109 protein-coding genes and 1 tRNA gene (2 of these 110 only partly in view) are annotated in these 112,654 nt (G+C 66.9%); 75 read left to right on the top strand and 35 right to left on the bottom strand.

The features are described 5' to 3' along the window. Nucleotides 1-819, top strand: partial view of a glutaminyl-peptide cyclotransferase gene (locus VGN66_RS10550; RefSeq protein WP_327518774.1) — the 3' portion only. The gene continues 12 nt to the left of window position 1, outside the view; the window shows 819 of its 831 coding nt (coding positions 13-831); its start codon lies off the left edge, out of view; its stop codon occupies nt 817-819. Here the strand turns inward: VGN66_RS10550 and VGN66_RS10545 are convergent, their stop codons facing one another. Then, complete coding sequence (locus VGN66_RS10545; protein ID WP_327518773.1) at nt 820-1,821, bottom strand: DUF1176 domain-containing protein; 1,002 nt, start codon at nt 1,819-1,821, stop codon at nt 820-822. A gap of 68 nt (nt 1,822-1,889) precedes the next feature. On the opposite strand from VGN66_RS10545, the gene VGN66_RS10540 reads away from it, so the two are divergent. Then, nucleotides 1,890-2,759 (top strand): 3-hydroxybutyryl-CoA dehydrogenase, encoded by an 870-nt coding sequence (locus VGN66_RS10540; protein ID WP_327518772.1) that lies wholly within the window; start codon nt 1,890-1,892, stop codon nt 2,757-2,759. 3 nt (nt 2,760-2,762) lie between these two features. Here VGN66_RS10540 and VGN66_RS10535 read toward each other — a convergent pair whose 3' ends face one another. After that, nucleotides 2,763-3,104, bottom strand: coding sequence for a hypothetical protein (locus VGN66_RS10535; protein ID WP_327518771.1), 342 nt, complete (start codon nt 3,102-3,104; stop codon nt 2,763-2,765). Between the two features lie 47 nt (nt 3,105-3,151). Continuing rightward, the gene (locus VGN66_RS10530; RefSeq protein ID WP_327518770.1) at nt 3,152-4,420 is read right to left on the bottom strand and encodes a NupC/NupG family nucleoside CNT transporter; all 1,269 of its coding nucleotides are present in this window, start codon (nt 4,418-4,420) and stop codon (nt 3,152-3,154) included. A 114-nt stretch (nt 4,421-4,534) separates the two neighbouring features. On the opposite strand from VGN66_RS10530, the gene VGN66_RS10525 reads away from it, so the two are divergent. Next, entirely contained in the window at nt 4,535-5,179 is a 645-nt protein-coding gene (locus tag VGN66_RS10525; RefSeq protein WP_327518769.1) for a queuosine precursor transporter, read from the top strand. 149 nt (nt 5,180-5,328) lie between these two features. Here the strand turns inward: VGN66_RS10525 and VGN66_RS10520 are convergent, their stop codons facing one another. Together VGN66_RS10520 and VGN66_RS10515 are read right to left on the bottom strand one after the other, a co-directional pair. Continuing rightward, nucleotides 5,329-5,700 (bottom strand): ammonium transporter, encoded by a 372-nt coding sequence (locus tag VGN66_RS10520; protein ID WP_327518768.1) that lies wholly within the window; start codon nt 5,698-5,700, stop codon nt 5,329-5,331. After that, complete coding sequence (locus VGN66_RS10515) at nt 5,700-5,990, bottom strand: autorepressor SdpR family transcription factor (protein ID WP_224920980.1); 291 nt, start codon at nt 5,988-5,990, stop codon at nt 5,700-5,702. Before VGN66_RS10515 ends, VGN66_RS10520 begins: the two co-directional genes overlap by 1 nt. Nucleotides 5,991-6,080: 90 nt before the next feature. Between VGN66_RS10515 and argB the strand changes: the two genes are divergently transcribed. From argB to VGN66_RS10490, 5 genes are all read left to right on the top strand, one after another. After that, on the top strand, nt 6,081-6,980 hold the full coding sequence (gene argB, locus VGN66_RS10510) for an acetylglutamate kinase (protein ID WP_327518767.1): 900 nt from the start codon (nt 6,081-6,083) through the stop codon (nt 6,978-6,980). 93 nt (nt 6,981-7,073) lie between these two features. Beyond that, on the top strand, nt 7,074-7,370 hold the full coding sequence (locus VGN66_RS10505) for a YggT family protein (protein WP_327518766.1): 297 nt from the start codon (nt 7,074-7,076) through the stop codon (nt 7,368-7,370). Beyond that, nucleotides 7,367-7,678: a DUF167 domain-containing protein gene (locus VGN66_RS10500; RefSeq protein WP_327518765.1), complete on the top strand. Its 312-nt coding sequence runs from the start codon at nt 7,367-7,369 to the stop codon at nt 7,676-7,678. The genes VGN66_RS10505 and VGN66_RS10500 overlap by 4 nt, the downstream gene beginning before the upstream one ends. Continuing rightward, nucleotides 7,668-8,543, top strand: a complete 876-nt coding sequence (gene folD, locus VGN66_RS10495; RefSeq protein WP_327518764.1) for a bifunctional methylenetetrahydrofolate dehydrogenase/methenyltetrahydrofolate cyclohydrolase FolD — start codon at nt 7,668-7,670, stop codon at nt 8,541-8,543. The genes VGN66_RS10500 and folD overlap by 11 nt, the downstream gene beginning before the upstream one ends. Before the next feature lie 111 nt (nt 8,544-8,654). Beyond that, nucleotides 8,655-10,835, top strand: a complete 2,181-nt coding sequence (locus tag VGN66_RS10490; protein ID WP_327518763.1) for a TonB-dependent receptor — start codon at nt 8,655-8,657, stop codon at nt 10,833-10,835. A 189-nt stretch (nt 10,836-11,024) separates the two neighbouring features. Here the strand turns inward: VGN66_RS10490 and ung are convergent, their stop codons facing one another. Further along, the gene (ung, locus tag VGN66_RS10485) at nt 11,025-11,702 is read right to left on the bottom strand and encodes a uracil-DNA glycosylase (protein WP_327518762.1); all 678 of its coding nucleotides are present in this window, start codon (nt 11,700-11,702) and stop codon (nt 11,025-11,027) included. 45 nt (nt 11,703-11,747) lie between these two features. Here ung and VGN66_RS10480 point away from each other — a divergent pair, with 45 nt between their 5' ends. Continuing rightward, entirely contained in the window at nt 11,748-12,119 is a 372-nt protein-coding gene (locus VGN66_RS10480; protein WP_327519371.1) for a tRNA-binding protein, read from the top strand. A 186-nt stretch (nt 12,120-12,305) separates the two neighbouring features. Here the strand turns inward: VGN66_RS10480 and ubiG are convergent, their stop codons facing one another. Beyond that, complete coding sequence (ubiG, locus tag VGN66_RS10475) at nt 12,306-13,034, bottom strand: bifunctional 2-polyprenyl-6-hydroxyphenol methylase/3-demethylubiquinol 3-O-methyltransferase UbiG (RefSeq protein ID WP_414713201.1); 729 nt, start codon at nt 13,032-13,034, stop codon at nt 12,306-12,308. Nucleotides 13,035-13,100: 66 nt separating this feature from the next. On the opposite strand from ubiG, the gene VGN66_RS10470 reads away from it, so the two are divergent. After that, nucleotides 13,101-14,360, top strand: coding sequence for an aspartate kinase (locus VGN66_RS10470; protein WP_327518760.1), 1,260 nt, complete (start codon nt 13,101-13,103; stop codon nt 14,358-14,360). A 24-nt stretch (nt 14,361-14,384) separates the two neighbouring features. Here VGN66_RS10470 and VGN66_RS10465 read toward each other — a convergent pair whose 3' ends face one another. Both VGN66_RS10465 and VGN66_RS10460 read right to left on the bottom strand, forming a co-directional pair. After that, the gene (locus VGN66_RS10465; protein ID WP_327518759.1) at nt 14,385-14,651 is read right to left on the bottom strand and encodes a PepSY domain-containing protein; all 267 of its coding nucleotides are present in this window, start codon (nt 14,649-14,651) and stop codon (nt 14,385-14,387) included. A 181-nt stretch (nt 14,652-14,832) separates the two neighbouring features. Further along, nucleotides 14,833-15,636, bottom strand: coding sequence for an endonuclease/exonuclease/phosphatase family protein (locus tag VGN66_RS10460; RefSeq protein WP_327518758.1), 804 nt, complete (start codon nt 15,634-15,636; stop codon nt 14,833-14,835). A 99-nt stretch (nt 15,637-15,735) separates the two neighbouring features. Between VGN66_RS10460 and VGN66_RS10455 the strand changes: the two genes are divergently transcribed. Both VGN66_RS10455 and VGN66_RS10450 read left to right on the top strand, forming a co-directional pair. Beyond that, on the top strand, nt 15,736-16,254 hold the full coding sequence (locus VGN66_RS10455; protein WP_327518757.1) for a hypothetical protein: 519 nt from the start codon (nt 15,736-15,738) through the stop codon (nt 16,252-16,254). Between the two features lie 47 nt (nt 16,255-16,301). Continuing rightward, the gene (locus tag VGN66_RS10450) at nt 16,302-17,321 is read left to right on the top strand and encodes a nitronate monooxygenase (protein WP_327518756.1); all 1,020 of its coding nucleotides are present in this window, start codon (nt 16,302-16,304) and stop codon (nt 17,319-17,321) included. A gap of 20 nt (nt 17,322-17,341) precedes the next feature. Here VGN66_RS10450 and VGN66_RS10445 read toward each other — a convergent pair whose 3' ends face one another. Beyond that, nucleotides 17,342-18,448: an aldo/keto reductase gene (locus tag VGN66_RS10445; RefSeq protein WP_327518755.1), complete on the bottom strand. Its 1,107-nt coding sequence runs from the start codon at nt 18,446-18,448 to the stop codon at nt 17,342-17,344. Between the two features lie 43 nt (nt 18,449-18,491). On the opposite strand from VGN66_RS10445, the gene VGN66_RS10440 reads away from it, so the two are divergent. After that, entirely contained in the window at nt 18,492-19,151 is a 660-nt protein-coding gene (locus VGN66_RS10440; RefSeq protein WP_327518754.1) for a TetR/AcrR family transcriptional regulator, read from the top strand. A gap of 43 nt (nt 19,152-19,194) precedes the next feature. On the opposite strand, the gene VGN66_RS10435 is transcribed toward VGN66_RS10440, so the two are convergent. After that, nucleotides 19,195-19,368 (bottom strand): hypothetical protein, encoded by a 174-nt coding sequence (locus tag VGN66_RS10435; protein WP_327518753.1) that lies wholly within the window; start codon nt 19,366-19,368, stop codon nt 19,195-19,197. 44 nt (nt 19,369-19,412) lie between these two features. Between VGN66_RS10435 and VGN66_RS10430 the strand changes: the two genes are divergently transcribed. The 7 genes from VGN66_RS10430 (at nt 19,413) to ftsH (ending at nt 27,974) form a co-directional block, all read left to right on the top strand. Further along, nucleotides 19,413-19,598 carry a hypothetical protein gene (locus VGN66_RS10430; RefSeq protein WP_327518752.1) on the top strand — a complete coding sequence of 62 codons (186 nt, stop codon included), beginning with the start codon at nt 19,413-19,415 and terminating at the stop codon, nt 19,596-19,598. A 248-nt stretch (nt 19,599-19,846) separates the two neighbouring features. Beyond that, nucleotides 19,847-20,545 carry a hypothetical protein gene (locus VGN66_RS10425; RefSeq protein ID WP_327518751.1) on the top strand — a complete coding sequence of 233 codons (699 nt, stop codon included), beginning with the start codon at nt 19,847-19,849 and terminating at the stop codon, nt 20,543-20,545. A 40-nt stretch (nt 20,546-20,585) separates the two neighbouring features. Next, on the top strand, nt 20,586-22,871 hold the full coding sequence (gene ptsP / locus VGN66_RS10420) for a phosphoenolpyruvate--protein phosphotransferase (protein WP_327518750.1): 2,286 nt from the start codon (nt 20,586-20,588) through the stop codon (nt 22,869-22,871). 90 nt (nt 22,872-22,961) lie between these two features. Continuing rightward, complete coding sequence (locus VGN66_RS10415) at nt 22,962-23,924, top strand: helix-turn-helix domain-containing protein (protein WP_327518749.1); 963 nt, start codon at nt 22,962-22,964, stop codon at nt 23,922-23,924. 77 nt (nt 23,925-24,001) lie between these two features. Then, nucleotides 24,002-24,949, top strand: coding sequence for a tetratricopeptide repeat protein (locus VGN66_RS10410; RefSeq protein ID WP_327518748.1), 948 nt, complete (start codon nt 24,002-24,004; stop codon nt 24,947-24,949). Further along, on the top strand, nt 24,912-25,946 hold the full coding sequence (tilS, locus tag VGN66_RS10405) for a tRNA lysidine(34) synthetase TilS (protein ID WP_327518747.1): 1,035 nt from the start codon (nt 24,912-24,914) through the stop codon (nt 25,944-25,946). Before VGN66_RS10410 ends, tilS begins: the two co-directional genes overlap by 38 nt. A 69-nt stretch (nt 25,947-26,015) precedes the next feature. Beyond that, a complete protein-coding gene (gene ftsH, locus VGN66_RS10400) occupies nt 26,016-27,974 on the top strand; it encodes an ATP-dependent zinc metalloprotease FtsH (protein WP_327518746.1) in 1,959 nt (652 codons plus the stop codon). A gap of 5 nt (nt 27,975-27,979) precedes the next feature. Here ftsH and VGN66_RS10395 read toward each other — a convergent pair whose 3' ends face one another. Next, nucleotides 27,980-30,283 (bottom strand): J domain-containing protein, encoded by a 2,304-nt coding sequence (locus tag VGN66_RS10395; protein WP_327518745.1) that lies wholly within the window; start codon nt 30,281-30,283, stop codon nt 27,980-27,982. Between the two features lie 10 nt (nt 30,284-30,293). After that, a complete protein-coding gene (locus VGN66_RS10390) occupies nt 30,294-31,994 on the bottom strand; it encodes a molecular chaperone HscC (RefSeq protein ID WP_327518744.1) in 1,701 nt (566 codons plus the stop codon). 124 nt (nt 31,995-32,118) lie between these two features. Here VGN66_RS10390 and VGN66_RS10385 point away from each other — a divergent pair, with 124 nt between their 5' ends. Then, nucleotides 32,119-32,493: a hypothetical protein gene (locus tag VGN66_RS10385; RefSeq protein ID WP_327518743.1), complete on the top strand. Its 375-nt coding sequence runs from the start codon at nt 32,119-32,121 to the stop codon at nt 32,491-32,493. Nucleotides 32,494-32,496: 3 nt separating this feature from the next. Here the strand turns inward: VGN66_RS10385 and VGN66_RS10380 are convergent, their stop codons facing one another. Then, on the bottom strand, nt 32,497-33,558 hold the full coding sequence (locus VGN66_RS10380) for a DUF3667 domain-containing protein (RefSeq protein WP_327518742.1): 1,062 nt from the start codon (nt 33,556-33,558) through the stop codon (nt 32,497-32,499). Between the two features lie 63 nt (nt 33,559-33,621). Here VGN66_RS10380 and VGN66_RS10375 point away from each other — a divergent pair, with 63 nt between their 5' ends. The 17 genes from VGN66_RS10375 to VGN66_RS10295 all read left to right on the top strand — a co-directional run bounded on the left by VGN66_RS10375 (nt 33,622) and on the right by VGN66_RS10295 (nt 48,227). Further along, nucleotides 33,622-34,878, top strand: coding sequence for a glutamate-5-semialdehyde dehydrogenase (locus VGN66_RS10375; RefSeq protein WP_327518741.1), 1,257 nt, complete (start codon nt 33,622-33,624; stop codon nt 34,876-34,878). 31 nt (nt 34,879-34,909) lie between these two features. Further along, the gene (locus VGN66_RS10370) at nt 34,910-35,167 is read left to right on the top strand and encodes a CopG family ribbon-helix-helix protein (RefSeq protein ID WP_327518740.1); all 258 of its coding nucleotides are present in this window, start codon (nt 34,910-34,912) and stop codon (nt 35,165-35,167) included. Next, on the top strand, nt 35,164-35,451 hold the full coding sequence (locus tag VGN66_RS10365) for a type II toxin-antitoxin system RelE/ParE family toxin (protein WP_327518739.1): 288 nt from the start codon (nt 35,164-35,166) through the stop codon (nt 35,449-35,451). The genes VGN66_RS10370 and VGN66_RS10365 overlap by 4 nt, the downstream gene beginning before the upstream one ends. Next, complete coding sequence (locus tag VGN66_RS10360; protein ID WP_327518738.1) at nt 35,448-36,068, top strand: nicotinate-nucleotide adenylyltransferase; 621 nt, start codon at nt 35,448-35,450, stop codon at nt 36,066-36,068. The genes VGN66_RS10365 and VGN66_RS10360 overlap by 4 nt, the downstream gene beginning before the upstream one ends. A 13-nt stretch (nt 36,069-36,081) precedes the next feature. Next, on the top strand, nt 36,082-36,480 hold the full coding sequence (gene rsfS, locus VGN66_RS10355) for a ribosome silencing factor (protein WP_327518737.1): 399 nt from the start codon (nt 36,082-36,084) through the stop codon (nt 36,478-36,480). A 35-nt stretch (nt 36,481-36,515) separates the two neighbouring features. Then, nucleotides 36,516-36,938 carry a 23S rRNA (pseudouridine(1915)-N(3))-methyltransferase RlmH gene (locus VGN66_RS10350; RefSeq protein ID WP_224920951.1) on the top strand — a complete coding sequence of 141 codons (423 nt, stop codon included), beginning with the start codon at nt 36,516-36,518 and terminating at the stop codon, nt 36,936-36,938. Continuing rightward, nucleotides 36,938-38,131 carry a murein hydrolase activator EnvC family protein gene (locus VGN66_RS10345; protein WP_327518736.1) on the top strand — a complete coding sequence of 398 codons (1,194 nt, stop codon included), beginning with the start codon at nt 36,938-36,940 and terminating at the stop codon, nt 38,129-38,131. The genes VGN66_RS10350 and VGN66_RS10345 overlap by 1 nt, the downstream gene beginning before the upstream one ends. Nucleotides 38,132-38,246: 115 nt before the next feature. Further along, nucleotides 38,247-39,587, top strand: a complete 1,341-nt coding sequence (locus VGN66_RS10340; protein ID WP_327518735.1) for a S41 family peptidase — start codon at nt 38,247-38,249, stop codon at nt 39,585-39,587. 8 nt (nt 39,588-39,595) lie between these two features. Further along, nucleotides 39,596-40,063, top strand: coding sequence for a disulfide bond formation protein B (locus VGN66_RS10335; protein ID WP_327518734.1), 468 nt, complete (start codon nt 39,596-39,598; stop codon nt 40,061-40,063). Nucleotides 40,064-40,101: 38 nt separating this feature from the next. Then, nucleotides 40,102-40,593 carry a demethoxyubiquinone hydroxylase family protein gene (locus tag VGN66_RS10330; protein ID WP_327519370.1) on the top strand — a complete coding sequence of 164 codons (492 nt, stop codon included), beginning with the start codon at nt 40,102-40,104 and terminating at the stop codon, nt 40,591-40,593. 21 nt (nt 40,594-40,614) lie between these two features. Next, nucleotides 40,615-41,016: a hypothetical protein gene (locus tag VGN66_RS10325; protein ID WP_224920946.1), complete on the top strand. Its 402-nt coding sequence runs from the start codon at nt 40,615-40,617 to the stop codon at nt 41,014-41,016. Nucleotides 41,017-41,095: 79 nt separating this feature from the next. Beyond that, on the top strand, nt 41,096-42,550 hold the full coding sequence (locus VGN66_RS10320; protein WP_327518733.1) for a hypothetical protein: 1,455 nt from the start codon (nt 41,096-41,098) through the stop codon (nt 42,548-42,550). 36 nt (nt 42,551-42,586) lie between these two features. Then, a complete protein-coding gene (locus VGN66_RS10315; RefSeq protein WP_327518732.1) occupies nt 42,587-43,834 on the top strand; it encodes a putative DNA modification/repair radical SAM protein in 1,248 nt (415 codons plus the stop codon). Nucleotides 43,835-43,896: 62 nt separating this feature from the next. Further along, nucleotides 43,897-44,379 (top strand): hemerythrin domain-containing protein, encoded by a 483-nt coding sequence (locus VGN66_RS10310; protein ID WP_327518731.1) that lies wholly within the window; start codon nt 43,897-43,899, stop codon nt 44,377-44,379. 241 nt (nt 44,380-44,620) lie between these two features. Further along, on the top strand, nt 44,621-45,820 hold the full coding sequence (locus VGN66_RS10305) for a parallel beta-helix domain-containing protein (RefSeq protein WP_327518729.1): 1,200 nt from the start codon (nt 44,621-44,623) through the stop codon (nt 45,818-45,820). Then, the gene (locus VGN66_RS10300) at nt 45,817-46,839 is read left to right on the top strand and encodes an SO2930 family diheme c-type cytochrome (protein ID WP_327518728.1); all 1,023 of its coding nucleotides are present in this window, start codon (nt 45,817-45,819) and stop codon (nt 46,837-46,839) included. The genes VGN66_RS10305 and VGN66_RS10300 overlap by 4 nt, the downstream gene beginning before the upstream one ends. 8 nt (nt 46,840-46,847) lie before the next feature. Further along, on the top strand, nt 46,848-48,227 hold the full coding sequence (locus tag VGN66_RS10295) for a UdgX family uracil-DNA binding protein (protein WP_327518727.1): 1,380 nt from the start codon (nt 46,848-46,850) through the stop codon (nt 48,225-48,227). Nucleotides 48,228-48,601: 374 nt separating this feature from the next. On the opposite strand, the gene VGN66_RS10290 is transcribed toward VGN66_RS10295, so the two are convergent. Both VGN66_RS10290 and VGN66_RS10285 read right to left on the bottom strand, forming a co-directional pair. Then, nucleotides 48,602-49,117, bottom strand: coding sequence for a DUF177 domain-containing protein (locus VGN66_RS10290; protein WP_327518726.1), 516 nt, complete (start codon nt 49,115-49,117; stop codon nt 48,602-48,604). Continuing rightward, entirely contained in the window at nt 49,114-49,635 is a 522-nt protein-coding gene (locus VGN66_RS10285; protein ID WP_327518725.1) for a ubiquinol-cytochrome C chaperone family protein, read from the bottom strand. The genes VGN66_RS10290 and VGN66_RS10285 overlap by 4 nt, the downstream gene beginning before the upstream one ends. Before the next feature lie 112 nt (nt 49,636-49,747). On the opposite strand from VGN66_RS10285, the gene VGN66_RS10280 reads away from it, so the two are divergent. After that, on the top strand, nt 49,748-50,221 hold the full coding sequence (locus VGN66_RS10280; protein ID WP_327518724.1) for an outer membrane protein assembly factor BamE: 474 nt from the start codon (nt 49,748-49,750) through the stop codon (nt 50,219-50,221). Nucleotides 50,222-50,324: 103 nt separating this feature from the next. Beyond that, nucleotides 50,325-50,840, top strand: a complete 516-nt coding sequence (locus VGN66_RS10275; RefSeq protein WP_327518723.1) for an RcnB family protein — start codon at nt 50,325-50,327, stop codon at nt 50,838-50,840. A gap of 143 nt (nt 50,841-50,983) precedes the next feature. On the opposite strand, the gene pbpC is transcribed toward VGN66_RS10275, so the two are convergent. Beyond that, nucleotides 50,984-53,101 carry a penicillin-binding protein 1C gene (gene pbpC / locus VGN66_RS10270; RefSeq protein ID WP_414713213.1) on the bottom strand — a complete coding sequence of 706 codons (2,118 nt, stop codon included), beginning with the start codon at nt 53,099-53,101 and terminating at the stop codon, nt 50,984-50,986. Nucleotides 53,102-53,310: 209 nt separating this feature from the next. Next, entirely contained in the window at nt 53,311-59,067 is a 5,757-nt protein-coding gene (locus VGN66_RS10265; RefSeq protein WP_327518722.1) for an alpha-2-macroglobulin family protein, read from the bottom strand. A gap of 173 nt (nt 59,068-59,240) precedes the next feature. Here VGN66_RS10265 and VGN66_RS10260 point away from each other — a divergent pair, with 173 nt between their 5' ends. Continuing rightward, complete coding sequence (locus VGN66_RS10260; protein WP_327518721.1) at nt 59,241-59,777, top strand: porin family protein; 537 nt, start codon at nt 59,241-59,243, stop codon at nt 59,775-59,777. A 321-nt stretch (nt 59,778-60,098) separates the two neighbouring features. On the opposite strand, the gene phbB is transcribed toward VGN66_RS10260, so the two are convergent. From phbB to VGN66_RS10245, 3 genes are read right to left on the bottom strand one after another with little or no spacing between them, the layout of a single operon-like run. Continuing rightward, nucleotides 60,099-60,821, bottom strand: coding sequence for an acetoacetyl-CoA reductase (gene phbB, locus VGN66_RS10255; protein WP_224923234.1), 723 nt, complete (start codon nt 60,819-60,821; stop codon nt 60,099-60,101). Nucleotides 60,822-60,850: 29 nt separating this feature from the next. Continuing rightward, nucleotides 60,851-61,855, bottom strand: coding sequence for a ferrochelatase (gene hemH / locus VGN66_RS10250; RefSeq protein WP_414713200.1), 1,005 nt, complete (start codon nt 61,853-61,855; stop codon nt 60,851-60,853). After that, entirely contained in the window at nt 61,855-64,080 is a 2,226-nt protein-coding gene (locus VGN66_RS10245; RefSeq protein ID WP_327519368.1) for a xanthine dehydrogenase family protein molybdopterin-binding subunit, read from the bottom strand. Before VGN66_RS10245 ends, hemH begins: the two co-directional genes overlap by 1 nt. A gap of 284 nt (nt 64,081-64,364) precedes the next feature. On the opposite strand from VGN66_RS10245, the gene lgt reads away from it, so the two are divergent. The 8 genes from lgt to VGN66_RS10205 all read left to right on the top strand — a co-directional run bounded on the left by lgt (nt 64,365) and on the right by VGN66_RS10205 (nt 74,191). After that, entirely contained in the window at nt 64,365-65,255 is an 891-nt protein-coding gene (gene lgt, locus VGN66_RS10240) for a prolipoprotein diacylglyceryl transferase (protein WP_327518719.1), read from the top strand. A 51-nt stretch (nt 65,256-65,306) separates the two neighbouring features. Further along, on the top strand, nt 65,307-66,368 hold the full coding sequence (locus VGN66_RS10235) for a class I SAM-dependent methyltransferase (protein WP_327518718.1): 1,062 nt from the start codon (nt 65,307-65,309) through the stop codon (nt 66,366-66,368). After that, nucleotides 66,365-66,874, top strand: coding sequence for a GNAT family N-acetyltransferase (locus tag VGN66_RS10230; RefSeq protein WP_327518717.1), 510 nt, complete (start codon nt 66,365-66,367; stop codon nt 66,872-66,874). Before VGN66_RS10235 ends, VGN66_RS10230 begins: the two co-directional genes overlap by 4 nt. Beyond that, nucleotides 66,871-67,638: a peptidoglycan editing factor PgeF gene (gene pgeF / locus VGN66_RS10225; RefSeq protein WP_327518716.1), complete on the top strand. Its 768-nt coding sequence runs from the start codon at nt 66,871-66,873 to the stop codon at nt 67,636-67,638. The genes VGN66_RS10230 and pgeF overlap by 4 nt, the downstream gene beginning before the upstream one ends. 58 nt (nt 67,639-67,696) lie before the next feature. Further along, entirely contained in the window at nt 67,697-69,022 is a 1,326-nt protein-coding gene (locus VGN66_RS10220) for a cystathionine gamma-synthase family protein (protein ID WP_327518715.1), read from the top strand. A gap of 201 nt (nt 69,023-69,223) precedes the next feature. After that, complete coding sequence (locus tag VGN66_RS10215; protein ID WP_327518714.1) at nt 69,224-70,387, top strand: tetratricopeptide repeat protein; 1,164 nt, start codon at nt 69,224-69,226, stop codon at nt 70,385-70,387. 229 nt (nt 70,388-70,616) lie between these two features. Continuing rightward, nucleotides 70,617-71,492, top strand: coding sequence for a thiamine-phosphate kinase (thiL, locus tag VGN66_RS10210; RefSeq protein WP_327518713.1), 876 nt, complete (start codon nt 70,617-70,619; stop codon nt 71,490-71,492). A 602-nt stretch (nt 71,493-72,094) separates the two neighbouring features. Next, nucleotides 72,095-74,191, top strand: a complete 2,097-nt coding sequence (locus tag VGN66_RS10205) for a sodium-translocating pyrophosphatase (protein WP_327518712.1) — start codon at nt 72,095-72,097, stop codon at nt 74,189-74,191. 71 nt (nt 74,192-74,262) lie between these two features. Here VGN66_RS10205 and VGN66_RS10200 read toward each other — a convergent pair whose 3' ends face one another. Next, nucleotides 74,263-75,105: an endonuclease/exonuclease/phosphatase family protein gene (locus tag VGN66_RS10200; protein ID WP_327518711.1), complete on the bottom strand. Its 843-nt coding sequence runs from the start codon at nt 75,103-75,105 to the stop codon at nt 74,263-74,265. Between the two features lie 68 nt (nt 75,106-75,173). On the opposite strand from VGN66_RS10200, the gene VGN66_RS10195 reads away from it, so the two are divergent. Continuing rightward, the gene (locus tag VGN66_RS10195) at nt 75,174-76,184 is read left to right on the top strand and encodes a LacI family DNA-binding transcriptional regulator (protein ID WP_327518710.1); all 1,011 of its coding nucleotides are present in this window, start codon (nt 75,174-75,176) and stop codon (nt 76,182-76,184) included. A gap of 171 nt (nt 76,185-76,355) precedes the next feature. Further along, nucleotides 76,356-78,962 (top strand): TonB-dependent receptor, encoded by a 2,607-nt coding sequence (locus tag VGN66_RS10190; RefSeq protein WP_327518709.1) that lies wholly within the window; start codon nt 76,356-76,358, stop codon nt 78,960-78,962. 40 nt (nt 78,963-79,002) lie between these two features. On the opposite strand, the gene VGN66_RS10185 is transcribed toward VGN66_RS10190, so the two are convergent. Continuing rightward, nucleotides 79,003-79,713, bottom strand: coding sequence for an aspartyl/asparaginyl beta-hydroxylase domain-containing protein (locus VGN66_RS10185; protein ID WP_327518708.1), 711 nt, complete (start codon nt 79,711-79,713; stop codon nt 79,003-79,005). 128 nt (nt 79,714-79,841) lie between these two features. Here VGN66_RS10185 and VGN66_RS10180 point away from each other — a divergent pair, with 128 nt between their 5' ends. Continuing rightward, nucleotides 79,842-82,745, top strand: a complete 2,904-nt coding sequence (locus VGN66_RS10180) for a M16 family metallopeptidase (protein WP_327518707.1) — start codon at nt 79,842-79,844, stop codon at nt 82,743-82,745. A gap of 101 nt (nt 82,746-82,846) precedes the next feature. Here the strand turns inward: VGN66_RS10180 and VGN66_RS10175 are convergent, their stop codons facing one another. Together VGN66_RS10175 and VGN66_RS10170 are read right to left on the bottom strand one after the other, a co-directional pair. After that, nucleotides 82,847-84,646 (bottom strand): AMP-dependent synthetase/ligase, encoded by a 1,800-nt coding sequence (locus tag VGN66_RS10175; RefSeq protein WP_327518706.1) that lies wholly within the window; start codon nt 84,644-84,646, stop codon nt 82,847-82,849. A gap of 92 nt (nt 84,647-84,738) precedes the next feature. Further along, on the bottom strand, nt 84,739-85,710 hold the full coding sequence (locus tag VGN66_RS10170) for a quinone-dependent dihydroorotate dehydrogenase (protein WP_327518705.1): 972 nt from the start codon (nt 85,708-85,710) through the stop codon (nt 84,739-84,741). 107 nt (nt 85,711-85,817) lie between these two features. On the opposite strand from VGN66_RS10170, the gene VGN66_RS10165 reads away from it, so the two are divergent. From VGN66_RS10165 to VGN66_RS10120, 10 genes are read left to right on the top strand one after another with little or no spacing between them, the layout of a single operon-like run. Then, nucleotides 85,818-86,237 (top strand): SUF system Fe-S cluster assembly regulator, encoded by a 420-nt coding sequence (locus VGN66_RS10165; protein WP_327518704.1) that lies wholly within the window; start codon nt 85,818-85,820, stop codon nt 86,235-86,237. Next, complete coding sequence (gene sufB / locus VGN66_RS10160; protein ID WP_327518703.1) at nt 86,237-87,700, top strand: Fe-S cluster assembly protein SufB; 1,464 nt, start codon at nt 86,237-86,239, stop codon at nt 87,698-87,700. The genes VGN66_RS10165 and sufB overlap by 1 nt, the downstream gene beginning before the upstream one ends. After that, the gene (locus VGN66_RS10155) at nt 87,697-88,185 is read left to right on the top strand and encodes a hypothetical protein (RefSeq protein WP_327518702.1); all 489 of its coding nucleotides are present in this window, start codon (nt 87,697-87,699) and stop codon (nt 88,183-88,185) included. The genes sufB and VGN66_RS10155 overlap by 4 nt, the downstream gene beginning before the upstream one ends. Then, the gene (locus VGN66_RS10150; RefSeq protein WP_327518701.1) at nt 88,182-88,706 is read left to right on the top strand and encodes an endonuclease domain-containing protein; all 525 of its coding nucleotides are present in this window, start codon (nt 88,182-88,184) and stop codon (nt 88,704-88,706) included. The genes VGN66_RS10155 and VGN66_RS10150 overlap by 4 nt, the downstream gene beginning before the upstream one ends. Next, nucleotides 88,690-89,433, top strand: a complete 744-nt coding sequence (gene sufC / locus VGN66_RS10145) for a Fe-S cluster assembly ATPase SufC (RefSeq protein WP_327518700.1) — start codon at nt 88,690-88,692, stop codon at nt 89,431-89,433. Before VGN66_RS10150 ends, sufC begins: the two co-directional genes overlap by 17 nt. After that, nucleotides 89,430-89,816 (top strand): hypothetical protein, encoded by a 387-nt coding sequence (locus VGN66_RS10140; RefSeq protein WP_327518699.1) that lies wholly within the window; start codon nt 89,430-89,432, stop codon nt 89,814-89,816. The genes sufC and VGN66_RS10140 overlap by 4 nt, the downstream gene beginning before the upstream one ends. Next, on the top strand, nt 89,813-90,910 hold the full coding sequence (locus tag VGN66_RS10135; RefSeq protein ID WP_327518698.1) for a SufD family Fe-S cluster assembly protein: 1,098 nt from the start codon (nt 89,813-89,815) through the stop codon (nt 90,908-90,910). Before VGN66_RS10140 ends, VGN66_RS10135 begins: the two co-directional genes overlap by 4 nt. A 5-nt stretch (nt 90,911-90,915) precedes the next feature. Further along, on the top strand, nt 90,916-92,118 hold the full coding sequence (locus VGN66_RS10130) for a cysteine desulfurase (protein ID WP_327519367.1): 1,203 nt from the start codon (nt 90,916-90,918) through the stop codon (nt 92,116-92,118). Then, on the top strand, nt 92,115-92,579 hold the full coding sequence (locus VGN66_RS10125; RefSeq protein ID WP_327518697.1) for an SUF system Fe-S cluster assembly protein: 465 nt from the start codon (nt 92,115-92,117) through the stop codon (nt 92,577-92,579). The genes VGN66_RS10130 and VGN66_RS10125 overlap by 4 nt, the downstream gene beginning before the upstream one ends. After that, nucleotides 92,579-92,935: an iron-sulfur cluster assembly accessory protein gene (locus VGN66_RS10120; protein ID WP_327518696.1), complete on the top strand. Its 357-nt coding sequence runs from the start codon at nt 92,579-92,581 to the stop codon at nt 92,933-92,935. The genes VGN66_RS10125 and VGN66_RS10120 overlap by 1 nt, the downstream gene beginning before the upstream one ends. Before the next feature lie 144 nt (nt 92,936-93,079). On the opposite strand, the gene VGN66_RS10115 is transcribed toward VGN66_RS10120, so the two are convergent. Together VGN66_RS10115 and VGN66_RS10110 are read right to left on the bottom strand one after the other, a co-directional pair. Then, nucleotides 93,080-93,499, bottom strand: coding sequence for a VOC family protein (locus VGN66_RS10115; RefSeq protein ID WP_327519366.1), 420 nt, complete (start codon nt 93,497-93,499; stop codon nt 93,080-93,082). Between the two features lie 2 nt (nt 93,500-93,501). Continuing rightward, nucleotides 93,502-94,497, bottom strand: a complete 996-nt coding sequence (locus tag VGN66_RS10110) for a D-glycerate dehydrogenase (RefSeq protein WP_327518695.1) — start codon at nt 94,495-94,497, stop codon at nt 93,502-93,504. 98 nt (nt 94,498-94,595) lie between these two features. Between VGN66_RS10110 and VGN66_RS10105 the strand changes: the two genes are divergently transcribed. After that, the gene (locus VGN66_RS10105) at nt 94,596-95,084 is read left to right on the top strand and encodes an SH3 domain-containing protein (RefSeq protein WP_327518694.1); all 489 of its coding nucleotides are present in this window, start codon (nt 94,596-94,598) and stop codon (nt 95,082-95,084) included. Here VGN66_RS10105 and VGN66_RS10100 read toward each other — a convergent pair. Together VGN66_RS10100 and VGN66_RS10095 are read right to left on the bottom strand one after the other, a co-directional pair. Beyond that, the gene (locus tag VGN66_RS10100; protein WP_327518693.1) at nt 95,081-95,767 is read right to left on the bottom strand and encodes an RlmE family RNA methyltransferase; all 687 of its coding nucleotides are present in this window, start codon (nt 95,765-95,767) and stop codon (nt 95,081-95,083) included. The two genes, VGN66_RS10105 and VGN66_RS10100, sit on opposite strands and share 4 nt — an antisense overlap. Next, entirely contained in the window at nt 95,764-96,822 is a 1,059-nt protein-coding gene (locus VGN66_RS10095) for a Ppx/GppA phosphatase family protein (protein WP_414713199.1), read from the bottom strand. The genes VGN66_RS10100 and VGN66_RS10095 overlap by 4 nt, the downstream gene beginning before the upstream one ends. Nucleotides 96,823-96,990: 168 nt before the next feature. On the opposite strand from VGN66_RS10095, the gene VGN66_RS10090 reads away from it, so the two are divergent. Then, nucleotides 96,991-97,064: transfer RNA gene (locus VGN66_RS10090), tRNA-Gln, on the top strand. 57 nt (nt 97,065-97,121) lie between these two features. Here the strand turns inward: VGN66_RS10090 and VGN66_RS10085 are convergent. Then, nucleotides 97,122-98,309: an acetyl-CoA C-acyltransferase gene (locus VGN66_RS10085; RefSeq protein WP_327518691.1), complete on the bottom strand. Its 1,188-nt coding sequence runs from the start codon at nt 98,307-98,309 to the stop codon at nt 97,122-97,124. A gap of 54 nt (nt 98,310-98,363) precedes the next feature. Between VGN66_RS10085 and VGN66_RS10080 the strand changes: the two genes are divergently transcribed. The 3 genes from VGN66_RS10080 to VGN66_RS10070 are packed head-to-tail and all read left to right on the top strand — an operon-like array spanning nt 98,364 to nt 100,781. After that, entirely contained in the window at nt 98,364-98,636 is a 273-nt protein-coding gene (locus VGN66_RS10080) for a hypothetical protein (RefSeq protein WP_327518690.1), read from the top strand. Continuing rightward, nucleotides 98,629-99,372 carry a prepilin peptidase gene (locus tag VGN66_RS10075; RefSeq protein ID WP_327518689.1) on the top strand — a complete coding sequence of 248 codons (744 nt, stop codon included), beginning with the start codon at nt 98,629-98,631 and terminating at the stop codon, nt 99,370-99,372. The genes VGN66_RS10080 and VGN66_RS10075 overlap by 8 nt, the downstream gene beginning before the upstream one ends. Before the next feature lie 2 nt (nt 99,373-99,374). Next, on the top strand, nt 99,375-100,781 hold the full coding sequence (locus VGN66_RS10070) for a coniferyl aldehyde dehydrogenase (RefSeq protein ID WP_327518688.1): 1,407 nt from the start codon (nt 99,375-99,377) through the stop codon (nt 100,779-100,781). Here the strand turns inward: VGN66_RS10070 and VGN66_RS10065 are convergent. From VGN66_RS10065 to VGN66_RS10045, 5 genes are all read right to left on the bottom strand, one after another. Further along, entirely contained in the window at nt 100,778-101,470 is a 693-nt protein-coding gene (locus VGN66_RS10065; protein WP_327518687.1) for a glutamine amidotransferase, read from the bottom strand. The two genes, VGN66_RS10070 and VGN66_RS10065, sit on opposite strands and share 4 nt — an antisense overlap. Before the next feature lie 3 nt (nt 101,471-101,473). Continuing rightward, on the bottom strand, nt 101,474-102,877 hold the full coding sequence (locus VGN66_RS10060) for an NAD(P)H-dependent flavin oxidoreductase (protein ID WP_327518685.1): 1,404 nt from the start codon (nt 102,875-102,877) through the stop codon (nt 101,474-101,476). Nucleotides 102,878-102,939: 62 nt separating this feature from the next. Continuing rightward, entirely contained in the window at nt 102,940-104,070 is a 1,131-nt protein-coding gene (locus VGN66_RS10055; protein ID WP_327518684.1) for a glycosyltransferase, read from the bottom strand. Nucleotides 104,071-104,765: 695 nt separating this feature from the next. Beyond that, on the bottom strand, nt 104,766-105,173 hold the full coding sequence (locus tag VGN66_RS10050; RefSeq protein WP_327518683.1) for an endonuclease domain-containing protein: 408 nt from the start codon (nt 105,171-105,173) through the stop codon (nt 104,766-104,768). A gap of 58 nt (nt 105,174-105,231) precedes the next feature. Next, a complete protein-coding gene (locus VGN66_RS10045; protein WP_414713198.1) occupies nt 105,232-106,107 on the bottom strand; it encodes an alpha/beta fold hydrolase in 876 nt (291 codons plus the stop codon). An 18-nt stretch (nt 106,108-106,125) separates the two neighbouring features. On the opposite strand from VGN66_RS10045, the gene VGN66_RS10040 reads away from it, so the two are divergent. The 8 genes from VGN66_RS10040 to VGN66_RS10005 all read left to right on the top strand — a co-directional run. Beyond that, nucleotides 106,126-107,532, top strand: coding sequence for a protein adenylyltransferase SelO family protein (locus VGN66_RS10040; RefSeq protein WP_327518682.1), 1,407 nt, complete (start codon nt 106,126-106,128; stop codon nt 107,530-107,532). 65 nt (nt 107,533-107,597) lie between these two features. Next, entirely contained in the window at nt 107,598-109,013 is a 1,416-nt protein-coding gene (gene astD, locus VGN66_RS10035; protein ID WP_327518681.1) for a succinylglutamate-semialdehyde dehydrogenase, read from the top strand. Between the two features lie 65 nt (nt 109,014-109,078). Next, nucleotides 109,079-109,252, top strand: a complete 174-nt coding sequence (locus VGN66_RS10030) for a hypothetical protein (RefSeq protein WP_327518680.1) — start codon at nt 109,079-109,081, stop codon at nt 109,250-109,252. A gap of 66 nt (nt 109,253-109,318) precedes the next feature. Next, a complete protein-coding gene (gene cobA / locus VGN66_RS10025; RefSeq protein WP_327518679.1) occupies nt 109,319-110,104 on the top strand; it encodes a uroporphyrinogen-III C-methyltransferase in 786 nt (261 codons plus the stop codon). Further along, nucleotides 110,101-110,397 carry a DUF2849 domain-containing protein gene (locus tag VGN66_RS10020; protein WP_327518678.1) on the top strand — a complete coding sequence of 99 codons (297 nt, stop codon included), beginning with the start codon at nt 110,101-110,103 and terminating at the stop codon, nt 110,395-110,397. Before cobA ends, VGN66_RS10020 begins: the two co-directional genes overlap by 4 nt. 1 nt (nt 110,398) lies before the next feature. After that, the gene (locus VGN66_RS10015; protein ID WP_327518677.1) at nt 110,399-112,030 is read left to right on the top strand and encodes a nitrite/sulfite reductase; all 1,632 of its coding nucleotides are present in this window, start codon (nt 110,399-110,401) and stop codon (nt 112,028-112,030) included. After that, entirely contained in the window at nt 112,023-112,445 is a 423-nt protein-coding gene (locus VGN66_RS10010) for a DUF934 domain-containing protein (protein WP_327518676.1), read from the top strand. The genes VGN66_RS10015 and VGN66_RS10010 overlap by 8 nt, the downstream gene beginning before the upstream one ends. Next, nucleotides 112,438-112,654, top strand: the start of a protein-coding gene (locus tag VGN66_RS10005; RefSeq protein ID WP_327518675.1) for a phosphoadenylyl-sulfate reductase. 554 nt of this gene lie beyond the right edge of the window; only the first 217 of its 771 coding nucleotides appear in the window; its start codon is at nt 112,438-112,440; its stop codon lies off the right edge, out of view. The genes VGN66_RS10010 and VGN66_RS10005 overlap by 8 nt, the downstream gene beginning before the upstream one ends.

Raw genomic sequence — 112,654 nt, 5'->3', positions numbered from 1 at the left:
ATCATTGCCGGACGGGGGATCATTGCGGGGGCTGCCCTGGCCATTTCGGTCGCGGCAGCCCCTGTTGATTCGACTCCCGGCCAGTCCCAGACGTCAGCGCCCGCCCCCGCCCCCGCAGAGGTGCCGGTCGAAGCCGCGCGCATCCTCGCCACCCATCCGCATGATCCCAGCGCGTTCACTCAGGGCCTGTTCTTCGCCGACGGCGCGCTGTTCGAAAGCACCGGGCAGCATGGCGAATCGGTCGTGCGCGAAGTCGATCTCGCCACCGGCAAGGCCAAGCGCGAGGTGCGCTTGCCGCGCGAATATTTCGGCGAGGGCAGCACCGGCTGGGGCGACACGATCATCAGCCTGACCTGGAAACACGGCACAGCATTCCGCTGGGACCGCCGCACGCTGCGCCAGATCGGCACGTTCAGCTATTCCGGCGAAGGCTGGGGGCTGACGCAGGACGGCAAGAGCCTGATCCTGAGCGACGGTACCCCTGAACTCCGCTTCCTCGACCCGAAGAGTTTTGCGGAGCAGCGGCGGATCACCGTCACCTATCAGGGGCGTCCGATTCGGCGGCTCAACGAGCTGGAATATGTGCGCGGCGAGATTCTGGCGAATATCTGGCACCAGGATCTGATCGTGCGGATCGACCCGGCGAGCGGCTTCATCACCGGCGTGATCGACCTGCGCGACCTCGCCGCCACGGTGCCGGTGAGCGATTCGGAGGCTGTGCTCAACGGCATCGCCTATGACGACAAGAGCGGAAAGCTCTACGTCACCGGCAAGAACTGGCCCTCGCTGTTCGAAATCGCGCTGCCGACCGCGAACTGATCAGCGCGGCACGGCCTTCGCCCGCCACACCGTCAGCCAGTTGATCGACCCGCGACACTCGCCCATCACGCGCGCCTCGGTCAGGCGGAAGCGGGTGCCGTCCCAAACATAGGTTTCCGCGCTGCCGCAATCGCCAATGCCGCGCCCCTTGGCATAGCTGCCCAGTTCGCCGGTCTTCGCGTCGAACCCGGCATTGACCAGCATTATCGGGCTGTCTGCGGTCCATCCGGGTGGCGAATCGAATGCGGCAACCTCCGCCTTTCCGCCCCGGACGATATAGGCGATCGTCGAGAAGTTATACGCCCCGGCACCGCATGGAACGAGCACCAGCGTCGCGTCACCGCCCAGCGCATGCCGCTCGACATCGGGTCGCGCCGCGCCATCGTAGTTCTCCGCGCAGTCCGATTGAGCCCAGAGCTGCTTGAGCAGCGCAGGCGACAGCGCCGCAGGCGTGCCGCTGGCGCGGATCGACGCGATCACCGGGAGCGACGGCGCAGCGGGGGCAGCGCTGGCGGGCTTTGCACCTTTGGCCACCGCCGCGCTCACCGTGCCCGCCCTGCCCTGCTCCGCATCGATGAAGCGCAGCGAGGCCGATGAGCCCGTCAGCGAGATCCGCCCGAGCGACTTGCCCGCGCCATCACGGACGACCACCGCCTTGCCATTCGCCAGCGCCTCGACCAGCTTGAACGCGTCACCCCCGATGAAACTGGTACCGCGCCACACTGCGGCCGCGCTGGCCGCCGGTGCGCCTTCGACATGCACGCTCAGCCCGGCGGGTGCGTCCTGGCCCATCAACTCGACCGTCCAGCCACCAGCCGGGCCGGCTTCGCGCGTCACCGCCATCTGCCAGCCAGCCTCCGACCAGTCGCCGCCTTCGGGCTGGAGCGAGGTCATCTCGCACTGCTTCACATTGTCGCAGGCGACGACCCAGTCGCCAAAGGTCTTTATCGGCCCCTGTTGCGGAGCAATCTGGGCGAGCGCGAGTGCGGTAAGGATCAGCATGGCGCGCATCCTAGCGGTTCGCGCGGCGACGCGGTAGGAGGCGCGCAACAGATTTGATGGAGAAGGTGATGAAAACGGTTGGCGTGATCGGCGCGGGACAGATGGGGGCGGGCATCGCCCAGGTTTCGGCACAGGCGGGCTATCGCGTGCTGCTGTCCGACATGGACGTCGCGCGCGCCGAAAAGGGCAAGGCGGGGATCGCCAAGCAGCTTGCCCGCGCGGTGGAGAAGGAAAAGATCACCGCGCAGGCCGCCGAAGCCGCGCTCGCCAACATCGAATGCGTCGCCGGCACCGATGCCTTCGCGCCGTGCGATCTCGTCATCGAAGCCGCGACCGAGCGGGAGGAGATCAAGCGCACGATCTTTGCCAATGTCGGCAAGGTGCTGAGCGACACCGCGATCCTCGCCAGCAACACCTCGTCGATTCCGATCACCCGGCTGGCGCAGGCGGCGCCGGATCCCGCACGCTTCATGGGGGTGCATTTCTTCAACCCGGTGCCGGTGATGGGCCTGATCGAGCTCATCCGCGGCCTCGCCACCAGTGACGCGACGGTCGCGGCGGTCGAGGCGTTTGGCAAGACGCTGAACAAGCGGATCGTCCACGCCAATGACGCGCCGGGCTTCATCGTCAACCGCGTGCTGATGCCGTTCCTCAACGAAGCGTGCTTCGCGGTCGGTGAGGGCGTCGCGACGATCCCCGATGTCGACGCGGCGATTCAGCTCGGCCTCAACCACCCGATGGGGCCGTTCACGCTGGCCGATTTCATCGGGCTCGACACCTGCCTCGAAATCACCCGCGTGCTGTTCGAAGGCACCGGCGACCCCAAATTCCGCCCCGCCCCGCTGCTGATCAAATATGTCGAGGCCGGCTGGTACGGCCGCAAAACCGGGCGCGGCTTCTACGACTATTCGGGCGCGGAGCCGGTGCCGACGCGGTGATCGCTAGGGCGTTCGCGCGATCAGGCCGCGTTGCTGCATGATCGCGATCCAGCCATCGGGCATGAAGGCGAGTTCGGGCGGGTCGTTGAATGCGATCACCCCGCGCTGGCCCTTCAGGTTCGGTGGTGGCGGGATCATCCCGGGGCACGGCATGTCGCGAAAGCCCCAGCTGGGTGCGGCTTCAACCACCATCCCGGCCTTGAGCTGCCCCTTGTAGACGCGGGTGATCCTGAATCGAGCGGGTCGCTCATCCTGCTCGTGGATGATCACGCCCTCGACGATGTTGCGGAAGCTGCGCGCGGCCATTTCGGCGCGCTGCTCCATCGTCGGCGGGGGCGTTGGCACCGTGCCGGGAGGTGGCGGAAGACAAAATGCTGCAGCCAGCAACGCGATCACGGCAGCATCAACCCCGCCAGCGCCGCGCTCAGCAGGTTCGCGAGGCTGCCCGCCAGCAGCGCCTTGATCCCGAGCTTGGCGATCATCGGACGCTGGTTCGGGGCAAGGCTGCCCGTCGCGGCCATCTGGATCGCGATCGAGCTGAAGTTCGCAAAGCCGCACAGCGCGAAGGTGATGATCGCGGTGCTGCGCTCACTCAGCCCCTGCGTCTGGCCGAGGTTGAGGAAGGCGACGAACTCGTTGAGCACCATCTTGGTGCCGAACAGGCCGCCGGCTGCTGCCGTCTCGTTCCACGGAATGCCGACCAGGAACATCACCGGGGCAAAGGCGGTGCCGATGATCCCCTGAAAGGTCAGGTCGGGATAGCCGAACAGCCCGCCGGCCGCGCCGAGCAGGCCGTTGGCGAGCGCGACCAGCGCGACGAACGCGAGCACCATCGCGCCGACCGCGACCGCGATCTTGACGCCGGTCTGCGCGCCCATCGCCGCGGCCATGATGATGTTGGCGGCGCGCTCTTCCTCCACCTCGGTCTCGACCGCGCGGATCACCGCCGCCTCGCCATCGACCAGCGTATCCTCGAGCGGGAGTTCGTCCGCCTTTACCACGGGCTCGTCAGGCATCATGATCTTGGCCATCAGCAGCCCGCCGGGCGCAGCCATGAAGCTGGCGGCGAGCAGGAACTGGATGTTGATCCCCATCGCCGCATAGGCCGCGAGGATCGTGCCTGCGACGCCCGCCATACCGACCGACATGATCGCGAACAGCTGCGACGGCGTCAGGCTGGCGAGATAGGGGCGAATGACCAAAGGCGATTCGCTCTGGCCGACAAAGATGTTCGCCGCCGAGCACAGCGATTCGACCTTGCTGACCCCGGTCACCTTCTCGATCGCGCCGCCGATCCAGCGGACCAGAAACTGCATGATCTTGAGGTGGTAGAGCACCGAAACAAGCGCGGCGAAGAAGATGATGACCGGCAGCGCGGCGATCGCGAAGCTCTGGCCGCCGACTTCAGGCCGGGCCAGCGGGCCGAAGATGAAGTCGGTGCCCGCCTGCGCATAGCCGAGCAGCGCCGACACGCCCTTTGCCATCCCCTCGATCGCGGCGCGACCCGCGGGAACATAGAGGACGAGGAAGGCGATTCCCGCCTGCAACGCAAAGGCCGGGCCGACGACGCGCAGCCGAATCGCGCGCTTGTTCGAGGAGAGCAGGAAGGCAATCGCGAGAATCGCGACGATACCGAGAATGCCGATCGGAAGATTGTTCAACTAAAGGACCCCTTCGTGCCGCGTCTGCGCGCAGCGTTCGGGGTCGCACCATAGCGTGTGACGCGCACACCGCTAGGTGCTTCCGTATCGGGTGAAACCGCGTTACGCAGCGCAATGACCACACCGGCTCCGCTGACGCGCTCGCTCTTCGTCCTTTCGATCTTTTATGGCGGCATGGTCTGCATCGCGGGCGTGCTGGGTAACAAGCAGGTGGCGTTGGGACCGCTGGCGGTAGAGGCGGGCATTTTCGCCTTCCTTCTGCTGGTCGCCGTTTCCAGTGCCGTCGCCGAACTGCACGGGCGCTCGGTCGCCAACAAGCTGGTGCTGTTTGGCTTCATCCCGCTGATCGCGTCGCTGCTCCTGTCGCTTCTCGTCTTCGCACTGCCGCCGTCTGCAGAGATGATCGAACAGCGCGCCGATGGCTTGAAGGCGATCCAGCTGATCCTGTTCAGCACCTGGCGCATCTGGATCGGCGGGATCATCGCCTATGGCATCTCGCAGACGCTGAACGTCACGATCTTCGCCGCGCTCAAGGGCAGCGAGGGGTCGCGGCTGCTGTGGTTCCGCTCGGCGGTGGCCGGCGTGCTCAGCCAGATCGTCGATACGCTCGTGTTCGTCTTCATTGCCTTTTACGGCCTGTTCGACATCACCAACCTGCTCGCCGGGCAGATGCTGGCGAAGGTCACGCTGTCGATCGTGCTGGTACCGGTGCTGATCTATGGCTTCGTGGCGCTGGGCCGCAGACTGGACCGGGCGTAATTCCTGTTCAATCCTCCCCGGGACGGGGAGGTGGCGGCGCGTAGCGCTGACGGAGGGGCCCCTCCTTGAGGCAATGCGCTTGCCTCGGGGGGCCTCCACCACCGCCTTCGGCGGCGGTCCCCCTCCCCGTTCCGGGGAGGATTTGAGGCTCACGCCCGCGCCTTGGTCCGCACCGACTGGCAATAGCCGATGGTAATCGCGAGGCCCGCGACGATCGCGCCGCCGCCGACGAACACCGCCGTCTGAACCGGCAGAAACACGAACGCGCCCGCATAAATGAGGCCGCTGAGGACCAGTGACCAGCCGCCGACGCGATGCACCTTGCGCGCGAGTGCGCTCGGCACAAACCGCTTGGGCATCATGTTGCCGAACCACGCGACCATCAGCCCGGTCGCACCCAGTACGATACGCGTCACCGTGTCGTGATCGACATGGCCCGCGCTGCGCGCCGAACTGAGGCCCAGCGCGAGCACGACAATCCCCACGCCCCACGCCAGGCTGATCTTGGTTTCGCTGTTCATCATGCGCTCTCCTTGCCGGGTGCGGTCGATCCGCTGCCCCCGAATGAATCGACAAAGCCCAGCAGCGCCTCTTCGAGCACCGAGAGCTTGAGGTGATAGATAACCGACTTCCCCGCCTTTTCGGCGTGAACCAGATCCGCTTCCTTGAGCACGGCGAAATGCGCCGACATGGTCGGTTTCGACACGTCGAACTTGTCGCTCAAGTCGCCCGCACTCATCGGCCCCTTGCGCAGCAGTTGCAGCACACGGCGGCGGGTGGGGTCGGACAATGCCTTGAAGACCATGCTCATGATTTGTTATTTAGCTAATCATCGAATTGAGTCAAGCCCTCTCATCCGCGCATGCTTTCGCAAGAGCGCAACTCCCGCTAAGGGCGCGGCATGACCGATCACGCACCCGATCCCGCGATGCTGGCCAAGGCCGAGACGCTGACCGACGCGCTGCCCTATATGCAGCGTTACAAGGGCAAGACGTTCGTCGTGAAATATGGCGGGCACGCGATGGGCGATCCCGAGCTGGCGCGCGACTTCGCCGAAGACGTCGTGTTGCTCAAGGCGGTGGGCATCAACCCGGTCGTCGTGCATGGCGGCGGGCCGCAGATCGGGTCGATGCTCAAGCGGCTTGGCGTCGAATCGCAGTTCGTCGGCGGGCTGCGCGTCACCGATGCGGAAACCGCGCGCATCGCCGAAATGGTGCTGGCCGGATCGATCAACAAGGAAATCGTCAGCTGGATCGGCGCGGCCGGCGGCAAGGCGCTGGGCATTTCGGGCAAGGATTCGGGGCTGGTCACCGCGCGCAAGGTGCAGCGCGATTCCGCCGATCCGCTGCAGGGCATCGAACGCCATGTCGATCTGGGCTTTGTCGGCGAGCCGGTTGCGGTCGATGCGTCGGTACTGACCACGTTGAGCGATCAGGGCTTCATCCCGGTGATCGCGCCGATCGCGCTGGGCGCGGACGGCCACACCTACAACATCAACGCCGACACCATGGCGGGGGCGATTGCCGGTGCGCTCGGCGCATCGCGCTTCTTCCTGCTGACCGATGTCCCCGGCGTGCTGGACAAGGACAAGAACCTGCTGACGGACCTCGACCCCGGTCGGATCATGGCGCTAAAGGCCGATGGCACGATCAGCGGGGGCATGATTCCCAAGGTCGAGACCTGCGTCGCCGCGGTCGATGCCGGGGTGGACGCCGCCGTCATCCTCGACGGGCGCATCCCGCACGCGATGCTGCTCGAAATCTTCACGACGCAGGGTGCGGGAACCTTGGTTCACCGCTGAGCCGTCTTATATAGCCAACACAGTTGCCGATAGCCGCCGCTTTCCTGTAAAAGCGCCAAAACTCCGGAGGCCCGATTGGACCCGTTTCTGAACATGCTTTTCGGGATCGTACAGATCCTGCTCAACGTGCTGTGGTGGATCATCGTCATTCAGGCGGTGCTGTCGATCCTGATCTCGTTCAACGTGATCAACACTTATAATGATTTCGTCAGCTCGCTGTGGCGCGGCCTCAATACGCTGACCGAGCCGATCTATCGTCCGATCCGCCGCATCCTGCCCGACACCGGGCCGATGGATTTCGCGCCATTCGTGGTGCTGATCCTGATCGCGATCATCAATTATGCGGTGATCCCCAACCTCGCGGTCGCGCTCGCCAGCACGCCGGCGTGAGCCAGCCCTGGCGGGAAGCGCCGCCGGGCCTGACCATCGCCGTGCGCGCGACGCCGCGCGCGTCGAAGAGCGTGTTGCTGCCCGGCACGCCTGAGCATTTCGCCGCGCGGGTCGCCGCGCCGCCGGTGGACGGCGCGGCCAATGCGGCGCTGATCGAACTGGTCGCCAAGACGTTCGGTGTGCCCAAGCGCGACGTGACGCTGATCGCCGGGGGGACTGCGCGCGTGAAGCGCCTCAGCATCACCGGCGATCCCAAGACGCTGGCGGGAATCGCCGCGTCGCTCTATGGAGCGGGGCATGAGCGCTGAGATCATCGACGGTAAGGCATTCGCCGCCAATCTGCGGGCCCGGGTGGGCGAGGCTGCGGCGGCATTTGAGGGACAGGCAGGCCGCAAGGCTGGCCTCGCGGTCGTGCTGGTCGGCGACGACCCCGCCTCCGCCGTCTATGTCCGCAGCAAGGGCAAGGCGACGATCGCCGCCAACATGGCGAGCTTCGAACACCGCCTGCCTGCCGACACGACTCAGGACACGCTGATCGCGCTGGTGCGCCAGCTGAACGCCGATGCGGCGGTCGATGGCATCCTCGTCCAGCTGCCCCTGCCCCGCCATCTCGACGAGCAGGCGGTGGTGGCCGCAATCGATCCGGGCAAGGATGTCGACGGGCTGACCCCGGTCAGCGCGGGTCGGCTCGCGCTAGGCATCGACGGGCTGGTGCCGTGCACCCCGCTCGGCAGCCTGATGCTGTTGCAGGATCAGATCGGCGACCTGTCGGGGCTCGACGCGATCGTGATTGGCCGCTCGATCCTGGTCGGCAAGCCGATGGCGGCGCTGCTGACTGCGGCGAACTGCACCGTCACCCTCGCCCATTCGCGCACCCGCGACCTCGCCCATCATGTCAGTCGCGCCGACATCGTCGTTGCGGCAGTCGGCCGCGCGGGCTTCGTCAAGGGCGAGTGGCTGAAGCCCGGCGCAACCGTGATCGATGTCGGCATCAACCGCGTCGACGGCGCACTGGTCGGCGACGTCGAGTTCGACAGTGCGGCATCGGTCGCGGGCGCGATCACGCCGGTTCCGGGCGGAGTCGGGCCGATGACCATCGCCTGCCTGCTGCGCAACACGCTGGTCGCCGCGCACCGCAATGCCGGCATCGCCTTCGACGCCAGCGGTTTGTAAGCGCGAGTCAACGCGCAGAGCTTCGTCGCAGCGCAGCAATTTCCTACTTGTGACGTTGTATCATAGCACCTAAGAGTGCGCGCAAATCCAGTTTCAGGGAATTGCGTAACCATGAAGTTCACCGCCCTCCTGCTCGCCACCAGCGTCCTCGCCGCCGCCCCTGCCCTCGCCCAGACCAGCGATCACACCGAGCGCGACCGGTCGAGCCGCAACCCGGTGCATGGCGAGACGGCCGACGAAGTGGTGATCAGTGCGCCGGGTCTTGAGCGCCTCGACCTGCTCGCAGGCACGTCGGTGATCACCGGCGACGAACTGGTACGCGACATTCGCGGGCAGATCGGCGAGTCGCTGACGCAGGTGCCCGGCGTGTCGGCAACCTCGTTCAGCCCCGGCGCGTCGCGCCCCGTGCTGCGCGGCTTTCAGGGCGAGCGCGTCCGCGTGCTGACCGACGGCCTTGGCACGCTCGACGTCTCCAACACGTCGACCGACCATGCCGTGTCGATCGAGCCGCTGACGGCGGAGCGCATCGAAGTGCTGCGCGGCCCCGCCGTGCTGCTGTTCGGCAGCCAGGCGATCGGCGGCGCGGTCAACGTGCTCGACCGCCGCATCCCGCGCGCGGTGCCGGAGAATGGCTTCCATGTCGACGCGATCGGTGCCTATGGCTCAGCCGCTGACGAGCGCGGCGGCGGCGCGGCGGTGGACTTCGCGATCACCCCGCAGATCGTCGCGCATATCGATGGCAGCTATCGCAAGAGCGACGATCTGCGCGTCGGCGGCTATGTACTGAGCGACCCGCTGCGCGCCGAACAGCTCGAGATCGCCGAGGAAGAGGCCGATGAGGGCCATCTGGAGGAAGCCGCCGAAGCGCTGGAGAACGCCAACCGCCGCGGTCGCCTGCCCAATAGCGGCACGCGCACCTACACGCTGGGCGGCGGTCTCGCGCTGATCAACGATGGCGGGAGCCTCGGCTTCTCCGCCGGCTATTATGACACTAACTATGGCGTCCCGGCGCGTCCCGGCGCCGAGCATCACCATGATGACGGCGGCGTCGTCGATCCGGACGCGGAAGAGCATGGCCATGGCGAGGAAGCCGTCACGATCGGCCTGAAGCAGTTCCGCGCCGACGTGCGCGGCGAGGTCAAGATCGGCGGCTTCATCGACGCGCTGCGCGTCCGCGCCGGCTACTCGGACTATGAGCACACCGAGTTCGAAGGCGAAGAGGTCGGCACCGTGTTCAACGCCGAGGGTTTTGAAGGCCGGCTCGAGCTGGTTCAGGCCAACCGCAATGGCTGGCGCGGCGTGACCGGCTTCCAGGGCTTTACGCGCGATTTCGCGGCGGTGGGCGCGGAAGCGTTCGTGCCGCAGAATGTGACCGACCAATATGGCTTCTTCACCCTGCAGGAAGTCGATCTCGGCGCGATCGGGCTCGAAGGCGCACTGCGCTACGAGCACACCCGCGTCCGGTCGAACAACGTGAAGCTCGATCTGGACGAGGACGGCCCGACCGGAGCGTTTGACCGCCGCTTCGACGCCTTCTCCGGCGCGGTCGGCCTGTCCTATTCGCTCGCGCCCGAAGTGAAAATCGGCTTCAACGTGTCGCGCGCGGTTCGTGCCCCGTCTGCCGAAGAGCTGTTCTCCAACGGCCCGCACATCGCGACGCAATCCTACGAAGTCGGCAACCCCAATTTCCGCACCGAAAAGAGCTGGGGCGGCGAAGTCTATGCGCGCGGCGCCGCCGGGCCGGTGCGCTTCCAGGTCGCGGCCTATGCCAACTGGTTCGACGACTACATCTATGAAGTCGCGACCGGCGACGAGATCGACGAATTGCCGGTGTTCGAATTCCGTCAGTCCGATGCGCGCTATCTCGGTGTCGAGGGCGAAGTATCGACGACCTTCATCGATGGCGGCGAAGGCGGCTTCTCGCTCGGCGGCAATCTCGTTGCCGACTATGTGAATGCCGAACTGGGCGATGGCAGCGCGGTGCCGCGCATCCCGCCGTTCCGCGTGCTTGCCGGCATCGACGCCAGCCAGGGCGCATTCGGTGGCCGGGTCGAAGTCGAGCATGCGATCCGCCAGACCCGCGTCGCAGCGTTCGAGACTGAGACCCCGGCCTTCACGCTCGTCAACGCCTCGGTCACCTGGCACCCGCTGGGCGAAAAGCGCGAGACCGCGATCATCCTGTCGGCGAACAACATCTTCGACGTCGACGCCCGCCGCCATGCGAGCTTCACCAAGGATTTCGTGCCGCTCCCCGGCCGCGACATCCGCGTGTCAGCGCGGCTGAGCTTCTAACGGCTCAGAATCCCCCTCCCTAAAAGGGAGGGGTTAGGGGTGGGTTTAGCGGCCAGCGAGGCTCGATGCCTCGCTGGCCGCTGTTTTGCCGCACGGTCTGTTGGAGTCTTTTCGGCGCGCAGACGCGCGCACCCACCCCCTGCCCCTCCCTTTCAGGGAGGGGCGTTGAAAAGCGGCATTTCGACGGGTTCAGACCGAAGGCAGCGCCCAGTCGATCGTCCCACGCCCGTTCGCTTCCAGAAACGCATTCGCCTGCGAAAATGGCCGCGAGCCGAAAAACCCGCCATGCGCCGATAGCGGCGAGGGGTGGACTGATTTCAGCACCAGATGGCGCGGATCGACCGACGCCGCCTTTTTCTGCGCATGGCTGCCCCACAGCATGAACACCACCGGATCGGGCAGCGCGTTGACCTGCGCCACCACCGCATCGGTGAACCGCTCCCAGCCCCGCCCCTTGTGCGACGCTGCCAGCCCCATCTCGACCGTCAGGCAGGTGTTGAGCAGCAACACCCCCTGCTTCGCCCAATGCTCAAGGAACCCATGCCCCGGCGGATCGATGCCAAGGTCGCTCTTGAGCTCTTTGTAGATGTTCACCAGGCTCGGCGGCACCTTCACCCCCGGCTGGACCGAGAAGCACAGACCATGCGCCTGTCCCTCGCCATGATAGGGGTCCTGCCCCAGGATCACGACGCGCACGCTTTCCGGCGGGGTGAGGTCGAGCGCGCGGAACCAGTCGGCGCTCTTGGGAAAGATGCGCTTCCCCGCCGCCTTTTCAGCCAGCAGGAACGCGCGCAGATCGGCCATGTACGGGCTGTCGAACTCGCTCTGGAGCGGGGCGAGCCAGCTTGGATGCAGCTTTACGGTCATGGCAAGGGACTGGGCGAATCCAGCCGCCTGTGTCAATCGAGCGTCATGCACATGACCCACGCCGCCGACGCCCCCGCCGCACCGCAGATCGACTTCGACCAGTTCCTCGCAGTCGATATCCGCGTGGGCACGATCATCGCCGCCGAACCGTTTCCAGAGGCGCGCAAGCCAGCGTTCAAGCTGACCATCGACTTCGGCCCGGCGATCGGGGTCAAGCGCTCCTCGGCACAGATCACCGAGCACTATACGCTGGACGACCTGCCCGGACGCCAGGTCGCCGCAGTGGTCAACTTCCCCCCGCGCCAGATCGGCCCGATGATGTCGGAGGTGCTGACGCTCGGCTTCCCCGATGCGGAGGGGAAGGTGGTGCTGTTCCACCCGAGCGTACCGGTGCCGAACGGCGGGCGGTTATTTTAGGCTAGATCGACATTCAATTCCCCTCCCTGAAAGGGAGGGGCTAGGGGTGGGTTTAGCGCCGGGCGAGGCTCGATGCCTCGCACGGCGCTTTTTCCGACGCCATTGAGTATCTTTGGAGCGCGCAGACGCGCGCACCCACCCCCAACCCCTCCCTTTCAGGGAGGGGAGCTGCGAATGTAGCGCCAGTTAAGCGCGCCGCGCGGTCAGCAAATAGTTGAGCGCCGTATCCTCGCTCAGATGAAACCCCGCACCGGGCGAGAAGCTAAGCCCGCGCAGGTCGGACACCGCCATCCCCGCATCCTCGAGCAACCCGGTCAGTTCCTCGGGCGTCAGGAACTTGGCGTGGTCGTGCGTGCCGCGCGGGATCATCCCTACACCCTCGGCAACCGTAATCATCGCGAGACACGACAGCGGCGTGCGGTTGGGCGTCGAAAGGATCATCAGCCCGCCCGGCGCCAGCGCCGCCACCAGGCCGCGCACGAATGCCGCCGGATCGGCGACATGCTCGATCACCTCCATTGATGTGACGAGGTCGAACTGGCGCCCCGCGACCTCGCTCTCGAACTCGCCCGCGCGATAGTCGATGGTCAGGCCCGCCGCTTCGGCATGCGCCCGCGCCGCGCCGATATTCTCGGGCGCCGCGTCAACGCCGGTCACCGCTGCACCCATCCGCGCCAGCGGCTCGCACAACAGCCCCGCGCCGCACCCGACATCGAGCGCGGTCCGGCCCTTCAGCGGCGCGAAATCGCGCGGGTCGCTGCCCCAATGCGCATCGACCGCCTCACGGATATAGCGCAGCCGCACCGGGTTGAGCCGGTGGAGCATCGCCGACTCGCCCTTGGGATTCCACCAGTCCGCCGCCAGCCGACCGAAATGTTCAGCTTCACGCGGGTCAATCGTTGCTTTGCTTGTCATCGCCATCCCCCCCTCTTATCAGCGCGCCCACAGCTTCCCAACCGGGACTTTGGGGGACAGGTTCAAATGGCGCGTATCGTGATGAAGTTCGGCGGCACGTCGATGGCCGGGATCGAGCGGATTCGCAACGTCGCCGCGCGCGTGAAGCGCGAGTGGGAGGCGGGCAATCAGGTCGCGGTCGTGGTGTCGGCGATGGCAGGCGAAACCGACCGGCTGGTTGGGTTCTGCAAGGAAGCCTCGCCGCTCTATGACCTGCGCGAATATGACACGGTCGTCTCGGCCGGCGAACAGATCACCAGCGGGCTGCTCGCCATCGCGCTGCAGGCGATCGGCGTGCCCGCGCGCAGCTGGCTCGGCTGGCAGCTGCCGATCCACACCAGCAGCGCGCATGCCAGCGCGCGGATCGACACGATCGACACCGACACGCTCAATGCGAGCCTGGCCGACGGCCATGTCGCGGTCATTCCGGGATTTCAGGGCGTCGCCGACGATCATCGCATCACCACGCTCGGCCGTGGCGGATCGGATACCAGCGCGGTCGCGGTCGCGGCGGCGATGAAGGCGGACCGCTGCGACATCTACACCGATGTCGACGGCGTCTATACCACCGACCCGCGCATCGTGCCGCGCGCGCGCAAGCTGACCAAGGTCACTTATGAAGAGATGCTGGAACTGGCGAGCGTCGGGGCGAAAGTGCTCCAGACCCGCTCGGTCGGGCTGGCGATGAAGGAGGGGGTGCGCGTGCGCGTGCTTTCTTCGTTCGAGGATACGCATGACGACAACGGCCATCGCGGCACGCTGATCGTCAGCGAAGAGGAGATCAACGACGTGGAACGGCAGCTCATCACCGGCATCGCCGCCGACAAGAACGAAGCCAAGGTGACGCTGACCAACGTCCCTGACCGGCCGGGCGCAGTGGCGCATATCTTCGGCCCGCTCGCGGAAGCCGGGATCAACGTCGACATGATCGTCCAGAACGTCGCGCATGCGACCGGATCGACCGACGTGACCTTCACCGTGCCGCGCGCCGAACTCGCCCGCGCGCTCGACGTGCTGGGCAAGCAAAAGGCGCCGATCGGCTATGACGCGCTGGTCCACGATACCAAGATCGCGAAGATCAGCGTCGTTGGCGTCGGCATGCGCAGCCATGCCGGCGTCGCCGCGACGATGTTCGACACGCTGGCCGAGCGCCGCATCAACATCCTCGCGATCACCACCAGCGAGATCAAGGTCAGCGTGCTGATCCACGAGGATGAGACCGAACTCGCCGTCCGCGTGCTCCACACCGCTTATGGGCTCGATGCGCCGGAGGACGAAGCGGCGTAAACACGGCCGCCCCGCCTCTCGTTATCAGTCTTCCAGGTCGCGCTTGACGATCTCGTACGTGCCGGGGCGCAGCTTCAGGTCGTAGCGCTTGCCGTCGGCCATGCGCGCGTCATCGACCTCCCAATAGGGGCCGTCATCGTCCAGCTCGACCTCTTCCCAGCTGACAAAGCCGGCGGCGCGCACCGCCTTTTCGATCGCGGCGGCTTCGGTCGTGGTGGGCGCGCGATCGGCAAGCGCGGGGGTCGCGACGAGCACAGCCGCACCAGCGGCGGCGAGAGCGAATATCTTCATGAAAACCTCAATCCTTCGGGTCTTTAGATCTCAGGCCGGGGCGCAGCGCACCGCGGTATCCGCGTGCACGACCCGGCCGGCTCGATGCGTCCGACATCACGATCAAGGGATCGCCAGAGGGGCCCGGGCCGCCCGGGATTAAAGCATGGGACGGCGCGGGGTTCCCGCCCCCGCGATCTGCTCAGCGCGGCGTGAGCGTCGCCGCGACGCCATAATGGTCCGACGGGAACTCGCCCGCCACCGCATCGGCGATGCGCCGGGCGTCGCTGATTTCGAACGCGCGCGGGTCGGCGAAGATATGGTCGATCACGCGCGACTTGTGCCCGCGCGCGACCACCAACGTCGTTTCCACCGCGCCGGGGGCAAGCACCGGCTCAAGCCCGCGGATCGCGATCGGCGCCAGCGCGGCTTCGTCGAGCGGGGCGTTGAAGTCGCCCATCAGCACCAAGGGCACATCGTCAGTCGGCAGCCAGCCGAGCAGCCCGTTGATCTGCTGCGCCCGCACCGGCCCGGCCTCGGGCTGATGGGCGAGGTGGGTGTTGACGATATCGAGCACACGCCCGCCGGACTGCACCCGCACGCGCAGCGCGGTGCGATAATCATTCGCCGGCTCCAGCTTGATCGTGTCCGTGTCCACCACCGGCAGGCGCGACAGGATCGCATTGCCATAGCGGTTGGCCGCGCCGACCGGCGAAGTCGACATGAACTCGACGCGATAGCCACCCAGTGCTGCGGCGATCGTCTCGGCCTGATTGGGCAGGTTCTTCTTCGAATCCTGCAGCACTTCCTGCAGGCCGATCACATCGGCGTCGGCGGCGCGCAGGACATCGACGATCAGCTTGAGCCGCAGCGGCCAGTTTCCCGCATCGTGCCAGATGTTGAACGTCACCACCCGCAACGGTCGGCGCGGCGCGATGGCGCGCGGGGCACAGGCGGCAAGCGGGGCGGCGGCAGCGGCGGCGAGCAGGGTGCGGCGATCGATCATGCCCCCGAACTAGCAAGTCTGACAGCGCTGTCCAAGGTGACGCGTGCGGCAGGACGCCTTGGGGATTGAACAGAAGCCCGCCTGCGGCATTATCACAGGATGCGAAGCCTCACCCTGGTCGGCCCTGCCGCTTTCGTCGTGGCGCTCGCCGCATGCTCCCCCGCCCCGGCCCCGCCGGGCAATGGCGAGGCGCAGCAACCCGCCCCGGTCGAATCCGTCCTCCCGCCCTCCCCCACGCCCTCGCCGTCACCGATCGCGCTCGGCACCGTGACCGAGGCAGCGGCGGCGCGATTGCAGGGCGAACTGCGCTGTGCATTCCTTTCCGACGCCGGGCGCCTGGTGCTGGTCGGCGCCGGCAATGTCGATCGGGCGAGCCGCGCAACGGTCGTCGTGATGCGCGACACAACACCGGTCCTGCTCACCGCGCGCGAGGCGGGCGGGTTCGATGCGCTGACGCGGGGCAGCAGCTTCGACGGAGAGAAGCTGATCGTCGCGATCACGCGTGGCGCCGAGCGGACGACGGGGCATGAGGGATCGAGCCACACCGCGACGCTGTCGATCGAGGCTCCGGGATCTGCGCCGCAAGCGATCGACGGCGTGTGGGAATGCGGCCCCTGACCGCTCGCGGCTTGCCTAACTGCGCAGACCGGCGCTAGGCGAGAACCATGACCATTGGTGAAGAGCGCCTCCAGCGCCGCATGGCGCGCGGCATCGAATTTCTCGGCAGCGAGACGGCAATCCTGTGCGGCGCGATGTCATGGGTGAGCGAACGCAACCTCGTCTCCGCGATCTCCAACGCGGGCGGGTTCGGCCTGATCGCGTGCGGCGCGATGACGCCCGAGCTGCTCGATGCCGAAATCGCGGCGACAAAGGCGCTGACCGACAAGCCGTTCGGCGTGAATCTGATCACCATGCACCCGATGCTGTTCGACCTGATCGCAGTCTGCGCAAAGCATCAGGTGACGCATATCGTGCTCGCAGGCGGGCTGCCGCCGACCGGGAGCCTCGATGCGATCAAGGCGAGCGGTGCCAAGGTCATCTGCTTCGCCCCGGCGCTCAGCCTCGCCAAGAAGCTGATCCGCTCTGGCGTCGATGCGCTCGTCGTCGAGGGGATGGAGGCCGGCGGCCATATCGGCCCGGTGTCGACCAGCGTACTCGCGCAGGAAATCCTGCCCGAAGTGTCAAGCCAAGTGCCGGTGTTCGTCGCGGGCGGGATCGGGCGCGGCGAGGCGATCGCCGGCTATCTCGACATGGGCGCAGCGGGCGTCCAGCTCGGCACCCGCTTTGCCTGCGCGACCGAGAGCATCGCGCATGCGAACTTCAAAAAGGCGTTCTTCCGCGCCAGCGCCCGCGACGCGATCTCGAGCGTCCAGATCGACCCGCGCCTGCCGGTTATCCCGGTCCGCGCGCTCAAGAACGCATCATCGGAACTGTTCACCGCCAAGCAGCGCGAAGTTGCGCAGCTGCTGGACGAGGGCAAGGTCGAGATGATGGAGGCGCAGCTCCAGATCGAACATTATTGGGCAGGCGCGCTGCGCCGCGCGGTGATCGAGGGCGATGTCGACAATGGCTCGCTGATGGCCGGCCAGTCGGTCGGCATGGTGACCAAGGAAGAACCGGTCGCCGACATCATCGCCCAGCTCATGGCCGAGGCGGCGGCGGCGCTGGAGAAGCGGGCGGCTTAGCGCGCTCGACGCGGCCCCCGTCACCTGCGGGAACGGACACTGCTGCCACCGAACACAAGCTGTTGCCGCGCCTGAGGCGTGAACAGGCCGTAGAGCATCGCGGCCTCGGGCGTGCTGGCGGCATCCAGCGCGGCGACTTGGTCGAGCGGGAGTTGCAAGTCCGTGGCGGCGATATTGTCGTGCAGCTGGGACACCCGGCTTACGCCCATCAGCGCGGTATCGACACCCGGTCGCGACAATACCCAGGCAAGCGCGACGCGCGCCGGCGTCTCGCCAATAGCATCGGCCACCGTTCGCAAGGCGTCGACGATGCGCCAGTTCCGGTCGGTGAACAGCGTGTCGCCAAACGGGTTGGCGCCATCGAGCCGCTTGTCGTCAGCTGCGCGCAGATCGCCAGTCCCGGCATCGCTGGGCAATCCACCCGCACGCGGTGCGCCCGCCTCCACGGTGGCACGATCATATTTTCCGGTCAGCAAGCCATAAGCAAGCGGGCTCCACGGCATCATCCCCAGGCCCATGTCGCGCGCCAGCGGTAGATGTTCGGATTCGACCTCCCGGCTGACCAGCGAGTAGAAATATTGCAGCGCGATCGGTCCGGGCAGCCTGTGTGCCGCCGCCAGCGTTGCGACCCGCGCGACATACCAGGCGGGCGTGTTCGACATGCCCCAATAGCGAATCTTGCCCGAACGGACGAGGCCGACCATCGTCTCCAGCAGCTCCTCGGGCGGCGTTACGGAATCCCAGACATGCATCCAGTACAGGTCGATAAAGTCGGTCTTGAGCCGACTCAGCGAGCCTTCGAGCGCGGCATGGATTTGCTTGGAGCCGTTGCCGCCCGCTTGCGGGCCTTTCCCCGCCGAGAATCCGGATTTTGTTGCCACCACCAGAGTGTCGCGCAACCCGCGTTCGGCGATCATGGCCCCCAGCATCTCTTCGCCGCGTCCATTCGCATAGACGTCGGCGGTATCGATCAGATTCCCACCCGCTTCGACATACGCGTTGAAGACGGCGTCGGCTTCGGGCCGCTCCATGCCCCAACGCGCAACGCCGAACGTCATCGTCCCCAGCGCAAGCGGACTGACGACCAGGCCCGAACGGCCCAAAGTGCGGTAATCGGCAAGCGACATGCTGATACTTTCATAGTGATCAATACGAAACGCTACTGGCAGATTGCAGCGTGAGGTCAATCATTATATATCGAACGCTATGAAAGTGAGTGCCTCGTCCCCCGCGCGCCGCATCGGTCGGCCCCGCTCGTTTGATCGCGACGCCGCGCTCGACGCCGCGATGCATCTATTCTGGAGCCAGGGGTTCGAAGCGACATCCATCTCAGACCTGATCCGGACGATGGGGATCACGCCGCCCAGCCTTTACGCGGCCTTTGGCGACAAGCGGCAGTTGTTCCGTGCGTGTATCGAACGCTATCTTGGGGGCGGCGGTGCGGCCACGATTGTGCGCAGCATTGCGCACGCGGTCTCTGCGCGCGACGCAGCCCATGATCTGCTGACTGCGGCGGCGGTCGGCGACACCGGAGACAGCACGCCGCCGGGGTGCCTGCTCGCCAGCTCCATCGTGTCCAGTTCGGCCGATGCGGCAGACATGCGGGAAGAACTGGCCATCATCCGGCGCGAGATCGAAGCCGCGCTGCGGGCGCGGATCCGGCGCGACGTCGACGAAGGCATATTGCCCCGCGACAGCGATGCTGAAGCGCTTGCGGGGCATGTGTTCGCCGTCGTGCAGGGCATGTCGACATTGGCCAAGGATGGGGCGGACCGCGACAAATTGCTGCGCATCGTGAGCAGCGTGATGATGTGCTGGCCACGCGCCTAGGGATCATCCGCGACCCGACCACAGCCGGTGGGCGGCATGGCAGCTAGGAAGGACAGTCGCCGACGTCATCGCCCAGCGCATGGCCGAGGCGGCGGCGGCGCTGGAGAAGCGGGCGGATCAGGTCGAGACTTCCCGAAAAGCGGTCCGACCGGGCGTCAGTCACAGGATAGGTGCCGCCGCCGCGTTCCCATCGCACTGCGGCCTTGAGTAACGCCATACTGCGGTGTATTATCTATGTAATACTCACCGTGGGAGGGCGCTATGGTCCCGCAGCTATCCAAGGAACAGATAAAGGTCGAACTCAGGCGGATGGTCGATCGCTTCCGCGAGGAGTGGCGCGACGGGGTCCATAATGCTGATTCAGCGGTTCGCTCCGCACCCGCCTCAGGACTTTCCGAGGATTTCGTGGCCGACTGGACCGGTACGCTAGGGAAAAAAGAAGGCTAGGCCGACGCGCTCTATGCGCAGCTTTATCGTTTTATCGACGACGCATGATTTCGGCCGTTCATCCACTTTCGGCCGGTCGCGTAACGGCTCCCTAGCGCCGCAAGCGGTCAGGCTGAGGAGCGTCAATGCCGGATGTGTGCGGCTTATCGCTCCGCCGCCAAGTCATGCCGGGCGGCGACCGGCCCGCCTCGTCCCATTCCGGCTCGTGATTAACCAGTCCTTGACTCCATCCTGCTTGGATGGCTGCCATGTCCCGCGTCCTCCTCGCCCTCCCGCTACTCGCCCTCGCGACCGCCTGCGCCGGGCCAGAGCGGACCGCCGCTCCTGCGCCGCTCCCGGTTCCCGCGCCCGCCCCTGCGCCGACCGCAGCGCCACGCGCGCCCGATGGGGCCGCCGCCAACCTTACCATCCCGACGCGCCTGCCGGACGGGAGCTATGCGACGCCCAACCGCTCCATCTCCGCCGCAGCCGCTGCCTGGCATCTGCGCGCTGCGTTCAACGTCGCCGCGCTCAACTGCAACGATCCCGCGCTCGCCCCCGCCTATAACCAGTTCCTCAAGGCGCATCGCAGCGCGCTGAAGGCGGCGCATCACGCGCTGACCCGCGAATATGGCGATGCATCGGCGTTCGATCCGGCGATGACCCGCCTCTACAATTACTTCGCGCAGCCGCCGGTGATGGCGCAGTTCTGCGCGACCGCCGCGCCGCTGCTGCATCAGGTAGCCGCGCTTCCCGCTGGCGAGCTTCCCGCCATCGCGCCCGCCGCGCTGGCGCAGATCGACCGGCCCTTCACCGATTTCTACGCGCGCTATGACGCCTGGCGCGCCGATCTCGCTGCATGGCGCGCGGGCGATGTTCCGGCGACCCCGCGCCTTGCCTATGCGACCGAAGTGTTTCGCGCCGAGCCGCATGTCGGTGGCGGCACCGTCACGCTCGCCGCACGCTGAATTTCTTGGCGCTGTCGGGGCGATCTGATAGCGCTCTCCCATGCCCGTTTCCGCCGCCGCCTCCGCCCGCGAAATCCTGACGCGGTTGCACGACGTGATGGCGTCGCGCACCCCGGCCCAGTCCAAGCTCAATGCGGTGGTCGAGATCATCGGGGAGTCGCTGCGCAGCGAGGTGTGTTCGATCTACCTGTTGCGTGAGGGCGTGCTCGAGCTGTTCGCGACCCGTGGCCTCTCGCAGGAGGCCGTCCACGTCACCAAACTCGCGCTGGGCGAGGGTCTGGTCGGCATGATCGCGAAGAATGTCGAGACGCTCAACCTCGACGAAGCCGCCTCGCACCCCGACTTCGCCTATCGCCCGGAAACGGGCGAGGAGCAGTTCCACAGCTTTGCCGGCGTTCCGATCATCCGCAAGGAGCGCGCAGTCGGCGTGCTCGCCGTGCAGCATGCCGATCCCCGCAAATATGAAGAGGTGGAGATCGAGGCGCTCCAGACCGTCGCGATGGTGCTGTCGGAACTGATCGCCAATGCCGGCCTGATCGACAGCGCTGACACGAGCGCCGGAGGATCGCCCCGCGCCCAGCCGACCGCGACCGCGCGGATCAGCGGGTTCAAACTGGTCGAGGGCATGGCCGCGGGTGCCGCCGTCTTCCACCAGCCGCGCATCACCATCGAGCATACGGTGGCCGAGGATACCGAGGCCGAGCGCCACCGCGTCTATGCCGCGTTCGACAAGATGCGCGAGCAGATCGACCGCATGACCAGCCAGGCCGAGTTCGGCGTCGGCGGCGAGCATGAGGAGATCCTCGAGACCTACAAGATGTTCGCCTATGACGAAGGCTGGGGCCGTCGCATCAACGAGGCGATCGACAGCGGCCTGACCGCCGAGGCGGCGATCGAGCGCGTCCAGCAACGCACGCGAATGCGGATGCGGCAGATCGACGATCCGTTGCTGCGTGAGCGGATGCACGACCTGGAGGACCTATCCAACCGGTTGCTGCGGATCGTGTCGGGGCAGCTTGGCACTGCGGCGCAATTGGGGTTGCGGCAGGATTCGATCCTGATCGCGCGCAATCTCGGCCCCGCCGAACTGCTCGAATATGACCGCCGCCGCCTTAAGGGCGTGATCCTTGAGGAAGGGTCGCTGACCGCGCACGTCACCATCGTCGCGCGGGCGATGGGCGTGCCGGTCCTGGGTCGCGTCAAAGATGTCCGCCGTCTGGTTGCCGAAGGCGACCGGCTGCTGCTCGACGTGACCGAAGACTCGCTGGTCGTCCGCCCGACCCATGCGATGGAAGAGGTGTTCGAGGCGAAGCTGCTGATCACGCAGAAGCGCCGCGCCGTCTTTGCCTCGATGCGCAACCTCGCGCCCGAGACGCGCGATGGCCACCGCGTGACGGTGATGGTCAATGCGGGCCTTCGCGACGATGTCGCCGCGCTCGACCTGACCGGCGCGGACGGGATCGGGCTGTTCCGCACCGAATTCCAGTTCCTCGTTTCCGCAACCCTGCCCCAGCGCGAGGGGCAGAAGCGCCTGTATCGCGACGTGCTGGAGGCGGCGGGCGACCGTCCGGTGATCTTCCGCACCGTCGATATCGGCGGCGACAAGGCGCTGCCTTATCTCGATCATGACGAGAATGGCGAGGAAGAGAATCCGGCGATGGGCTGGCGCGCGCTGCGGCTGGCGCTCGACCGCGAAGGGCTGATGAAGGTGCAGGCGCGCGCGCTGCTCGAAGCAGCCGCAGGGCGCACGCTCAGCGTCATGTTCCCGATGGTGTCGGAGCCGTGGGAGTTTGAGCAGGCGCGCGCGATTTTTGAGGCGCAGCGGGTCTGGCTGGAGGGGCGCGGGCACAAACTGCCGCTGCACATCCGCTATGGCGCGATGCTGGAGGTGCCGGCGCTTGCCGAAGTGCTCGACATCCTGTTGCCGCAGATCGATTTCCTGTCGATCGGCACCAACGACCTGACGCAGTTCCTGTTCGCCGCCGACCGCGCGCATCCCAAGCTGGCGGTGCGCTATGACTGGCTGAGCCCGTCAATCCTGCGCTTCCTGCGCCGCGTGACGCGAGAAGCGCATGCGGCGAATGTGCCGGTCGCGGTGTGCGGCGAGATGGGCGGGCGACCGCTCGAGGCGATGGCGCTGATCGGGCTTGGCATCGATCGGCTGTCGATCACCCCGGCAGCGGTAGGGCCAATCAAGGCGATGGTCCGCAGCCTGAACCACGCTGCGCTCGGCCCGGCGATGGACACGCTGCTGGCAACGCCACCGCGCGACATGCGGGCGGCGCTGGAAAGCTGGGCAGAAGCGCATGGTGTCGAGCTCGCGTGAGCGAAAAACGGGCATTTCCGATAGTGCTAACGTTGACACTTCTTTAAGAACTGCGGACACGCGCGATTATCAGACACCGGAGGGAATTGAATGGACGGCGAACCGGGCGACACCCCGAACCTGTTTCCGGTGAAGGTCGGGGAGAAGCTGCGCGACGCCCGGGTGGCGCAGGGGCTGGAATTATCCGATGTTGCCTCGCGCACGCGCATTCCGCTTCGGCATCTCGCCGCGATCGAAACGTCGGATTATTCGGGCCTCCCCTCGCCGACCTATGCGATCGGCTTCGTCAAATCCTATGCCCGCGCGATCGGCGCTGATGAAGTGGCGCTGGCGCGTGAGCTGCGCGCCGAGACCGCAAGCACCTTTGCCGCGCGCGAAGTCTATGAGCGCTATGACCCCGAAGAACCCGTGCGTGAGCCGCCGAGCGGGCTGGCCTGGGCCGGCGCGATCGTCGCGCTGTTGCTGTTTGGCGCGGTCGGGCTGTGGTACGGGACCGACCTGTTCCGGGGCGGGATGAGTGCAGCGCCCGAGCCGACACCGACTGCGATCGCCACTCCCGATGTGGTGCCGAGCACGGAGCCGACCGCTATGACAGGCGGGCAGGTAACGCTGATCGCGACCCAGCCGGTGTGGCTGCGCATCTATGATGCGGCGGGTACGCGGCTGTACGAGAAGGAAATGGCGGCGGGTGAGCGCTACGACGTGCCGGCCGACGCCAATAATCCGATGATCAATCTTGGCCGGCCGGAAGCCGTGCAGGTGACGATCGACGGGGCAGAAGTGGCGGCACTCGGCCGCCCGGGTATCGCGATCAAGGACGTGCCGATCAGCGCGGATGCCCTGCGCACGCGCGGCCAGCCCGGCGCCGCCGCGACGCCCGCTCCAGAGGCGAGCCAGGCCGCGACGCGGACCCCGACGACGCAGCGCGCTCCGGCCGCGCGTCCGGCCGCCGCCCCGACGCGTAGCCCGGCGACGCAGCCATCGGCCACGACGCCTGCCCCGGTCCAGCCATCGGGTCCGGCGCCACAGCCGGCAGCGACGCCGGATGCTTAAGGCTGGGGTCAGCATCGGTGGACGAGACTTTGGTGCTATAGAAGGTTGAGCGAAGGGTATCGCGGGTGGGGACGAATATGCGTTTTCTGAACAAGAGTGCGGCGATGGCGGTGGTGCTGGCGGGGCTGGCATCGATCGCCGTGCCGGCGGCGGCACAGACCAGCCGCGACGGAATCGAAGGTCGGGTCGACCGGCTGGAGCGCGAGATGCGCGCGGTGCAGCGCAAGGTGTTTCCGGGCGGCGCGGGCCAGACGGTCGAGCCGCAGATCACTGCCCCCGACCGCGGCGGCCCTGCCCCCGGCATTCCCGCGAGCGGCGTGGTCAGCGACCTGACCGCGCGGGTCAGCGCGGTGGAATCGCAGCTGTCGACGCTGACCGGCCAGATCGAGCAGAACCAGTATCGCCTGCGCCAGCTGGAAGAGGCGTTCACCGCCTATAAGCGCTCGACCGATGCGCGGTTGAAGGCGCTGGAGGATGGTGCCTCGGCAGTCGGCGGTTCGGCCCCGGTGACCGGGATCGGCAGCACGCCGACGCCCGGCCCGCGCCCGACAACGCCGCGCCCGACGACACCCCCTCCGACCACGAGCGCGCCGACGACGCCGGTCGCGGGGATCGAACGGCCGAGCACCGACGACGCGGCCGAGGACAGCTATGTCTACGGCTTCCGCCTGTGGCAGGCGAAGCAGTATGACAAGGCGATCGTCGAGCTGCGCAGCGTGGTGCAGAAGCATCCCAAGCATCGCCGCGCCAGCTACGCCCAGAACCTTCTCGGCCGCGCTTTGCTCGACCAGAACAAGCCCGCGCTCGCCGCGACCGCCTTCTTCGAAAATTACCAGAAGATGCCCAATGGCGAGCGCGCGCCGGACTCGCTCTATTATTTGGCGCAGGCGCTGGTGAAGATGAAGAAGCCGGCGAGCGAAGTCTGCAAGGTCTATGACGAGCTGACCCAGGTCTATGGCGACCGTATCTCCGAAGCGATGAAGATGGATGTCGCCACCGGCCGTTCCGCCAGCAAGTGCCGGTGACCCGCTGAACCCGCTCGATCCGGCTTGGGTCGAGCGGTTTCGGGCGGATTTCGATCAGCTTTGTATCCGCGCGTTCGACGGCGCGCTTGCCACCGACACGCGGATCGCGCTCGCCGTCTCGGGCGGCGCGGACAGCATGGCGATGCTGCTGCTCGCCGCGACTGCCTGTCCCGGTCGCGTCGTTGCGGCGACTGTCGATCATGGGCTGCGGCCGGAGGCGGCGGATGAAGCTGCAATGGTCGCAGGCGTCTGCGCGCGACTGGGCGTCCCGCATGTCACGCTCACGCCAGCCGAACCAATTACGGGGAGCAGCCTGCAGGGTCGGGCGCGTGCGGCGCGCTATGCCGCGCTGTTTGCGTGGATGCGCCGGGCCAATGCCTGTGCCCTGCTGACCGCCCACCATGCCGACGATCAGGCCGAAACCCTGCTGATGCGGCTCAACCGGGCGTCGGGCGTTGCGGGGCTCAGCGGCATTCGCCCAATCCGATCCGACGAATTTCCAGTGTTGCGCCCGCTGCTCGGCTGGCGCCGCGCGGCGCTTCGGGACATCGTCGCGGCTGCCGGCGCGCCATGGGTCGATGATCCAAGCAACGCCGATCCGCACCATGATCGCACCCGCATTCGCGACATGCTGGCGAACCAGAGCATGCTCGACGCCGCCGCGCTTGCCCAGTCCGCGGCGCACATCGCCGAGACCAACGCCGCATTCGACGCACTGGTCGATCGGTTCTGGGCAGATCGGTGGGACGACCGGAATGCGACGCTTCGCGCACTCGACCTGCCGCGTGAACTTCAGCGCCGCATGGTTCGCCGCGCGATCCATACGATGCGGGCGCTGAAACACATCACCCTTCCCGTCTTCACCGATTCGGCCAATATCGAATCGCTGCTGGACGCACTCGAAAGCGGTTCGGGCGCTACTCAGGCCGGGGTCCAGGCGGCCGCAAAAGGCGAAATCTGGCACTTCCGCCCCGCTCCGCCGCGTCGATCACACTGATCGAAGCTGTTCCATTGCCATTAACCTGCGACCGCCTATCTTGTGCGCTGAGGAAGGTGCATTCGACCCATGAGCGACGACAACAAGACCCCCGGCCCTGAGAATAACGGCAATCCGTGGATGAAGAGCCTGCTCGTGTGGGTCGGCATTCTGGCTGCACTCGCGCTGTTCGTCAGCATGTTCGGCGCGCCGAGCAGCTCGAACGCCGGCACGACGATCGCCTATTCGGAGTTCCTCGACAATGTCGAGCAGGGCAAGGTCAAGGACGTCAATGTCGCGGGCAGCGTCATCACCGGCACGCTCGACAATGATTCGAAGTTCCGCACCAACGCCGTCGCCAACCCCGACCTGATCCCGACGTTGCGCAAGCAGGGTGTGACGATCAGCGCGCGGCCGGAGGAAGGCCCTTCGATCTGGCAATATGTGCTGGTTCAGGCGCTCCCGTTCCTCCTGTTCCTCGGCATCGCCTTCTTCGTGCTGCGTCAGATGCAGAAGGGCTCGGGCTCGGGCGCGATGGGCTTTGGCAAGTCGCGCGCCAAGCTGCTGACGCAGAAGGAAGGCAAGGTCACCTTCGACGACGTCGCCGGCATCGACGAAGCGCGCGAAGAGCTGGAGGAAGTCGTCGAGTTCCTCAAGGACCCGACCAAATTCGCCCGCCTCGGCGGCAAGATCCCCAAGGGCGCACTGCTGGTCGGTTCGCCCGGCACCGGCAAGACGCTGCTCGCCCGCGCGATTGCGGGTGAGGCGGGCGTGCCGTTCTTCACCATTTCGGGCTCGGACTTTGTCGAAATGTTTGTCGGCGTCGGCGCGAGCCGCGTGCGCGACATGTTCGAACAGGCCAAGAAGAGCGCGCCGTGCATCGTCTTCATCGACGAAATCGACGCGGTCGGTCGCCATCGCGGCGCGGGTCTGGGCAATGGCAATGACGAGCGCGAGCAGACGCTGAACCAGCTGCTGGTCGAGATGGACGGCTTTGAAGCCAATGAGGGCATCATCATCGTCGCGGCGACCAACCGTCCCGACGTGCTTGATCCCGCGCTGCTGCGTCCGGGCCGTTTCGACCGTCAGGTTGTCGTTCCGCGCCCGGATATCGAGGGTCGCATCAAGATCCTTCAGGTCCATATGAAGAAGGTGCCGCTGGCTCCCGACGTCGACGCCCGCGTGATCGCGCGCGGCACGCCGGGCTTCTCGGGCGCCGACCTCGCTAACCTCGTCAACGAAGCCGCGCTGATGGCGGCGCGCAAGGGCAAGCGCCTCGTCGCGATGAGCGAGTTCGAGGATGCCAAGGACAAGGTCATGATGGGCGCGGAGCGGCGTTCGATGGTGATGACCGACGATGAGAAGCGGATGACCGCCTATCACGAGGCCGGCCACGCGATCGTTAGCCTGCACGAGCCGGCATCGGATCCGATCCACAAGGCGACGATCATCCCGCGTGGTCGTGCGCTGGGCATGGTCATGCGCCTGCCCGAGCGTGACAGCTACAGCTATCACCGCGACAAGATGTACGCGAACCTCGCCGTCGCCATGGGTGGCCGCGTCGCCGAGGAAGTGATCTTCGGCTATGACAAGGTCTCGTCGGGCGCCTCTGGCGACATCCAGTACGCGACGGGCCTTGCCCGCGACATGATCACGAAGTGGGGCATGTCGGACAAGCTCGGCCCGGTGGAGTATTCGCAACCCGAAGGCGAGAGCTTCCTCGGCTATTCGGCGTCGCAGCCGCGGCATATGTCGAACGAGACGCAGCAGGCGATCGACGCCGAGATCAAGGCGACGGTCGAGGGCGGCCTGAGCCGCGCGCGCGACGTGCTGACCGAGCATATCGACCAGCTGCACCAGCTGGCCGGCGCGCTGCTCGAATATGAGACGCTGTCGGGCGAGGAGATCAAGAAGCTGCTGTCCGATGGCGACATCGGCCGCCCCGATCCCTCCACGATCAAGGGTCCGGTCGGGGTCGCGGGCACGTCGATCCCCAAAACCCGCCGCCCTAAGGGTCCGTTCGGCAACCCGGCTCCGCAGGGCGCGTAACCGCCCTATTTCTTCTCTGATTTCGGTGCGGCCCGTGCGAGTAGCGCGGGCCGCATTGTTTTTGCGATGTCGATATCCGGTTGGGCGACCAGCCCCTCCACCATCGCGATCCGGGCATCGCACTTCGCCGCCGCATCCGTCCCGCTAAGCGCTGCTGCAAAGCGATTGGCGGCGGCGGTGTCGCCATTGGCTGCAATCCGCAGCAGCTCCGTGGCGGTGATCTCACGCCCCTGCCCCAATTCGCGCACCCCCTGCGGCGCGCTCGCCGCGACGCGCAGCGCATGGGCGTAATGCCGTTCGCGCAACTGGCGGGTGAACATCGACTGGGTCTCGTCGCGATCGCCGACGCAGACGCGTGGGTCCTCCATCCGCAACTCGCGCATCCGGGCAAGGCGAATGTCCATCTCCGCCGCGATCAGCGCCGCCGAGGCGAGCGGAAGCCGCTTCTGATAAGCTTCGTTGACCAGCCGGTCTATTTCCCGCGACCCAGCATTCCGATCGCGCGCGCCGTTCGCCATCGCCGTGCGGATCGCGGCAACCTCCGCATAGAGTTTCGGGTTGCCGGTTTTCACAGCACGAAAGCCCGGCTCGCTCGCCTCCAGCGCCTTCATCGGATCGGCGGGCGAGACCGAAATCGGGGGCATCAGATCGCCCTGCTTCTGCGATGGCGGGATCGACATCACCGCCGCGGCGATCAAAATCGCCCACAACACTATATTGGCGAGCGACGCCACACCGTCGCCTCGGCCATTCGGATCGGCGGCGCGCAGTCCGCTCATCACCACCAGCCCGGTCCCCGCCGCCGCGCCCCACGCGATCAGCGGCGTTCCGGGTAACCAGTCGCTGCGGACGACCGCCCCGACGATCAGCGCGAGCATCAGGCCGAGCGCGATCAGCACCGGGCTTGGCGCGATCAGCCGCGCAATCGCTCCCCGCGCCGACAGGCCGACCAGCCCGCACGACGCACCAAACACCAGCACCAGCGCCTGTTCGGCCACGCTCATCGCGGCAAAGGCCGGGCCGATGAACAGGCCCGCGACGCCGAGCACGACCACCCGCTGCCACGGCAATCCCCCGCCGCCATGCTCGCCGCCGTCGAGCACGAACATGGCCAGCGCCAGCGCAAAGGCCACAGCGGCGATGCTCCCCGCGATCCATGGCGTTGCCGGCGCGCCGATCGCCGCCGCCGTCACCACCAGCCACAGGCCGAACCGCCAGCCGAACCCGCCGGGGCTGTCCTGCTGTCCCTGCAACCGCCGCCAGCGCATCGGCGCGACGAAGCGCCAATGCGCAACGGCCAGCGCCACGCCCGCCGACAGCGCCGCGACCGCGCCCCATAGCTGCAACGCCGGGGTCGCCCCGACCAGCGCGAACAACCCCGCCCCCAGCGCACCGATCAGCAGCAGCGCCACTTCGGCAAAGCCAAAGCGCGGCGCGTCGAGATGCGCGCGCCACCAGTCCGCAGCCTTGGGGTGAAAGCTGTGCGCGATCCCCGGCACGTCATAATCCGCCAGCTCGAACAGCTGTCGTACCTGATCCGCCACGCCCGGGCGCAACGCGGCGAGGCGGCGCAGCCAGCCCGGCGACTTGCCATTGGTCAGCGCGCGCCACCCGCCCTGCAACCCATGGCCGCCGCGTCCGAACGACGCGATCAGGCGCCATTCGTCCAGCCGCGCGCGCAATGCCCAAACTGCGGGCGGATGGTTGCCCTCCCCTTCCCAGCCGAACACCGCCATCGCCTCACGCAGGATCGCGTCGCTGCGCGGGATGGTGTCGGCGATCAGCGCGGCGAGGCGATATTCGGTGTGCGCGCGCCGATCGATCTCGATCAGCGCGGGCGCACTCATCACAGCGTCGAACGCGGCGCGGATTGCATCGCGATCCTTGAACCACGGCCCGCGCAGCCCGGCATCGAGATCGGCGAGCCGACGCTCAAGCTCGGCGGCATCGGCGGCACGCGCTGCTTCGAACGGATCGGACGGGGCCGCTGGCGTCGGGGCGGCGTCAGCCGGCAACGGCCCGGAGGGTTCGAATGGCGCGGCGTCATCAGCAGTGACGAGAACCGGCTCGGGATCGTCGGCGACCGCCGCAACGGCCTCCCCGGCCTCTTCTTCGCCTTCATCGTCCCAGTTATCGAAATGGTCGTAGTCGACCCAGCGCAGCGCCTGTTCATAGGCTTCGCGCAGCGCCATGAAGCCCTTGGCGTCATCCTCGGGATTGGTGGTCTTCAGCCTGGCGGCATAGGCCCGGCGGATCGTCGCGCGGTCGCTGCCGCGCGGCACGCCGAGCACCTGCCACCATTGCTTCACAGGCCGAACTTCATAGGAAGGTCTCGCCCTCAAGCTGGTCGAGCGCGGCGTGCAGTTCCTTGCGCGCGGTCTCGATCGTGCGCGGGTCCTGCGTCTCGAGCGCGGCGGCAAAGCGCGACATGACTTCGCCGACCCAGAAACGCTGCTCGCCCAGGAAATTCTCGAAGCATTTCTCGCCGCGCGCGATCGCCGCCCGGTTCTCCGCCTCGTCGCGCGGATGGACTTTCAGCCCCGCCAGCGCCGCGCGCGCCTTTTCCAGCGCGGCGGGGTCGGCGACATTGCCGTCATTGATGACCAGACTGACCGTCTCGCCGCTCTCAGGGACGATGATGTCGACCTCGAGCAACCCGGAGATATCGTAGGAAAAGCGGACATCGACCGGCTGTCCCGCCTTCGCGCGCGGCACCTGAACCGTGGTGCGGCCAATCTCGACATTGTCGCGGACCAGCCGCGCCTCGCCCTGATAGATGCCGAATTCCACGCGGGTCTGGTTGTCGTTCATCGTGCTGAAGGTGTGGACACGGCTCGCCGGGATCACCGTGCCGCGCTCGATGATCGGCGCGAACAGCCCGTCCTCGATCCCGCCACCGGGCAGGCGGCGGGCAACCTCCACCCCCAGCGAATAGGGGCAGACGTCGGTGACGACGACTTCCTTGAGCGCCGAATCGCGCGACTTCAGCCCCGCCTGCACCGCCGCGCCCAGCGCCACGGCCTCGTCCGGATTGACCGTGGCATTGGGGAAGCGGCCGAACATCCGCGTCACCGCGCTGCGCACCACCGGCATCCGCGTCGCCCCGCCGATCAGGATGATCTCGCTCAGCTCCGCGCTTTTGATCCCCGAATCGCGCATCGACCGCAGCACCGGTTCGCGCAGCCGGTCGATCAGCGGCTTGGCCGCCTCCTCGAACATCGCGGTGGTGACGATGTGGCGATATTCGGCATCGTTCCACACGATCCGCATCTCCGCCTCGCCCGCGCTGCTCAGCGTGCGGCGGGCGCGTTCGGCGGTTTCGCGCAGTTTCTGGTGCAGCGCATCGTCGCCGCGCCCGGCATTGCCGAACTCTCCGGCATGCGCGTCGCGCATCAGCGTCACCAGCAGCTCGTTGAAATCCTCGCCGCCCAGATGATTATCGCCGGTCGAGGCGCGCACCTCGATAATGCCCTCGAAAATCTCGACGATCGACACGTCGAACGTGCCGCCGCCCAAGTCGAACACCAGAAAGCGCGATTCATCGGCAAGCTGGTGGATGCCATAGGCGAGCGCGGCGGCGGTCGGTTCGTTGACCAGCCGCTCGACCTTCAACCCCGCCAGTTCGCCCGCGCGGTGCGTCGCCTTGCGCTGCTTGTCGTTGAAATAGGCGGGGACGGTGATCACCGCCTCGGTCACTTCCTGCCCCAGAAACGCCTCGGCATCGGCCTTGAGGCTGCGCAGGATCAGCGCGGACAGTTCCTCCGGCGCGAAGCTGCGCTTGCCCAGCTTCGTCGTGCGCTGCGTGCCCATATAGCGTTTGAACGCGGTGATGGTGACGTCGGGATGGCTCGCCATCCGCTCGCGCGCGGCAAGGCCGGTGATGACATCGCCATTCTCATCGATGCTGACCGCCGAGGGGGTGAGGAAATGGCCGAGCCGGTTGGGGATCAGCTCCGCCGCACCGTCACGAAAGACCGCCGCGGCACTGTTCGTGGTGCCGAGGTCGATACCGATAATCATTTCACTGCGTCCCCTGTCGATTCGGGCGAACTCTAACGCGCCGCGCGCGGCTGTGAAGCGGACGAATTCATATGGCGTTCAAGCGCCATGTCGTGTTTTCTCCCGGGATCACGGGAGGGTGTGGATGCGGACGATGATGGCGGTGATAGCGGGTGCAGCGCTGCTGCTTCCGGCGAGCGCGCAGGCGATGAGCGTCGCCGAGTTTCTGGCCAAGGCGAATGCACTCAAGGCCAAGGGCTTTATGGCGATGGGCTCCCCCGACATCAAATTGCTGCGGAGCGAAGTCGAACGCGCGTCGGACGCCTATCGCACCGACCTTGCCAGCGCGCGCGCCGCCGGCCGCGCCCCCCACAGCTGCCCCCCGCCCAAGGGCAAGGCCAAGATCGGGAGCAACGAGCTGATGGCGGAATTCCAGTCGATCCCCGCCGCCCAACGCGGGATGAGCGTCAAATCAGCGTTCTACGCGATGATGAAGAAGCGCTTTCCCTGCAAAGGCTGAGCGTCAACCCAGCAGCCCCAGCCCCAGCAGCAGCAAGCCGAAGATCAGCACGATGAAGCTGATCAGATGCAGCAGCACGAAGGTGCGCAGCCCCGCGCTCCACCAGCGCAGGCGGTAGGCGCCCTTCAGCTGGAAATAGATATGCACCGGCGGCCCACACACTGCGACAAGGGCGATCGCTTTGTTTCCAACACCCAGCGCCGATGCGATCATCAACCCGATGAACAGCAACGACATGAAGCCGAGCGAATAGGTGACGAAGACCGCGTGGTCATACCCCTTGAACCGCCGCCGCCACAGGAACAGCAGCCACACGAACGGGATCGACAGCGGGATCAATGCCCAGCTGAACTTGTAGCTGTTGGTCTGCAGCTTGTAGAGTGCGAGGCCCGGGTTGCGCTCGGCCTTCTCGATTCCCTTATCCAGCCGCGACCATCCGGTCTTGACCTTTGGAGAGAGCCCAATCCGACCGCTCATCTTGATCGGAAAGCTCTTGATCTCGGCAAGGTCGGTTGTCAGCTTCTCGATCTGCCGGTCGAGCTTGGCGGCGCGCTCGCTCCCTTTCTCCGCCTTGGCGCGCGCTTCGCGCAGCTCCACGATCGCGTTTTCGGTGTTCTGCCGCGCATATTGCAGGCCAGACTCAAACTGTGCGGTCGTGCCGACGTCTGCTGGCGGGGCGACGCCCATGATCTGCATCACGGCGAACATCGTGAAGACGGAAAACAGGAACATCGCCATCGGCGACACGAACTGCGCGCGCTCGCCATGGATGTAACGGCGGGTCAGCTCACCGGGGCGAAAGGCCAGCAGCGGCAGCGTGTTCCACAGCTTGCCCTCGAAATGCACCACGCCGTGCAGGATCTCATGCCAGATCTCGCCAATCGTGCGGTGGACATGCCCGACCTGCCCACAACGGTGGCAATGCGGGCCGATCAGCTGCGTCCCGCAATTCAGGCAGATGCCATGATCGTGATCGCCATGCGCGCCCGGCCGCTCGACCGCGCGGCCAAGCAGCGTCCCCGTGACCAGATCCCCGGCTGCGTCGAATTCCCCCATGAAGCTCATCTATCAGCTTGGAAAAGCCCGCGCGATAGGGACTTTGCGGTTGCAGCATGATAGCCCGGAGGCATGGAACAGGATGCTTCGACTCTGATCGCCGACATGGGCGCGCGCGCCCGCAACGCCGCAACGATGCTGGCCGGCCTGCCGACCGCCGCCAAGGCCGCAGGGCTGCGCGCTGCCGCTGCCGCAGTCCGCGCCGATGCCGATGCGATCCTCGCCGCCAATGCCCGCGATGTCGAAGCCGGCACGGCGAACGGTCTGTCGGGCGCGCTGCTCGACCGGCTGCGGCTCGACCCCGCACGGCTTGAGGGCGCGGCGGCGGGGGTAGAGGCGGTCGCAGCGCTGTCCGATCCGGTCGGCGCGGTGATCGATTCGAGCCAGCGCCCCAACGGCTTGCAGCTCAGCCGCGTGCGCGTTCCGATCGGGGTGATCGGCATCATCTATGAAAGCCGCCCCAACGTCACCGCCGATGCCGCGGCGTTGTGCGTGATGAGCGGCAATGCGGTGATCCTGCGCGGCGGATCCGAAGCGGTGCATAGCAACCGTGCGATCCACGCCGCGTTCGCGCGGGGCCTTGTCGAAGCGGGCCTCCCCGCCGATGCGGCGCAGCTGGTCCCCACCACCGACCGCGCCGCCGTGGGTGCGATGCTCAAGGCCGATGGGGTGATCGATCTGATCGTCCCGCGCGGCGGCAAAAGCCTGGTCGCGCGCGTGCAGGAGGAAGCGCGCGTCCCCGTGCTCGCGCATCTCGACGGCATCTGCCACCTTTACATCGACCATGCCGCCGATCCGGAGATGGCAGCCAAGCTGGCGGTCAACGCCAAGATGCGCCGCACCGGCATCTGCGGCGCGACCGAGACGTTACTGATCGACCGCACTTTCGCCGATCCCGCGCCGATCCTGTCCGCGCTCGCCGACACCGGCTGCGAGCTGCGCGGCGACGCCGATATCCGCGCGATCGAGCCACGCGCGGTTGCCGCGACCGTAGAGGATTGGGACACCGAATATCTCGATTCGATCCTGTCGGTCGCGCTGGTCGACGGCGTTGACGGCGCGATGGCACACATCGCCCGCCATTCCAGCCGCCACACCGACGCGATCGTCACGCAAGACGCCGCGACCGCCGAACGCTTCCTCAACAGCGTCGACAGCGCGATCGTGATGTGGAACGCCTCGACCCAGTTCGCCGATGGCGGCGAGTTCGGCCTGGGCGCCGAAATCGGCATCGCCACCGGCCGCCTCCACGCCCGCGGCCCGGTCGCGCTGGAGGGGCTGACCACGTATAAGTGGGTGGTGCGCGGGACCGGGCAGGCGCGTCCTTGACCAACCGCATCGATTGTATACATTCGAGTACATGAGCAAGACGACGGTCATCACGGCACGGCTTGAACCCGAACTGCTGGCGAAACTCGATGCATTGGCTTCGGAGATTGACCGTTCGCGCGCATGGGTCGTGGCCAAAGCCGTGCAGCGCTATGTCGAGGAAGAGCTGGAGTACCGCGCGTTCATCCAGGCCGGAATTGACTCCGCAGATCGCGGCGAGCTCGTCAGCCAGGAAGACATGGAAGCGTGGTTTGAAGCGCGCCATCGCCAGGCCGCCGCCGCGGAATGAACAAAGCTGAGTGGACGCGCGAAGCGCAAGCCGATCTGGCGGCGCTCGACGACGAGTTCTCCCAGCTCAGCTCCGACTATGCCTATCGCGTCGGCCGGGCCGCACTGGCGGCTGGCCGGTTTCTGGCAGACTATCCTAAGGCTGGGCCGATCCTCGACGGCCCGGTCCGCAAATGGGCGGTTCAGCGGACCGACTATGTGCTGCTGTATCGGCCGACCGACACCGGCGTCGAGATCTTGCGCGTTCAGCATGCCAAGCGCGACTGGCGCCCACGTCGCACATGAAACGCATCGGTCTCCTCGGCGGGTCGTTCAACCCGGCACATCGCGGGCATCGCGCGATCTCGCTCCACGCCATGCGCGCACTCGGGCTCGATGAAGTGTGGTGGCTGGTCTCACCCGGCAACCCGCTCAAGGAAGCGAAGGGCATGGCCCCGTTCGCCGCGCGGATGGCGTCGGCGCGGGCGATGGCCCGCCACGCGCCGATCCGCCCCAGCGCGATCGAACAGCGGCTCAAGACCCGTTACACCGTCGATACCCTCACCAAACTTCCCCGCCTCTACCCCCGACATCAGTTCATCTGGCTGATGGGCGGCGACAATCTGGCGCAGTTCGACCAGTGGCGCGGGTGGCGGCGGATCGCGCGTCAGGTTCCGATTGCGGTGATCGCGCGTCCGGGCTATGATCGCGACGCTCATGCAAGCCCTGCAATGAGCTGGCTGCGGCGTTTCGTGCGCCCCGCACGCCAGGCGAAGACTTGGACGAAGTGGAGTTTGCCGGCCCTGGTGCTGTTGCGCTTCCGCCCCGACCCGACTTCGGCGACTCGCCTCCGCGCCGCCGATCCCGGCTGGCACCGGAGATTTTCCCGTGGCCGCACGCCGCCCAAGCCCGACACGCCCTAACCCAGGAGTCCTCTTGCCCGCTTCCCCCCAACTCGATGCCGCCCCGGCCGCCCGCGGCCCCGCCCCGGATGCCGAGGCACTGCATCGACTGATCCTGACTTCGCTCGACGACGATCAGGCGGTCGAGACCGTCTCGATCCCGCTCGCCGGCAAGAGCAGCATCGCCGACTATATGGTCGTGGCGAGCGGCCGCTCGACGCGTCAGGTCGCGTCGATGGCGCAGAAGCTGGCCGAGAAGATCAAGGCCGAGCGCGGTCACAATCCCCGGATCGAAGGTCTGCCGACCGCCGACTGGGTGCTGATCGATGCCGGCGACGTGATCGTCCACCTGTTCCGCCCCGAAGTCCGCACCTTCTACAATCTGGAGCGGATGTGGGCGTTCGGCGACAGCGCGCCGGGCGGATCGGCCTAAGTTGAAGCTCGGCACCGCCAACCGGGACTAACCCTATGCTGCTGCACATCGTCGCCCGCGGGCGGATCGGCCGCAGCCCTGAAGCCGAGCTGGTCGATCGCTATCTCAAGCGCGTGACGCTGCCGACGCGCGTGACCGAACTGCCAGATACCGGCGGCAAGATGCCCGCGATCGAGCCGGGCACGCGCATCGTGATGCTGGACGAGAAGGGCGAGAACCTGCCCTCACGCGTCTTCGCCGAGCGCATTCAGGCGTGGCGCGAGGACGGGGTGCGGGAGACGCGCTTCCTGATCGGGGCAGCGGATGGCTTCGACGATACCGCGCGCGCGCAGGCCGATCTGCTCATCTCCTATGGCCGCGCCACCTGGCCGCACATGATGGCGCGCGCGATGCTGGCCGAACAGCTGTGGCGCGCGACCAGCATCCTCGCCAACCACCCGTATCATCGCGAGGGATGATGCGGCGGATCGCCCTTGCCGCCGCCGTGATCGCCACCGCATCGGTCGGCATCGCCGCGCTCCCGGCGCAGACCCCCTCGATCACCGACCAGCGCGCCCAGCTCACCGCCGCGAGCAAGGCCGCAAAGGATGCCGAGGCGCGCGCGCAGCAACTGCAGCGCGCCGCGGTCAACGAACGCGACGAAGCCCGCCGCGCCCGCGCCCGCGAAGCCGCGATCGCGGCGAGCATTCAGGCGGCGGAGGCTGAAATCGTCGCCGCCCGCGCGCGCATCGCGATCGTCGACCGGATGCTGGGTCAGCAACGCACCCGCCTCGCCGAGCGTCAGGGGCCGATCGCGCGGCTGATGGCGGCGCTGCAATCGCTCGCCCGCCGCCCCGTCGTGCTCGGGCTGGTCCAGCCCGGATCGACCGCCGACATCGTCCATGTCCGCGCGGTGCTGGGCGCGGTCACCCCGGCGATGCGCGCGCGCACGGCCGATATTCGCGCCGAGATCGCCCGCACCCGCCGCCTGCGCGACGGCGCGCAGCTCGCCGCCAAAAGCCTCGCCGACAGCCGCGCGCGGCTCCAGAACGACCGCCTCGCTCTGGTCCGTGCCGAAGGCGAGCATCGCCTGAAATCGGTCGGCTATCGGCGCGAAGCGATGTTCGAATCGGATCGCGCGCTGGCGCTGGGCGAACAGGCGCGCGATCTGGTGGACCTGATGGACACGATGGGCGAGGCTGCCAAGACCCGCGCGGCGCTCGAAGCGCTGCCCGGGCCACTCCCGCGCCCCGCCGAGGGCGAAGCCGCAACGCCCGATACCGCCCCGGTCGCAAAACGCAACGGCCCGCCACCCTATCGCCTGCCCGTCTCCGGAACCGTCGTCACCGGCCTTGGCGAGCTGTCCGACACCGGCGTCCGTGCCCGCGGCCTGACGCTGGCGACATGGCCGGGCGCACAGGTCGTCGCGCCGACCGCTGGCCGCGTCATCTATGCCGGGCGCTTCCGCCGTTATGGCAATATCGTCATCCTCGACCATGGCGGCGGCTGGACCTCGCTCGTCGCCGGGCTCGACGCGGTGATGGTCAAGGTCGGTGACACGCTGATCCAGGGTGCCCCGCTCGGCCGCGCGCCACAGGGCGAGGCGCCGCGCATCACCGTCGAACTGCGCCGACAGGGCCGCCCGGTCGATCTGGCGCAGCTGCTGGATTGATTTCTTCCCTGCGCAACAGGGACGAAATGACATGTCGCTGACATTCGCTTGCCGCTTTGCGGCCACGCGGTTCCGGTCTATCTTGTCGCGAAGACCCGCTCAGAGAGTAACGCGTATGATCCGTCCCATCCTCCAGGTCTCCGCTGCGGTCGGCGCACTGGCGCTGATCCCCGTCACCACCGGCGCGATGGCGAGCGTCGATACGTCGAGCTATCGCGAGCTCGACGCGTTCATGGACGTCTACACCCGGGTGAAGGCCGCCTATGTCGAGAAGGTCGATGACAAGACGCTGATCAAGGGCGCGATCGACGGCATGCTCGCCAGCCTCGACCCGCACAGCTCCTATGTCGACGCGCTCGCCTTCGACAATCTGCGCCTCGCCACCGACGGCAATTATGGCGGCCTGGGCCTGTCGGTGACGATGGAGGACGGCGCGGTCAAGGTGATCACCCCGACCGAAGACACGCCAGCGTGGAAGGCGGGGATCAAGGCCGGCGACTATATCACCCATCTCGACGGCAAGCTGATCTATGGCGGCACGCTGGATGAAGCGATCACCCAGATGCGCGGCGCACCGGGCACCAAGATCACGATCCGCATCGTCCGCCCCGGCCGCGACAAGCCGTTCGACGTCGCGCTGACCCGCGAAACCATCGTGCAAAAGGCGGTGAAGTGGGAGGTGCAGGACGGCATCGGCATCCTCAACATCAACACCTTCAGCGCAACCACCGCCGACGACATGCGCGCTGGCATCGCCGCGATCGAACAGCAGCTGGGCGGCAAGCCCAAGGGCTATGTCATCGACCTGCGCGGCAATGGCGGCGGCCTGCTCAACCAAGCGATCGAGGTCAGCGACGCGTTCCTGACACATGGCGAAATCGTGTCGCAGCGTGGGCGTGAGAAGAGCGATATCGAGCGCTGGTATGCCAAGGCCGACGATCTCGCTCGCGGCCTACCGATCGTCGTGCTGGTCGATGCCGGCACTGCATCCGCGTCGGAAATCGTCGCCGGTGCGCTGCAGGATCACCACCGCGCGCTGGTGCTGGGCGAAAAGACCTTCGGCAAGGGATCGGTCCAGTCGCTGCTCCAGCTCGGCCCGCGCACTGCACTGCGCATCACCACCGCGCGCTATTACACCCCGTCGGGCAAGTCGGTGCAGGAAGGCGGGATCGAGCCCGATCTGGCCGTGCCGCAGATTTCCGACCCCGATTACAAGACCCGCCCGGTGTTCCGTGAGGCCGATCTGCGCCGTCATCTGATCAACGAGACCAAGGTCGATAACGCGGTGCTGGAAGAGGATACCAAGACCGATCCGCGCTTCGCCGCCACGCCAGCGGAGCTGGAGAAGAAGGGGATCAAGGACTTCCAGCTGCACTATGCGCTGAAGACCATCGCCCGCACCGCCGCGCCCCCGCGCATGGCCGGCGGCGGCGCGGCAAAGGCCGGGAAGCGCTGAGCGCCGCGATGACCCCGAACCGCACCGCCCAGGCACTCGCCCTGTTCATCCCGCTCGCGCTGATCGGCGGAGCGCTGACCAGCCAATATGGTTTTGGCCTGTTCCCGTGCGAAATGTGCATGTGGCAGCGCTGGCCGCATTATACCGCGATCGTGCTCGCCGCCCTGTCCTTCGTCGTGGCGCCCGCGCGCACGCCGTTGGTGTGGCTGGCCACGCTCGGCATCGCGGTCAGCGGCGCGATCGGCGCGTTCCATGCCGGGGTCGAATATGGCTGGTGGGAGGGGATCACCCAATGCGCCACCCATTTCGGTGGAGAGGGCAGCGCGCTTGAGCGCATCATGAATGCGCCCGTGATCCGCTGCGATGTCGCACCCTGGGATCTGTTCGGAGTGTCGCTCGCCGGGTGGAATGCGATCTTTTCGCTCGGTGGTGCGTTGGTGATCGTAACGCTGATGCTGAAGGGCAAGGCCAAGTGAAGTGGAAACCCGGAGACCCCCGCCGCGATATCGATTCGATGGTTCGTGTCGATCAGGCGGGCGAATATGGCGCAACGCGCATCTATGCGGGGCAGCTCGCGGTGATGGGCGACCGCCACGACACGGCGCGCGCGATTTCGGGCATGGCCAATCAGGAAGAACGGCACCGCGCCTTCTTTGACGCGTTGATTGCGCGGCGCGGCGTGCGCCCAACCGCGTTGCAGCCGGTGTGGAACGTCGCGGGCTTCGCGCTCGGCGCGGCCACGGCGGCGATCGGGCCGACTGCGGCGATGGCGTGCACCGTGGCGGTGGAGACCGAAATCGACCTCCACTATCAGGAACAGCTCGACGCGCTCGGCGAGGACGATCCCGAGCTGGCAGCAGCGGTCGCCGAGTTTCGGGCTGAAGAGCTGGAACACAAGGATAGTGCGCTGGCGGCGGGCGCGGAGACGGCTCCGGCCTATCCGCTGCTCGCCGGGGCGATCCGGCTGGCGTGCCGGGCGGCGATTGGCGTTTCAAAGCGGCTGTAAGCGCCGCAAGGAGTCGATGATATGAAGACGATCCTGCTGACCCTCTCCGCCGCCGCATCCGCGCTGGCGCTGCCCGCGCTCCCCGCGCTCGCCCAGAACGCGCCGCAGAACGGCGTGCTGATCATCTATGGCGACGACCGCTGCCCGACCAATTCGGACGGCGACGAGATCGTGGTCTGCGTCCGCCGCCCGGCTGGCGAGCGCTTCCGCATCCCGAGCGAGCTCCGCGATACCGAAGCCACACCTCAGCGCGAAAGCTGGGCAGTACGCCAGCGTTCGGCGCTGACCGCAGGCGACACCGGCATCGGCAGCTGCACCACTGTCGGCCCCGGCGGCGGCATCGGCTGTTCGACGCGGGATATTCAGGCCGGCAAGGCCGAAGCGGATGCGCGGAAGCGGGCAGAGAAGGTTCTGCCGGACTAAACGCTAGCGGCGCATTCAAACATCCGTTTGCCCTGAGCTGGTCGAAGGGCGACTCCAACACTCCGAGAGTGCAGGAACCGTGCTTCGACAGGCTCAGCACAAACGGGTTTGGGGAATCGCGCCACGCCCCTGGCACATCCCTACCCTCCTCTTCGCACTCGTCTGGCTGTCCTGCACTTGGTTCGGCTCCTGGGCGTTCAACCCCAACAGCGCCACCCGCATCCTCGCCGCCACCGCGATCGTCGAGACCGGCAGCGCACGCATCGACCCCTATGCCGCGATGACGATCGACAAGGCGCAGTTCGACGGCCATCTCTACATGGACAAGGCGCCGGGCATGACGCTGATGGCACTGCCCTTCGTCGCCGCGACCAACTGGGTGACGCAACAGACCAGCGCGGATGTCCCGCACCAGCTGTTCGACCCTGAAGCCGAGGCATTCCTGCGCCTGCGCATGCGCGCCGCCATCGCCGGGGTCGGCGCGGTCCTGACCGCGTTCGCGGCGGTCGCGCTGCTCGACCTTGGCACAGGTATCGGCGGCAGCCGCGCGGCGGGGCTATTCACCGCAGTCAGCTTTGCGCTCGGCGCCACGGTCTGGGGCTGGACCACCACCTGGTTCGGCCATGCCGCCGCCACCTCGCTGATCGCCATCGCGCTCTGGGCAGTGTGGCGCGGCACACGCGACGGGCTCGCCGCCCGCTACGCTCTGATCGCCGGCCTCGCGCTCGGCTGGGCAGTCGTGGTCGAGCACGGCGCGCTGCTGCTCGGCGCACCGGTCGCGCTCTGGGCCTTATGGCGCATTCGCGACGCGGACCGCGCGACCCAGCTCCGCACGATCAGCCTCGCCATCGCAGGTGGCGCCATCGCCGCCATCCCCCTCCTCGCGTATAACCTCGCCACCTTCGGCCACCCCGTCACCACCGGCTATTCGGGCGTGGTGGGGTTTGAGGGGATGAAGCAGGGGCTGTTCGGCCTGACCTATCCCAAGCCCGACATCCTCTATGAGATCCTGTTCGGCAAACGGCGCGGGATCATCTGGGTCGCGCCGATCCTCGTACTTGCCCCGTTCGGCATCTGGACGCTGCTGCGCGATCCGGCCCGGCGCGACCTCGGCGTGCTCGCAGTGGTGGGCGCACTCACCTGCTTCCTCTACCACGCGGCATACATCTATTGGGACGGCGGCAACGCCACCGGCCCGCGCCACGCCCTCCCGGCAATCGCCTATCTCGCCCTCGGCCTCGCCGCCTATTGGGGCAGCGCCAGCCGGATCGAGCGCGGCCTCGGCCTCGCCTTCCTCGCCGCCAGCGTCGCGCTCAACCTGATCATTGCCGCAGTCGATATTCAGGCCCCGGCCCAGTTCGCCGCCCCCCTGACCGACCACATCCTCCCGGGCTTCCTCGCACGCAACCTGCGCACCCTCCCCAACGAATTCTGGGGCTGGTCGCCCGGCGCAGGGCTCACCCTCTACGTCATCCTCGCAGGCGCCCTCGCCGCCCTGCTCGCGCTCGCCTGCCGCCGCAGCGCGCCGGACTGACTGGACACGCAAGCGACTGGAACGTATGAAGAACATATGGCCCAGCTCGATTTGCGCGAAAAGCTTGAAATCCTCGCCGACGCGGCGAAATATGACGCATCCTGCGCCTCGTCCGGCACGTCAAAACGCAAATCCTCGGGCGGCAAGGGGCTTGGATCGACCGAGGGGATGGGCATTTGCCACGCCTACGCCCCGGACGGGCGCTGTATCAGCCTGCTCAAGATCCTGCTGACCAACAGCTGCGTGTTCGACTGCCATTATTGCATCAACCGCAAAAGCTCGAACGTCCGCCGCGCGCGCTTCACCGCGCAGGAGGTCGTCCGGCTAACCCTCGATTTCTACCGCCGCAATTATATCGAGGGCCTATTCCTCTCCTCAGGCATCATCCGCTCGCCCGATTACACGATGGAGCAGATTGTCGAGGTCGCACGCAGCCTGCGCGAGGATCACGACTTTCGCGGCTATATCCATCTCAAGACGATCCCCGACGCCGATCCGGGCCTGATCCATCAGGCCGGCCTTCATGCCGACCGCCTGTCGATCAATGTCGAGCTGCCGACCGTCGCCGGCCTGGCCCGCCTCGCCCCCGAAAAATCCGCCCCCCGGATCGAGGGGGCAATGGGCGATTTGAAGCGCGAGATCGAGGATAGCGGCGACGCCCGCAAACGCTATCGCTCTGCCCCGAAATTCGCCCCCGCCGGCCAGTCGACCCAGATGATCGTTGGCGCCGATGCCGCGACCGACCGCGACATCGTCGGTCGCGCCGCCGGACTGTACGGCCGCTTCGGCCTACGCCGCGTCTATTATTCCGCCTTCAGCCCGATCCCGGACGCGAGCGCGGTACTCCCGCTCCAGCGCCCGCCGCTGATCCGCGAACATCGCCTCTACCAGTCCGACTGGCTGATGCGCTTCTACGACTATTCGCCGGGCGAGGTCGCCGACGCCGCCGACACCGCAACCGGCATGATGCCGCTCGACATCGACCCCAAGCTCGCCTGGGCATTGAAGCATCGCGACAGCTTCCCGGTCGACGTCAACACCGCCCCGCGTCAGGCGCTGCTGCGCGTCCCCGGCCTTGGCGTGAAAGCCGTCGACCGCATCCTCGTCTCGCGCCGCTGGCGGCGGATGACGCTGGCGGACGTCGCGCGGCTCACCGTGTCGGTGAAGAAATTGAAGCCCTTCCTGATTACCAGCGACTGGCGCCCCACTCTCCTCGCCGACCGCGCCGACCTGCGCCCGCTCGTCGCCCCGCCGGCCAAGCAGATGGAATTGTTCGCCGCGTGAGAATGATTCGCGGGTGAAACAAGCGCGCGGGCGAGCGGTTGAGCGCGCAAAGGAGACTTTGCATGGCCGACGAACGCATTTTCGAGGATCTGATCCAGGACCATAACCGCCAGCGCGACTTGCTCGACCGCATCGCGCAAACCAGCGGCGACAGCGAAGAGCGGCGCACGCTGTTCGAGGAGCTGCGCGTCGAGTTGCAGGCGCATGCCGCCGCCGAAGAGGAATCGCTCTACGCGACGATGCTCGCCAATCCGGACCTGCGCGACGAAGCGCGCCATTCGGTGTCGGAGCATAAGGAAGTCGACGACATGCTCGGCGAACTGGTCGAGATGGAGATGTCGTCGAGCGGCTGGCTGACCAAATTCAAGTCGATGCGCGACCGCTACCTCCACCATATCGACGAGGAAGAGGAAGAGATGTTCCCCGCCGCGTCGAAGGATCTGGACGACGCGACCAAGGCCAAGCTCGCCAAGATCTTCGAGGCGCGCAAGCCGAAGGAACTGGAACGCGCCGAAGACGAAATGCCCGGCGACGCGCGCGAGTGAGCCAATTCCTCCCCTGCCCCGCAGGGGAGGTGGCAGCGAAGCTGACGGAGGGGCCGCCCTCGCAGAGGGCGGAATTTTGCCGAGCTGCCCCCGGCCGTCTGCGCGGCCGCCCCTCCACCACCGCCTGCGGCGGCGGTCCCCCTCCCCCAGCAAGCTGGGGGAGGAATTACTGACACCCGTGTAAACGACTGGACGCGCGGTGCGGACTGCGTAAGCTGCTCCCCAAAACGAGGAGAGGCCCATGATCCGCACCGCCGTCGCGGCCGCCGCATTGCTCGCCTGTGCGCCCGCCGCCTACGCCGAAACCCTCAAGGTCCCCGCCGGTCCCGATGCGCAGGAGCGGCTGCAACAGGCGCTGCTCGACGCCAAGCCCGGCGACACCGTCGAAATCGGCGCGGGCCGGTTCGATCTGACCGACGGCCTCAGCCTCGACGTGGACAAGGTCACCGTGCGCGGCGCCGGGCCGGACAAGACGATCCTCAGCTTCAAGGGCCAGCTCGGCGCGGGGGAAGGGCTGCTGGTCACCTCCGACGATGTCGTCCTGCGCAGCTTCGCGGTCGAGGACAGCAAGGGCGACGGCATCAAGTCCAAGGGCGCCGACCGCATCGTCTACAAGGACATTCGCGTCGAATGGACCGGCGGGCCGAAGGAGAGCAACGGCGCCTACGGCGTCTATCCCGTCTCCAGCAGCATGGTCCTGATCGACGGCGTGACCGTGAAAGGTGCGTCGGACGCCGGCATCTATGTCGGCCAGTCGGAGCAGATCATCGTCCGCAACAGCTTCGTCTCGCACAATGTCGCCGGCATCGAGATCGAGAACAGCAACCACGCCGATGTCTACGGCAACACAGCGACGAAGAACACCGGCGGCATTCTGGTGTTCGACCTGCCCAATCTGCCCCGCATGAACGGCGGCGCGGTGCGGGTCTATGGCAACAAGGTATTTCTCAACGACACCCCGAACTTCGCGCCAAAGGGCAATATCGTCGCCACCGTGCCCAGGGGGACCGGGGTGCTGGTGATGGCCAATGACGGGGTGCACGTGTTCGACAACGACCTGTCGGAACACGCCACCGCCAATGTGATCTTGATGTCCTATCGCGAGCGCTACGACGACCCCAAGTACAACCCCTATCCGCGCCACATCGTCGTGTCGGGCAATCGCCACGGCCGCGCCGGGTTCGAGCCGGGGGTCGAGGGCGGCGGCTTCCTCGTCGCTGCATTCGGCGGAGCCGCGCCGCCGATATGGTGGGACGGCACCGGGACCGTCGCCGAACTCGGCCTGCACGTCGCCGATCCGGTGCCGGTGCTGACCCTCGGCCTCGCGCTCGCCGCGCCGACCAGCTCGGCCAAACCGGGCAAGGCAGTGCTCGACGCCCCCGCCGCGCCGCGCCCCGTGGCAGTGGTGCTACCCGCAGCGATGGAGGCTGCCGCCAAGTGACCCGCGCCGGACTCGCCCTGCTGGCCCTATGCGTAGCGGCGTTCGGGGTCGCGGCGGCAAGCCAGCCTGCGCGGGTGAACGACGCCGCGATCACCGCCGACGGCTACCCCGCGAAGCTGTCCGACTATGGCTTCTTCGCCGACCTGACCAAGCGCACCCCGGCCGCGCGCGTCGTCGGCTACGGCCTCGAAACCCCGCTCTTTTCCGATTACACGACGAAGCAGCGTTTCATCTACGTCCCCGCCGGAGCCCAAGCGAAGTACGACGCAAAGGCCGCGTTCGACTTCCCGGTCGGCTCCGCCCTCATCAAGACCTTCGGCTATGGCGCAGGGCCAGCGTTCAAACCGATCGAGACCCGACTGTTGCTGCGCCGCGCATCGGGCTGGGTCGCGATCCCCTATGTCTGGAATGCCGAGGGCACCGACGCGCTGGTCAAGCGCGCTGGCACCCGCCTCCCCGTCAGCTTCACCGACCCATCGGGCCGCGCCCGCCAGATCAGCTACGCCGTCCCCAACGCGAATCAGTGCAAGGATTGCCACGCGCTCAGCGGCCAGATCACCCCGATCGGCGCCAAGGCACGCTACCTCAACCATCACGGCCAGCTTCAGGCGCTGGTCAAAGCCGGCCTGCTCGACCGCGCCCCCACAAACGCCCCGCGCGTCGCCCGGTGGGACGACCCCAAGGCCCCGCTCGACGCCCGCGCCCGCGCCTATCTCGAAATCAACTGCGCACATTGCCACAATCCGGCGGGGGCCGCGTCCAACTCCGGCCTGTTCCTCGAACTCGACCGCACCGACCCCGTCGCGCTCGGCATCGGCAAGCGCCCGGTGGCGGCAGGGCGCGGCAGCGGCGGGCGCGACTTCGCGATTGCGCCGGGCAATGCCGATGCGTCGATCCTGATCTATCGCCTGCGCAGCACCGACCCCGGCATCGCCATGCCCGAACTCGGCCGCGCCACCGCGCACGACGAAGGAATTGCGCTGCTGTCCGAATGGATCGAATCGCTCCCCACGCGTTAAGGGGACCGATGCGCGTCGTAGCCCTAAGCTCACAGGATGATTTCGAAGGCTGGCGCGACGCCGCCCGTTCGCTCGCCGCCGCGCGTGTCGATCCTTCGGAAGTAGTCTGGCAGATCGGCGACCAGCCCGCCGACCTGTTCGGCGACGAAGCCGTCCTCCCCTCCGCCGCCCCGGAACTGCGCGTCTCGCGCCGCTTCGTCAGCCTCGCGCATGAGGCGATCCTGCACAGCGACCCGCAACGCTTCGCCCTGCTCTACACGCTGCTGACCCGCGTGATCGCGCGCCCCGGCAGCATCGAGGACAAGGCCGACCCGCTGCTGCGCCGCCTCGATGACATGGCCAAATCCGTGCGCCGCGACATCCACAAGATGCGCGCCTTCCTGCGCTTCCGCGAAGTCGCCGACGACACCGGCCCCCGCTTCATCGCCTGGTTCGAGCCCGATCATCACATCGTCCGCGCCAATGCCCGCTTCTTCGTCGACCGCTTCCACACCATGCGCTGGTCGATCCTGACGCCCGACGTCACGCTCCACTGGGACGGCAAGACGCTGTCCGAAGGCCCCGGCGCGAGCAAGGCCGACGCGCCGCAGGACGATCCGGTCGAGGCGGTGTGGAAGACCTATTACGCGTCGATCTTCAACCCCGCCCGCCTCAAGACCGGCGCGATGCTCAAGGAAATGCCGCGCAAATATTGGAAGAATATGCCCGAAACCGCGTTGGTGGCAGAATTGATCAAGGGTGCCCGCGCGCGCGAAGTGGCGATGGTCGAAACCGCACGCACCGCCGGCCCCGGCGACAATGCGCAAAAGGCGTGGGGCCCGCTACGCGATGAGGCGGCCGCCTGCACCCGCTGTCACCTCCACCGACATGCGACGCAGACCGTGTTCGGCGAAGGCCCGGTCGATGCCCCGCTGATGCTGATCGGCGAGCAGCCCGGCGATCAGGAGGACCTCGTCGGTCGCCCGTTCGTCGGCCCGGCCGGGCGGCTGCTCGACGAGGCGCTGGCGCAGGCCGGCATCGACCGCTCCGCCGCCTATCTCACCAACGCGGTCAAGCATTTCAAATTCGAATCGCGCGGCAAGCGCCGCATCCACGCCACCCCCGATGCGGGCGAGATCAGCGCCTGTCGCTGGTGGATCGAACAGGAATTGCTCATCGTCCGGCCCCGGGTCGTCGTCGCGCTCGGCGCCACCGCCGCACGGTCACTGCTGGGCAAGGCTGTCACCATCTCCCGCGAACGCGGCCGCGCGATCCCGCTCGACTCCGGCGCAGAGGCCTGGATCACCGTCCACCCCAGCTATCTGCTGCGCCTGCCCGACCCGGAGGCCAAGGCCGAACAGCACGCCGCCTTCATCACCGACCTGCGCACCGCCGCCGCGCGGCTTTGACTCGTCTGTGCCGCGCGTTCATCGTCGCCGCGGGGGACATAGATGCGATTCGAGCGACTCCTGACCCGATTGCTCGCCGCGACGGCGGTCGCGACGCTGGCCGCGCCCGTCCCGCTTGGCGCGCAGGTGCAGCGCCCACACCCGCAACTGTCTCCGCGGCCCAAGCCGCCGGCCACACAACCAACGCGCCGCGCCCGAACGGGGTCCGCGCGAACCCCAGCGCCACCTGCCGATTGCCGAGCGCGATCGGCGACCCCGGCCACTGCGGCCGCCCCGATCAAACCGACCGCGAGCACCCAGCGTGAGGACGGACAGGAAAGCTGTCCGACCTGCATCAAACCCTGCGACTGACGATCACGCGGCGGATCGCCGACTCAGTCCTGTTTCTTGAGCTTGGCCAGCGCCGCGAACGGCCCGGTTTCATCCTCGCCCAGCACCCCGGCATCGCGCAACGCCGCGTCCGCACCCGGGCTGCGGGGGAAGGGATCGAGCGCCAGTGCCAGCGTCTCCGCCGCGGCTTCGCCCAGATCAATCGCGCCGCCCGCGTAGAAGACGGTATCGCAATCGGCGTCGGACAGCTCGACCTCGTCGCCCTCGGGCGTGCCTTCGGGGACGAAGCGGATCGCGAAATCCTCTTCAACCTGCGCCGGAACCCTGTCGCCGGTCACACTGCACGGCTGCACCACCGCGCCCGACAAATGCCCGCGCGCGACCACTCCGGTCGCATCGCGATGCACCGTCATCACCGCGTCGAGCCGGTCGATCGCAATCAGCGCGAATCGCTTCGCCAGCGCCGCGCGCTCGCCCGCATCGGCGGAAATCTCGACGCGATGCTCACCCTTGCCGATCGCATCGAGCCGCTGGGGCCGCGAAAACTCCGGCGCGATCACGGCAGCCGCCCCGCGAGCAGGTCATCGTGCGACACGCCCGCAAGCCGATCGCGCAGCGCGCGCAATGCATCGGCGGAATGCGCCAGCGCCACTGCCCCCGGATCCTCGCCCCGATACAGGTTGCGCACCAACGCCGCCGCGAACGCGCCCGGCTCCGCATCCGGCGCCAGTGCGTCGCGATACGCGCCGATCCGCCCGCCGAGCAGCGCCATCATCTTGCCGATCCCCTTGCCGACCACCACGTCGCCGATCCCGATCTGGCGCAGCTGGCCGTCCATGTCCTCGACGAAACATTCGGTCAGCCGCGCGGTCGTCTCCGCCGCCTCGGGCTCATGCTCGATCCGCAGCATCACCAGTCCGAGCACGCTCGCGATCATGTCGAACCGGCCATTGACGCTGTCGGGCACCTGCCCCGCCTCATACCAATGCGGTTCGCGCCCGCGCGCCACCACCGCCTGATACAGCGCCGCCGCCGGGTTTTCCGCCTTGCGCCCGGTCAGCCTGTCCCACAATCGCATCGTCACACTCCAAAGGCCTCACGACGCTTGTTTGCCGGGGCCGCCCCGCATATTGAGGGGATCGGCGCGCGATGCAATGCGTGCCTGTGCCCGCCTGGGGAGAGTGAGTTTGATGAAGTCCGCCCGTATCCTGTCCGCCGCTCTGTGCGGTACGATCCTGCTCGGCACCGGTGCCTGCGTGGCCCCGCTGCGCGGCTATCAGGGCTATGTGGTCGATGCGGACCTGGTGAATTCGGTCCAGCCCGGCGTGGATAACCGCGAATCGGTGCTGCAGACGCTGGGCAAGCCGACGCTGACCAGCCAGTTCAACGAAGGCGAATGGTATTATGTCGGGCGACAGACCCGCAATTATGCCTTCAACAACCCGACTGCCAGGGACCAGACGACCTTGCGCATCCGCTTCGATGCGGCGGGCAATGTGACCGAAGTGTCGCGCACCGGCGTGGAGCAGATCGCAAAGATCAATCCGTCGAACGAAAAGACCCCGACTTTGGGCCGTGAGCGCGGCTTCTTCGAGGATCTGTTCGGCAATATCGGTACCGTCGGCGCCCCCGGCGCCGGTGGCGGCGGTCCTGACGGGCCGTAACCTGCCTGTCTGGCAGCTGAATTACGCGTTCCCGCGCCGTTCAGTCGCCGCTGCCTAATGTCCTCCCATACCGGCCAACAAGGCCGAGTCGAAGGAGGACGCAATGAAGAGATTTTTCGCAGCCGCGCTGATCGCCGCCGTCGCCATGCCGATCATGGTTCCGGCCGCCAGCGCCCAGTCGCAGCGCGAAGTGCGCCGCGAGCGCCAGGATCTGCGCGAGGAACGCCGTGAGTTGCGCGATGCGCGCCGCTATGGCGACCGCCGCGACGTGCGCCGCGAACGGCGTGACGTGCGTGAGGAGCGCCGCGAATATCGCGACGCCGTTCAGGATCGCAACCGCCGCTGGGGCGACAATGACTGGCGCACCCATCGCGGCTCGAACCGCGGTGTCTATGCCCGTGGCAGCTGGCGCGCGCCGTTCCGCTATCAGGGCTTCCGCGCCGGTGTCCGGATCGCGCCGACTTATTATGGCAGCCGCTATTTCATCAGCGACCCGTGGCGCTATCGCCTGCCCCCGGCTGGCCGTTACCAGCGCTGGGTGCGTCACTATGACGACGTGCTGCTGGTCGATACCCGCCGCGGCTATGTCGTCCGGGCGATCCGCAACTTCTACTGGTAACGTCCAGGGTTGGTTTCAGCTTTGCTGAGACAAACTCAAAAAATGGCCGCGCCGACGGATACGCTGTCGGCGCGGCCTGAACATGGTTCCGGTCCAGAAAGGGTAAGGGACCGGCTGCGTGAACGCACCGAATCCGCTTTGGTTCAGCGGACCGTAAACAACACCTGATCGACCACGCGCCCACCCGGCGCCACCAGCCGCAACTGGTGCCGCCCCGGCCCTGCCAGCACCAATGGCCGCGCATCGGCAGTGCCGAGATCGCGCCCGTCGAGCAGCAGCCGGTGGCCGATCACTTCCCCCGACACGCTAATCGCCATGCGCTGGCGTTCGATCGGAATATCGGGGTCGAGCGCATAGACACTGCCCGCGACCGGACTGACGATACGCGGCCGCCGCGCCACCGCCGGCGCCGCCGCGACGCTGGTCATCCCGGTCCCGGCGAGAAAATACTCGCGGCGCGGCTGCTCGATATTGCCGCCAAAGCTGACCTGCCGCACCTCGATCCCCTTGGGCTGCTCAGGCGCGCGGCCCGGCTGCTCGGCGTGCAGCGCCATCATCACGTCGCGCCATACCGGCGCCGCCCCGCTGGTCCCCGACACCGCACGCATCGGGTCGCCCTCGAGATTGCCGACCCACACGCCGACGGTGTAGCGGTCGGAAAAGCCGATGCACCAATTGTCGCGCATCGCCTTCGACGTCCCCGTCTTCACCGCCGCCCAGAACGGCAGGCGCAGCGCCGAATCCATCCCAAAGGTCGATGCCCGCGCCGCCGGATCGGCCAGCATGTCGGCGACCAGCCAAGCGGCCTGTGGCGTCGTCGTCGGGCGTGCCTCGGCGTCCTTCGCCTCCGCTTCCACATGCAGCGGCGACCACCGCCCACCGCGCGCGAGACTGCGATAGGCCGCGACCTGCTCAACCAACGTCACCTCCGCCGACCCCAGCGCGAGGCTGAACCCGTAATAGTCCCCGCTTTCGGTCAGCCCGCGATAGCCGCTGTCCCACAGCCGATCGCGAAACGCCTCTACCCCGGTCAGGATCAGCGTCCGCACCGCAGGCACGTTGAGCGACCCCGCCAGCGCCGATCGCGCACTCACCGGCCCCTTGAATGCGCGGTCGTAATTCTGCGGCACATACAGGCCCGATGCGGTGTCCAACTGCACCGGACTGTCGTCGAGGATCGAGGCGGGGGTCAGATACCCCTTCTCGATCGCCTGCGCGTACAGGAACGGCTTGAGCGTCGATCCAGCCTGCCGATAGCTTGCCGCGCCATCGACCGACGGCGCGGTCGACGCGCCCCCGATCCCGCCGACCCAGGCCAGAATCTCCCCGGTCGCATTGTCCGCAACGATCACCGCCCCGTCGCGCGCGCGCGTGCCGCCAAGGCCAACCAGCTGCCGCCGCAACGCCCGGATCGCGACGCGCTGGACGTCGAGGTCGATCGTGGTCTTCACCTTCAGCCCCGGTTGGGTCAGCATCCGGTTGGACAGGTGCATCGCGAGGCCGGGATCCAGCGTCAGGCTGCGCGCCGGCCCCAGCATCGACGCCGCCGCCCCGGCAAAGCGGCTGCAATCATCGTCCCGCGACAAAGCACACGCCCGCCGCGCAACGCTGTCCGCCCCCGCCGACGGATCGGGGAGCAACGCCGCGAGCAGCAGCCCATCGTCGCGCGTCAGCGCATCGGGCGTCTTGCCGAACAGCCCCAGCGCCGCTGCCCCGATCCCCTGCGCCTCACCGCGAAACCCGGCAAGGTTGAGATAGGCTTCAAGGATCGCCTCCTTGCTCCACCCGCGCTCCAGCGCCGCCCCAGCGCGCATCTGGCGCAACTTGTCCATGAACCCGCGCGATCCCGGCGCGGCCAGATCGGGCGACAGATAGCCGGCAACCTGCATCGACAGCGTCGACGCCCCGCGCGCCCGCTTGCCCTCAAGTCTGTCGCGGATCGATCCCGCCACCGCCCACCAATCGACCCCGTCATGGTCGCGAAACCGGCGATCCTCGGCATTCGCAATCGCCTCAACCGCCTCAGGCGCAATCTGGTCGAGCGGAGTCCAGCCCAACCGCCGCGCCTGAAAATCGACCCGCGAGCTATCGAGCAGTCGCCCCTCACGATCATACAGCCACGCCTCGGACGGCTTCCACCCCGCCACCGTCGCACGATGCGACGGGAGCGGCGGCGGCAGCGTCGCCCAGTCCACCGCGACATGCACCCCGGCCAACGTCAGGATCGCCGCGACGGCAATGCGCGGCCCGGTCCACCACACGCGATGCGTCGCGGCTTCGAGCCGGGTCCACAGACCGCCGACGCGCTCGATCAAGGATTGGAGAAACGCCAACGCCACTACCCGTCACCCCCGCGAAAGCGGGGGCCCATCTCCCGGACTATCCAAATCCGCGCCGGTGCGGTTGCCGCACACGCTGGAGATGGCCCCCCGCTTTCGCGGGGGTGACGATCGAGAGGGCGAAGCACCCATCACCGCTGCGCCACCACCATCGGCTGGTTCGGCACCGCCGCGCGGATCTCGGGCGAATACATCGCCTCGACCCGGCTCGGCGGCAGCTGCAACCGGCCCGCCGCGTTCAGCCGCATCGCATAGCTCACGCTGTGCGTCCCACGCGGCATCCAGGCGAAGTAACCGCGCCACGCATCACGCCCGCGCTCGACATAGCTGGTCCCACCGCTGCTGGTGCCCTCGGCCAGCATCTCCGACTGGCCACCCAGCGACCCGATCACCGTCGCACCCGCCGGCACCGGATCGCTGATCACCACCCAGTTGCGATCGGCAATCGCCTCGACCGTCAGCGTCACCTTGAGCACGTCGCCGCGCGTCAGCACGCCCTTGGTCTTGGCCTGCACCACCTCGACCGTGCGGGTCAGCTTGTACCCGGCATTCAGCGGCTGGGTCAGCGGCACCGCCGCCTTGACCTGAACGCTCGCCCATGGCCCGGCCCCGCCCGACTGGCTCAGCATCAAAGGCGTCTGCGTGCGCGGCAGCGCGAACAACAGGCTGCGCTGCGGTTCCGCCAGCGGCCAGCCGCGCGTCACCGTCTGGGTGCCGATCGTCGCGGTGGTGACCCCCGCAACCTCAGCCGCCGGATAGACGCCCTCGAACTTGCGTGCGGCGATCACGCCCCAGGCATTCGCGGTGGTCGTGTCCCAATGCCCGCGTTGCTGGCGCAGCGACGCGCCGACCATCATCTTCGGCCCCTCGCCCTGGAACGCCGGACGGCCCAGCGTCGCGACCAGCGCCTTGAGCACCGATTCATCGCCCGACGCCATCAGCCACCACGGCGTATTGCCCTTGTCGCTCAGGTCGATCCGCGTCCCTTCATAGACCAGCCGCGTCTTGAGCACGCCCTCCGCCGCCGCGCGCAGCTGCGCACCATTGGCAAGGCCGGGCACCCGGCCGAGCGCCGCGATATAATCGGCCAGCGTCGATGTCGGCATGTCCTGCGGCGTGATGCCGAGCTGTCCCAGCATCGCCGCCGACGCCGCCCCCTGCCGCGCCAGCGCCGCGAACGCCGCGACCTTTTGCAGCCGGACGTCGCCATAATCGTCATGCCGCAGCCGCCCGTCGAGCACCGCCTTCAGCGCCTCGATCATCCGGCCGCGCGACGCATCGGGGATCGGCAGCCCGGCTTCCGCCGTGATCGACAGGATATAGCTGGTCAGCGCCTCCGACCCGCGCAGGCTCTCCGACGGGAAGTACCGCAGCAGTCCGTCGCGATCGAGATAGACCGGCATCTCGCCCGCCAGCCGGTTCCACGCACCGACATCGCCCAGCACCACCGCCTGCGACGTGCGCTGCTCGAAACAGCCATAGGGGTATGCCGCCATATAATCGCGCACGCCCTGCAGCGGCGGGACCAGCGTCTGCGTCAACCGCACCGTCACGCTGCCCACACCCGGCAGTGCTCCAGCGGGCGGCGCAATCGCAATCGGCCCGCCCTCACCCACACGCGCCAGCGTCGCGGCCCAGGTTTCGATCGGCACCGCCGGCGCAATATCCTGCACCACCGTCACCGCATCGACCGCCTTGCCGCCCGCATCGCGCGCGGTGACCTTCCACTGCAATTTGTCGAAGCCCTTGGGCGCGGTCAGGTTCCACGCGATCGGCACCGCGCCGCCGGCAGGGATCTCGACGGTCAGGTCACGCCCCTGCGCCACCTTCGGCGACAGCTCGACCTTCGCCGTCACCTTCATCGGCTTGTCCGACCCGTTGCGCAGCGTGAAGCCAGCCGAGAAGAAATCGCCATCGCGCACCAGCGGCGGGATGCCCGCAAAGATGCTCAGATCCTGCGCCGTCCGCACCGCCGTCTCGCCCGTGCCGAACGTCTGGCCATTGTCACCGACCGCCACCGCAACGAGCTTGAACGCGGTCAGCGCATCGCTCAGCGGCACATCGACCACCGCCTGCCCCTGTGCATTCAGCGGCACTGTTCCGCGCCACAACAGCACCGGCTGGAAATTCTCACGGTTCAGCGCCGACAGGTCCCCGCCACCACCGCCGCCGGCCTCGACCGCCTTGCGCCCATAATGCCGCTTGCCCACCACCTGCGTCTGCGCGGTAGAGGTCAGCACCGACAGCGGCCGCTCACCCATCATCGCCTTGAGCACATCCAGGCTCTCGTTCGGGGCAAGCTGCAACAGCGCCTCATCCACCGCGACGAACGCGACATCGGCCTTGGGCGCGACGCTGCCATCGGGGTTCTTGACCTGCAGCGACACCTTCGCGGTGTCGCGCGCGGCATAGCGCTCCTTGTCCGCCTTGACGGTCACCGCCATGCGGTGCCCTTCCCAGCCGACCTTGATCTTGGCGATGCCCATGCGGAAGCTCGGCTTGGCTAGATCGACCATCGCCGTCGGCTTCGCCCCCTCGCGGGAGAAGAAGGGCAGGTTCCAGCGCCGCGCCAGATCGGCCCACCACAATTTCCACCCGCCGACGCGCCCGCGCACCGCCATCACCGACACGAACACATCGGGAGCATAGACGCCCTGCAACGGTACCTCGACCACCGGATTGTCGCCCGACAATGTGGTGACAAAGCTCGACAGCACGCCCTCGCGCTCGACCGTCACCAGTGCGGTCGCCTCGCGGAACGGCATCCGCACCTGGAAGCGCGCGGTGTCGGTCGACTTATATTCCTGCGCCTCGGCAATGACGTCCATCCGGTCGCCATTGTCGCCGCCGAACCACCAGTCATCCTCACCCGCCAGCCACACCGACGTCGTCGCGCGCGCGACATTGTCTGCGCTGTCGGTGGTGGTCGCCACGACATGCACCTCGCCCGACACGCCCGGGTCGATCGAACATTGCGCGAGGCCGAGTTCGTCGGTCTTCGCCGAACACGACGCACCGATCTTGGTCGTGCGCATGTTGTTCTCATAGGCGTAGAAGCCGCCGATCAGCCGCCGCCGCGCGGTCAGGATCTCGCGGCTATACACCGCAACCTGAACCTTCTGGCCCTTCAACGGCTTGCCCTGCGTGTCCAGCGCGACGAAGCGCAGGCGCAGGTCGTCCTCCTTCATCAGCCAGCCATCGGTCTTGACGCCCAGCTGCACGCCCGAGCCGAACAGTGGGATGCCGCGTGATGCCGTCAGCACCTCGCCATTGGCGTCCTGATAATCCATCTCGACCCGCATCCGGCTGGTGCCGGTCAGCGTCTGGGGAATGTCGACGCTGGTCCGCGCGGTGCCATCGGCGCCGAGCGTGACCGGCAGCGTCTGCATCGGCGGCAGGCTGTTCGCCGCATCCTCCTCGCCATCGCCGTTGAGCGGCTTGGTGCCCTCTTCGATCGCGCGCCCGCCGAACGTGTAGCCGTCCCAGCCATCGGGCGTGTCGCTCTCGTCATAATAGCCGATGCGCAGTTCGACCGGCAGGTTCGACGCCCCGCCCCCCGAGAGGTACCCGACAAACAGGTCGAGCGGCAAAGTCTTGGGCCGCACCGCCGCTTCCTTCGGCCCGGCGACCGACGCCTTCATCGTCGGCAGCTTGTACTCGTCGACCTTGATCGACTGGCTGGTCCAGACCGTCTCCTCGCCGCCCTTGCCGTCGCTCTTCACGAATTGCAGGTTATAGTCGCCCATCGGCGCACCCTGCGGCACGTTCCACTGCGTCTCACCGCTGCCCATCGCGCTGATCGCCACCGGCAACTCGAACTGCGTGTCCGATCCGCTGTGCGACAGGCGCAACTTGCCGCTGAACCCCTCGGGGAAGACGAAGCCATTCGCGACCGGGCGGCGCAGAATATGCTTCATGTTGACGCTCTCGCCCTGGCGGACCAGCGCGCGGTCGAACACGGTATGGACGATGTCGCTCGCGGCTTCATAGCCATAGCGCAGGTCGAAGTCGTACGGTCGGATGCCCTCGCCCCACGCGGTCAGCGTGAAGCTCATGTCATCGCCCTTGCGCGCCGACACCATCAGCGGCGGCGAGGAACCCTCCTCGCACCCGCCCCAGCTTTGCGGCTCGGGAATCCCCTGCGCCACCGCAAGCCGACCGAACTGGTCGGTCTGGCCCGTCGCCAGCCCCTTGCCCGAACAGCTGTCGGTCACGCGCACCGTCGCACCCGCAACCGGCTTCCCACTATCGAGCGACGTCACCCACACCAGCGAGCCCTCACGACCCCATTTGAAATGCACCGCCATGTTGGTGACCAGCGCACCCGCGGCGACATAACGCGGCGCATCGCGCCCGAGCAGCGCCTTGCCCAGTTGCGGCGACGCCAGCTCGACCACATAGAATCCGGGCTTGCCCAGCGGGATGCCGACGACCTCGAACTCCTTGCCCTTGCCGGGCAGCGCAATCGCCGGGAGCGCCTTACCAGTCGCCCCGGTCAGGATCGACGCAGCACCGGTCTGGTTGATCGTGACCGTCTCGGCACCCTTCTTGACCTCTTCGCTCTTGTAATCACCGGCATCGTCGATCGTGCGCAGCCATTTGGCGATCTCGCCATCCGACGCGTCAACGCGCAGCTGCTGGCCAGCGACCGTCAGCCCCTTGCCCTGCAGCGACGGTTCGACATTGCGCACCGTGACGGGCAGCACCCCGCCCTCCTGCGCCTCGATGATCCCGAACGGCGCGGCAAACTTCACCAGCGGCGGCGCCTCGTCGAACCGCACTTCCAGCGGGAAGCGCTGGCCGTTGGACAGCACCCGCCCGCTCTCATCCTTCAGCCCCTCGGGCAACACCAGTTTGGCGGTGACCGATGCCGGCAAAGGCCCTGCAAACTTGATGTCGCTGACCGTATTGGCGCGCTTGTCCTCGTCGCTCAGCACGGGGCTAAGCTCCTTGCCATCGGGCAGCGAAATGCGGATCGCCTCGGCCTGTTCGCGCGGGATGCGCGCGGTAAATCGGACCCACGCCTCCTTGACCGGATTACACCCCGCCTGCGGGTTGACCCGCGAACACTCAAACCGCGCCTCGAACGGCTTGCGCACGGTGAAGTCGAAGCGCTGGTCGGCGCCCGCGGTCTTGCCGCCCGCCCCAGCCACGCCCGCGCCCCACACCAGCGCCACGTCACGTCCCGGCGGCAACGGACGTCCGCACTTCAGCGCGACGACGTTCGACAGCACCCGCGCGCGATCCTCCGCCTTCTCCGGCAGCGCCTCGGCCATCCCGGCCTCGCTCAGGAAATTGCGCACTTCCCAGCGCTTGGGGTTCAGATCCTGCAGCAATTTGCCCGGCACTTCGGCTGCGAGCAGCTCGACCGGAATCTTCTCGCCAATCCCCTCGACCGCGCAATAGGCGTTGGCCGCGACCGACTGGCGCGTGGCGGGCATGTTGGTTCCGATCAGGAAGACCTGATCCTCCTCGATCTCCCCGCCCCAACGCTGCGGCAGCATCGCCTTGACCGTGGGACCGCCCGAATCGACCGTAAACTCGCGCTTGCCCGACACGGCATAGCCGGCAACGCTCTTCAGCTTCTCGGCCAGCGCGATCTTGCACGTCGTCCCGCCCGGCAGCGGGCTGGCAAACTCCCAGACATAGGTCTCCTGATCGACCCAGCGCCCTTCGCCGCCGACCGCACATTCGACCTTGATCGGGGAGGCCGCGCGCGGATCACCCAGCGGCACCATCGGTTGGCTGAAGCGCACGGTGTAGCGCTCGATCGCGCCGTCACCCATGCCGGGCGTGGCCAGCACCACCTGCGGGCTCGAATCACCCCATGCCGCAATCGGCGTAAGGGCCAGGGCCAGAACCGCGGCGGCACGTGCGAACTGCTTCATTGGACCCATTCCCCCCGACAGGTCCGCGGAACCTACGCCCCTCACAGCGGGTGTCCAGTGTCAGCACCCGTGCATTCTCAGTTTCTGTCAGTGGTTCGCACCCGGCCCGTCCCGCAAATCGAACGCACCGCGGCACGACGCCGCGTCGACATTCAGATTGCAAGGAACACGACATGAAGAAGCTCGCTCTGGCACTCGCCGCCGCCCTCGCCACCATCACCACCCCCGCGCTGGCGCAGGACACCGAAGATTTCAGCGGCGCCAAGGCGACCGTGATCACCGGCTATGACGTGGTCGATCTCAACACCCCCGGCGTCCGCAACCCCGATGGCGTCATCTATGGCTTCGGCCTTGGCTATGACGTGCAAAAGGGCAGCACCGTGTTCGGTGTCGAAGCCGAAGTCGCCGACTCGACCTCGCGGCTCAAGGCCGGCGCCGCCACCGTCGCGGAAACCAGCCGCGACCTGTACATCGGTGGCCGCGTCGGCGTCGTCACCGGCAAGACGCTGGTCTACGCCAAGGCGGGCTATTCCAACTTCCGCCTGCTCAGCATCGCCGGCAACGGCAACGCCGACGGCTTCCGCGTCGGTGCCGGCGTCGAACAGAAGCTGGGCGACAAGGTCTTCGCCAAGGTCGAATATCGCTACACCGACTATGAAGCGGGCGTGAGCCGTCATCAGGGGGTTGCGGGCATCGGCCTGCGCTTCTGATCGGACTGTGATGAAGAAAGGGGCCGGTTCCCGATGGTGGAGCCGGCCCTTTAATCAATCCTCCCCCGCCAGGGGGAGGTGGCGCCGCAGGCGACGGAGGGGGAGGACGGCTGCGCCCTCGATCGTCGTGCTTCCTCCCCCTCCGCCAGCTGCGCTGGCACCTCCCCCTGGCGGGGGAGGATAAAGGGAGGGTGCCGTCAGCACGGGCAAAGCCCGTGCTTGGCGTCGGACGGGTTCCGCTTGCGCGGCCCCGCCGTCCGGGCGGGGCGCTGCGCCGATTGCGCGGCGCACCGGGGGCGGGCGTGGCCGCCCCTGCGCCCCTTAGTACATATGCTGCCCGCCATTGATCGACAGCGTCGACCCGGTCACAAACCCACCCTCTTCCGAGCACAGGAACGCCACGCCGCGCGCAATCTCATTCGCCTGGCCCAGCCGTCCGACCGGGATCTTGGCGACGATCTTCTCCAGCACTTCGGCCGGCACCGCCGCGACCATGTCGGTGTCGATATAACCCGGCGCGATCGCATTGACGGTCACGCCAGCGCGCGCGCCTTCCTGCGCCAGCGCCTTGGTAAAGCCGTGGATGCCGCTCTTCGCTGCCGCATAGTTGACCTGGCCGTACTGGCCGGCCTGGCCGTTGATCGACCCGATATTGACGATGCGGCCCCATTTGCGGTCGCGCATGCCCGGGAACACGCCCTTGGCCATGTTGAAACACCCGCCAAGGTTGGTGTCCATGACCTCTTTCCACATCTGGTAGGTCATTTTCAGGATCGTGCCGTCGCGGGTGATGCCGGCATTGTTGACCAGCACATCGACCGGCCCCAGCGCCGCTTCGACTTCCGCAATCCCCGCCTGGCACGCGTCATAGTCCGACACGTCCCATTTGAACGCCGCGATCCCCGTGCGCTCGGTAAACTCGGCCGCGCGCTGGTCATTGCCGGCATAGTTGGCGGCGACGGTCATCCCCAGATCCTTGAGCGCGACGCTGATCGCCTCGCCAATCCCGCGCGTGCCGCCCGTAACGATCGCTACCCGTGCCATAGTCTCTCCTAAGCCGATTTCGGCAAAGGCTAGGGAAGGTCGACCCAACCCGCAAGTTCCGATGCGACAATGCTGCGCAACATCGCGATGCCCGGAGCGCTGTCGTTGAGGCACGACAGATAGGCAAAATGCGTGCCCCCCGCTTCCTCGAAGCTCTCGCGCCCGCGGATCGCCAACTCCTCCAGCGTCTCCAAACAGTCAGCGGAAAAGCCCGGCGCGACGATCGCGATCTTCTTCACGCCCTTGCCCGGCAGCGCTTCCAGCACCGTATCGGTCGCCGGCTCCAGCCATTTCGCCCGCCCGAACCGCGACTGGAACGTCACCGTCAGCTCGCGACCAAGTGCCTCGCCCAGCAACCGCGCGGTCTTGCGGCAATGGCAGTGATAGGGATCACCCAGTTCCAGCGTCCGCTGCGGCATCCCGTGAAAGCTCGCCAGCACCGCATCCGGCTCGAACTCCAGCGCGGCCAGCTGCGTCCGCACCGACTCTGCCAGCGCGGCGATGTAGCGCGGATCGTCATGATAGGGCGGCAGTGTGCGCAGCGCCGGCTGCCAGCGCATCGCGGCCAGCGTCTCGAACGCCTTGTCCACCACCGTCGCGCTCGTCGCCGCGCAATATTGCGGATAGAGCGGCGCGATCAGGATGCGCTCGCATCCGGCATCCTTCATCGCCTTCAGCTTCGCCGGAATCGACGGATTGCCGTAGCGCATCGCCCAGTCGACCGTCACTTCGGGCCATGCCGCCTGCAACGCCACCGCCTGCCGCTTGGTGATCGCGGCCAAGGGCGATCCGTCGTCGGTCCATACCTGTTGATAGGCATGCGCCGACTTGGCCGGGCGCGTGCGCAGGATGATGCCGCGCAGGATCGGCTGCCAGAGCAGCGCCGGAATCTCGACCACGCGGCGGTCCGAAAGAAACTCGCCCAGATAGCGCCGCACCGCACCCGCATCGGGCGCGTCGGGCGTGCCGAGATTGACCAGCAGCACGCCGATCCGCCGCCGCGCAACCGCGGGGTGGCCATCGGGTAACACCATCATTCGCCTCCGGGAATCAAAGGAAGTTGCCGCAACCGCACGCCGGTCGCGGCATGGATCGCATTCGCAATGGCGGGCGCGACCGGCGGCACTGCCAGCTCGCTCACCCCGCCGGGATCGGCCTCGCTCGCGATCAGCTCGATCATGATCTCGGGCGTATCGGCCAGACGCGGCAGGTCGAGATCGGCAAAGCCGCGCGCTTCGGCCATGTTGCCGGTAAAGCCAGTCGTCGCGCCCAGCGCCCCGGCCATGCCGAAAATCAGCCCGCCCTCAATCTGCTGCTGCACCACATCGGGGTTGACCACGCGCCCGCAATCGACCGCCGCGACGATGCGATCGACCTTGATCCGCTGATCCCCGCCGACCGACGCCTCGACCATCACCGCGATATACGATCCGCGAAAGGCATGGCACGCCAGCCCCTGCCCGCTGCCGGCAAGGCCCCCCTGCCACCCGCCCAGCGTCGCCACGGTAGACAGGCACCGCGCCAGTCGCGGCTCGCCGCCCAGCATCGCGATGCGGAAGCTATGCGCCTCGATCTGCGCAACATGCGCCAACTCGTCGATAAAGCTCTCGGTAAAGAACGCCGTCGCGCCATGCGACCCCGACCGCCAGTAACCCGTTGGAATGCCGATATCTGCTGGATGATGATCGACCGCCAGATTGGCGATGCGATAGGGCGGCCGCGCCCCCGCCACCGCCGCCGGATCGCCGCTTCCCGCCAGCACCAGCCCCGCAGCGATCGCATTGTCCCCTGCCATCAACCGCGCCGCCAGCTCATGCCCGCTCGCCGGCGCCGCGATCTTCGCGAGCCAGCCCGCCACCGCGCCATTGCTGCCCAGCCGCGCGGTCATCCGCGCGGCGGCGGGCGCACGATAGCGGTCATGCAGGCACGTCTCGCCGCGCGACCAGGTCAACTGCACCGGCTTGCCCACCTCGCGCGCGATCACCGCAACCTGCTGTGCGACCGCATGCTCCAGATTCTGCCCGAACGATCCCCCGGCGAACACCGGATGGATGACGACATTGCTCTCGCTCATCCCCAGCACATCCGCCACCGCCGCACGCGCAAGGCCGGGCGCCTGCGTCGCCATCCAGATGCGGCAGCGCCCATCGGCAAAGCTCGCCGTCGCCGCCATCGGCTCGATCGCGGCGTGCAGCGCCACGCCGACGCGATACTCGGCGGTGACCACGCGCGCGCCCGTGAACGTCGCGGACAGGTCGCCCTCGGACTCCATCCGCGTGCCATCGCCATTCAGCGCGGCGTCGAGCGCGGCCTGGATCGACGCGCTGTCGACCTTGGTCGCCACCTCGAACCGCGGCTTCATCGCGTCGAGTGCGCGCTGTGCCGCCCAGCTGTTATTGGCCACCGCCGCGACCCAGCGCTCGTCCTTGACGATCTGCAGCACGCCCGGAACCTTGCGCGCCGCCGCCTCGTCCACCGAATAGAGCTTCACCGTGCCGACCGGCCCCTGCCGGATCGCGGCGAACACCATATCGGGCAGGCGGATATCGGCAGCGAAATTCGCGCTGCCATTGACCTTGCCCGGCGCGTCGAGCCGCGGCGCAGGCTCGCCCCTCAACCGCGCACCATCGCCCTCGCGCAACGGCAGATCGGCCGGCACGTCCTCACCCGCCGCCTCCGCCGCGATCTCGCCAAAGCCGATCTTCTGCTTGTCATGCACGACAAAGCCGTTCGCCGTGTCGCACGCGGTCCATTCGACGCCCCAGCGCCGCGCCGCCACCTGACACAGCATCGCCCGCGCCGCCGCCCCTGCTTCGCGCAACGGCCCCTCGAATTGCCGCATCGATGTCGAAGCACCGGTCAGCACCAGCGCATTGCGCCGCGCATGGGTGGCGCGCAGCCGCTCGGGCAGCACGCCGGGGAACAGCTCCCCCGCCGCCAGTGCATTGGCGTAGAGCGGGCTCAGCGGCGCCTGTTCGACCCCGACCCGCCGCCAGTCGGCGCCCAGTTCATCGGCGATAATCTGGGGCAGCGTCGTGAACACGCCCTGCCCATATTCGCATTGCGGAACGGCGACCGTGACCTGTCCGTCGGGCGCGATCTTCAACCATGCGCCGAACGCCGCCTCGCCCTCGCGCACCGGCAGATTGGGCAGATAGGTCCGCGGCCACGCCGCCCATGCGACGATCAGCCCGATCCCCGCCCCGCCACCAATCAGCAGCGTGCGCCGGTCGATCCCCTTGATGCCCTTGCGCTCCATCCCCGCCGCTCTAGCGGGGCGCAAAGCGAGGCGCCACACCATTCCTCCCCCAGCTTGCTGGGGGAGGTGGCAGCGCAAAGCGCTGTCGGAGGGGCCGCCCCGCAGAGGGCGGAATTTTGCCGAGCTGCTCAACGGCTGTCTGCGCAGCCGCCCCTCCACCACCGCCTACGGCGGCGGTCCCCCTCCCCCAGCAAGCTGGGGGAGGAATTCGAGCACCCCCCACCCCCTTGGCCCCGCCGTCATATCCCGATAGGACAGCGCCGAACCCCCGGGGAGCCCGAACCTTGATCCTGACCGCCGCCGCGCAAGCGACCTCCCATATCCAGTTCAGCGACCTCGGCCTGCATTCGGTCGCGCTCGATCTCGGCTTCTTTCAGCTCAAATGGTATTCGCTCGCTTATATCTCCGGCATCCTGGTCGGCTGGTGGTATCTGCTCAAGCTGCTGGCCCAGCCGGGTGCGCCGATGGCGCGTCGCCATGCCGACGACATGGTGTTCTACGCCACCATCGGCATCATCCTTGGCGGTCGCCTCGGCTATGCGATCTTCTATCAGCCGACGCTGTTCCTCGAACCGCTCAAGCTGTTGCAGCTATGGGAAGGCGGCATGTCGTTCCATGGCGGCGTGCTCGGCGTCACGCTCGCGATCCTGTGGCTGTGCCGCAAGGAAAAGCTCAACTGGCTGCGCGTCCACGATTACGTCGCCTGCTGCGTCCCGTTCGGCCTGTTCTTCGGGCGCATCACTAATTTCGTGAATGGCGAGCTGTGGGGCCATCCGACCAATGTCGCCTGGGGCATCGTTCACGACATGAACGACCGCCAGCAACTGACCGGCGAAACCTTTGCCCGTCATCCCAGCCAGCTCTACGAAGCCGGGCTCGAAGGGCTCGTCGTCGGCCTGATCCTGTGGTTCCTGTTCTGGAAGACCGATGCCCGCTACCAGCCGGGCAAGCTCGTCGGCACCTTCATCCTCGGCTATGGCCTGTCGCGCTGGTTCGTCGAGTTCTTCCGCGAGCATGACGCGCAGTTCGACGGCACGATCTTCGCCACGCCCGGCCTGCACATGGGCCAGTTGCTGACGCTCCCGATGATCTTCGGCGGCCTCTACCTCATCGCCACCGCCAAGAAGCGCCGCGAACGCGTCGAACCGTTCGCGGGCGACCAGACGATTGCGTAAAACGCCCCTCCCGCTTGCGGGAGGGGTTGGGGGAGGGCATGTCGCTCAACCATGACCGATCAAGGTAATTCCGAAGGCCCCCTGCCCGAGCGGATCGCCCGCGCGATCACGCTCGCCGGGCCGATCCCGCTCTCGCAATATATGGGCGCGGCCAACACCCATTATTACGCGACGCGCGACCCGCTCGGCACGCGCGGCGACTTCACGACGGCGCCGGAAATCAGCCAGATGTTCGGCGAGCTGGTCGGCCTCGCGCTCGCCGATCTGTGGGACCGCGCCGACCGCCCAGACTGCCATTATGTCGAGCTTGGCCCGGGTCGCGGCACGCTCGCCGCCGATGCCCTGCGCGCCATGCGCAGCGCCGGCCTCACCCCGCCGGTGCATTTCGTCGAAAACAGCCCGATGCTGCGCGCCGAACAGGCCAAGCAGGTGCCGCACGCCGAATGGTCGCTCGATCTGGTCGGCATCCCCGATGACAAGCCGTTGCTGGTCGTCGCCAACGAATTCTTCGACGCGCTCCCGATCCGGCAACTCGTCAAGACGCCGCAAGGCTGGCGCGAGCGGCTGGTCGCGTGTCAGGACACGCTGTTCATCCCCGTGATCGGCAACACGATCTTCGATCCGATCATCCCGCCGCAGTTCCGCGACGCGCCCGACGGGTCGATCCTCGAAACCTCGCCCCCCAGCGTCGCGATCCTGCGCGCGCTCGCCGCACGACTGCTCGAACAGGGCGGCGCGGCGATCGTCATCGATTACGGCTATGCCGGCCCCGCGATCGGCGACACGCTTCAGGCGGTGCGCGGCCACGCTTACGTCAATCCGTTCGAAAATCCGGGCGAGGCCGACCTCACCGCGCATGTCGATTTCGGCACCCTGATCGAAGCCGCGCGGGTCGAGGGGCTAGCGGCGTACGGTCCGATCCCGCAGGGCGCATGGCTGCGCGAACTCGGCATCGAACCGCGCGCCGACGCCCTCGCCCGCGCCGCCCCCGACCGCGCCGCCGATGTCACCATCGCGCGCGACCGCCTGATCGGCGACGATGCGATGGGCGAGCTGTTCAAGGTCGTCGCGCTGACCGCGCCCGGCTGGCCGATCCCGGCGGGCTTCGCGTGATTCAGCTCTATACCCCCACGCCCGCCGACGCCGCCGCGCTCGACGCGATGGCGGAGGCAAGCTGGCGCGACACCTTCGCCCATTTCTACAAGCCCGAAGACCTCAACGCATTCCTTGAGGAAAACTTTGGCGAAGACGGCCGCCTGGCCCGCGATCTCAGCAACCCGCTGATGTCGTGGCAGGTCGCGCGCGTCGATGGCGCCATCGCCGGCTATGCCAAGATGGTGCCCCCCAATCTCGAACAGGCGCACGCGACCGACGCCCAGCTGGCACAGCTCTATGTCGCGACCGACTGGCACGGCCGCGGCGTCGCGCAGGCGCTGATGGACTGGGCGATGACCACCGCCCGCGCCCGCCGCGCGCCCGCATTGCTGCTGACGGTGTTCGAGGAGAACCACCGCGCGATCGCCTTTTACGGCAAATATGGCTTCGTCCATGTCGGCGACTATGCGTTCCCGGTCGGCCGCCAGATCGACCGCGACCTCGTGATGCGGCTGGCGCTGTGAGCGACCTCACCATCCTGCGCGCAGCAGCGCTCGACGGCGTCGCGCACGGCTTCCTCGGTCGCACCGGCGGCATCACCACCGGCCCCACCGCCAGCCTCGACATGGGCCGCCGCGGCCTGCCCCCCACGCCCGAGCTGCAGGAAAACCAGCGCCGCGTCATCGCCGCCATCGCGCCCGACAGCCGCTTCGCCACCGTGCATCAGGTCCACTCGCCCGACGCAGTGATCGTCGCGGACGGCTGGGACGAGGACGCGCGCCCGCACGCCGACGCGCTCGTCACCGACCGCCCCGACATCCTGCTCGGAATCCTCACGGCCGACTGCGCCCCCGTCCTGTTCGCCGACCGCGCCGCCGGCGTAATCGCCGCCGCCCATGCCGGGTGGAAGGGCGCGCTGCACGGCGTCACCGATGCGACCATCGCCCGCATGGAAGACCTCGGCGCCGACCGCAGTCGCATCGCCGCTGCGGTCGGGCCCTGCATCGCCCGCACCAGCTACGAGGTTGACGACACTTTCCTCACCCGCTTCGCCGCCACCGACCCGGCGAACGAACGCTTCTTCACCCCCGGCAAGCCCGGCCACCACCAGTTCGACCTTGAGGCCTATGTCGTCCACCGCCTCGCCGCCGCCGGGCTACGCCGGATCGAGGCAGTCGGCGCGGACACCTATGCCGACCCCGCGCGTTTCTTCAGCTATCGCCGCGCGACGCACGAAGGCGCGCCCGACTATGGCCGCCAGATCAGCGTGATCGCATTGACGGACTAAACGATCGGTGCGACGGCTGCGGTAATTAGTTTCATCTGATACCAGGAGCGGACGCACCATGACCGACACCCCCGAACAGACCCCCGACGAAGCCGCCCTCACCGGCACCACCCCGCGCCGCCGCCCCAAGCCGGACATCGACACCGTCGGCGGCCGCAAGCTCAGCCCCAGCACGCTGATGATGGGTCATGGCTATGACCCGATGCTGTCGGAAGGCTCGCTGAAACCCCCGATCTTCGCCACCTCCACCTTCGTCTTCCCCAACGCGGCAGCGGGCAAGCGCCATTTCGAGGGCGTGACCGGCAAGCGCCCCGGCGGTGCCGAGGGCCTCGTCTATTCGCGCTTCAACGGCCCCAACCAGGAAATCCTCGAGGATCGCCTGGGCGTGTGGGAAGAGGCCGAAGACGCGCTCGCCTTCTCCTCCGGCATGTCCGCCATCGCCACCCTGTTCCTCGCGATGGTCAAGCCCGGCGACACGATCGTGCACAGCGGCCCGCTTTACGCCGCGACCGAAACGCTGATCGCCCGCATCCTCGGCAAGTTCGGGGTCCACTGGGTCGACTTCCCCGCCGGCGCCACCCGCGAAGAGATCGACGCGGTGCTGTCCAAGGCATCGTCGGGCAATGTCGCCCTCATCTATCTCGAAAGCCCCGCCAACCCCACCAACGTGCTGGTCGATGTCGAGGCCGTCGCCGCCAGCCGCGACGCGATCTTCACCGGCGACACCAAGCCGCCGATCGCGATCGACAACACCTTTCTCGGCCCGCTCTGGGCGCAACCGCTCAAGCAGGGCGCCGACCTCGTCGTCTATTCGCTGACCAAGTACGCGGGTGGCCATAGCGACCTCGTCGCGGGCGGCGTGCTGGGCGGCAAGGCGCACATCAACACGATCCGCATGATGCGCAACACGATCGGCACGATCTGCGACCCCAACACCGCGTGGATGCTGCTGCGCAGCCTCGAGACGCTGGAATTGCGCATGAGCCGCGCGGGCGAGAATGCCGCCAAGGTCTGCGACTATCTGCGCACCCACCCCAAGGTCGAAAGCGTCGGCTATCTCGGCTTCCTCCCCGAAGGCAGCCGCCAGCGCGACATTTACGACCGGCACTGCACCGGCGCCGGCTCGACCTTCTCGCTCTACCTCAAGGGCGGCGAGAAGGAGGCGTTCGCCTTCCTCGACTCGCTCAAGATCGCCAAGCTCGCGGTCAGCCTCGGCGGCACCGAAACCCTCGCCAGCGCCCCCGCCGCGATGACCCACCTCTCGGTCCCCGACGCGCGCAAAGCGGCGCTCGGCATCACCGACAATCTGGTCCGCATCTCGATCGGCGTCGAAAATGCCGACGACCTGATCGCGGACTTCACCGAAGCGCTGAAGGCGGTCTAATCAATCCTCCCCCGCCAGGGGGAGGTGGCAGCGAAGCTGACGGAGGGGGAGGAAGCACGACGATCGAGAGGTCGCAGCCGTCCTCCCCCTCCGTCGCCTACGGCGACACCTCCCCCTGGCGGGGGAGGATAGTTCAAGTTCAGCCCTCCACGCCGCAAATCGTCCCTTGAACCCGGGCCATTGCGCAATCACACCTGCGCAATGGCCCTTCGCATATCCGCGCTGATCGCAGCCCTGATCGCCGTCCCGGCCGCAGCGGACGAATTCAAATTCGGCCTCCAGCTCGACGAAAGCGCAACCGCGATCCCGCGCGAAACCGTGCTCGCGGCGACAGCGGAAGCGCGCACCAACTGCACTCCCGCCACCCCGCCCAGCGAACACTGCGCGCTCGGCCTTGTCGCCGCCGCCGAGATGCTCGCCACCGCCGGCCTGTTCGATGAGGCCGAACGCGCTGCCCGCACCGCCCTCACCATGATGGAGGCCCTGCGCGGCCCCGCGCATGAGGACACCAGCGTCGTGCGCGGCATGCTCGGCGCGGTGCTGCTGCGCGGCGGCCGCTATGATCAGGCCGAACCGGTGCTGCGCGTCGCGGCGCAAACGCTTCAGGCGGGTCAGGGCGGCGACCCCGAATTGCTCGCCGATCACCTGATGAACCTCGGCATCGTGCTCGCCGAACAGCGCCGCTACGCCGACGCCGAACCCGCGCTGCGCCGCGCCATCGCGGTGCGGCAGGACAAGCTGCCCGACAACCTCCTCGCCATCGCCACCGCGCGCGCCAATCTCGGCGTATTGCTCGCGCGCATGGGCCGCAACCGCGATGCGCTTGCCGAGCAACAGGCCGCGCTGACGATCCGGCGCGAGCGGCTGAAGGGCAGCCATTACGACCTCGGCACCTCGATGCTCAACCTCGCCGAACTGCTCGCGCGTCAGCCCGATGCCGCGCGGCTGATCGCCGAACCCTATCTGCGCGCCGGGCTGATGACGCGTGAGGCAGTGCTGATCCCCGGCGACCCGCGCACCACACTCGCCCAGACGATGCTCGCCGAAAATCTCGACGCGCAGGGCAAGCGCAGCGGCGCGCTCGAACTCTACATGCTCGCTTATGCCGGCGCCCGCGAAACCCTGTCCCCCGACGCCCCCTTGCGCATCCGCGCCGCCCAGAACCTCGCCCGCTTCCTCGCCGCCAACGACACCGCCCTCCCCGTCGCCCGCACCCTGATCCGCGAAGCCGCCACCGGCGCCCTCACCCGCGCCGCCCGCGCGCAAGACTTCGACGAACGCAGCCGCGCCGATTTGTCGCAATGGCGCGGGGTGTTTGCAGGGAGCGTGGTGGTGGCTTGGCGGTTGGGGGGAACGGTTCCATGAGAGCTGATCGGCCTTCTTCCCCTCGCCCCTCCGCAGGAGGGGAGAGGGATGCGCAGACTTGGGTCTTGCGAAGCAAGGCCTTAGTCGGAGCTGGGCGAGGGGTGCGCGGCCGCGGAGCGGACGCTCGGCGCTGCGCGCCGATCTACCCCTCTCCCAACCTCCGCTATCAAGGGGAGAGGGGGGAAAGGCCGTGCTGGCACCGCACCTATAGTATGGCTACATCCGCCGAGTGTCCGACGAATTCACCTTCCTCACCGCCCTGCGCGCCATTGCCACGCACCCGGCGGCGGCGGACCTCGCAGATGACACCGCCCAACTCGACGTCGCAGCGGGCACGCTGATCCTCACCAGCGACACCATGGTCGAATCGGTGCATTACCGCCCCCATGATCCGCCGGAGTCGGTCGGCTGGCGGCTCGCGGCGGTGAACCTCTCGGACCTCGCCGCCAAGGGCGCGACGCCGCTCGCCTGCCTGCTCAACTACAGCCTGTCGGGCGATCCCGAATGGGATCGCCCGTTCCTCGACGGCCTCAACCAGGCGCTCACCCGCTACGCCATGCCCCTGATCGGCGGCGACACGGTGGCGATGCCCGCAGGCGCCCCGCGCAGCCTCACCCTCACCGCGATCGGCACCGCGCCGCCCAAAGTCCCCTTGCGCAACGGCGCGCAGCCCGGCGACACGCTCTGGGTCACCGGCACCATCGGCGGCGCGGCGTTCGGCGCGGATGGGAACCCGCGCGACCTCGCCCGCTACCTCCACCCCGTCCCGCGCGTCGCCGAAGGACAAGCACTCGCCCCGCTCGCCACCGCGATGATGGACGTGTCCGACGGCCTGCTGATCGACGCCCAGCGGCTCGCAGCGGCCAGCAACATTGCCCTCGCCATCAACCTCGACGCCATCCCCCTCGCCCTCCCCGGTCCCGTCCTCGACGCCGCCTGTGCCGGCGACGATTACGAACTGCTCTTCACCCTGCCCGATGGCACCGAGCCGCCAGTCCCAGCCACCCGCATCGGCACCGCCAGCCCCGGCAGCGGCCTCACCCTCACGGCAAACGGCGCCCCCATCCCCCTCCCCGCCCGCCTCGGCTACCGCCACGGCGGCTGACTATAACATTCCTCCCCTGCGCAGCAGGGGAGGGGGACCGCCCGCGCAGCGGGTGGTGGAGGGGCGGCCGCGCAGACGGCCGTGAGCATCTCGGCAAAATTCCGCCCTCTGCGGGGCGGCCCCTCCGTCATCGCTGCGCGATGCCACCTCCCCTGCGGGGCAGGGGAGGAATGGGAAGCACCCACCCAAACAACCCTCTTCAAATGTTGGATTTCTTCTGATCTACCCTGATCGATGAAGCCGACTCCATCCGACTCAGCAACCCCCGCGTCGCCGACCCGACGCGCGCCAGTCGCGTACCGGTTGTCAGCACGTCGCTTCCCCGTCGCGTCGCGGGTGTCAGCCCGTCGCGCCCGCGTCGCGCCCCTGTCGCGTCACCGTCGCGCAGTCGTCGAAAACCCGGCGCTTTCCGGTCGCAAACCCGGCCCGTTCCCGTCCACCGCGCGTGACACAGCCCATTTTCGTCAGCATCGTCCGTCAGCCTCCCCGTCAACCACGCCGCTTGACAGCCCCCCGCCCCTCTCTACGCTCCACCCCGACGCGGTTTGTACCGGGCATCAAGATCTGGACGACCCGCGGGATTCACAGGGGAAGGATACCAGATGACGGTTGTCACGATCGCCATCGGGTGCGGCTTACTCGCCGTGCTCTATGGAATTTTCACGAGCTATCAGGTGCTCGCGTATTCGGCCGGCAATGCCCGGATGCAGGAAATCGCTGCGGCTATTCAGGAAGGCGCTCAGGCCTATCTTGCCAAGCAATATACCGCGATCGCCGTCGTCGGCGTGATTGTCGCGGTATTGGTCGGCTATTTCTTGGGACTCACTTCGGCGGTGGGCTTCCTGCTCGGCGCGGTGCTGTCGGGCATCACCGGCTTTATCGGGATGAACATCTCGGTCCGCGCCAATGTTCGCACCGCAGAGGCTGCACGCACCTCGCTGCAGTCGGGCCTCACCGTCGCGTTCCGCGCCGGAGCGATCACCGGCATGCTGGTGGCGGGGCTTGCGCTGCTCGCGATCTCGGTCTTCTTCTGGTATCTCACGGGCCCGGCCGGTTACGCCCCACAGGATCGGCATGTCGTCGACGCACTTGTCGCACTGGCATTCGGCGCATCGCTGATCTCGATCTTCGCGCGCCTTGGCGGCGGTATCTTCACCAAGGCTGCGGACGTCGGTGCCGACATGGTCGGCAAGAACGAGCTCGGCTTTGACGAGGATGATGATCGCAACCCCGGCGTGATCGCCGATAACGTCGGCGACAATGTCGGCGATTGCGCAGGCATGGCCGCCGATCTGTTCGAAACCTATGTCGTCACCGTCGGCGCGACGATGGTGCTGACTGCCCTGCTCGTCACCGGCATCGACAATGCGTCGCTGCTCGCACTGATGAGCCTGCCGCTCGCAGTCGGCGGCATCTGCATCATCACCTCGATCATCGGCACCTATTTCGTCCGGCTCGGCTCTGGCACCAACATCATGGGCGCGCTGTACAAGGGCTTCATCGCAACCGCGCTGCTGTCGATCCCGGCGATCTATTACGTCACCGCCCAGACGCTGGGCGGCATGGACACGCAGGTCGGCGGTGGCCTCAACTTTACCGGCATGGACCTCTTCTGGTCGATGATGGTCGGACTTGGTGTCACTGGCCTTTTGGTGTGGATCACCGAATATTACACCGGCACCAACTATCGCCCGGTCAAGTCGATCGCCAAGGCATCGGACTCGGGCCATGGCACCAACGTCATTCAGGGTCTGGCGATTTCGATGGAATCGACCGCGCTGCCGACATTGGTGATCGTGATCGGCATCATCGCCAGCTTCCAGATTGCCGGGCTGATGGGCATCGCCTTTGCCGCCACGTCGATGCTGGCGCTGGCCGGCATGGTCGTCGCGCTCGACGCTTATGGTCCGGTGACCGACAATGCCGGCGGCATTGCCGAGATGGCCGGGCTCGACAAGGAAGTGCGTGAGCGCACCGACGCGCTCGACGCCGTGGGCAACACGACCAAGGCGGTGACCAAGGGCTATGCGATCGGTTCGGCCGGCCTCGCCGCGCTGGTGCTGTTCGCCACCTACACCGTCGATCTGGGCGAGTTCTTCGGCGATGTCGCGGTGAACTTCTCGCTGTCCAACCCCTATGTCATCGTCGGGCTGCTGCTCGGCGCGCTGTTGCCGTACATGTTCGGCGGCATGGCGATGACCGCCGTCGGCCGCACCGCGCAAGCGGTGGCGCAGGACATCCGCGCGCAGTTCAAGGAAAATCCCGGCATCGCCGATCGCAGCGTCCGTCCCAACTATGCCCGCACCGTCGGTCTGGTGACGTCGGGCGCGATCCGCGAGATGATCGTCCCCTCGCTACTCCCGGTGCTCGCGCCGATCGCGGTGTATTTCGCGATCACTGCGGTGGCAGGTCAGGCAAATGGCTTTGCCGCACTCGGCGCATTGCTGATTGGCGTGATCGTCTCGGGCCTGTTCGTCGCGATCTCGATGACCAGCGGCGGCGGCGCGTGGGACAATGCCAAGAAGGTGATCGAACTCGGCGCCTATGGCGGCAAGGGCAGCCCGGCGCATCAGGCCGCGGTGACCGGCGACACCGTTGGCGATCCCTACAAGGACACCGCTGGCCCTGCGGTCAATCCGATGATCAAGATCACCAACATCGTCGCCCTGCTGCTGCTCGCGGCACTAGCTGCGGGATAAACCCTATGGCCTTCTTCAACCCCTCCCGCCTTCGCGGGAGGGGTTGGGGAGGGTCTTCTTTCTTCGTTTCTTCAGGGCCAGCGATAGTCCGCCACCACCGGAAAATGATCCGACGGAAACCGGCCATCCCGCCCGAAATCGACCGTCTCGACCGCCACCGGCGTCAGACCCCGGGCCATCACCCAGTCGATCCGCTTGCCCGGCATTCCGGAAAAGCCATGGAACGTCCCCTCCGGCCCCTTCCGCTCCGGTGCCGCAACCCAGGCATCGTCCAGTCGGCCGGACAAAATACGATGGGCATCGCTCTCCGGCCCCGTATTGAAGTCCCCGGTCAGCACAACCACATCCGAAACTGGCCGCTTCGCCACCCACTCCGCAATCGCCGCCGCGCATTTGCTGCGGGCAACCTCGTCCTCGGCGCGATAGGGGAAATGGGTGTTGATCAGCCACAACCGCTTGCCCGCAACCGTCTCGAACAGCCCCCAAGTCGCCATGCGCGGATAGGAATGTCCCCAGCTGATGCTCCCCGGCACCGAAGGCGTGTCCGACAGCCAGAAATTGCCCAGGTCCACCACCCGCATCCGGTCCCGACGAAAGAACACCCCCATATGTTCATCGCCATGCCCCCCGCGCCGATCGACCCCGAACCAGCTGAACTGCGGCAGCCGGGCAATCACATGATCCCCCTGGATCTTCCAAAGCTCCTGAGTGCCGATAATGTCGGGATCGCACCGCCGGATCGTCTCGACGAACAGGTCACGCCGCGCATCCCACCGGTTCGGCCCATCCGAGTCGAGCGGCAGGCGGACGTTGAAGCTCATCACCCGCAGCCCGGCGCGCGGCGCTGCGGCCTGCGCCAGTGCGGGCATCAGCCCCATCGCCGCCGCTGCAGCCATCACTCCGCGCCGATCCATGCACCGAACTCCACTCTTGCCTGTTGCCAACGCTGTCACCTATGCCTTGAACCTGTCAGGGGAGGCAAATGGCGCGACGGCCGACGATCAAGGAAGTCTCAAAGCTCGCGGGCGTGTCGTTCAAGACCGTCTCCCGCGTGCTCAACAACGAGAAAAACGTCAGCGACGAGACCCGCCGCCGCGTGGAACAGGTCGTCGCCGACCTCAATTTCCGCCCCAGTCTCGCGGCGCGCACGCTGGCCGGGCGCAAGTCGTTTCAGGTCGCTTTGCTCTACGACAACCCCAGTCCCTATTATGTCTATCACCTTCTCGCCGGCGCGCAGGAGGGGTGCGCCGAACATGGCTATCGCCTGCTGACCCAACCGGTGGACAGCGCCGCACCCGGCCTCGTCGCCGATGTCGCCGCGCTGGTGGATGAAACGCATCTCGACGGCCTCATCCTGTCGCCCCCGGTAACCGAAAACGAGGCGTTGCTCGACGAACTCGACCGGCGCGGCCTGCCCTATGTCCGGATCGAGCCGGGGGTGCGCCGCGATGTCGGGCGATCGGTCACGATCGACGACGCCAGCGCCGCGCAGGAGGCGACCGCGCATCTCGTCGCCCATGGTCATCGCCGCATCGCGTTCATCAAGGGGCCGCTCAGCCATGTGTCGACGGTCGAGCGCCTGAAGGGCTATCGCGCCGCGCTGGATGCCGCCGCGGTGGCGTTTGAACCCGATCTGGTGGCGGCGGGGGACTACAGCATCGAATCGGGCCGCCGCGCCGCTGCGGCCCTGCTCGACCGGGCCAACCCGCCGACCGCGATCTTTGCCGGCAATGACGACATGGCCGCAGGCGCGCTCGCCGTCGCGCATGAGCGCGGGATCACCGTGCCCGACCAGCTGTCGATCGTCGGGTTCGACGACTCCGACCTTGCCGCCGCCGTGTGGCCTCCGCTTACCACCGTGCGGCAACCGGTGCATGAGCTCGCCCGCAGCGCCGCCGATCTGCTGCTCGACGCGAAGAGCCCGCGCGACCGGCTGACCTTCGACACGCGTCTGATCGCGCGCGCCAGCACCGGTCCCGCGCCGCTACGCTAGCATCAAGTTGTCCGACATCTTGGTTGACTCCTGAATCGGTTTGTCACACAACATGCCTGACACCGGTGTCTAAAGCCGGGTCGGTTTGGCGTACGGCGCGCGAGAGGGTGAAACTGGGTGAGAGGCGCACCCTGCCCTGTCCGTTCCGTGCGGAATGGGGAGGAAAACACCATGAACATCAGCACATCCGTCAAGTCGGGGATCGCCGCCAGCGCGCTCGCCACCGCACTCGCATTCAGCACATCCGCGCTGGCGCAGGACAGCGCACCGGAAGCCGAAACCGAGGCAAAGGACGAAATCGTCGTGACCGGCATCCGTGCGTCGCTCGAGCGCGCGGCGGATATCAAGCGTGAGGCCGACCAGGTCCTCGACGTCATCACCGCCGAGGATGTCGGCAAGCTGCCCGACGCCAATGTCGCCGAAGCGCTGCAACGCGTCACCGGCGTCCAGATCACCCGCGTGTTCGGCGAGGGTCAGTCGGTGTCGGTACGCGGCCTGCAACAAGTGCGGGTCGAGGTCGATGGCCGCACCCTGCTCGGCTGGTCGGCGCGCCTGTCGCCGCCGGAGAATGACCAGCTTGGCCGTTCGTCGGGCCTCGATTCGGTGCCCTCCAGCCTGTTCGGCCGGCTCGAAGTGCGCAAATCGCCGCTCGCCAGCCAGGCTGAAGGCGGGCTGGGCGGTACCGTCAACCTCGTAACGCCCAAGCCGCTCGACTTCCGCGACACCACTGTCTCGCTGCGCGCGACCGGTGTCTATTCGGAGAATAGCGAGACGTTCGAACCGGTGCTGACCGGCTTTGCCACCACCAAATTCGCCGATGGCAAGGTCGGCGTGATGCTGGCGGCGGAGTATCAGAAGCGCACCTCGACCACCCAGGCGTTCGAGCGCAACAATTTCCTCAACCGCACCTATACCGGCACGGGCGCCGCAGTGACGCCGACCCCGGTGCTGCTGCAATATGAGAATTTCGTGGTCGACCGCTCGCGGCTCGGCCTCAACGGCGCGGTGCAGGTTGAGGTAACGCCCGAATTCGTGGTGACCGCCGACGCGCTCTTCTCGCGCCTGACCACCGGTCGCCATCAGGATTTCTTCGCCTTCCGCCTGCCCACCGGCAGCAACCCGGTCAGCAACCGCGTCGTCGAAAACGGCGTGGTCGTCGCGGGCAACGCCAACGGCACCGTCACCACCGCAGGCCAGATCCGCAACGAGCCGACCGAAAGCTACCTCTATGGCCTCAACGGCAAATATGAGAGCGGCGGGCTCCGGATCGAAGCTGACGGCTATTACAGCAAGGGCACGATCGACCAGACGATCCAGATCATCACGCTTCAGGGCACCGCAGCGGTCCCCGGCGCGTTCGATTTCCGCACCGGCACGATCCCGACCCTCACCCTTGGCAGCTGGGATCCGACCGCCTTTGCGTCGTACAATCCGGCCAGCAACGGGGTGCGCAGCAACCGCCTGCTCGGCCTGCTCGAGGAATGGACCGGCAAGCTCGACCTGTCCTATGAATTCGACAGCGGCTTCACCCTGTCGGCGGGCGTGCGCTACACCGACCTCCACGCGCTATCGAACGCCTATCGCAGCCAGGTAACCCCGACCCGCGCCGAGCTTCAGCCCTATCTCAACCAGGTCATGCCAGGGTCGTTCCTGCCCGACCTTCCAGGCACCTTCCCGCGTGGCTTCGTCAGCACCGCGCCCGACTTCACCTATGTCTTCACCCGCGCGCAGGCGGCACAGCCCAACCCCAACCCCAATGACCGCTCGACCCTCCTGCCCAATTCGCAGCGCGACTATGACTTCAGTGAGCGGACGCTGGCGGGCTATCTGATGGTCGCGACCAAGGGCGAGATTGGCGGCGTCCCCTTCTCCGCCAATGCCGGCGTGCGCATCGCGCGGACCCAGCTGTCGGTCGACACCTTCCTCAATGTCGGAGCCACCAGCACGCTGGTGACCGACGAGAATGACTATACCAACGTCCTGCCGAGCGCGAACATCGTGTTCAACGTCAGCGACAGCTTCCTCGTCCGCTTGTCGGGGTCACAGACGATGCAGCGCGCATCGATCGCCGACCTTGCCCCATCGACCTTCTTCAACGCGACCAATTTGTCGGTGACCGGCGGCAACGCCGCGCTCGAACCGCCGATCTCGACCCAGGCGGACATCAGCTTCGAATATTATACGGGCAAAAGCTCGCTGATCTCGGGCGCGTTCTTCTACAAGGACGTCAAGAACTTCATCGCCAGCTTCGTCACCACCGGGACCGACACCAACCTCGACCCCGCCGGGCGCGAGTTGACCTTCTCCCGCCCCGAAAACCTCGCCAGCGCGAAGATCAAGGGGTTCGAAATCGGCGTTCAGCAGTTCTTCGACTTCCTCCCTGCCCCGCTCGACGGCCTCGGCATTATCGCCAACTACACCTTCTCGGACTCGGAGGATAATGCGGGCTTCCCGCTCGTCGCGGTGTCGAAGAACAGCTACAATCTGGTCGGTTTGTACGAGAAGGGGCCGTTCTCGGCGCGGATCGCGTACAACTACCGCGACGAGGCGGTGTTCGAATTCTCCGAAGGCCGACCCAGCTTCGTCGGCGCGCGCTCGCAACTCGACGCCCAGATCGGCATCGATCTGGCCAAGGGCATCGCGCTCTCGCTCCAGGCGCAGAATTTGATCCCGGAAGATTCGGCGACGACCGAATACAGCGCCGCCGGGCCGATCGCGCTCAACAGCTATGCGCTATCCGAACGCCGCTTCTCGATCGGCGTGCGGGCCAAGTTCTGAGAGCAACGGGCCGTCGGCGTCATGCCGGCGGCCCGCTACTTCAACGGCTCCGCGCCGACCGCACCCGCAACAGCGTATCGGCAAACCACCGCCCCGGCTGGCGCAACGGCCGCCGGACGCGAACGCGCAGCACCACCCGCGTGCCGCCGGTGTCGTTCCATGCCTCATGGTCATAGGTGTCGTCGAACACCAATGTCTCACCCTCAGCCCAGCGGACCATCCGGTCGCCGACCCGCATCCGCACATCGCCATCACGCGGCACGATCAGGCCAAGGTGACAGGTCAGCAGCCCGCGCGTCGCGCCACGCCGTCGCGGTACATGTGCGCCCGGCGGCAGGATCGCGAAGCTCGCGCTTTCAAGTCCAGGAATCCGTCCCACCGCAGCGGCGGTCGCCGGACAGCGCGCGATATTCGCGTCCACCCGCGCACCCCGGCGCCACAGCACGAACGGTGCGTCGCCCTGATCGCGCAGCGATGCGGTGGCCAGCGCCTCCTCGCGAATCGTCCGCCACGCGTCGCGCAATCCGCGCGTCCAGCAAAACACCCGCACGTCGAGCACCGGCGCGACCGGGACCAGCGAGAACGCAGCGATCACCCGATCCGCCAGCACGCGTAACCGGCCGCGTTCGCGAATCGGCAGCGGGCGCGGCACGACGCATGCGTCCGCCACCGCCTCTCCCTCGCCCCGATCGATCGACCGCTGGTACACGTCACGCCCCGTTACGCTGGCCGCGCTCTCCCTGTCGGGCACGGCTTCGACTCTACGGCTAGGCCGACACCGGGGCCAAAACATGGCCGAACCCGCGCCAAAGCCGCGCGCGACGGACCGTTGCGGCACCGGCTGGCACGGGGACCGCATCCAAGCTAAGCTGCCCCACAATGGCATTGTTTCCGCGCTTCCGGCCGCTCGCCCTTCCCTTCCTTCTGGTCGCTGTGGCGCTGCCCGCGCTCGGCCAGTCCACCGCTCCCGCACCCCAGACCGCCCCCGCGCCGGTCGCGGTCGACAAGACGGCCTGGCTCTACAAGGGCAGCGACATTGCGCACGACCCCGAATGGCGCTTCGGCACGCTGCCCAACGGCCTGCGCTATGCGGTGCGCAAAAATGGCGTGCCCCCCGGCCAGGTCGCCGTGCGGCTGCATGTAGCGGTCGGATCGCTGATGGAGGAAGAGAGCGAAAAGGGCTTCGCGCACCTGCTCGAACATCTCTCCTTCCGCGGATCGTCAAAGGTCCCCGATGGCGAATCAAAGCGCGTGTGGCAGCGGCTCGGCGTCACCTTCGGGTCCGACAGCAACGCCAGCACGACGCCGATTTCCACCACCTACAAGCTCGACCTGCCCAACGCGAACGAGTCGAGCCTCGACCAGTCGATGATGATCCTCGCTGACATGATGGCGGCGCCCAACATCACCACCCAGTCGCTGACGCTCGAGCGCCCGGTCGTCCTGGCCGAACAGCGCGAGGCGCTGGGGCCGGAGGAGCGGTTTGATGACGTGCGCCGCCGCCTGTTCTTCGCCGGACAGCGTTTCGCCGACCGGCCGGTGATCGGCACGGTCCAGACCCTGACCGGTGCAACCGCCGACTCGGTCCGCGCCTTTCACCAGCGCTGGTATCGTCCGGAGCGCACCACTTTGGTCATCGTCGGCGATCTCGATCCCGACCTGTTCGAGGCGCAGATCGCCAAGCATTTCGCGGCGTGGAAGGGCACCGGCCCCAGTCCCGTCACCCCCGAATTCGGCAAGCCGAGCGACAGTCACCCCAAAAGCGCCGCTCTGGTCGAACCGACCCTGCCCCCCGTCGTCCTGCTGGCGACGCTCCGTCCGTGGACGGTGTTCGAGGACACGGTGAAGTTCAATCAGGAGCGCTGGGTCGATTTCGTCGCCGTCCGCATCATCAACCGCCGCCTCGAACGCCGCGCGCGCGCGGGGTCGAGCTATCTCACGGCGAGCGCCGACCTGTCCGATGCGGTGCGCTCGGCCAATATCACGACGATTCAGGTGATCCCGATCGGCGAGGATTGGGAGACTGCGCTCAAGGAAGTGCGCGGCGTCGTCGCCGATGCGCTCGCCACCGCCCCGACCCAGGCCGAGATCGATCGCGAAGTGAACGAGATCGCGTCCGAAATGCGCAACGCGATCGACACCGCCCGTGTGGCCGCCGGGTCGCAGCGCGCCGACACGCTGATCGCCGCCGTCGATATCAACGAGGTCACGACCAGCGAACAAGCGAGCCTCGGCATCTTCCAGGGCGCGATCGACCAGAAGATGTTTACCCCCGAACGCGTGCTGGCATCGACCCAGCGGGTGCTTCAGGGCGTTGGGACGCGGGCGATCATCAACACGCGCACCGCCGACGCCAATATCCAGACCAAACTCGCCGCCGCGCTGGAGGCCGATGTGTCGGGGCTGGCCGGTGCCCGCGCGACGCTCCGCAACGTCAGCTTCGCCTCGCTCCCGCCGCTTGGGTCACCCGGCAAGGTTATGGCGCGATCGGTCGCGGTGCCGGACCCCAGGATCGATCAGGTCCGCTATTCGAACGGCGTCACCGGCCTGTTCTTCCAGAATCCGGGCGAAGTCGGGCGCATCTATGTCTCGGTCCGGTTCGGCCGCGGGATGCAGGCGCTGCCATCCAGGCGCCAGACGCCGGCCTGGGCCGCGAACCTTGCGCTGCTTGAGGGCGGCATCGGCAAGCTGGGTCAGGAGGAAATCGACCAGATCACCGGCGACCGCCGTATCACGATGCAGTTCGGCGTTGGCGACGACGCCTTCGTCATCGCCGGCCAGACCTCCCCCGCCGACCTCGCCGATCAGCTCCGCCTGATCGCGACCAAGCTGGAGGTGCCCGGCTGGGACCCCAAGCCGATCGCACGCGCCCGCGCGCTCGCGGTTGCAGGCTATGCCGCCCGCAACGCTTCGCCCGACGCGGTGCTCGGCAACAGCCTGGAAAAACTGCTCCATGCCGGCGATCCGCGCTGGGGCATGCCCGAACTAGCCGACATCCAAAAGCTGAATGCCAAGGACTTCCGCGCATTCTGGGAGCCGTTGCTCGCCAGCGGACCGATCGAGGTGCAGGTGTTCGGCGACATCGACGTCGAGAAGGCGATCGAGGCGGTGCGCACCAGCTTTGGCGCGATGAAGCCACGCCGCGCGGCGCGGATCGTGTCGGCGGCGGTGCAGTTCCCGGCGCATGTCGACAGCCCCGTGGTGCTGCGCCACACGGGCGAACCTGATCAGGCGGCGGCAGTGATCGCGTGGCAGGCGGGCGGCGGCGCAGTGAACATCACCGAGGGGCGCAAGCTCGAGATTCTCGCCGCCGTGATGCGCGACCGCATCCTCGATCGCATCCGCTCGACCGAAGGCGTCAGCTACTCCCCCACCGTCATCAGCCAGTGGCCGGTCGGCCAGCCCGGCGGCGGGCGGGTGATCGCCCTCACGCTGCTGCCCCCGGACAAGACCGACCTGTTCCTCACCGTCGCGCGTGAGATTGCCGCCGACCTGATCGCCAAGCCGATCGAGCTGGACGAACTGCGCCGCGCGCTGGTGCCGACGGTTCAGCTGATCTCGCGTAGATCGAGCGGCAACCCGTTCTGGATGCAGCAGACCGAAGGCGGCACCAACGACCCACGCCGGCTTGCCGCGGTGAACACGCTTGGCCAGGACTATGGCCGCACCGGGCCGGAGGAGCTTCAGGCGCTCGCGATCAAATATCTGTCGCCTGAAAAGGACTGGTCGATGGTGGTGCTGCCCGAGTCAAAGGCGGCAACCCCGGCGGCGGGCGCGCGCTGAACACATCCCATCGTCGCCCCGGGCTTGACCCGGGGCCGGGCTTTCCTTCGAGCTGCGAAAAAGAAGCCCAGCCCCGGGTCAAGCCCGGGGCGACGTAGAAGCTAACCCTTGTACAACCCGTCCAACCGCGCACCATAAACCTCCTTCAGGATATGGCGGCGGATCTTCAGGCTAGGCGTCAGCTGCTGGTTCTCGATCGAGAAGGGCTCATCCGCCAGGATGAACCGGCGCACGCGCTCGATCACCGACAGATCCTTGTTCACCCGCTCGACCGCCGCACCAACGGCGGCGCGATAGTCAGGATTGTCGCGCAGTCCCTTTAGGTCGCACTTCGCACCCGTCTTCGCGCACCATTCCTGAGTCCATTCAGGATCGGGCACCAGCACCGCGGTCATGTACGGCTTGCGGTCGCCCGCGATCATCGCCTGCATGATCTCGGGCTGCAGCGTCAGCATCCCTTCGACCTTTTGCGGCGCGACATTGTCGCCCTTGTCGTTGACGATGATGTCCTTCTTGCGGTCGGTGATCTTGATCCGCCCGCGCTGGTCGATCAGCCCGATGTCGCCGGTATGCAGCCACCCGTCCTTCAGCACGCGGGCGGTCTCGGCCTCGTTGCGCCAATAGCCGTGCATCACCAGCTCGCCGCGCACCAGAATCTCGCCATCCTCGGCGATCCGGACCTCAACGCCGTGCAGCGGCGGGCCGACGGTATCGTGCTTGAGGCCCGCGCTCGGCCGGTTACAGCTGATCACCGGCGCCGCCTCGGTCTGGCCATAGCCTTGCAGGAAGGTGATGCCGAGGCTTTCGAAGAAGATGCCGACTTCGGGGTTGAGTGGCGCGCCGCCCGACACCATCGCCTTGATCCGCCCGCCGAACTTCGCCGACAATTTGGGTTTCAGCGTCCGGCTGAGAAACAGGCTCATCGGCAGGTCGAGCAGCGAGCCTCTGCCCGCCGCCTTCTTGCCGCCGATCGCAACCGCGCGATCGAGCAGGTAATTGGCGAACTTGCCCTGTTTCTCGACCTGCTTGGAAATCCGCGTACGCAGCACCTCGAACAGGCGCGGGACGACGACCATCAGCGTCGGGCGCACCTCCTCGATATTCGAGGCGAGCTTGTCCAACCCTTCGGAATAATAGATCTGCGCGCCCAGCCCGATCGGGAAATGCTGCCCGCCGGTATGCTCATAAGCGTGGCTGAGCGGGAGGAACGACAGGAACACCTCGTCCTCCCACCCGAAATCCTCACTGATGACGACACAGCAGCCTTCTACATTGGTCAGGATTGCGCCGTGGTGCTGCATCACGCCGCGTGGGGATCCGCCAGTGCCGCTGGTGTAGATGATGCACGCCAGATCCGCGCGCTTCATCCGCGCCGCCGCCTGCTCCGCTTCGCCGACATCGGCGGGGTTGGCGGCGATCAGCGCGTTCCAGTCGTGGAAATCGATCGCGCCGGGCTGGCTGAGCTTCATCTCCTCCATCCCGATCACGACATGCCCGGCGCTGCCGGCGGTATGCAGAATCGCGGGAAGCAGCGTCTTTGCCAGCTTGCCATCGGACACGATCGTCATCGTCGCGCCGGAGTTATCGATAATGTGCTGGTGATCGCGCTCAGTATTGGTGGTGTAGGTCGGCACGGTGACCCCGCCCGCCGCCATGATCGCCAGATCGCTCAGGCACCATTCGGGGCGGTTCTCGCTGACCAGCATGACGCGGTCGCCGGGCTTCAGCCCCAGCTTCCTCAGCGCCGCCGCCAGGCTCGCAACCTTGCGCGCGGACTCGGCCCAGCTCGTCGAATGCCATTTGCCGCCGGACTTCGCCCACAGGAACGGCGCATCGCCCAGTTCCCGTGCGCGGGTGAAGAACATCGAAACCAGATTGTCGAATTTTTCGAGCTTGCGCATCCTGTTCCCAACTCCTGCGGCGCGAGTTCGTGCCCGCGCTCGATTTGAGCGCGAACCCTAACGCGGCTGCCGCCAATCGCAATGCCGCTACGTCAAAGCGCGTTGAGGATACGCCGCACCAGCCCCGGCCCTTCGAACACCAAAGCCGAGTAAATCTGCACCATCACCGCCCCGGCATCGAGCCGCGCCCGCGCCTCCTCCGGCGAATCGATCCCGCCCACCGCAATCACCGGCATCGCGCCGTCGGCAATCTCCAGCGCCTGCGCCAGTTTCTCACGGGCAAGCACCGCCAGCGGCCGCCCCGACAGACCACCCGCCTCCCGCGCCAGCGGAGAAAGCAGGCTATCCGGGCGCGAGATGGTCGTATTCCCAACGATCAGCGCGTCGATGCTAGCATTTGCCGCAGCCGCGACCACGCCGGCCATGCCATCGCGATCCAGATCGGGCGCAACCTTCAGGAACAACGGCACCCGCCGCCCCTCCAGGACACGCGCCGCGCTCGCCGCGTTCAACAGCTCGTCCAGCGCCGGCCGCGACTGCAGATCGCGCAGGCCCGGCGTATTGGGCGAACTGACATTGATCGTCACATAGTCCGCATGCGGCGCAACCTTCGCCACGCCGAGCGCATAGTCGGCCACCCGATCATCGCTATCCTTGTTCGCCCCGACATTGATGCCGAGCACACCCGGCCGTTTCGCCCGCTTGACCCGCTCGATCGCCGCATCGATCCCGCCATTGTTGAACCCCATCCGGTTCACCACCGCGCGATCCTCGACCAGCCGGAACAGCCGCGGCTTGGGATTGCCCGCCTGCGGTCGCGGAGTCAGCGACCCGATCTCGACGCTGCCAAAGCCCATCCCCATCAGCCCGTCGATCGCCTCGCCATCCTTGTCGAGCCCCGCCGCCAGGCCCACCGGATTGGGAAACTCCACCCCGCCAATCGTCACCGGCCGCACCCGCGGAATCGCGCCGCCGGACGACAGCGCCGCCGCCCGGATCGCGAGCCGGTGCGCGCGTTCGGCATCGAGGGTATAGATCAGCGGCTTGAGCAGGTCGTAAAGCATGCCCTTCCCTTAAAACCATGGGTTGACGAAGGCGACCCCCAAGCCCATTTGCCTAATCGGACGGAATCAATCCGATTTAAGAATCGCTCGCAATTGCGAAGGACCCCATGCGGCTTTCCGCTCAAACCGATTATGCAGTGGTGATGCTCTCCGCCGCCGCGCGCCATTGCGGCGTGAGCGGGCGGCTGAACGCAACGCTGCTGGCGGACGAGACCGGGCTGCCGCTTCCCACGGTGCAGAAACTGGTCAGCCGCCTGTCCTCGGCCGGCCTCATCGAAAGCACACGCGGCACCGGCGGCGGCTTTCGCCTCGCCCGCCCGCCCGCCGCGATCAGCCTCGCCGATATCGTCGAGGCGATCGAGGGGCCGATCGCACTCACCGGCTGCATCGACGCAGCCAAGCAGGATTGCGTGATCGTCGCCACCTGTCGCGTGAAGCCGCACTGGACCAGCGTCAACGCCTCGGTCCGCGACGCACTCGCGGGCATCACCCTCGCCTCACTCTCCTCCCAGTCGGTACCCGGATAATGGCCACGAAGAACGCAGAGGCGATCGCCGCCGCCAACAAGAAGTACGAGTGGGGCTTCTCCTCCGACATCGAACAGGACTTCGCGCCCAAGGGGCTGAGCGAGGACACCGTCCGCTTCATCTCGGCCAAGAAGAACGAGCCCGAATGGATGCTCGACTGGCGGCTGAAAGCCTATCGCCACTGGCTCACGATGACCCCGCCCGACTGGGCGAAGCTCGACATCGACCCGATCGACTATCAGGACGCGTACTATTACGCCGAGCCCAAGGCGAAGCCGAAGCTCGGCAGCCTGGACGAGGTCGATCCCGAAATCCTGCGCGTCTATGAAAAGCTCGGCATCCCGATCGAGGAGCAAAAGGTGCTCGCCGGGGTTGAGGGCGCGCGCAAGGTCGCGGTCGACGCGGTGTTCGACAGCGTCAGCGTCGCCACCACCTTCCGCAAGGAGCTGGAGGCCGCCGGCGTCATCTTCCGCTCGATCAGCGAAGCGATCAAGGAATATCCCGACCTGGTCCGCAAGTGGCTGGGGAAGGTCGTGCCGATGCACGACAACTATTTCGCCGCGCTCAACTGCGCGGTCTTTTCCGACGGCACTTTCGTCTACATTCCGGAGGGCGTGCGCTGCCCGATGGAGCTCTCCACCTATTTCCGCATCAACGCCGAAAATACCGGCCAGTTCGAACGCACGCTGATCGTCGCCGACAAGGGCGCGTATGTCAGCTATCTCGAAGGCTGCACCGCGCCTATGCGCGACGAAAACCAGCTCCACGCCGCCGTGGTCGAACTGATCGCGCTCGACGATGCCGAGATCAAGTACAGCACGGTCCAGAACTGGTATCCGGGCGACGAGAACGGCAAGGGCGGCATCTACAATTTCGTGACCAAGCGCGCTTTGTGTCAGGGCCGCAACTCCAAGGTCAGCTGGACCCAGGTCGAAACCGGCAGCGCGATCACCTGGAAATACCCGTCCTGTGTTTTGAACGGCGAAAACAGCGTCGGCGAATTCTATTCGGTCGCGGTCACCAACAACCGCCAACAGGCCGATACCGGCACCAAGATGATCCACAATGGCAAGGGGTCGCGCTCGACGATCATCTCCAAGGGGATCAGCGCCGGCCGCTCGAACAACACCTATCGCGGCCTTGTCCGCGTCGCGCCGGGCGCAGAGGGCGTGCGCAACTTCACCCAGTGCGACAGCCTGTTGCTCGGCTCGGAATGCGGCGCGCACACCGTCCCCTATATCGAAGTGCGCAACCCCAGCGCACAGATCGAGCATGAGGCGACGACCAGCAAGATTTCCGAAGATCAGCTGTTCTACGCCATGCAACGTGGCCTCGATCAGGAAGCCGCGGTCGCGCTGATCGTCAACGGCTTCGCGAAGGAGGTGCTGCAGCAGCTCCCGATGGAGTTTGCGGTGGAGGCGCAGAAGCTGCTCGGCATCAGCCTTGAGGGGTCGGTGGGGTGATCGCCGCGCTCGCTCTTCTGGCCGTGGTTCCGCAGGATGCGGCCGCCGCGCCAGATCCCGAATATGAAGAGGTGGTCATCACCGCACGGGTCGGCCGCGTCGCGCTCGTATTCGATCGCGCAGCCGATGGTCGGCTGATCAACTGCCGCGTGTTCAAATCGTCGGGGACGAAGCGGATCGACGATGCCGCCTGCACCGCGCTGCCCGATTGCGTGACCTCGACCGTGGGGCAGGAATATTGCGGCGGCACCGGCGCGGGCCTGACTGCCGTCGCGCCCAAGCTCCTGCCCACGCCCGACCCCAAGCTCGGCCTGGGCGTCTCGCTCAAGCCCGAACCGCCCAAGACTCCCGCGGTCGGCCCGGTCGTCGCGGGCAAACCAGACGAAGACCCCAACCGCCTCGGCAAACTCCCGCCCCCGCCCAAGGACGAAAGCGGCACCCCCGCGATCACGCTGGGCCCGATGCCGAAGGAGGAGCCGCGGTGATCCTCACGCCAACCGACGATGCGAAGCGCCTAAACTCCCCTCCCCTTCAGGGGAGGGGCCGGGGGTGGGGCCTCTCCGCCGGATTCATCGATCTGTTGAACCAACGCGCCGCCGAAATGCGCCGCAATCCGACCGAGCCGGAGAAACGGCTCTGGCGCATCCTGTCCAACGGGCAGCTTGGCGGGCACAAGTTTCGCCGTCAGGCGGTGATCGCACCCTACATCGCCGACTTCCTCTGTCCGCAGAAAGCGCTGATCGTCGAAGTCGATGGCGACACGCATGATGAAGCCAAGGATCGGTTGCGCGACGACCATCTTGCGGAACGTGGCTATCGCGTCGTGCGGGTCACCAATCTTGACGTGATGTCGAATATCGACGGTGTCGCTTATGCGATCCGCACCGCCCTTGCCGAGGCCCCAGCCCGCTGGGACAGGCCCCACCCCAACCCCTCCCCTGAAGGGGAGGGGCTAACAGCACTGCATTCTCGGAAAAGCTCGGAAAATCATGCTCCAGATCAATAACCTCCACGCCGAAATCGACGGCAAGCCGATCCTCAAGGGCCTGACCCTCAGCCTCAATGCAGGTGAGGTCCATGCGATCATGGGCCCCAATGGCGCGGGCAAATCGACGCTCGGCTATGTCCTTGGCGGCCGCCCCGGTTACGAGGTGACCGAGGGGAGCGTGACCTTCAACGGCACCGACCTGCTCGAACTCGAGCCGCATGAGCGCGCCGCCGCCGGCCTGTTCCTCGGCTTCCAGTACCCGGTCGAAATCCCCGGCGTGTCGAACGTCCAGTTCCTGCGCGAAAGCCTCAACAGCCAGCGCCGCGCGCGCGACGAAGCCCCGCTGTCGGGCGCCGAGTTCCTGAAACTCGCCCGCGCTCAGGCCGCCGCGCTCGAAATGGATGCGGAAATGCTCAAGCGCCCGGTCAATGTCGGCTTTTCCGGCGGCGAGAAGAAGCGCAACGAGATGGTGCAGATGGGCATCCTCGCCCCGCGCCTCGCGATCCTCGACGAAACCGATTCCGGCCTCGACATCGACGCGCTGCGCATCGTCGGCGACGGCATCAACCGCATCATGCGCGCGCCCGAGAAGGCGGTGCTGCTGATCACCCATTATCAGCGCCTGCTCGACTATGTGAAGCCGGACTTCGTCCACATCCTCGCCGATGGCCGCATCGTAAAGACCGGCGGCCCCGAACTCGCGCTCGAACTGGAGCGTGAGGGTTACGCGCAGGTGGCGGCGTGATCGTTTCAACGCTGCTTGCCCTTGCCGTTCAGACGTCGCCGACCCCCGACGCGGGAACGCCGGAGGAACGCGAAATCGTGGTTATCGGCCGCCAGCTGCGTGACTGGCGTGGAACATGGCGGCTGCGCAGTGGCAAGGTGGCGTGCAAAACCGTCACGTCGACCGGCGATGCCGAGATCGACCGCATCGGCTGTCAGGCCATGATCAACTGCATCGAGCCCAAAGTCGCGGCAATTACGGCGATCACTGCCGAGAAGAAGGACAGGGCGACGGTTCAGACCCGGATCAATGAGGTCATCCAAGGGCAAATGACCTGCCTCGAAACTGAGCGCAACCAAGGCATCGACACCCTCGCTGCGGCGCGGGTCAAGGGGGCGAAATGACGCAAGACCGCCTTCTCGACGCCCCGGTGAAGGAAGACTGGCGCTGGTTCGACGCCGCGCCGCTCGACGCGCTCGCGGCGACGCCGCGCGCGGCTGCGCCCGATATCTCGCATCTGTGGATCGACCTGCCCGGACCGCGCCTGTTGTTCGTCGACGGCGCATTTGTTGCCGACGCAAGCACGCCCGGCCCGGTCGCGGTATCCGCCGCGTCGGCCATGACGCGCGCCAACCCCTATTCGCAGGCAGCCTCCGCCAGCGCCGAAGCAGGCTTTGCCCTGCACCTTGATGCGCAGGCCGCGCTCGACGGCCCGATCCAGGTGATCCACGCCACCACCGGCGGGGTCGCGCATCTGTCGAACACGATCGTGCTTCAGGCCGACGCCGTCGCCTCGCTGGTCGAAACCCATGTCGGTTCCGGCTGGAGCAACGCCAATTTGTGGGTGGAGCTTGGCGAAGGCGCGCGACTGATGCGCGCGGTTCGCGTGCTCAAGGATGATGGCGCGCATACCGACTATGCCGATGCGACCATCGGCAAGGCCGGCAGCTTCGTCAGCACCGCTTTGGTCACCGGATGCCGCACCGCGCGGGTCGAGGCACGGCTGACGCTGGCCGGCGAAGGCGCCTTTGGCGAAGCGGGCGGCGCGCTGCTCACCCGTGACGGCGAGAAGGCCGATTCTGCGACCGTCGCCGATCACGCCGCGCCTGAGGGGACCAGCCGCCAGATCTGGCGCGCGGTCGCCGCCGACACCTCGACCGCCAGCATCGCGTCGCGCGCCGCAGTTCGCCGCGATGCGCAGAAGACCGATGGCGAGCAATCGCTGCGCGGCCTGCTGCTCAAGCGCACCGCGACGGTGAACCTCAAGCCCGAGCTCGAAATCTTCGCCGACGACGTGAAGTGCGCGCACGGCGCGACGGTGGGCGAGCTGGACGCCAAGGCACTGTTCTACATGCAGTCGCGCGGCATCCCCGAGGCACAGGCCAAGGCGCTGCTCACGCGCGCGTTCGTCGCCGACGCGATCGACCGGATCGGTGACGAAGCCGTGCGCGCGGCGTTCGCAGCGGATGCCGATGGCTGGCTGGAGGCGGCGCTGTGAGCACGCTGACGGCCACCGCCCCGCTCGACGTCCTCGCCGATTTCCCGGCGATCCCGGCGGGCTGGGCCTATCTCGACACCGCCGCGACCTCGCAAAAGCCGCAACCCGTGATCGACGCGATCACGCGTGGCTATGCGCAGGACTATGCCACCGTCCATCGCGGCGTGTACCAGCGCTCGGCCGATATGACGCTGGCCTATGAGGCCGCGCGCCGCCGCGTCGCGAGCTTCATTGGCGGGCGCGAAGACGAAGTGGTGTTCGTGCGCGGGGCGACCGAGGGGATCAACCTCGTCGCGCAGAGCTGGGCGATCCCCAACCTCAAGCCCGGTGACCGCATCCTGCTCAGCCAGCTTGAGCATCACAGCAACATCGTGCCGTGGCAGCTGGCAGCGGAGCGCACCGGCGCGATCATCGACGTCATCCCGCTGACCGACGATCACCGCATCGATCTCGACGCGATGGCGGCGATGCTGACCGACCGGCACAAGCTGGTCGCGCTGACCCATGTCTCCAACGTCATGGGCTCCATCCTCGACGTGAAGCGCGCGACCGAACTGGCCCATCGCGTCGGCGCGAAAATCCTGATCGACGGCTGTCAGGCGGTGCCGCGCTTGGCGGTCAACGTCGCCGAACTCGGCTGCGATTTCTATGTCTTCTCCGGCCACAAGCTCTACGGCCCGACCGGGATCGGCGTGCTGTGGGGCCGTCACGAACTGCTCGACGCGATGCCGCCCTGGCAGGGTGGCGGGGCGATGATCGACCGGGTGACGTTCGCAAAGACCACCTACGCCCCTGCGCCAGGCCGGTTCGAGGCGGGAACGCCGCACATCATCGGCGTCACCGGGCTGCACGCCGCGATCGATTATGTCGACGCGATCGGCCTCGACCGCATCCACGCACATGAGACCGCACTGGTCAAACAGGCGCGCGACGCGCTCTCCGGCCTCAACAGCGTCCGGCTGCTCGGCCCTGACGACAGCGCCGGAATCGTCAGTTTCGTCGTGGAGGGGGTGCATCCGCACGACGTCGCCACCATCTTGGACGAAGGCAATGTCGCGATCCGCGCCGGGCATCATTGCGCCCAGCCGCTGATGGACAGCTTGGGATTGCCGGCGACGGCACGGGCCAGCTTCGGCGTCTATAATAGCGCGAGCGACATCGCCGCGCTGGTCAAGGGAATCGAACGAGTGACGAGGATCTTCGGATGAACGAAGAACACAGGATTGAAATCGAGGAAGTGGACGCCGTCGCCGCGCCGCCGCGCGCACGTGTGGAAGATGCGCGCGAGACGTTTGAACGCAAGCGCGACTATCTTGACGGCTTCCTTTCACAAAAGCCCACAGATGTCCCCAATGGCGAACCCGGCGGCGTGACCTATGACGCGATCATCGACGCTTTGAAGGACATTTACGACCCCGAAATCCCCGTCAACATCTACGACCTCGGCCTGATCTACAATGTCGAAGTCACCGATGCGGGCCATGCGGTGGTGACGATGACGCTCACCACCCCGCACTGCCCCGTCGCCGAATCGATGCCGGCCGAGGTCGAACTTCGCGTCGGCGCGGTGCCCGGTGTCGGCCATGCCGAGGTCAACCTCGTCTGGGACCCACCCTGGGACCCGGCGAAGATGAGCGACGAAGCGCGGCTCGAACTGGGGATGTTGTGATGACCGAAGTCAAAACCCGCGCCCGCCCCGCCGCGATCCTGCTGACCCCGGCGTCGGAGGCCCGCATCGCCGACCTGATGTCGCGCGCACCCGACGACGCGATCGGAGTCAAGCTGTCGACCCCGCGCCGTGGCTGTTCGGGGCTCGCCTATTCGGTCGACTATGTCACGACCGCCAACCCGATGGACGAGCGGATCGACACCCCCGGCGGCACCTTGTTCGTCGATGGCGGATCGATCCTGTACCTAATCGGATCGACGATGGATTGGGTCGAGGACGATTTCACCGCAGGCTTTGTGTTCAACAACCCGAACGCCAAGGGCGCCTGCGGCTGCGGAGAGAGCTTCACTGTCTGACGTCCCCGAAAAGTCGAACACCGCCCGCAACGCCGCCATCGCAGCAACGGTGCTGCTCGCGCCGGGAGGGTTCATCCTGGGCGGCATCCTGATCGCCCGCGCCCTGAAGAAGCGGCGCGAAACGAAGGGCGCAGAAGCCGCGGATTAAACCGCGAACAGCTGCCCGATATCCTTGAACGCCTTGAACTCCAGCGCATTACCGGCGGGGTCGAAGAAGAACATCGTCGCCTGCTCACCCGGCTGACCGGCAAAGCGGATATGCGGCTCGATCACGAACTGCGTCCCCGCCGCCTTCACCCGATCCGCCAGCGCGTGCCATTCGTCCCAGTCGAGCACGAGCCCGAAATGCGGCACCGGCACCGCGTCGCCATCGACTGCGTTGCGCAACCGCACCCCGGCCCCTTCGCCCTTGTGCAGCACCAGCTGATGCCCGCGCAGGTCGAAATCGATCCAATGACCGGGATCCTCGCGCCCCTGCGGACAGCCGAGCAACTCGCCGTAAAAGGCGCGTCCCGCCTCCAGATCATCGACCGGGATCGCCAGATGAAAGCGCGGCATCGTCATGGTCATATCCATCCTTCCAGCACCTGATCAGGCGGACGGTGGCCGTCGGCCCAGAAGCGGATATTGGCGATCACTTTCTCACCCGTCGCCTGCCGCCCCTCGAACGTCGCGGAGCCCATATGCGGGGTCATCACGACATTGGGCAAGGCGAGCAGGCGCGGGTCGATCTGCGGCTCGAACCGCCACACGTCGAGTCCGGCGCCGGCCAGCCGGCCGCTTTCCAGCGCGTCGATCATCGCCTCTTCATCCACGATCCCGCCGCGCGAGGCGTTGATGAGATAGACATGCGGCCCGAGCAGCCCGATCCGCCGCGCATCGATCAGGTCGCGGCTGGTGTCGTTGAGCGGGGTGTGGATCGTCAAAATGTCGATCTGCCCCAGCATCGTATCGAGATCGGCGTGGAAGGTCGCGCCCAGCTCCGCCTCGACCTGCTCGGGCAGGCGATGGCGGTTGTGGTAATGGATCGAGAGGCCAAATGCCCGCGCACGCCGCGCCACCGCCTGGCCGATTCGGCCCATGCCCACGATGCCGAGCGCCTTGCCGCCGATGCGATGGCCCAGCATTCCGCCCGGTGACCAGCCCTTCCACTGGCCCGAACGGACCAGCTTCTCGCCCTCCGCCAGCCGCCGGGGCACGGCGAGGATCAGCGCCATCGTCATGTCGGCGGTGTCTTCGGTCAGCACACCCGGCGTGTTGGTGACGACGATGCCCCGCGCGCGGGCAGCCTTAAGGTCGATATGGTTCACGCCCGCGCCGAAATTGGCGATCAGCTTCAGCCGCTCCCCCGCCGCCGCAATCAGCTCGGCGTCGATCGTGTCGGTGACGCTCGGGACCAGCACGTCGCAATCCTGCACCGCCGCGACCAGCGCCGCGCGGTCCATGCCCTCTTCGACGGGATTGAGGCCGGTGTCGAACAGCTCGACCATCCGCTGCTCGACCGCATCGGGGAGCTTGCGGGTGACGATCACGCGGGGCCGGGATACGCGCGGCTGTGCCATGCCGGATCGCTTGGCCCCGCCGCGAGCGCCAGTCAACGGTTGATGCGCCGGCCCACTCGCCCTTAAGAGGGGGATTCGAGGAAGGATCAAGGAAGATTATGCAGGTGCGGGTGGTTTTGGCGGCGCTCGTGACGCTGGCGCTGGGGGTTTGCGCCTTCGGCGAGGCGTGGGCGCAGCAGCGCAAGCCGCCTTACTATGCGTCGATCTCCGCGGGAAAGGCGCGGATGCGGACCGGTCCGGGCCGCAACTATCCATCAAGCTGGCTGTATGTCCGCGCCGACCTGCCCGTAAAAGTGGTCGAAGTGTATAACGACTGGCGGAAAATCGAGGACCCCGATGGGACCCAAGGCTGGATGCTCGTCTCGCTGCTGTCCAGCACCCGGACAGCAATCGTCACGGGATCTGTGCTCGAGATGCGCGACGCCCCGCGTCATAACGCGCGGGTCAACTGGCGTGCGGCCCCCGGGGTGGTTGGCCGGATCAGCCAGTGCAGCCGAGGCTGGTGCTGGTTCGATGTCCGTGGGCGACGCGGCTATGTCGAGCAGAACCGCATCTGGGGCACCGATCATGGCGAGGAAGTGCCTTAAGCGTCCTCCACCAAGTCCTCCGACCGCCCCTTGAACCCCTGCGCCACTACGAACCATTCGACCGATCCCTTGCGGCTCGACGGCGGCTTGGCGTGCTTCACGCTCGTGAAATTGCGCTTCATTTCGGCGACCAGATTGCTGTCAGCCCCGCCCGCGAACACCTTGGACACGAACACCCCGCCGGGCGCGAGATTGCGGATCGCGAAGTCGAGCGCGGTTTCGACCAGCCCCATCGTGCGCAGCGCATCGGTCTGGGCATGGCCGACGGTGTTCGCCGCCATGTCCGACATCACCAGGTCGGGCGCGCCGCCCAGCGCCTCGATCAGCCGATCGGGGGCGGCATCGTCGGTGAAGTCCATCTGAAAGATCGTGACGCCCTCGATCGGATCGACCGGCAACAGGTCGATACCCACCACCGCCGCCTTGGGCAGCTTGCGGCGGATCACCTGAGCCCACCCGCCCGGCGCGATGCCGAGATCGACGACGCGCTTGGCGCCTTTGAGCATGTCGAACTTTTCGTCGAGCTCGATCAGCTTGTAGGCGGCACGGCTGCGATAGCCCTCGGCCTTGGCGCGCTTCACATAGGGGTCGTTGAGCTGGCGTTCGAGCCAGCGCACCGACTGAGTCGTCCGCCCGCGCGCGGTGCGTACGCGCGTATGACCGCGGCTACCACCGCGGCTCACAGCGTGCGTCCGTCGATCAGACGGCGAAGAATGCCCTCGCGAATGCCGCGGTCGGCAATGCCGAGCCGTTCGGCGGGCCAGATATCCATGATCGTCTCCAATATCGCACAACCCGCCACGACCAGATCGGCGCGCTCTGCCCCGATACACGGGATTGCCGATCGCCCGGCAAGGTCCAGTTCCGCAACCCGCTGGCTGACCGCGCGCATCGATGCGGCCGGCACGATCAGCCCATCGACCGCATTGCGATCATAGGATGGCAGACCCAGATGGACGCTGGCGAGCGTGGTCACGGTGCCACTGGTGCCCAGCAGTCGCGGCGTGCCGTTGATCTTCGAAAGCCGCGCGACGAAGGGCGCGAACGCCTCCTCCACTGCGCCGCGCATCCGCGCATAGGCAGCGGCCCGGGTTGCGGCGTCGTTATCGCCCACGATCCCGCGCGCCTCGGTCAGCGATACGACGCCCCACGGCGCGCTGTGCCAGTCGAGGATGCGCGGCGTCTCACCGGTCGAATCGACCACCACCAGTTCGGTCGACCCCCCGCCGATGTCGAACACCAGCGCCGGGCCATCCCCGGGCTCAAGCAATGCATGGCAGCCCAGCACGGCGAGCCGCGCCTCTTCCTCGGCGGTGATGATGTCGAGCACGATGCCAGTCTCGCGATAGACGCGCTGGATGAACTCAGGCCCGTTCGCCGCCTGACGGCAAGCCTCGGTCGCGACCGAGCGCGACAAGGCGACGTTGCGGCGGCGCAGCTTGTCGGCGCAGATGCGCAGCGCCGCGATCGTCCGCTCAATCGCGGCATCGGACAGCCGCCCGCTCGACGCCAGTCCCTCGCCAAGGCGGACGATCCGCGAAAAGGCATCGACCACGGTGAATCCCCCGCCCGTCGGGCGGGCGATCAGCAAACGGCAATTATTGGTGCCCAGATCCAGCGCGGCATAATGGCGCGCCTCGGGCCAGCGCGCACGCCCCGTTACCGGGGCCGAATCAGGGGCCGGGCGGGCCGGTTTCTTCGCCGGCGGGCGCGGCATCCTGGCGGAGCCATCCCCCATGCAACTACTCACTTATGTTCTTCCGTCACGGCCGAGATGGGCCGCCGGTGCTTGGCAGCCAAGCTAGCGCAAGGACTTGGGGCAGGCAAGCGGCGCCCTAGCGCATCTGTGTCGTTACCCTATTGACCCGGAAGCAAAGCCCGCATAGATGCGCGCCTCCGAGCGCGATGCCCTGTCGTCTAATGGTAAGACCACGGACTCTGACTCCGTTAATTGTGGTTCGAATCCACACGGGGCATCCAATTCTCTGATCTTCGCAGACCACGACCGGCGCAGTGCACCGGTCGCGTCGCGTCGCCTCAATCGATCAGTTCCAGCGCCACCGCCGTCGCCTCACCGCCGCCGATGCACAGCGATGCGACGCCACGCTTCTGGCCGTTATTCTGCAGCGCGGCGATCAGCGTCGCCATGATCCGCGCACCGCTCGCACCGATCGGGTGACCCATCGCGCAGGCACCACCATTGATGTTGAGCACGTCGTGCGAAATCGACAGGTCGCGCATGGCGATCATCGCGACCACCGCGAACGCCTCGTTCACCTCGAACAGATCGACATCGCCGATGTCCCAGCCGGCCTTGGCCAGCGCCTTTTGCATCGCGAAAACCGGCGCGGTAGTGAAGCGGGCTGGCGCATGCGCGTGGCCGGCATGCGCCACCAGCCGCGCGACCGGGGTCAGGCCCAACCGCTCCGCAACCGAGGCACGAGTCATCACCAATGCCGCCGCACCGTCGGAGATCGACGATGCGTTCGCCGCGGTCACCGTACCGTCCTTGGCAAAGGCAGGCTTGAGCGTCGGAATCTTGGCCGGATCGCCCTTGGATGGCTGCTCATCGATCGCAACGGTGACCACGCCCTTGCGGGTCTTGACCTCGACCGGCACGATCTCGCGATCAAAGCCGCCATTCGCTTGCGCCTTTTGCGCGCGGGTCAGGCTGGCGATGGCGTAATCGTCCTGCGCCTCACGCGTGAACTGGTATTCGGTCGCGATCTCCTCGGCATAGGTGCCCATCGCGCGGCCGGGTTCATAGGCGTCCTCGAGCCCGTCGAGAAACATATGGTCGAACAGCCGGTCATGCCCGATCCGCGCGCCGTTGCGGTGCTTGAGCGACAGATACGGCGCGTTGGTCATGCTCTCCAGCCCGCCCGCGATGATCAGGTCGGCGGATCCGGCCACCAGCGCGTCCGATGCCATGATCGCGGCCTGCATGCCCGATCCGCACATCTTGTTGACCGTCGTCGCCTCAATATGTTGCGGCAGGCCCGCGCGGATCGCGGCCTGGCGCGCGGGTGCCTGACCAAGGCCGGCGGGCAGGACGCAGCCCATATAGATGCGCTCGATCGCCTCGCCCTTCAGCCCGGCACGCTCGACCGCCGCGCCGACCGCGGTCGCGCCCAGCTCGGTTGCGGTCACATCGGCCAGCGCGCCCTGCATGCTGCCCATCGGCGTGCGGGCATAAGAAACGATGACGACGGGATCGGTGGACATGAAAGCCTCTCCGGGAGTTTGCGTTGCGGGCGGTCTAGGCGGGCGCCCCTTCAAATGCAAAAGGGACCCACGATGGAACTGCTCGACATCCTCAAATGGTTCGCTTCGATCAGCGGCATCATCGCCGCGTTCATGGTCAGCCTCGACAATGGGCGACGGATCACCGGATGGGGCTTTGCGCTGTTCGTCGCGTCGAGCATCGCGTGGATCACCGGCGCGATGATCGACGGCGAAGAGGCACTGCTGTCGCAGAATGCGGTGCTGTTCGGGATCAACATCTTCGGCGTGTACCGCTATCTGATCCGCAAGAAGCCCGTCGATGCCTGACCTTTATTGGCCGATCCTGCTCGGCATCCTCGGCCTGGTCTTCGGCAGCTTCATCGCGACGGTCGCGATCCGCTGGCCGCAGGGACGCAGCGCGATGCGGGGGCGGTCAGCGTGCGACGGGTGCGGCAAGGGGCTGGCGGGGCACGAACTGGTCCCCCTGCTCAGCTTCCTCCTCCAGCGCGGGCGGTGCCGTGGTTGCGGCAAAGCCATCCACCTCGCCCACCCGGCGACCGAGATCGCAGGACTGGCGATCGGCGTTGCCGCCGGACTGGTCGCGCCGGGTTGGGAAGGCGTCGCAGGCGCGGTGTTCGGCTGGCTTCTTCTAGCACTCGCCGCGCTCGATCTCGCAGCCTTCTGGCTGCCCAATGTGCTCACCGCAGCGCTTGCGCTCGCGGGGGTCGTTGATGGCTTCTTCTTCGCCCCCGGCCGGGTCGATCGCGTGCTCGGGGCAGTGATCGGCTTCGGTCTGCTCTATCTGGTCGCGTTCACCTATCGCCATGTTCGCAAGCGCGAGGGGTTGGGCGGGGGCGATCCCAAGCTGTTCGGAGCGATCGGCCTGTGGCTCGGCGCATCGATGCTCGCACCCGTCTTGCTGGGTGCGAGCGTCACCGGCCTCGCCGTCGCAATGGCGATGAAGCTGTCGGGACGCGAAATCGGGATGACGAGTCGGCTTCCACTCGGCACATTGCTTGCCATCGCCGCATTTCCGGCGTGGCTCTATTCGGTTGGAGTGTGACGATGCGCGAGATTCTGGAAGCCCAGCGGGCAGCGTTCATGGCGGAACTGCCGGTCGGGCTGGACGTGCGCAAGGATCGGCTGAAGCGCGCCGCCGCGATGGTGCGCGACAACGCATCGCGCTTCTGCGACGCGCTGAGCGAGGATTTCGGCCATCGCAGCCGCCAGCAATCGATGATCACCGACATCGCCGCATCGGTCTCCCCGCTCGACCATGCGCGCAAATCGCTCGACCGCTGGGCGCGGCGGGAGAAAAAGCCGGTGATGTTCCCGCTCGGCCTGCTCGGCGCGAAAGCATGGGTCGAATATCAACCCAAGGGCGTGGTCGGGATTATCTCGCCCTGGAATTTCCCGGTCAATCTGGTGATGAGCCCGCTCGCCGGTGTGTTCGCGGCGGGCAATCGCGCGATGGTCAAGACCAGCGAATTCACCCCGGTCACCGCTGCGCTGTTCGAGGAACTGGCGCCCAAGTACTTCGACCCGACCGAACTGACGTTCGTCAGCGGCGGGCCTGATGTGGGCAAGGCGTTTGCGTCCCTGCCCTTCGACCATCTGATCTTCACCGGCGCGACCGCGGTCGGCCGCCACATCCTCCACGCCGCAGCGGATAATCTCACCCCTGTGACGCTTGAGCTCGGCGGCAAGTCGCCCGCGATTCTCGGCCGCTCCGCCAATCTGGCGCAGGCGACCGAGCGGGTGGCGATGGGCAAGATGCTCAATGCGGGTCAGATCTGCATCGCCCCCGACTATCTGATGGTCGCGGCGGAGCAGGAGGCGGCGGCGGTGGACGGCATTATCGCGGCGGCGTCGGCGATGTATCCGACATTGCTGTCCAACCCCGACTATACCGCGATCGTCAACGACCGGCATTTCGAACGCCTGACTGCCGCGCTCGACGACGCGCGCGCCAAGGGGGCGGAGGTGATCGCGGTCAATCCGGGAAATGAGGATTTCGGCGCGTCCAACGCGCGCAAGCTGCCGCTGCACATCGTCCGCAACCCGACCGACGACATGGTGGTGATGCAGGAAGAGATTTTCGGGCCGATCCTGCCGGTGCGCAAATATGACAGCATCGACGGCGCGATCGCCGAGGTGAACCGCCGCGACCGCCCGCTCGCGCTCTATTATTTCGGGAGTGACGAGGACGAGCGCCGCCGGGTGCTCGACCGGACGATTTCAGGCGGGGTCAGCCTCGACGACACGATCTTCCATGTCTCGATGGAGGAGCTGCCGTTTGGCGGGATCGGGCCGTCGGGGATGGGTGCCTATCATGGCGAACCGGGCTTCCGCACCTTCAGCCATGCCAAGTCAGTGTTCAAACAGTCGAAGCTGGATGTCGCCAAGCTCGGCGGGCTCAAGCCGCCTTATGGCAAAGCGACCGACACGGCGATCAAGCGGCAGATCGGCTAGAGCCCGGCCAGCCATTCGCCGAGCATTGCCTGCCCTGCCGCCGCCGCTGCCGGGCCGAGCCGGTCGTGCTGGTCGCGCAATTCGGGGATGGTCAGCCCGCCCTGCGCCACATAGTCGTCCGATCCGTCGAGCCAGTCTTCGAACTGCGCATCTTCCCCGATCTCGGGATGGAATTGCAGCGCCAGAAGCTGCGCACCGCGGCGGAATGCCTGGTTGCGATAGGCCGGGGTCGATGCGAGCAATTCGGTGCCATCGGGCAAGCCGAACGTGTCGCCATGCCAGTGCATCACCGGCACCCCGTCGAGATGGCGGAGCGGGGACGCGGCTCCGGCGTCGTTGAGCTCGACCGGCGCGAAGCCGACTTCCTTGACCGGCCCGGCGAACACCTGCGCCCCCAGCGCCGCTGCAATCAGCTGTGCGCCGAGGCAGACGCCGAGCGTCGGCTTGTCTGCGGCGAGGCGGTCCGCCAGCCGGGCGACCTCGCCTTTGATCCAGGGATGGGCGTCGCGCTCGTACACGCCCATCGGGCCGCCCATCACCACCAGCAGATCGGGCGCGGAGAAATCGGCCGTGGCGAAGGCCGGTTCGTCGGCATCGATCGCTTCGATCGCATAGCCGGCCGCCGCGATGGGCGCTTCGAATCCGGCCAGGCCTTCATAGACCTTGTGCCGGATCACGAGCGCCCGCACGCCTCAGTCCCCGGTCAGGATGCGGTCGACCAGCTGCTTCACCGTCGGCACGAACCCGTTGGAATAGAAGGGGTCGCGCTTGAAGTTGTAGGCGGCGTGGCCGGCGAACATCAAATTCTGGTCGGTCGGTCCGCCATGCGCGATATCCTGCAGCGTCTTTTGGATGCAGAAGCTGCGCGGGTCGGCGAGGCGGCCGGTCGAGCTGGTCTCCGAATCGGCCCAGCTAGAGAAGCTGCACTGGCTGAGGCAGCCCATGCAGTCGGCCTGATCCTTGCGGATCACCTGCTTTTCGACCGGATCGACGAAGATCAGCGTGTTGTCCGGCGTCTTGAGCGCATCGGTAAATCCAAGGCCAACCCATTCGCGGGCGCGCAGCAGGTCGTTGCGGGTGACCCAGAAATTCTTGCCCTTAACCCCGGCGTCGAGCTGGAAGGTATGGTCGCCCGCCGCTTCGGTCGAATAGGCGATCTGGCGTTCGGAGCGCGCTTCGAGGCTGCGCAGGAACGGGTTGCGGACGGCGGAGGAATAGAAGCCGGTCGGCGAGAAGCGGTGGAGGAGCACATCGCCCTCCTCGATCTCCATCAGCTTTGCCTTCCACCCCTCCGGGATCGGCGATTCCTGAGTCAGCAGCGGACGGGTGCCGAACTGGAAGGCGATGGTGCCGAGCTCGGGGTTGTCGATCCAGTCGGACCAGTCGCGCAGATACCAGACGCCGCCGGCCATCACGATCGGCACATCGTCCGAAATGCCGCCTTCACGCATCACTGCGCGCAGTTCCTTGACGCGGGGATAGGGGTCCTGCGGCGCGCGGGGGTCTTCGGCGTTGGACAGGCCGTTATGGCCGCCGGCGAGCCAGGGATCCTCATACACCACCGCCGCAAGCCATTCGGCCGCCTTGGAATAGGCACGCTTCCACAGGGCGCGGAAGGCACGGCCGGAGGAGACGATCGGCAGATAGCTGACGCCATAGGACGAGGTGATTTCGGACAGCTTATAGGGCATGCCCGCGCCGCAGGTGACACCGGCGACCATGCCGCGGGTCCGCTCCAGCACGCCATGCAGGATGCGCTGGGCGCCACCCATTTCCCACAGCACGTTGATGTTGATCGCGCCCTTGCCGTTCGAAATCTCGAACGCGCGCTTGACCTGTTCGACTGCGCCCTCGATCGCATAGGCGATCAGCTCTTCATGGCGTTCGCGGCGGGTCAGCGCCTTGTAGATCTGGGGGATGATCTTGCCTTCGGCGTCATAGCTGTCGGCGTTGACCGCGCTGACCGTTCCGATGCCGCCCGCTGCGGCCCAGGCACCTGCCGAAGCATGATTGGTCGCCGCGACACCCTTGCCGCCTTCCACCAACGGCCAGACTTCCTGGCCGTTATAGACGATCGGCTTCAAACCCTTGAACAACGACATCCTCCGAGAAATTTCGCTTTTGCCTTAGCTTCGACAGGTCGGTTTTGCGAGCGCTATTAGCCCAGCGCGCCCGGGCGCCCCGCAGCCTCCGAATACAGTTTCGCATAGGATGCGATCATCGCCTGTTCGTCGAACAACGCACGGGCGCGCATCTGGTTCGCCTTGCCGACGGTGCGGCGGGCGTCGGGATGGGCAGCGAGAACTTCGATCCGGTCGCGCAGATGCACCGGGTTCCAGTCCTTGCTGATCGTCGCGACATTTTCAGGATCGACCATCTTGGCGACGTCGCCGACCGGGGTCGACGCGATCGGCAGGCCCGCCGCCATCGCCTCCATCACCGCAATCGGCTGTTGCTCGCTCTTCGACGACAGCGCGAAGATGTCGAACAGGCCCATGTACTTGTGCGGATCGGGCAGGAAGCCGGCGAGCAACACCTGTTTTTCCATGCCCATGTTCGCAATCGTATCCTCGATCGCCTCCCGGTCCGGGCCTTCGCCGACGATCACCAGTTGCGCCTTGGTCTTCATGCCGCCGACAGCGCGGACCAGCATCGGAATGTCCTTGACCGGACGTAGACCGGCCAGCGTCCCGACAACGACATGGCCGGGCAAGCGCTTGAGCCCCGGAATCGCCCTGGGATCGGGCTTGCGGCCATAAGCGGCGACGTCGATGCCGTTGGAAATGCGGTGGATGCGCGCCTTGGGCTGTTTCCAGATATGGTAGGCGATGCTCTCCAGCGTGTGCGACGGCACCACCAGACCATGCGCCGCGGTCAGCGCGATGCGGCGGTACATGTTGCGGACGCGGTTGAGGCGGAATGCCTCGTCGGAGTTGAAGCCGTCTTCGTGATGGATCACCGGGGGCATGTTCTTGCCGAACACGCGCCGCGCCATCACCCCGTCGATCGCGCCCCAATTATAGGTGAGGACGAGGTCGAACCGCGCCATGAACTTCGCAATCGCCTCGTACCGGGCGACCGAGGGCTTGCCGGTCAGCGGGGGCGGATTCTGTGCGATTTCGTAGCGGATGCCCTTCGCAATCGCGTCGCGGGCACTCAGCGCCCCGTCGACCCCGGAAACGATGACATGCTTCGCCCGGTCGCCGAAAGCGTTCATCAGGCGGACGGCGCGGGCTTCCTTGCCGCCCAGGTCGAAGCTGGAGTGGAGGTGCAGGATGTTGAGCATCATCGGCGCTTTGCACTCGACATTTTCGGGGCGGAGTCAACCGGGGCGTCCGACGAAGCTGACGTAAATGCGGGGGTTTTGGGGTGACGCGACTGCGAGGCGACTGCGACGCGACGGGTTTTGGACTGGGACGCGACAGGTGGGCGACTGTTGCGCGACGGGCGCGCGACAGTGTCAGGCGGGGTGTTTTGCGGGTCAGGGAGTCGGATTGTGTCCACCCCAAGGGTAGATCAGAATAAATCCAACATTGGAAGGGTTTTGGGACACATGTAAGGCCATTGCGGCTGTTGCTTTTGCGGGGGTAGCATTGAGGATGCAGGCGCTGAGACATGCTTGGCGATGGCGTAAACTGCGCTCAATTCTGGCCAAAGCTCTCGACTTAGAGCGAGGCAGGATAGGCACGGAGCAAGCGAGCCACGTCACCGATTATCTCGATCACAACGAATTTGGATTAGCCTACGATCAGTTGATCGATGCACTGTCCGACTTGGAGCTTGTGCCCTTGGAGACAACACGACCTCTGCTCGCAGAGGCAGCGCGTCTGATGGATCGCTCTTAGCCCTCTCCCGCTTGCGGGAGAGGGTTGGGTGAGGGTCTGCTTAATCCTCCCCCGCCAGGGGGAGGTGGCGCCGAAGGCGTCGGAGGGGGAGGACGGCAGTGTCCTTTCGGCTCTTGCCGGCGTGCTTCCTCCCCCTCCGTCAGCGCTTCGCGCTGCCACCTCCCCCTTGCGGGGGAGGATTGATTTGTGCGCGGCGGGCGGTGGCGATGGTCATGATCTGCGTGACCACACCGTCGAGATTTTCCAGCACCTCTTGCGCCGCGTAGCGCACAGTGCGGACTCCCTGCGCTGCCAGCCATGCGTCACGCTCGACGTCGCGGGCTGGACGATCACCGCGCGCGTGCGCTTCGCCATCGACCTCGATCGCTAGTCGGGCGGGGGCGCAGTAGAAGTCGAGGACATAGGGTCCGGCGGAGTGCTGTTTGCGGAAGCGCAGTCTTGCCTGGTTGGCGCGTAGTGCGAGCCAGAGGCCGATTTCGGGCGGGGTCATTTGCTTGCGCAACTGGTTGGCATTGCGGCGGCTGGGTTCCGATCCATTCAGGCGCATCGCCGTCCTCCCCCTCCGTCGCCTTCGGCGCCACCTCCCCCTGGCGGGGGAGGATTTTTTAAGTCACCCGCTCCAGCAACCGGTCGATTGCCGCTGCCGCCTCGGGTTCGGTTAGCGTCGGGGTGTGGCCGGTGTCGGAGATGGTCACCAGTTCACTCCCCGTGACCTGGGCATGCATGCGATCCGCCACGGCGGCGGGGAGGATGTCGGAGGTGCCGCCGCGGACGATCAGCAGGGGTTTGTCCTTCAACCCCTCAAACGCGCGCCACATGTCGGGGCCGGCTTCGTTGCCGGGGACGCGGAAGGGTTCGGCTATCTTCATGTCATAGTCGAGCACGATCCGCCCGGCGCTGGTCAGGCGGTGCGTGCGCTTGGCCATGTCGAGCCATTCGGTGATGCCCCAATTGGGGTACACATGCGCGTTCGCCTCCGCCACTGCGCGGGCGGCGTGCATCCAGGTGGGGTGCCAGGTCGATTTGCCGACATAGCCGCGAATGCGCCCGAGGCCTGCGGGGTCGATTTCCGGCCCGACATCGTTGAGCACCGCGCCGGCGATGCGTTCGGGATGGGTCGAGGCCATCAGCATCGTGAGGATGCCGCCCAGCGACGTGCCGACCGCGACGAAGCGGTCGAGCTTCAATTCGCCGACCAGTGCCTCCAGATCCTGGAGATAGGTCAGCGGGGCATAGGTCATCGGGTCCTTGGCGTAGCCGCTCTCGCCACGCCCGCGCAGCTCGACCGCGATCACGCGCCATTCGCCGGACAAGCGCTCGGCGAGCTGCTCGTAATCGCGGGCATTGCGGGTCAGGCCGGGGATGCACAGCAACGGCGGGCGGTCTGCACGGCCCGGATAGTCGCGATAATGCAGCCGCAGCCCGTCGCCGGACCACCAATAGCCATCGGTATAACTGGGCAGGTTGCGCGCGGTCGCCATCGCCCCCCATATCGCCGCATGGCCGATTTCCCGCAAGCGCCCGCGTACACCCCCGATCCGGCGGTGCTGAAACTGGGCGATTCATTCTACGATCCCGTCGATGCCGCCGACTTTCCGCAGACGATCCTGCGCTTCCGCAACGATCGTGCGGCGGCGGAGGTGGGGCTGGACGTGCTGAGCGACGATCAGTGGCTGCGCCATTTCGGGCGGTTCCTGGCGCTGCCCGGCAACCTCCCCGGGCCGCTGGCGATGCGATACCACGGGCATCAGTTCCGGGTGTATAATCCCGAGCTTGGCGACGGGCGCGGGTTTACCTTTGCGCAGATGCGGCGCGGGGCGGACGGCGACCTGATGGAGCTGGGCACCAAGGGTTCGGGCCAGACGCCGTGGAGCCGGTTCGGCGACGGGCGGCTGACGCTGAAGGGTGGCGTGCGCGAGGTGCTGGCGACCGAGATGCTGCAGGCGCTGGGCGTGAACACCTCGCGCAGCTTTTCGCTGATCGAGACCGGCGAGGCGCTGCAGCGCAATGACGAGCCCTCCCCCACCCGCTCCGCCGTGCTGGTGCGGATGAGCCATGGGCAGATCCGCATCGGGACGTTCCAGCGGCTGGCCTATCATGGCGATACCGAGGGGATGCGGCGGCTGGTCGACTGGTGCCTCGCCGAACTGTTCGGGGTGACGCCGTTCGAGGACCCGGTCGCGCAATTCCTGGAGCTGGTGGTCGCGCGCACGGCGGCGCTGGCGGGCGAATATATGGTCGCGGGGTTTGTGCATGGCGTGCTCAACACCGACAATATCAACGTGACCGGCGAGAGTTTCGACTATGGGCCGTGGCGGTTTGCGGCCAATTTCGACCCCGGCTTTACCGCCGCCTATTTCGACCATGCCGGGCTGTATGCCTTTGGTCGTCAGCCCGATGCGATCCTGTGGGATGTCGCGCAGCTGGCGGTGTCGCTGCGCATCATCAGCGAGGCGCCGCCGCTGATCGAACGGCTGGAGAAGTTCGAGCACTATTACCGGATGTTCCATGAGCTGCCGCTGCGGCGGCGGCTGGGCGTCGTCGCGCCGCAGGGGGTGGATGCCGCCGAGCTGGGCTGGGCGCTGAACGGGGCGATCGCGGCGGCGTTGATGGCGACCGGGCATGGCATCGACCGGTTCTACTTCGATGCCTATGGCGGGACGCTGCCCGACAGCTATGGCGCGGAATGGGATGCGGTGCGCGCGGCGCTGTTGCCCTACGCCCCGGTTCCGCAGGGGCGCGGCCACCGCTATTTCGCGGGCGAACCCTGTTCGATGCTGATCGATGAGGTCGAGGACATCTGGGGGAGAATCGATCGCGACGATGATTGGGGGCCGTTTCACGCCAAGGTCGCGGCGATCCGCGCGATGGGCGAGGCGCTGGATGCGGGCGCATGTCACGGGTGAGGTGGCATCGCGCACAATAGCTGCTAGAGACTAGGCCATCTTCAGGGCCACACACAGAAAGACCAATGCCCGGAATGGAAATCATTTCGACCGAACCTGCCACCGGCGCCGTGCTGTGGCGGCGTGCAAGCGGCGATGTCGACGGAGAGGTGGCCAAGGCCCGCGCCAGCTGGGCCGAGTGGGCCGCGCGGCCGCTCGCCTACCGGATCGAGGCGCTGCGCCGCTTCGCCAATGTCGTGCGGCAGAAGAGCGACGCGTTCACCGACCTGATCGCGCGCGAGACCGGCAAGCCGCTATGGGAAGCGCGGACCGAGGTCGAAACGGTGATCGCCAAGGTCGATATCTCGATCGCCGCCTTTTCCGAACGCACCGGACAGCGGCGGATCGACGCGGCGATGAACACGCGGCTCGCGCTGCGGCACAAGCCGCATGGCGTGCTGGCGGTGCTGGGGCCGTATAATTTCCCGGCGCATCTGCCCAATGGGCACATCGTGCCGGCGCTGCTCGCGGGCAATGCGGTGGTGTTCAAGCCATCGGAAAAGACGCCGGCGACCGGCGCGTTCCTGGTCGAATGCTTCCATGCGGCGGGGGTGCCGGAGGGGTGCATCCGCCTGCTGATCGGCGGGCCGGACGAAGGCAAGGCGCTGGCGAGCCATCACGGGATCGACGGGCTGTTGTTCACCGGCTCGGCGCGCACCGGCATTGCATTGAACCGCGCGTTCGCGTCCAAGCCCGAGAAGATTTTGGCGCTGGAGATGGGGGGCAACAACCCGATCCTCGTCTGGGATACGCCCGATATCTATTCCGCCGCGGTGCTGGTGGTGCAGTCGGCGTTCACCAGCGCGGGGCAGCGCTGCACCGCCGCGCGCCGCCTGATCGTCGACGAGAAATTGTTCGAGCCGCTGGTGGGTGAAGTCAACAAGCTGATCGGGCGCTTGATCATCGGTGAGCCGCATGCCGACCCCGCGCCGTTCATGGGGCCGGTGATCGATAACGACACCGCCGATTTGCTGACCGAAAGCTTCCTCGAGCTGACCTTTCTGGGCGGCAAACCGCTGCGGCATATGGAGCGGCCGATCGAGGGGCGTCCGTTCGTCACCCCGGCGATGATCGACATGACCGATGCGCGCGAAAAGCCCGATGTCGAGCTGTTCGGCCCGATTCTGCAGGTGGTCCGGGTCAAGACGTTCGAGGAGGCGATCGCCGAGGCGAACAACACCCGCTACGGCCTGTCGGCGAGCCTGGTGAGCCAGGACCCCAAGCTGTACGACCAGTTCTGGGCGAATATCCGCGCCGGCATCGTCAACTGGAACAAGCCGACCAACGGGGCGAGTTCGTCGGCGCCGTTCGGCGGCATCGGCTGGTCGGGCAACCATCGCCCGAGCGCCTTCTACGCCGCGGATTATTGCGCCTATCCAGTGGTTTCGTCGGAATCGGAACAGGCGCGCGTGTCGATCGGGATCGGGTTGCGCGAGAGCTGACGCCTGATTTTGCGGCGATGCGACGAAGCGCGGAACCGCCGGGCGATCCGTGGATTAAGCGCGCCGTGAAACCGCTCGTCCTCGCGTCGCCCGCCCCGCCCCGTGCCCAACGCCTTGCCCAGGAAGCCCGCAATTGCCTGACCATCGCGGTCGGGCATGACGATGTCGCGTTCGCGGCGGACCTGATCGACGAAGCGGTGAAGCTGACCCAGCGGGCGCGCGAGCTGTCCAAGGCATAGATTCGCTAGTCCATCCCCAAGCAACCCTCGGTTGTGGGTTGCGCGCCCGGCATCCATCTGGGTGGCATGGTTTCCCTGCTCGATCCCACCGCGCGTGGCCGCGTGATTCTGGTCGGCGCCGGCCCCGGCGATCCGGGCCTGCTGACCGTCCGCGCGGTCGAAGCGCTCAAGTCCGCCGATGTGCTGGTCCATGACGGGCTGGTCGATCCGCGCGTGCTTGATCTGGCTCCGAACGCCCACCGCATCTGCGTCGCCAAGAAGCGCTCCAAGCACACCGTGCCACAGGATGGCATCAACGCCCTGATCATCGCGCATGTGAAGACCGGCGCGATCGTCGTGCGGCTGAAGGGCGGCGACCCGTTCATCTTTGGCCGTGGCGGCGAAGAGGTCGAGGCGGTGCGCGCCGCGGGCCTGCCGGTCGAGGTCATTCCGGGCGTCAGCGCGGCGCTGGGCGGCGCGGCCGAGGCGATGCTGCCGCTGACCCATCGCGACTGGTCGAGCGCGGTCAGCTTTGTTGCGGGCCAGTGCAAGGGGTTGAAGGATCAGGACTGGTCGGGCCTTGCGGGCAAGGGCCGCACGCTGGTCATCTATATGGGCGTCGCGACCTGCCCCGACATTGCCGAGAAATTGATGGGCGATGGCGTTGCACCGGACATGCCGGTCGCGGTGCTCGAGCGCGCGACGCTGCCGGGCAGCCGCGCGATCCGGACGTTACTTGCTGATCTTGGCCCGATGGTCGAGCGTGAGGCGGTGCAAAGCCCGGCGATCATCGTGGTCGGCGAAGTGGTCGCGCTGTCGGATGCGCAGGACAAGCTCGCCAGCTGGGCGAAAGCGGCGGAGGCGCTAGCATGAAATTACTGACCGGAAACGACCTTGCCAGTGGCGATGTCACCTGGTGGACCGGCAGCGGCTGGTCGCGCCATGTCGAGGATGCGGCGGACGTCGCCGATCAGGGTGAGGCGATTGCGCAGGCCGAGGAAGGCGCGCGCCGCGTCAACGGCCCCTATGTGATCGACGCGACGGAAACGCCCGACGGCCCCCGCCCGGCGCATATCAAGGACCGCATCCGCGCGCTCGGGCCGACCGTGCGCCCGGACCTGACGCTCAAACCCGCCGATCCCAATGCCGGCAGCTGGGTGATCTGACATGTACAAATATGACGAATATGACCACTCGATCGTCGCAGCGCGCGTCGAGGAGTTTCGCGATCAGGTGAACCGCCGCCTCGCGGGGCAGATCACCGAGGACCAGTTCAAGCCGCTCCGGCTGATGAACGGCCTGTATCTGCAGCTGCACGCGTACATGCTGCGCGTCGCGGTGCCCTATGGCACGCTCGACAGCCGCCAGATGCGGATGCTCGCGCACATCGCGCGCAAATACGACCGCGATTACGGCCATTTCACTACGCGCCAGAATATCCAGTATAACTGGATCAAGCTGGAGGACGCGCCCGACATTCTTGCCGAACTGGCGACGGTCGAGATGCATGCGATCCAGACGTCGGGCAATTGCATCCGCAACATCAGCAGCGACCAATGGGCGGGCGCGGCGGCGGACGAGCTGACCGATCCGCGCCCCTGGGCCGAATTGCTGCGCCAGTGGAGCACCTTCCACCCCGAATTCAGCTATCTGCCGCGCAAATTCAAGATCGCCGTGATCGCGGCGGATGAGGATCGCGCGGCGATGCGGCTGCACGATATCGGCATCCAGATCGTCGAGAAGGACGGCGTGCATGGCGCGGCGGTCTATGTCGGCGGCGGCATGGGGCGCACCCCGATGATCGCGCCGCTGATCAAGGACTTCGTGCCGCTCGAAGACCTGCTGAGCTACATCGAGGCGTGTCTGCGCGTGTACAATCGCTATGGCCGCCGCGACAATATGTACAAGGCGCGGATCAAGATCCTGGTCCATGAGATCGGCGCCGACAGCTATCGCGCGCAGGTCGAGGATGAGTTTGTCGCGGTCAAGAAGCTGGGCATTGATCCGCCCAAGGCCGAGTTCGACCGGATCGCGGCTCACTTCGCCGATCCGGCGTTCGAGAGCGGCCTGAGCGACGATCTCGAACGCAGCGATCCCGACTTCGCGGTGTGGCTCGACCAGAATGTCGCCGCGCACAAGGCGCCCGGCTATGCCATCGTCAATATCAGCCTGAAGCCGGTCGGCGGCATTCCCGGCGACGCCACGTCGGCGCAGATCGACACGATGGCGGACCTGGCCGAACGCTACAGTTTTGACGAGCTGCGCGTGACGCATGCGCAGAACATCGTGCTGCCGCATGTGCGCAAGGCGGACCTGTATGCGGTGTGGCAGGCGCTGGTCGAGGCCGAACTGGCCGACGCCAATCTCGACCTGATCAGCGATATCATCGCCTGCCCCGGCCTGGATTATTGCAGCCTCGCCAACGCCCGGTCGATCCCGGTGGCGCAGAAGATCGCCACGCGCTTTTCCGATCTCGGGCGGCAGCGCGAGCTGGGCGAATTGAAGCTGAAGATCAGCGGCTGCATCAACGCCTGCGGCCACCATCATGCCGGGCATATCGGCATCCTGGGCGTCGACAAGAAAGGCGTCGAAAACTACCAGCTCTCGCTCGGTGGATCGGGGGCGGAGGATGTGTCGCTCGGCCAGATCACCGGCCCCGGATTCAGCGAGGACGGCATTGTCGACGCGGTCGAGCGCGCGACCGACGTGTATCTGCGCGAACGCGCGGAGGGCGAACGCTTCCTCGACACCTATCGCCGCATCGGCATGGCCCCGTTCAAGGAGGCGATCTATGGTTGAGTTGCGCTATCGCGACGACGCTCCGCATGACGAGCCTGCAGTGACGCTCGATGTGTTTCTGGGTCAGTCCAACGCGACCGCGGTCCGGCTTGAATCGAGCGAAGATGCGCGCGCGTTGATCCCGCATCTCGATCGCCTGTCGCTGGTCGAAGTGAGCTTTCCCAAGTTCCGCGACGGGCGCGGCTATTCGGCGGGCCGCATCCTGCGCGAGGCGGGCTATGCTGGCGAACTGCGGGCACAGGGCGATGTGCTGGTCGACCAGATCCCGCTGATGCGCCGCTGCGGCTTTGATAGCTTTGCGCCCGAAGCGCCGGTGGACGAGGCGGTGCTGGCCGCGAGCCTCGCGCGCTATGACGCAGTGTATCAGAGCGCAGCGGACGGGGCGGTGCCCGTCTGGAAGCGGCGGCATGGGTAGCGTGACCGCCCGCAAGATCGACCGGATCGATACCGGCCCGGCCTTCACCGAGCGCGATGCACTGCGGCTCAACAATCTGTTCCGCGGTGTATCGACGGAGGAGATGTTGCGCACGGTGCTGGCCGAATCGATGGTCGGTGATGTGGCGCTGGTGTCGTCGTTCGGCGCGGAGAGCGCGGCGTTGCTGCATCTGGTCGCGTCGATCGATC

The sequence above is a fragment of the Sphingomonas sp. genome (assembly GCF_035998645.1).
Lineage (GTDB): Bacteria > Pseudomonadota > Alphaproteobacteria > Sphingomonadales > Sphingomonadaceae > Sphingomonas.
Note: the sequence above shows the minus strand (reverse complement) of the source record. Positions and strands in the feature narration are given on the sequence as shown.

Bases quoted from the DNA above. Each gene is read 5' to 3' on its own strand.
- VGN66_RS10465 (WP_327518759.1), bottom strand. From the start codon at position 14,651: ATGAAGATATTCGCTCTCGCCGCCGCTGGTGCGGCTGTGCTCGTCGCG.
- cobA (WP_327518679.1), top strand. From the start codon at position 109,319: ATGGTTTCCCTGCTCGATCCCACCGCGCGTGGCCGCGTGATTCTGGTC.
- VGN66_RS10040 (WP_327518682.1), top strand. From the start codon at position 106,126: ATGGCCGATTTCCCGCAAGCGCCCGCGTACACCCCCGATCCGGCGGTG.
- VGN66_RS10365 (WP_327518739.1), top strand. From the start codon at position 35,164: ATGAACAAAGCTGAGTGGACGCGCGAAGCGCAAGCCGATCTGGCGGCG.
- VGN66_RS10285 (WP_327518725.1), bottom strand. From the start codon at position 49,635: ATGCGATTGTGGGACAGGCTGACCGGGCGCAAGGCGGAAAACCCGGCG.
- VGN66_RS10385 (WP_327518743.1), top strand. From the start codon at position 32,119: ATGCGGACGATGATGGCGGTGATAGCGGGTGCAGCGCTGCTGCTTCCG.
- VGN66_RS10010 (WP_327518676.1), top strand. From the start codon at position 112,023: ATGGTTGAGTTGCGCTATCGCGACGACGCTCCGCATGACGAGCCTGCA.
- VGN66_RS10170 (WP_327518705.1), bottom strand. From the start codon at position 85,710: ATGCTTTACGACCTGCTCAAGCCGCTGATCTATACCCTCGATGCCGAA.
- VGN66_RS10055 (WP_327518684.1), bottom strand. From the start codon at position 104,070: ATGATGCTCAACATCCTGCACCTCCACTCCAGCTTCGACCTGGGCGGC.
- VGN66_RS10410 (WP_327518748.1), top strand. From the start codon at position 24,002: ATGCGTTTTCTGAACAAGAGTGCGGCGATGGCGGTGGTGCTGGCGGGG.
- VGN66_RS10200 (WP_327518711.1), bottom strand. From the start codon at position 75,105: ATGGATCGGCGCGGAGTGATGGCTGCAGCGGCGGCGATGGGGCTGATG.
- VGN66_RS10310 (WP_327518731.1), top strand. From the start codon at position 43,897: ATGGCCGACGAACGCATTTTCGAGGATCTGATCCAGGACCATAACCGC.
- VGN66_RS10245 (WP_327519368.1), bottom strand. From the start codon at position 64,080: ATGGAGCGCAAGGGCATCAAGGGGATCGACCGGCGCACGCTGCTGATT.
- ubiG (WP_414713201.1), bottom strand. From the start codon at position 13,034: ATGACAAGCAAAGCAACGATTGACCCGCGTGAAGCTGAACATTTCGGT.
- VGN66_RS10350 (WP_224920951.1), top strand. From the start codon at position 36,516: ATGCTGCTGCACATCGTCGCCCGCGGGCGGATCGGCCGCAGCCCTGAA.
- VGN66_RS10070 (WP_327518688.1), top strand. From the start codon at position 99,375: ATGCGCGAGATTCTGGAAGCCCAGCGGGCAGCGTTCATGGCGGAACTG.
- VGN66_RS10330 (WP_327519370.1), top strand. From the start codon at position 40,102: ATGGTTCGTGTCGATCAGGCGGGCGAATATGGCGCAACGCGCATCTAT.
- VGN66_RS10295 (WP_327518727.1), top strand. From the start codon at position 46,848: ATGCGCGTCGTAGCCCTAAGCTCACAGGATGATTTCGAAGGCTGGCGC.
- phbB (WP_224923234.1), bottom strand. From the start codon at position 60,821: ATGGCACGGGTAGCGATCGTTACGGGCGGCACGCGCGGGATTGGCGAG.
- VGN66_RS10490 (WP_327518763.1), top strand. From the start codon at position 8,655: ATGAAGTTCACCGCCCTCCTGCTCGCCACCAGCGTCCTCGCCGCCGCC.
- VGN66_RS10505 (WP_327518766.1), top strand. From the start codon at position 7,074: ATGCTTTTCGGGATCGTACAGATCCTGCTCAACGTGCTGTGGTGGATC.
- VGN66_RS10190 (WP_327518709.1), top strand. From the start codon at position 76,356: ATGAACATCAGCACATCCGTCAAGTCGGGGATCGCCGCCAGCGCGCTC.
- VGN66_RS10435 (WP_327518753.1), bottom strand. From the start codon at position 19,368: ATGGCGTTACTCAAGGCCGCAGTGCGATGGGAACGCGGCGGCGGCACC.
- VGN66_RS10470 (WP_327518760.1), top strand. From the start codon at position 13,101: ATGGCGCGTATCGTGATGAAGTTCGGCGGCACGTCGATGGCCGGGATC.
- VGN66_RS10430 (WP_327518752.1), top strand. From the start codon at position 19,413: ATGGTCCCGCAGCTATCCAAGGAACAGATAAAGGTCGAACTCAGGCGG.
- VGN66_RS10120 (WP_327518696.1), top strand. From the start codon at position 92,579: ATGACCGAAGTCAAAACCCGCGCCCGCCCCGCCGCGATCCTGCTGACC.
- sufB (WP_327518703.1), top strand. From the start codon at position 86,237: ATGGCCACGAAGAACGCAGAGGCGATCGCCGCCGCCAACAAGAAGTAC.
- VGN66_RS10390 (WP_327518744.1), bottom strand. From the start codon at position 31,994: ATGATTATCGGTATCGACCTCGGCACCACGAACAGTGCCGCGGCGGTC.
- VGN66_RS10450 (WP_327518756.1), top strand. From the start codon at position 16,302: ATGACCATTGGTGAAGAGCGCCTCCAGCGCCGCATGGCGCGCGGCATC.
- VGN66_RS10015 (WP_327518677.1), top strand. From the start codon at position 110,399: ATGTACAAATATGACGAATATGACCACTCGATCGTCGCAGCGCGCGTC.
- VGN66_RS10095 (WP_414713199.1), bottom strand. From the start codon at position 96,822: ATGGGGGATGGCTCCGCCAGGATGCCGCGCCCGCCGGCGAAGAAACCG.
- VGN66_RS10325 (WP_224920946.1), top strand. From the start codon at position 40,615: ATGAAGACGATCCTGCTGACCCTCTCCGCCGCCGCATCCGCGCTGGCG.
- VGN66_RS10265 (WP_327518722.1), bottom strand. From the start codon at position 59,067: ATGAAGCAGTTCGCACGTGCCGCCGCGGTTCTGGCCCTGGCCCTTACG.
- ftsH (WP_327518746.1), top strand. From the start codon at position 26,016: ATGAGCGACGACAACAAGACCCCCGGCCCTGAGAATAACGGCAATCCG.
- VGN66_RS10260 (WP_327518721.1), top strand. From the start codon at position 59,241: ATGAAGAAGCTCGCTCTGGCACTCGCCGCCGCCCTCGCCACCATCACC.
- VGN66_RS10380 (WP_327518742.1), bottom strand. From the start codon at position 33,558: ATGAGCTTCATGGGGGAATTCGACGCAGCCGGGGATCTGGTCACGGGG.
- VGN66_RS10220 (WP_327518715.1), top strand. From the start codon at position 67,697: ATGACCGACACCCCCGAACAGACCCCCGACGAAGCCGCCCTCACCGGC.
- argB (WP_327518767.1), top strand. From the start codon at position 6,081: ATGACCGATCACGCACCCGATCCCGCGATGCTGGCCAAGGCCGAGACG.
- VGN66_RS10455 (WP_327518757.1), top strand. From the start codon at position 15,736: ATGCGAAGCCTCACCCTGGTCGGCCCTGCCGCTTTCGTCGTGGCGCTC.
- VGN66_RS10345 (WP_327518736.1), top strand. From the start codon at position 36,938: ATGCGGCGGATCGCCCTTGCCGCCGCCGTGATCGCCACCGCATCGGTC.
- VGN66_RS10125 (WP_327518697.1), top strand. From the start codon at position 92,115: ATGAACGAAGAACACAGGATTGAAATCGAGGAAGTGGACGCCGTCGCC.
- VGN66_RS10460 (WP_327518758.1), bottom strand. From the start codon at position 15,636: ATGATCGATCGCCGCACCCTGCTCGCCGCCGCTGCCGCCGCCCCGCTT.
- VGN66_RS10195 (WP_327518710.1), top strand. From the start codon at position 75,174: ATGGCGCGACGGCCGACGATCAAGGAAGTCTCAAAGCTCGCGGGCGTG.
- VGN66_RS10425 (WP_327518751.1), top strand. From the start codon at position 19,847: ATGTCCCGCGTCCTCCTCGCCCTCCCGCTACTCGCCCTCGCGACCGCC.
- VGN66_RS10115 (WP_327519366.1), bottom strand. From the start codon at position 93,499: ATGACGATGCCGCGCTTTCATCTGGCGATCCCGGTCGATGATCTGGAG.
- VGN66_RS10520 (WP_327518768.1), bottom strand. From the start codon at position 5,700: ATGAACAGCGAAACCAAGATCAGCCTGGCGTGGGGCGTGGGGATTGTC.
- VGN66_RS10180 (WP_327518707.1), top strand. From the start codon at position 79,842: ATGGCATTGTTTCCGCGCTTCCGGCCGCTCGCCCTTCCCTTCCTTCTG.
- VGN66_RS10415 (WP_327518749.1), top strand. From the start codon at position 22,962: ATGGACGGCGAACCGGGCGACACCCCGAACCTGTTTCCGGTGAAGGTC.
- folD (WP_327518764.1), top strand. From the start codon at position 7,668: ATGAGCGCTGAGATCATCGACGGTAAGGCATTCGCCGCCAATCTGCGG.
- VGN66_RS10360 (WP_327518738.1), top strand. From the start codon at position 35,448: ATGAAACGCATCGGTCTCCTCGGCGGGTCGTTCAACCCGGCACATCGC.
- VGN66_RS10335 (WP_327518734.1), top strand. From the start codon at position 39,596: ATGACCCCGAACCGCACCGCCCAGGCACTCGCCCTGTTCATCCCGCTC.
- VGN66_RS10540 (WP_327518772.1), top strand. From the start codon at position 1,890: ATGAAAACGGTTGGCGTGATCGGCGCGGGACAGATGGGGGCGGGCATC.
- VGN66_RS10105 (WP_327518694.1), top strand. From the start codon at position 94,596: ATGCAGGTGCGGGTGGTTTTGGCGGCGCTCGTGACGCTGGCGCTGGGG.
- VGN66_RS10315 (WP_327518732.1), top strand. From the start codon at position 42,587: ATGGCCCAGCTCGATTTGCGCGAAAAGCTTGAAATCCTCGCCGACGCG.
- VGN66_RS10215 (WP_327518714.1), top strand. From the start codon at position 69,224: ATGGCCCTTCGCATATCCGCGCTGATCGCAGCCCTGATCGCCGTCCCG.
- VGN66_RS10370 (WP_327518740.1), top strand. From the start codon at position 34,910: ATGAGCAAGACGACGGTCATCACGGCACGGCTTGAACCCGAACTGCTG.
- hemH (WP_414713200.1), bottom strand. From the start codon at position 61,855: ATGGTGTTACCCGATGGCCACCCCGCGGTTGCGCGGCGGCGGATCGGC.
- VGN66_RS10545 (WP_327518773.1), bottom strand. From the start codon at position 1,821: ATGCTGATCCTTACCGCACTCGCGCTCGCCCAGATTGCTCCGCAACAG.
- sufC (WP_327518700.1), top strand. From the start codon at position 88,690: ATGCTCCAGATCAATAACCTCCACGCCGAAATCGACGGCAAGCCGATC.
- VGN66_RS10020 (WP_327518678.1), top strand. From the start codon at position 110,101: ATGAAATTACTGACCGGAAACGACCTTGCCAGTGGCGATGTCACCTGG.
- VGN66_RS10275 (WP_327518723.1), top strand. From the start codon at position 50,325: ATGAAGAGATTTTTCGCAGCCGCGCTGATCGCCGCCGTCGCCATGCCG.
- VGN66_RS10050 (WP_327518683.1), bottom strand. From the start codon at position 105,173: ATGCGCCTGAATGGATCGGAACCCAGCCGCCGCAATGCCAACCAGTTG.
- VGN66_RS10205 (WP_327518712.1), top strand. From the start codon at position 72,095: ATGACGGTTGTCACGATCGCCATCGGGTGCGGCTTACTCGCCGTGCTC.
- VGN66_RS10445 (WP_327518755.1), bottom strand. From the start codon at position 18,448: ATGTCGCTTGCCGATTACCGCACTTTGGGCCGTTCGGGCCTGGTCGTC.
- VGN66_RS10515 (WP_224920980.1), bottom strand. From the start codon at position 5,990: ATGAGCATGGTCTTCAAGGCATTGTCCGACCCCACCCGCCGCCGTGTG.
- ung (WP_327518762.1), bottom strand. From the start codon at position 11,702: ATGACCGTAAAGCTGCATCCAAGCTGGCTCGCCCCGCTCCAGAGCGAG.
- VGN66_RS10075 (WP_327518689.1), top strand. From the start codon at position 98,629: ATGCCTGACCTTTATTGGCCGATCCTGCTCGGCATCCTCGGCCTGGTC.
- VGN66_RS10175 (WP_327518706.1), bottom strand. From the start codon at position 84,646: ATGCGCAAGCTCGAAAAATTCGACAATCTGGTTTCGATGTTCTTCACC.
- VGN66_RS10480 (WP_327519371.1), top strand. From the start codon at position 11,748: ATGCACATGACCCACGCCGCCGACGCCCCCGCCGCACCGCAGATCGAC.
- tilS (WP_327518747.1), top strand. From the start codon at position 24,912: ATGTCGCCACCGGCCGTTCCGCCAGCAAGTGCCGGTGACCCGCTGAAC.
- VGN66_RS10085 (WP_327518691.1), bottom strand. From the start codon at position 98,309: ATGTCCACCGATCCCGTCGTCATCGTTTCTTATGCCCGCACGCCGATG.
- VGN66_RS10280 (WP_327518724.1), top strand. From the start codon at position 49,748: ATGAAGTCCGCCCGTATCCTGTCCGCCGCTCTGTGCGGTACGATCCTG.
- VGN66_RS10135 (WP_327518698.1), top strand. From the start codon at position 89,813: ATGACGCAAGACCGCCTTCTCGACGCCCCGGTGAAGGAAGACTGGCGC.
- VGN66_RS10525 (WP_327518769.1), top strand. From the start codon at position 4,535: ATGACCACACCGGCTCCGCTGACGCGCTCGCTCTTCGTCCTTTCGATC.
- VGN66_RS10080 (WP_327518690.1), top strand. From the start codon at position 98,364: ATGCAAAAGGGACCCACGATGGAACTGCTCGACATCCTCAAATGGTTC.
- ptsP (WP_327518750.1), top strand. From the start codon at position 20,586: ATGCCCGTTTCCGCCGCCGCCTCCGCCCGCGAAATCCTGACGCGGTTG.
- VGN66_RS10235 (WP_327518718.1), top strand. From the start codon at position 65,307: ATGACCGATCAAGGTAATTCCGAAGGCCCCCTGCCCGAGCGGATCGCC.
- VGN66_RS10375 (WP_327518741.1), top strand. From the start codon at position 33,622: ATGGAACAGGATGCTTCGACTCTGATCGCCGACATGGGCGCGCGCGCC.
- VGN66_RS10165 (WP_327518704.1), top strand. From the start codon at position 85,818: ATGCGGCTTTCCGCTCAAACCGATTATGCAGTGGTGATGCTCTCCGCC.
- astD (WP_327518681.1), top strand. From the start codon at position 107,598: ATGCCCGGAATGGAAATCATTTCGACCGAACCTGCCACCGGCGCCGTG.
- VGN66_RS10045 (WP_414713198.1), bottom strand. From the start codon at position 106,107: ATGGCGACCGCGCGCAACCTGCCCAGTTATACCGATGGCTATTGGTGG.
- VGN66_RS10305 (WP_327518729.1), top strand. From the start codon at position 44,621: ATGATCCGCACCGCCGTCGCGGCCGCCGCATTGCTCGCCTGTGCGCCC.
- VGN66_RS10110 (WP_327518695.1), bottom strand. From the start codon at position 94,497: ATGGCACAGCCGCGCGTATCCCGGCCCCGCGTGATCGTCACCCGCAAG.
- VGN66_RS10340 (WP_327518735.1), top strand. From the start codon at position 38,247: ATGATCCGTCCCATCCTCCAGGTCTCCGCTGCGGTCGGCGCACTGGCG.